101 protein-coding genes and 2 pseudogenes (1 of these 103 running past the window's edge) are annotated in these 115,343 nt (G+C 61.0%); 52 read left to right on the forward strand and 51 right to left on the reverse strand.

From position 1 onward, the window contains the following. Nucleotides 1-345: 345 nt before the first annotated feature. The 3 genes from nuoH to FHT70_RS03625 are packed head-to-tail and all read left to right on the forward strand — an operon-like array spanning nt 346 to nt 2,408. Nucleotides 346-1,347: an NADH-quinone oxidoreductase subunit NuoH gene (nuoH, locus tag FHT70_RS03615; RefSeq protein WP_183698980.1), complete on the forward strand. Its 1,002-nt coding sequence runs from the start codon at nt 346-348 to the stop codon at nt 1,345-1,347. Nucleotides 1,348-1,357: 10 nt separating this feature from the next. Then, nucleotides 1,358-1,924 (forward strand): NADH-quinone oxidoreductase subunit I, encoded by a 567-nt coding sequence (locus FHT70_RS03620; RefSeq protein WP_097600739.1) that lies wholly within the window; start codon nt 1,358-1,360, stop codon nt 1,922-1,924. A gap of 43 nt (nt 1,925-1,967) precedes the next feature. After that, the gene (locus FHT70_RS03625; protein WP_085779269.1) at nt 1,968-2,408 is read left to right on the forward strand and encodes a CBS domain-containing protein; all 441 of its coding nucleotides are present in this window, start codon (nt 1,968-1,970) and stop codon (nt 2,406-2,408) included. A gap of 75 nt (nt 2,409-2,483) precedes the next feature. On the opposite strand, the gene nuoG is transcribed toward FHT70_RS03625, so the two are convergent. The 16 genes from nuoG to FHT70_RS03705 all read right to left on the reverse strand — a co-directional run bounded on the left by nuoG (nt 2,484) and on the right by FHT70_RS03705 (nt 20,370). Beyond that, a complete protein-coding gene (gene nuoG / locus FHT70_RS03630; protein ID WP_183698982.1) occupies nt 2,484-5,063 on the reverse strand; it encodes an NADH-quinone oxidoreductase subunit NuoG in 2,580 nt (859 codons plus the stop codon). A 32-nt stretch (nt 5,064-5,095) separates the two neighbouring features. Beyond that, nucleotides 5,096-6,361: an NADH-quinone oxidoreductase subunit NuoF gene (gene nuoF, locus FHT70_RS03635; RefSeq protein ID WP_183698984.1), complete on the reverse strand. Its 1,266-nt coding sequence runs from the start codon at nt 6,359-6,361 to the stop codon at nt 5,096-5,098. Nucleotides 6,362-6,365: 4 nt separating this feature from the next. After that, nucleotides 6,366-6,875: an NADH-quinone oxidoreductase subunit NuoE gene (nuoE, locus tag FHT70_RS03640; protein WP_183698986.1), complete on the reverse strand. Its 510-nt coding sequence runs from the start codon at nt 6,873-6,875 to the stop codon at nt 6,366-6,368. Between the two features lie 16 nt (nt 6,876-6,891). Then, nucleotides 6,892-8,106, reverse strand: coding sequence for an NADH dehydrogenase (quinone) subunit D (nuoD, locus tag FHT70_RS03645; RefSeq protein WP_097600735.1), 1,215 nt, complete (start codon nt 8,104-8,106; stop codon nt 6,892-6,894). Nucleotides 8,107-8,134: 28 nt separating this feature from the next. Continuing rightward, a complete protein-coding gene (locus tag FHT70_RS03650) occupies nt 8,135-8,671 on the reverse strand; it encodes an NADH-quinone oxidoreductase subunit C (protein ID WP_183698987.1) in 537 nt (178 codons plus the stop codon). Next, on the reverse strand, nt 8,668-9,171 hold the full coding sequence (locus FHT70_RS03655) for an NADH-quinone oxidoreductase subunit B (protein WP_003582024.1): 504 nt from the start codon (nt 9,169-9,171) through the stop codon (nt 8,668-8,670). The genes FHT70_RS03650 and FHT70_RS03655 overlap by 4 nt, the downstream gene beginning before the upstream one ends. After that, on the reverse strand, nt 9,159-9,524 hold the full coding sequence (locus FHT70_RS03660; RefSeq protein WP_097600732.1) for an NADH-quinone oxidoreductase subunit A: 366 nt from the start codon (nt 9,522-9,524) through the stop codon (nt 9,159-9,161). The genes FHT70_RS03655 and FHT70_RS03660 overlap by 13 nt, the downstream gene beginning before the upstream one ends. Nucleotides 9,525-9,654: 130 nt before the next feature. Further along, on the reverse strand, nt 9,655-11,094 hold the full coding sequence (locus FHT70_RS03665) for an NADH-quinone oxidoreductase subunit N (protein WP_183698989.1): 1,440 nt from the start codon (nt 11,092-11,094) through the stop codon (nt 9,655-9,657). Next, nucleotides 11,091-12,566 carry an NADH-quinone oxidoreductase subunit M gene (locus FHT70_RS03670; RefSeq protein WP_183698991.1) on the reverse strand — a complete coding sequence of 492 codons (1,476 nt, stop codon included), beginning with the start codon at nt 12,564-12,566 and terminating at the stop codon, nt 11,091-11,093. The genes FHT70_RS03665 and FHT70_RS03670 overlap by 4 nt, the downstream gene beginning before the upstream one ends. A gap of 8 nt (nt 12,567-12,574) precedes the next feature. Then, on the reverse strand, nt 12,575-14,350 hold the full coding sequence (locus FHT70_RS03675) for a Na(+)/H(+) antiporter subunit D (protein ID WP_183698993.1): 1,776 nt from the start codon (nt 14,348-14,350) through the stop codon (nt 12,575-12,577). Continuing rightward, nucleotides 14,343-14,597 carry a hypothetical protein gene (locus FHT70_RS03680; protein WP_097600728.1) on the reverse strand — a complete coding sequence of 85 codons (255 nt, stop codon included), beginning with the start codon at nt 14,595-14,597 and terminating at the stop codon, nt 14,343-14,345. The genes FHT70_RS03675 and FHT70_RS03680 overlap by 8 nt, the downstream gene beginning before the upstream one ends. Then, nucleotides 14,594-16,057 (reverse strand): monovalent cation/H+ antiporter subunit D family protein, encoded by a 1,464-nt coding sequence (locus FHT70_RS03685; protein ID WP_097600727.1) that lies wholly within the window; start codon nt 16,055-16,057, stop codon nt 14,594-14,596. Before FHT70_RS03685 ends, FHT70_RS03680 begins: the two co-directional genes overlap by 4 nt. A gap of 5 nt (nt 16,058-16,062) precedes the next feature. Continuing rightward, the gene (gene nuoK, locus FHT70_RS03690) at nt 16,063-16,365 is read right to left on the reverse strand and encodes an NADH-quinone oxidoreductase subunit NuoK (protein WP_097600726.1); all 303 of its coding nucleotides are present in this window, start codon (nt 16,363-16,365) and stop codon (nt 16,063-16,065) included. Further along, a complete protein-coding gene (locus FHT70_RS03695) occupies nt 16,365-16,865 on the reverse strand; it encodes an NADH-quinone oxidoreductase subunit J (RefSeq protein ID WP_183698995.1) in 501 nt (166 codons plus the stop codon). The genes nuoK and FHT70_RS03695 overlap by 1 nt, the downstream gene beginning before the upstream one ends. Nucleotides 16,866-17,266: 401 nt before the next feature. Continuing rightward, complete coding sequence (locus FHT70_RS03700) at nt 17,267-17,761, reverse strand: DUF305 domain-containing protein (protein ID WP_097600725.1); 495 nt, start codon at nt 17,759-17,761, stop codon at nt 17,267-17,269. A gap of 290 nt (nt 17,762-18,051) precedes the next feature. Continuing rightward, nucleotides 18,052-20,370: a membrane-bound PQQ-dependent dehydrogenase, glucose/quinate/shikimate family gene (locus FHT70_RS03705; RefSeq protein WP_183698997.1), complete on the reverse strand. Its 2,319-nt coding sequence runs from the start codon at nt 20,368-20,370 to the stop codon at nt 18,052-18,054. Nucleotides 20,371-20,588: 218 nt separating this feature from the next. Here FHT70_RS03705 and FHT70_RS03710 point away from each other — a divergent pair, with 218 nt between their 5' ends. Next, nucleotides 20,589-21,698 (forward strand): acyltransferase, encoded by a 1,110-nt coding sequence (locus FHT70_RS03710; protein WP_183699386.1) that lies wholly within the window; start codon nt 20,589-20,591, stop codon nt 21,696-21,698. A 243-nt stretch (nt 21,699-21,941) separates the two neighbouring features. Here FHT70_RS03710 and FHT70_RS03715 read toward each other — a convergent pair whose 3' ends face one another. Together FHT70_RS03715 and FHT70_RS03720 are read right to left on the reverse strand one after the other, a co-directional pair. Continuing rightward, nucleotides 21,942-23,060, reverse strand: a complete 1,119-nt coding sequence (locus FHT70_RS03715; RefSeq protein ID WP_183698998.1) for a glycosyltransferase family 2 protein — start codon at nt 23,058-23,060, stop codon at nt 21,942-21,944. A 59-nt stretch (nt 23,061-23,119) separates the two neighbouring features. Continuing rightward, nucleotides 23,120-24,031 carry a glycosyltransferase gene (locus tag FHT70_RS03720; RefSeq protein ID WP_097600723.1) on the reverse strand — a complete coding sequence of 304 codons (912 nt, stop codon included), beginning with the start codon at nt 24,029-24,031 and terminating at the stop codon, nt 23,120-23,122. A gap of 302 nt (nt 24,032-24,333) precedes the next feature. Between FHT70_RS03720 and FHT70_RS03725 the strand changes: the two genes are divergently transcribed. Beyond that, entirely contained in the window at nt 24,334-24,633 is a 300-nt protein-coding gene (locus tag FHT70_RS03725) for a hypothetical protein (RefSeq protein ID WP_085779249.1), read from the forward strand. A 134-nt stretch (nt 24,634-24,767) separates the two neighbouring features. Here the strand turns inward: FHT70_RS03725 and FHT70_RS03730 are convergent, their stop codons facing one another. The 5 genes from FHT70_RS03730 to FHT70_RS03750 form a co-directional block, all read right to left on the reverse strand. After that, nucleotides 24,768-26,234, reverse strand: coding sequence for a hypothetical protein (locus FHT70_RS03730; RefSeq protein ID WP_183699000.1), 1,467 nt, complete (start codon nt 26,232-26,234; stop codon nt 24,768-24,770). A gap of 59 nt (nt 26,235-26,293) precedes the next feature. Then, complete coding sequence (locus FHT70_RS03735; protein WP_183699003.1) at nt 26,294-27,670, reverse strand: polysaccharide biosynthesis/export family protein; 1,377 nt, start codon at nt 27,668-27,670, stop codon at nt 26,294-26,296. Nucleotides 27,671-27,674: 4 nt separating this feature from the next. After that, complete coding sequence (locus tag FHT70_RS03740; protein ID WP_183699005.1) at nt 27,675-28,697, reverse strand: glycosyltransferase; 1,023 nt, start codon at nt 28,695-28,697, stop codon at nt 27,675-27,677. After that, a complete protein-coding gene (locus FHT70_RS03745; RefSeq protein ID WP_183699007.1) occupies nt 28,694-30,451 on the reverse strand; it encodes a tyrosine-protein kinase domain-containing protein in 1,758 nt (585 codons plus the stop codon). The genes FHT70_RS03740 and FHT70_RS03745 overlap by 4 nt, the downstream gene beginning before the upstream one ends. Nucleotides 30,452-30,563: 112 nt before the next feature. After that, nucleotides 30,564-31,265 (reverse strand): sugar transferase, encoded by a 702-nt coding sequence (locus FHT70_RS03750; protein WP_097600718.1) that lies wholly within the window; start codon nt 31,263-31,265, stop codon nt 30,564-30,566. A gap of 455 nt (nt 31,266-31,720) precedes the next feature. Between FHT70_RS03750 and FHT70_RS03755 the strand changes: the two genes are divergently transcribed. The 5 genes from FHT70_RS03755 (at nt 31,721) to FHT70_RS03775 (ending at nt 37,485) form a co-directional block, all read left to right on the forward strand. After that, complete coding sequence (locus FHT70_RS03755; protein WP_085779244.1) at nt 31,721-32,458, forward strand: Crp/Fnr family transcriptional regulator; 738 nt, start codon at nt 31,721-31,723, stop codon at nt 32,456-32,458. Beyond that, entirely contained in the window at nt 32,455-33,804 is a 1,350-nt protein-coding gene (locus FHT70_RS03760; RefSeq protein ID WP_183699009.1) for a glycosyltransferase, read from the forward strand. The genes FHT70_RS03755 and FHT70_RS03760 overlap by 4 nt, the downstream gene beginning before the upstream one ends. Then, on the forward strand, nt 33,801-35,045 hold the full coding sequence (locus FHT70_RS03765; RefSeq protein ID WP_183699011.1) for a glycosyltransferase family 4 protein: 1,245 nt from the start codon (nt 33,801-33,803) through the stop codon (nt 35,043-35,045). Before FHT70_RS03760 ends, FHT70_RS03765 begins: the two co-directional genes overlap by 4 nt. 80 nt (nt 35,046-35,125) lie before the next feature. Next, nucleotides 35,126-36,607: a lipopolysaccharide biosynthesis protein gene (locus FHT70_RS03770; RefSeq protein WP_183699013.1), complete on the forward strand. Its 1,482-nt coding sequence runs from the start codon at nt 35,126-35,128 to the stop codon at nt 36,605-36,607. A 50-nt stretch (nt 36,608-36,657) separates the two neighbouring features. Further along, the gene (locus tag FHT70_RS03775; RefSeq protein WP_183699015.1) at nt 36,658-37,485 is read left to right on the forward strand and encodes a glycoside hydrolase family 16 protein; all 828 of its coding nucleotides are present in this window, start codon (nt 36,658-36,660) and stop codon (nt 37,483-37,485) included. 19 nt (nt 37,486-37,504) lie between these two features. Here FHT70_RS03775 and ugpC read toward each other — a convergent pair whose 3' ends face one another. The 6 genes from ugpC to FHT70_RS03805 form a co-directional block, all read right to left on the reverse strand. Beyond that, complete coding sequence (gene ugpC / locus FHT70_RS03780) at nt 37,505-38,584, reverse strand: sn-glycerol-3-phosphate ABC transporter ATP-binding protein UgpC (protein ID WP_183699017.1); 1,080 nt, start codon at nt 38,582-38,584, stop codon at nt 37,505-37,507. After that, nucleotides 38,581-39,510 carry a PfkB family carbohydrate kinase gene (locus FHT70_RS03785; protein WP_183699019.1) on the reverse strand — a complete coding sequence of 310 codons (930 nt, stop codon included), beginning with the start codon at nt 39,508-39,510 and terminating at the stop codon, nt 38,581-38,583. Before FHT70_RS03785 ends, ugpC begins: the two co-directional genes overlap by 4 nt. Next, a complete protein-coding gene (locus FHT70_RS03790) occupies nt 39,511-40,533 on the reverse strand; it encodes an SIS domain-containing protein (RefSeq protein WP_183699021.1) in 1,023 nt (340 codons plus the stop codon). After that, nucleotides 40,530-41,375: a carbohydrate ABC transporter permease gene (locus tag FHT70_RS03795; protein WP_097600710.1), complete on the reverse strand. Its 846-nt coding sequence runs from the start codon at nt 41,373-41,375 to the stop codon at nt 40,530-40,532. Before FHT70_RS03795 ends, FHT70_RS03790 begins: the two co-directional genes overlap by 4 nt. Then, entirely contained in the window at nt 41,375-42,259 is an 885-nt protein-coding gene (locus tag FHT70_RS03800) for a sugar ABC transporter permease (protein ID WP_183699023.1), read from the reverse strand. Before FHT70_RS03800 ends, FHT70_RS03795 begins: the two co-directional genes overlap by 1 nt. A 74-nt stretch (nt 42,260-42,333) precedes the next feature. Continuing rightward, nucleotides 42,334-43,572, reverse strand: coding sequence for an extracellular solute-binding protein (locus FHT70_RS03805; protein ID WP_183699025.1), 1,239 nt, complete (start codon nt 43,570-43,572; stop codon nt 42,334-42,336). A gap of 226 nt (nt 43,573-43,798) precedes the next feature. Here FHT70_RS03805 and FHT70_RS03810 point away from each other — a divergent pair, with 226 nt between their 5' ends. The 5 genes from FHT70_RS03810 (at nt 43,799) to FHT70_RS03830 (ending at nt 49,782) form a co-directional block, all read left to right on the forward strand. Then, a complete protein-coding gene (locus FHT70_RS03810) occupies nt 43,799-45,004 on the forward strand; it encodes an ROK family transcriptional regulator (protein WP_183699027.1) in 1,206 nt (401 codons plus the stop codon). Between the two features lie 364 nt (nt 45,005-45,368). Continuing rightward, entirely contained in the window at nt 45,369-46,724 is a 1,356-nt protein-coding gene (locus FHT70_RS03815) for an extracellular solute-binding protein (RefSeq protein ID WP_097600706.1), read from the forward strand. A 126-nt stretch (nt 46,725-46,850) separates the two neighbouring features. Continuing rightward, nucleotides 46,851-47,735 carry a sugar ABC transporter permease gene (locus FHT70_RS03820; protein WP_183699029.1) on the forward strand — a complete coding sequence of 295 codons (885 nt, stop codon included), beginning with the start codon at nt 46,851-46,853 and terminating at the stop codon, nt 47,733-47,735. Between the two features lie 10 nt (nt 47,736-47,745). Further along, entirely contained in the window at nt 47,746-48,660 is a 915-nt protein-coding gene (locus FHT70_RS03825) for an ABC transporter permease subunit (RefSeq protein WP_183699031.1), read from the forward strand. Nucleotides 48,661-48,672: 12 nt separating this feature from the next. After that, nucleotides 48,673-49,782, forward strand: a complete 1,110-nt coding sequence (locus FHT70_RS03830; protein WP_183699033.1) for a sn-glycerol-3-phosphate import ATP-binding protein UgpC — start codon at nt 48,673-48,675, stop codon at nt 49,780-49,782. A 6-nt stretch (nt 49,783-49,788) separates the two neighbouring features. On the opposite strand, the gene FHT70_RS03835 is transcribed toward FHT70_RS03830, so the two are convergent. Further along, the gene (locus FHT70_RS03835; RefSeq protein ID WP_183699035.1) at nt 49,789-50,262 is read right to left on the reverse strand and encodes a cupin domain-containing protein; all 474 of its coding nucleotides are present in this window, start codon (nt 50,260-50,262) and stop codon (nt 49,789-49,791) included. Between the two features lie 91 nt (nt 50,263-50,353). Here FHT70_RS03835 and FHT70_RS03840 point away from each other — a divergent pair, with 91 nt between their 5' ends. Continuing rightward, nucleotides 50,354-50,887 carry a hypothetical protein gene (locus FHT70_RS03840; RefSeq protein ID WP_183699037.1) on the forward strand — a complete coding sequence of 178 codons (534 nt, stop codon included), beginning with the start codon at nt 50,354-50,356 and terminating at the stop codon, nt 50,885-50,887. Here FHT70_RS03840 and FHT70_RS03845 read toward each other — a convergent pair. Continuing rightward, nucleotides 50,884-51,654 (reverse strand): TIM barrel protein, encoded by a 771-nt coding sequence (locus FHT70_RS03845; protein WP_183699039.1) that lies wholly within the window; start codon nt 51,652-51,654, stop codon nt 50,884-50,886. The two genes, FHT70_RS03840 and FHT70_RS03845, sit on opposite strands and share 4 nt — an antisense overlap. 145 nt (nt 51,655-51,799) lie before the next feature. Here FHT70_RS03845 and FHT70_RS03850 point away from each other — a divergent pair, with 145 nt between their 5' ends. Further along, entirely contained in the window at nt 51,800-52,588 is a 789-nt protein-coding gene (locus FHT70_RS03850) for an SDR family oxidoreductase (RefSeq protein ID WP_183699041.1), read from the forward strand. Nucleotides 52,589-52,729: 141 nt separating this feature from the next. Next, nucleotides 52,730-53,194, forward strand: a complete 465-nt coding sequence (locus FHT70_RS03855; RefSeq protein WP_085780172.1) for an Rrf2 family transcriptional regulator — start codon at nt 52,730-52,732, stop codon at nt 53,192-53,194. 61 nt (nt 53,195-53,255) lie between these two features. Here the strand turns inward: FHT70_RS03855 and FHT70_RS03860 are convergent, their stop codons facing one another. Further along, nucleotides 53,256-54,368: a monooxygenase gene (locus tag FHT70_RS03860; RefSeq protein WP_183699043.1), complete on the reverse strand. Its 1,113-nt coding sequence runs from the start codon at nt 54,366-54,368 to the stop codon at nt 53,256-53,258. 163 nt (nt 54,369-54,531) lie between these two features. Between FHT70_RS03860 and FHT70_RS03865 the strand changes: the two genes are divergently transcribed. After that, on the forward strand, nt 54,532-55,308 hold the full coding sequence (locus FHT70_RS03865; RefSeq protein WP_183699045.1) for a metallophosphoesterase family protein: 777 nt from the start codon (nt 54,532-54,534) through the stop codon (nt 55,306-55,308). A 135-nt stretch (nt 55,309-55,443) separates the two neighbouring features. On the opposite strand, the gene FHT70_RS03870 is transcribed toward FHT70_RS03865, so the two are convergent. The 3 genes from FHT70_RS03870 to FHT70_RS03880 all read right to left on the reverse strand — a co-directional run bounded on the left by FHT70_RS03870 (nt 55,444) and on the right by FHT70_RS03880 (nt 61,605). Beyond that, a complete protein-coding gene (locus tag FHT70_RS03870; protein ID WP_183699047.1) occupies nt 55,444-58,629 on the reverse strand; it encodes a multidrug efflux RND transporter permease subunit in 3,186 nt (1,061 codons plus the stop codon). Beyond that, complete coding sequence (locus FHT70_RS03875) at nt 58,626-59,804, reverse strand: efflux RND transporter periplasmic adaptor subunit (protein WP_183699049.1); 1,179 nt, start codon at nt 59,802-59,804, stop codon at nt 58,626-58,628. The genes FHT70_RS03870 and FHT70_RS03875 overlap by 4 nt, the downstream gene beginning before the upstream one ends. A gap of 259 nt (nt 59,805-60,063) precedes the next feature. Next, on the reverse strand, nt 60,064-61,605 hold the full coding sequence (locus FHT70_RS03880; protein WP_183699051.1) for a cation:proton antiporter: 1,542 nt from the start codon (nt 61,603-61,605) through the stop codon (nt 60,064-60,066). Between the two features lie 230 nt (nt 61,606-61,835). On the opposite strand from FHT70_RS03880, the gene FHT70_RS03885 reads away from it, so the two are divergent. The 3 genes from FHT70_RS03885 to FHT70_RS03895 are packed head-to-tail and all read left to right on the forward strand — an operon-like array spanning nt 61,836 to nt 65,050. Then, entirely contained in the window at nt 61,836-62,300 is a 465-nt protein-coding gene (locus tag FHT70_RS03885) for a MarR family transcriptional regulator (RefSeq protein ID WP_183699053.1), read from the forward strand. Next, a complete protein-coding gene (locus tag FHT70_RS03890) occupies nt 62,293-63,516 on the forward strand; it encodes an HlyD family secretion protein (RefSeq protein WP_183699055.1) in 1,224 nt (407 codons plus the stop codon). The genes FHT70_RS03885 and FHT70_RS03890 overlap by 8 nt, the downstream gene beginning before the upstream one ends. Next, nucleotides 63,509-65,050: a DHA2 family efflux MFS transporter permease subunit gene (locus FHT70_RS03895; protein ID WP_183699057.1), complete on the forward strand. Its 1,542-nt coding sequence runs from the start codon at nt 63,509-63,511 to the stop codon at nt 65,048-65,050. The genes FHT70_RS03890 and FHT70_RS03895 overlap by 8 nt, the downstream gene beginning before the upstream one ends. Here the strand turns inward: FHT70_RS03895 and FHT70_RS03900 are convergent, their stop codons facing one another. The 3 genes and pseudogenes from FHT70_RS03900 to FHT70_RS03910 form a co-directional block, all read right to left on the reverse strand. After that, a complete protein-coding gene (locus FHT70_RS03900; RefSeq protein WP_183699388.1) occupies nt 65,051-65,650 on the reverse strand; it encodes a DNA-3-methyladenine glycosylase in 600 nt (199 codons plus the stop codon). A gap of 66 nt (nt 65,651-65,716) precedes the next feature. Further along, complete coding sequence (locus FHT70_RS03905; RefSeq protein WP_183699060.1) at nt 65,717-66,031, reverse strand: hypothetical protein; 315 nt, start codon at nt 66,029-66,031, stop codon at nt 65,717-65,719. Between the two features lie 23 nt (nt 66,032-66,054). Continuing rightward, nucleotides 66,055-66,621: pseudogene (locus tag FHT70_RS03910) on the reverse strand (LysR substrate-binding domain-containing protein); the annotation flags it as partial. Between FHT70_RS03910 and FHT70_RS03915 the strand changes: the two are divergent. Next, nucleotides 66,562-67,134: pseudogene (locus FHT70_RS03915) on the forward strand (SDR family oxidoreductase); the annotation flags it as partial. The pseudogenes FHT70_RS03910 and FHT70_RS03915 sit on opposite strands and share 60 nt — an antisense overlap. Nucleotides 67,135-67,378: 244 nt before the next feature. On the opposite strand, the gene FHT70_RS03920 reads toward FHT70_RS03915, so the two are convergent. Further along, a complete protein-coding gene (locus tag FHT70_RS03920) occupies nt 67,379-68,290 on the reverse strand; it encodes a LysR family transcriptional regulator (protein ID WP_183699066.1) in 912 nt (303 codons plus the stop codon). Nucleotides 68,291-68,456: 166 nt separating this feature from the next. Between FHT70_RS03920 and FHT70_RS03925 the strand changes: the two genes are divergently transcribed. The 5 genes from FHT70_RS03925 (at nt 68,457) to FHT70_RS03945 (ending at nt 77,074) form a co-directional block, all read left to right on the forward strand. Beyond that, nucleotides 68,457-69,272 carry an alpha/beta hydrolase fold domain-containing protein gene (locus tag FHT70_RS03925; RefSeq protein WP_183699068.1) on the forward strand — a complete coding sequence of 272 codons (816 nt, stop codon included), beginning with the start codon at nt 68,457-68,459 and terminating at the stop codon, nt 69,270-69,272. A 46-nt stretch (nt 69,273-69,318) separates the two neighbouring features. Continuing rightward, nucleotides 69,319-70,509 (forward strand): efflux RND transporter periplasmic adaptor subunit, encoded by a 1,191-nt coding sequence (locus FHT70_RS03930; protein WP_183699070.1) that lies wholly within the window; start codon nt 69,319-69,321, stop codon nt 70,507-70,509. A gap of 117 nt (nt 70,510-70,626) precedes the next feature. Next, nucleotides 70,627-73,827, forward strand: a complete 3,201-nt coding sequence (locus FHT70_RS03935) for a multidrug efflux RND transporter permease subunit (RefSeq protein ID WP_183699072.1) — start codon at nt 70,627-70,629, stop codon at nt 73,825-73,827. 286 nt (nt 73,828-74,113) lie between these two features. Next, complete coding sequence (locus FHT70_RS03940; protein WP_183699074.1) at nt 74,114-75,898, forward strand: IlvD/Edd family dehydratase; 1,785 nt, start codon at nt 74,114-74,116, stop codon at nt 75,896-75,898. Nucleotides 75,899-76,225: 327 nt separating this feature from the next. Continuing rightward, nucleotides 76,226-77,074, forward strand: a complete 849-nt coding sequence (locus tag FHT70_RS03945; protein WP_097600683.1) for a GNAT family N-acetyltransferase — start codon at nt 76,226-76,228, stop codon at nt 77,072-77,074. A 2-nt stretch (nt 77,075-77,076) separates the two neighbouring features. On the opposite strand, the gene FHT70_RS03950 is transcribed toward FHT70_RS03945, so the two are convergent. Continuing rightward, nucleotides 77,077-77,994, reverse strand: a complete 918-nt coding sequence (locus FHT70_RS03950) for a DMT family transporter (RefSeq protein ID WP_183699076.1) — start codon at nt 77,992-77,994, stop codon at nt 77,077-77,079. Between the two features lie 192 nt (nt 77,995-78,186). On the opposite strand from FHT70_RS03950, the gene FHT70_RS03955 reads away from it, so the two are divergent. Together FHT70_RS03955 and FHT70_RS03960 are read left to right on the forward strand one after the other, a co-directional pair. Next, complete coding sequence (locus FHT70_RS03955; RefSeq protein ID WP_183699078.1) at nt 78,187-79,485, forward strand: adenylosuccinate synthase; 1,299 nt, start codon at nt 78,187-78,189, stop codon at nt 79,483-79,485. Between the two features lie 60 nt (nt 79,486-79,545). Then, nucleotides 79,546-82,032 (forward strand): hypothetical protein, encoded by a 2,487-nt coding sequence (locus tag FHT70_RS03960; protein ID WP_183699080.1) that lies wholly within the window; start codon nt 79,546-79,548, stop codon nt 82,030-82,032. A 298-nt stretch (nt 82,033-82,330) separates the two neighbouring features. On the opposite strand, the gene rpoH is transcribed toward FHT70_RS03960, so the two are convergent. Together rpoH and FHT70_RS03970 are read right to left on the reverse strand one after the other, a co-directional pair. Continuing rightward, on the reverse strand, nt 82,331-83,239 hold the full coding sequence (rpoH, locus tag FHT70_RS03965) for an RNA polymerase sigma factor RpoH (RefSeq protein ID WP_085779205.1): 909 nt from the start codon (nt 83,237-83,239) through the stop codon (nt 82,331-82,333). 189 nt (nt 83,240-83,428) lie between these two features. Continuing rightward, on the reverse strand, nt 83,429-84,454 hold the full coding sequence (locus tag FHT70_RS03970) for an RluA family pseudouridine synthase (protein WP_183699082.1): 1,026 nt from the start codon (nt 84,452-84,454) through the stop codon (nt 83,429-83,431). A 41-nt stretch (nt 84,455-84,495) separates the two neighbouring features. Here FHT70_RS03970 and FHT70_RS03975 point away from each other — a divergent pair, with 41 nt between their 5' ends. Together FHT70_RS03975 and FHT70_RS03980 are read left to right on the forward strand one after the other, a co-directional pair. Next, nucleotides 84,496-84,879 (forward strand): hypothetical protein, encoded by a 384-nt coding sequence (locus tag FHT70_RS03975; protein ID WP_085779203.1) that lies wholly within the window; start codon nt 84,496-84,498, stop codon nt 84,877-84,879. A 6-nt stretch (nt 84,880-84,885) separates the two neighbouring features. Continuing rightward, on the forward strand, nt 84,886-85,707 hold the full coding sequence (locus FHT70_RS03980) for an RNA methyltransferase (protein WP_183699084.1): 822 nt from the start codon (nt 84,886-84,888) through the stop codon (nt 85,705-85,707). Nucleotides 85,708-85,710: 3 nt separating this feature from the next. Here the strand turns inward: FHT70_RS03980 and FHT70_RS03985 are convergent, their stop codons facing one another. Together FHT70_RS03985 and FHT70_RS03990 are read right to left on the reverse strand one after the other, a co-directional pair. Next, the gene (locus tag FHT70_RS03985; protein ID WP_183699086.1) at nt 85,711-86,871 is read right to left on the reverse strand and encodes a hypothetical protein; all 1,161 of its coding nucleotides are present in this window, start codon (nt 86,869-86,871) and stop codon (nt 85,711-85,713) included. 116 nt (nt 86,872-86,987) lie between these two features. Continuing rightward, a complete protein-coding gene (locus FHT70_RS03990) occupies nt 86,988-87,575 on the reverse strand; it encodes an EipA family protein (RefSeq protein ID WP_085779200.1) in 588 nt (195 codons plus the stop codon). Nucleotides 87,576-87,769: 194 nt separating this feature from the next. On the opposite strand from FHT70_RS03990, the gene FHT70_RS03995 reads away from it, so the two are divergent. Both FHT70_RS03995 and FHT70_RS04000 read left to right on the forward strand, forming a co-directional pair. Next, on the forward strand, nt 87,770-88,417 hold the full coding sequence (locus FHT70_RS03995) for a histidine phosphotransferase family protein (protein ID WP_183699088.1): 648 nt from the start codon (nt 87,770-87,772) through the stop codon (nt 88,415-88,417). 119 nt (nt 88,418-88,536) lie between these two features. After that, a complete protein-coding gene (locus FHT70_RS04000; protein ID WP_011426567.1) occupies nt 88,537-88,899 on the forward strand; it encodes a response regulator in 363 nt (120 codons plus the stop codon). Between the two features lie 217 nt (nt 88,900-89,116). On the opposite strand, the gene ctrA is transcribed toward FHT70_RS04000, so the two are convergent. After that, nucleotides 89,117-89,818, reverse strand: coding sequence for a cell cycle two-component system response regulator CtrA (gene ctrA / locus FHT70_RS04005; RefSeq protein ID WP_007533606.1), 702 nt, complete (start codon nt 89,816-89,818; stop codon nt 89,117-89,119). Nucleotides 89,819-90,255: 437 nt separating this feature from the next. Here ctrA and FHT70_RS04010 point away from each other — a divergent pair, with 437 nt between their 5' ends. Continuing rightward, the gene (locus tag FHT70_RS04010; protein ID WP_085779199.1) at nt 90,256-90,609 is read left to right on the forward strand and encodes a flagellar export protein FliJ; all 354 of its coding nucleotides are present in this window, start codon (nt 90,256-90,258) and stop codon (nt 90,607-90,609) included. A 156-nt stretch (nt 90,610-90,765) separates the two neighbouring features. On the opposite strand, the gene FHT70_RS04015 is transcribed toward FHT70_RS04010, so the two are convergent. After that, complete coding sequence (locus tag FHT70_RS04015) at nt 90,766-91,044, reverse strand: GNAT family N-acetyltransferase (RefSeq protein ID WP_183699090.1); 279 nt, start codon at nt 91,042-91,044, stop codon at nt 90,766-90,768. A gap of 135 nt (nt 91,045-91,179) precedes the next feature. On the opposite strand from FHT70_RS04015, the gene FHT70_RS04020 reads away from it, so the two are divergent. Further along, the gene (locus tag FHT70_RS04020) at nt 91,180-91,647 is read left to right on the forward strand and encodes a paraquat-inducible protein A (RefSeq protein ID WP_183699092.1); all 468 of its coding nucleotides are present in this window, start codon (nt 91,180-91,182) and stop codon (nt 91,645-91,647) included. A 21-nt stretch (nt 91,648-91,668) separates the two neighbouring features. On the opposite strand, the gene FHT70_RS04025 is transcribed toward FHT70_RS04020, so the two are convergent. The 3 genes from FHT70_RS04025 to cysQ all read right to left on the reverse strand — a co-directional run bounded on the left by FHT70_RS04025 (nt 91,669) and on the right by cysQ (nt 94,721). Then, a complete protein-coding gene (locus FHT70_RS04025; RefSeq protein ID WP_007533628.1) occupies nt 91,669-91,944 on the reverse strand; it encodes a DUF1153 domain-containing protein in 276 nt (91 codons plus the stop codon). Between the two features lie 667 nt (nt 91,945-92,611). Further along, nucleotides 92,612-93,337: a sugar transferase gene (locus tag FHT70_RS04030; RefSeq protein WP_085779195.1), complete on the reverse strand. Its 726-nt coding sequence runs from the start codon at nt 93,335-93,337 to the stop codon at nt 92,612-92,614. 586 nt (nt 93,338-93,923) lie between these two features. Continuing rightward, the gene (cysQ, locus tag FHT70_RS04035) at nt 93,924-94,721 is read right to left on the reverse strand and encodes a 3'(2'),5'-bisphosphate nucleotidase CysQ (RefSeq protein WP_097600674.1); all 798 of its coding nucleotides are present in this window, start codon (nt 94,719-94,721) and stop codon (nt 93,924-93,926) included. Between the two features lie 534 nt (nt 94,722-95,255). Between cysQ and FHT70_RS04040 the strand changes: the two genes are divergently transcribed. The 6 genes from FHT70_RS04040 (at nt 95,256) to FHT70_RS04065 (ending at nt 100,789) form a co-directional block, all read left to right on the forward strand. Further along, nucleotides 95,256-96,158, forward strand: a complete 903-nt coding sequence (locus FHT70_RS04040; RefSeq protein ID WP_064811172.1) for a branched-chain amino acid ABC transporter permease LivH — start codon at nt 95,256-95,258, stop codon at nt 96,156-96,158. Between the two features lie 4 nt (nt 96,159-96,162). Further along, on the forward strand, nt 96,163-97,554 hold the full coding sequence (gene livM / locus FHT70_RS04045) for a high-affinity branched-chain amino acid ABC transporter permease LivM (protein ID WP_085779193.1): 1,392 nt from the start codon (nt 96,163-96,165) through the stop codon (nt 97,552-97,554). After that, a complete protein-coding gene (locus FHT70_RS04050) occupies nt 97,554-98,429 on the forward strand; it encodes an ABC transporter ATP-binding protein (RefSeq protein WP_183699094.1) in 876 nt (291 codons plus the stop codon). Before livM ends, FHT70_RS04050 begins: the two co-directional genes overlap by 1 nt. Further along, a complete protein-coding gene (locus FHT70_RS04055; protein WP_176536353.1) occupies nt 98,429-99,172 on the forward strand; it encodes an ABC transporter ATP-binding protein in 744 nt (247 codons plus the stop codon). Before FHT70_RS04050 ends, FHT70_RS04055 begins: the two co-directional genes overlap by 1 nt. Nucleotides 99,173-99,190: 18 nt before the next feature. Then, entirely contained in the window at nt 99,191-99,544 is a 354-nt protein-coding gene (locus FHT70_RS04060; protein WP_085779192.1) for a DUF6867 family protein, read from the forward strand. Nucleotides 99,545-99,664: 120 nt separating this feature from the next. Then, nucleotides 99,665-100,789, forward strand: coding sequence for a branched-chain amino acid ABC transporter substrate-binding protein (locus tag FHT70_RS04065; protein WP_085779191.1), 1,125 nt, complete (start codon nt 99,665-99,667; stop codon nt 100,787-100,789). A 193-nt stretch (nt 100,790-100,982) separates the two neighbouring features. Here FHT70_RS04065 and FHT70_RS04070 read toward each other — a convergent pair whose 3' ends face one another. Then, nucleotides 100,983-101,900, reverse strand: coding sequence for a response regulator (locus FHT70_RS04070; RefSeq protein ID WP_183699096.1), 918 nt, complete (start codon nt 101,898-101,900; stop codon nt 100,983-100,985). Then, a complete protein-coding gene (locus tag FHT70_RS04075; RefSeq protein ID WP_097600671.1) occupies nt 101,893-105,276 on the reverse strand; it encodes an ATP-binding protein in 3,384 nt (1,127 codons plus the stop codon). Before FHT70_RS04075 ends, FHT70_RS04070 begins: the two co-directional genes overlap by 8 nt. Nucleotides 105,277-105,454: 178 nt before the next feature. Between FHT70_RS04075 and FHT70_RS04080 the strand changes: the two genes are divergently transcribed. From FHT70_RS04080 to FHT70_RS04125, 10 genes are all read left to right on the forward strand, one after another. Next, nucleotides 105,455-107,359 carry a phosphatase PAP2 family protein gene (locus FHT70_RS04080; RefSeq protein WP_183699098.1) on the forward strand — a complete coding sequence of 635 codons (1,905 nt, stop codon included), beginning with the start codon at nt 105,455-105,457 and terminating at the stop codon, nt 107,357-107,359. 179 nt (nt 107,360-107,538) lie between these two features. Next, a complete protein-coding gene (urtA, locus tag FHT70_RS04085) occupies nt 107,539-108,831 on the forward strand; it encodes an urea ABC transporter substrate-binding protein (protein ID WP_183699100.1) in 1,293 nt (430 codons plus the stop codon). A 111-nt stretch (nt 108,832-108,942) separates the two neighbouring features. After that, complete coding sequence (urtB, locus tag FHT70_RS04090) at nt 108,943-110,568, forward strand: urea ABC transporter permease subunit UrtB (RefSeq protein ID WP_085779186.1); 1,626 nt, start codon at nt 108,943-108,945, stop codon at nt 110,566-110,568. Continuing rightward, nucleotides 110,565-111,728: an urea ABC transporter permease subunit UrtC gene (gene urtC, locus FHT70_RS04095; RefSeq protein ID WP_183699102.1), complete on the forward strand. Its 1,164-nt coding sequence runs from the start codon at nt 110,565-110,567 to the stop codon at nt 111,726-111,728. The genes urtB and urtC overlap by 4 nt, the downstream gene beginning before the upstream one ends. Before the next feature lie 6 nt (nt 111,729-111,734). Beyond that, complete coding sequence (gene urtD, locus FHT70_RS04100; RefSeq protein WP_085779184.1) at nt 111,735-112,490, forward strand: urea ABC transporter ATP-binding protein UrtD; 756 nt, start codon at nt 111,735-111,737, stop codon at nt 112,488-112,490. Between the two features lie 76 nt (nt 112,491-112,566). Next, nucleotides 112,567-113,085 (forward strand): hypothetical protein, encoded by a 519-nt coding sequence (locus tag FHT70_RS04105; RefSeq protein WP_097600667.1) that lies wholly within the window; start codon nt 112,567-112,569, stop codon nt 113,083-113,085. An 18-nt stretch (nt 113,086-113,103) separates the two neighbouring features. Then, nucleotides 113,104-113,799: an urea ABC transporter ATP-binding subunit UrtE gene (gene urtE, locus FHT70_RS04110; protein WP_183699104.1), complete on the forward strand. Its 696-nt coding sequence runs from the start codon at nt 113,104-113,106 to the stop codon at nt 113,797-113,799. Between the two features lie 151 nt (nt 113,800-113,950). Beyond that, nucleotides 113,951-114,772, forward strand: coding sequence for an urease accessory protein UreD (locus FHT70_RS04115; protein ID WP_183699106.1), 822 nt, complete (start codon nt 113,951-113,953; stop codon nt 114,770-114,772). A gap of 28 nt (nt 114,773-114,800) precedes the next feature. After that, nucleotides 114,801-115,103, forward strand: a complete 303-nt coding sequence (locus tag FHT70_RS04120) for an urease subunit gamma (protein ID WP_064695492.1) — start codon at nt 114,801-114,803, stop codon at nt 115,101-115,103. Between the two features lie 9 nt (nt 115,104-115,112). Then, a protein-coding gene (locus FHT70_RS04125) for a DUF1272 domain-containing protein (RefSeq protein ID WP_183699108.1) crosses the window boundary here: on the forward strand, nt 115,113-115,343 show its 5' portion. It continues 21 nt past the right edge of the window; the window shows 231 of its 252 coding nt (coding positions 1-231); the start codon lies at nt 115,113-115,115; the stop codon falls past the right edge of the window.

A 115,343-nucleotide genomic window follows, 5' to 3' on the forward strand; every position in this document is an offset into this window, starting at 1 on the left:
TCTGTTCGTCTGTAAAACGCTTGCGCTTCATTCCCTGGTCCTCTCAACGGGCCAGAGCTTACTTCAAAATGGATTATTTCAACGGGGCAAGGTCAGGCAGCAATAAGAGCTTCCAGGATTTTTGATACGCAAGATCGGGTGCAACCGGCGGAAACGCGAAGTCCGCATCTCAAAACGTCTTGAGCCCGAACGCATCATAGCCAGCGATGGCATAACGGCGACGGGATTGTACGAGGCGCGTCGCCGTTGTACCATGTAGTCTGACAAGTGTGCGCAGTGCTCATTGTAGAGCCGGAGCCAAACCCTGGTCGCGCGCTTCAACCCGATGAATAAGTAGTCCGGATCATGGAACTTATCGTCGCCCTTGGCCTAATCGTCTTGAAGGTCGCGTTCCTGATTGCGATCCTGCTATTGCTACCATTGCCGCTCACCTGGCTGGAACGCAAGGTCGCCGGGCACATCCAGCAGCGGATGGGGCCGATGCGCGTGGGATGGCACGGGCTGTTGCAGCCGGTGGCGGACGGAATCAAGCTCCTGACGAAAGAGGATCACATCCCGGCCGAGGCCGACCGGTTCCTCTTCAAACTGGCACCAATCCTGGCGCTCGCTCCGCCCTTTGTGGTGTTCGTCGCGATCCCCTTTGGCGAAACTGTCTCGGTCCTCGGCCACGGGATCACGCTCTACGTCTCCAACATGAATGTGGCGCTCCTTTTCGTTTTCTCGGTGATCGGGATCGAGGTCTATGGCGTCATCTTTGGCGGCTGGGCCTCCAACAGCAAATACGCTGTCCTGGGCAGCCTCAGAACCTGCGCCCAGATGATCAGCTACGAAATCCCGATGGGGTTCGCGGTCATCGGCGTGGTCATGCTGGCGCAGTCCATGAGCCTTCTCGAAATCGTGCGGGCGCAGGCCGATGTCTGGAACATCGTCTACCAACCGGTCGGGTTCTTGGTGTTCTTCGTCGCCGGATTGGCCGAAGCGCAGCGCATTCCCTTCGACCTGGCGGAAGCGGAAGGGGATCTAGGGGCCGGGTTCCATACCGAATACAGCGGTATCCGCTTTGCCTTCTTTATGGTCAGCGAATATGCCATCGTATTGCTTGTGTCGGTCTTGGTGGTGATCCTGTTCTTCGGCGGTTGGAACGGTGTTCTGATTCCCTTGCCACCGCTCCTGTGGTTTGCTCTCAAGGTCGCGTTCTTCGTCTATGTGTTTATTTGGTTCCGCTTCACTTTCCCCCGCTACCGCTACGATCAGTTGATGGCGATCGGATGGAAGGTCTTGCTTCCTCTGTCGATGGCGAACATAATCATAACCGGTGTACTTTTAGGGGTCGTAACGACCCCGTAGCGAGGCGGCGATGTCGCGCGCGCAGGACAGAGTTGGAACATGGGTTGGCTGGGCGTTCTTCGCCGATCTGGCGAATGCCTTGGCTCTGACCTTCGGATATCTGTTCTCCAAATCCGTGACCATGCAATATCCGGACAACGAAAAATGGCTACCCTACTCGCGTTACCGCGGACATCATTTTCTGAAGCGTGATGAAGAGGGCGAGATCAAGTGCGTAGCCTGCGAACTCTGCGCGCGGATCTGTCCCTGCGACTGTATCGAAGTCGTCCCGTACGAGGACGAGAAGGGCAGCCGGCACCCGGCGAAATTTGAAATCGACACAGCCCGCTGCCTGTTCTGCGGGTTGTGCGAGGACGCCTGCCCGGCGGATGCAATCGCGCTTGGGCAACAATACGAATTTTCCAGTTTTTCCTCTGCTGACCTGGTGATCGGGCGCGACGATCTGCTCGCCAAGCCGGGTAAGGCGGCAACCGGCGGTGGCGTGGTCGCCGCGCGCCTGAATACGAAGAAGGACGTACTCGTCGAGACGAAAGAGACGCACGGCTATAACTGGTGGCGGAATATCCGGCGAACATGAAAGCGCCAGCCATCAAACCGAAGCGCTCGAACAGGAGGCTCAGATGTTTGTCGGTGAAATCATGAAGAACAAGGGTGTCGGTGTCATCGCAGTCGCCCCCGATCAGACGATGGTGGAGGTACTGAGGTTGTTTCGAGACAACAATATCGGCTTCGTCGTCGTGAGCCGATCAAACAGCAAATACCTCGGTACAGTGTCGGAGCGGGATTGCTGCAATGCGGTGGCGGAATACGGGGCCGCGGCAGCGGCGATGCGGGTCGCGGACATCATGAACCGCAATGTCGCCACGTGTTCGACACAAGATCTGCTACCCGTCGCGATGGGGATCATGACCCAGCGGCGTACGCGCCATGTGTTGGTCACGGATGGAGGCAACGTTGTCGGCGTGGTCAGTATCGGAGATGTGGTTAAGCATAGGCTCGACGAAGCGCAGCGTACAGAGCAGGAGCTGCAGGATTACATATGCGGTACCAGGTATCACTGACACCGCCCACTCGATGTAATGACGCTGGGGCTGGCAGCTTGCCACGGAGTCTTGCGGTGCCCCGATCCCAAATCCTCAAACCCCGCGCCAGATCCGGCCTGGGGGGGCGACCTCAGGAGTGGCATGCGCCTTCTGGACTTCCACCACGCATGGATATTCGCCCCGCCGCAGCAGGCTGTTGAGACGCAAGGCTCTATAGTTTTCCGGAACGAAGACGAGGCCCTTGGGAAACCGCCTGTCGACCTTGAGCTGCGCCGACAGTTCGCCCTGGCCGGAACGCACGATTACCTGATCGCCATCCGAAAGGCCAAGCTCCGCAGTATCCTGCGCGCTCATCGCGACATAGGGATCGTTCGCGACTGTGTTCAGCGTGTCCGACCGTTCGGAAAGATATCCGTTGTGGAACAGGCAGTCGCCGGTGATCAGCATGAGCCGGTCGGCTGCTGTTGGAGCGGACGGCGGCGCAAGGAACACGCCAGCCGATAGTGTTGGCACCGCCTTGGTGAATGCGCCGTCGCCGCCAAGTCCGTCCTGCGTCAACCCCTGATAGGCCGGAATCAGCCGGGCAATCTCGTCGAAAATTTCGCCTCGCGTCGATGGCGGCAACGCCTGGCTGCGTAGCGCGGCGACGAAGTCGATAATCGCCAGATTGCCTCGCGCGTCGAAGACGGGCTCACGGAATTTGCGAACATTCTGGATCCGGCCCTCGTTGTTGGTGAACGTTCCGGATTCCTCGCCGTATCCAGCCGCGGGCAAGACGACCTCGGCCATGCCCGCCGTATCCGTGAGGAACGCGTCCTGCACGATCAGGAGATCAACTGCGCCAAGCGCCGACGTCACAAAGTTCCGGTCGGGATAGGCGATCAGGGGGTCGGTTCCGACGATGTAGAGCGCGCCCATCCGGCCACCGGCGCAGAGCTCCAGCATGGCATCGAGATTCGCGCCGGGTTCAGACGGGATTTGGGCGCCCCAGTTTCGTTCAAGAGCTGCGCGCGCCGCGTCATCGGCGACTGCCCGCAGCCCCGGCAGAGCCGCCGGCAAGGCCCCCATGTCCCAGGCGCCCAGCTGGTTGGCACGGTCGAAGAGAAATTGCATCGCCGGGCCTTTGCCTAGCAGGCGGAGAACCTGCAGCAGGTTGTAGAGCTGCAGCAGCGTCGCGCGCGCTTCGGGTGATCTCAGGAGGTCGACGCTGACAAGCACGGTGACGCTACGGGCTTCCTTGAGCGCGGTGGCCAGACGATCCGGCCCGTCGCTGCCGGTGCCCGCTGCCGGCCTGCCGACCATCGCCCCGATGTCCGCAAATGCGTCGCCCGGCAAGGTCTGACGGGCCACCGCCATAAGCGCGGCTACCACCGCCGCAAGGCTTGCCTCTTCTCCGCCCGGCGGCACGCGTACCAACACCCTGGCATCGGCGTCCAGGCGCGAGGGCCGCGCCGAAAGCATCAGCAATCCGGCCTGGCGCCGCCGCGCGGCGTCTCGCAGCAGGTATTCGGTGACGGGATTCTCCTCGGTCACGTTGCCGCCGACGACGAGCACGCAGTCGTTGCCGATTAAGTCGGCCAGCGGTGTGCGGCTGTAGAAAGTTCCCAATAGCGGGCCGAGCGTATCGAAGGGCGCGGCCCAGCGTGACGAACAATCAATGTTGTTGGTCCGGAATACTGTTCGCATCAGCTTCTGGAACTGATAAAGCACCTCGTTGGGCAGGCGAGGCGAGACCAGCCCGCCGGCCTCCTTGCTCTCGACAGCCAACAGTCGCCGGCGCAGATAATCCCCCGCTTCGTCCCAGGAAACCGGGACCAGGGCGCCATCCTGACGGATCATTGGCTGCTTGATCCGGTCCCGGCTTGCAACGAAATCGAGGCCGAAGCGTCCTCGCACGCAGAGAGTTTCGTGGTTGACACCTTCGTCCCACTTCGAGCGCACCCGCATGAACTCGCCCTTGCGCGTGCCCACTGTCAGCTGGCAACCGGTGCCACAATGCGGGCAGATCGTGTCGGTCTCTACGAGATCCCAGGGGCGTGCCTTGTAGCGGTAGGGGAAGCTCATCAGCGCGCCGACCGGGCAGACCTCGACGCAATTGCCGCACTGGTCGCAACTCGCCAGACTGCCCTCGAAGCCGGTGACGGCGGTATCCATGCCTTTCTCGACGGTGCCCAGCGCCACCGCGCCGACGACCTCCTCGCACATCCGGACGCAGCGCTGGCACTGGATGCAGCGGTTGACGTTCATGATGATAACCGGGCTGAGGCGAATGTCCTCGGAGTGGAACACACGTTTGTCATCGCGGAACTGGCTTTCGCGGGGCCCATAGGCCATTACCATGTTCTGAAGCTCGCATTCGCCGCCCTTGTCGCAGATCGGGCAGTCGAGGGGGTGATTGGCGAGCAGCATGTCGAGCATGGAAGAGCGCGTTTCCTCAATCAAAGGCGTATTTGTCCGCACGACCATGCCATCGGTGGCCGCAGTAGCGCAGGACGGCTGCAGCCGCCGCAGGCCCTCGATCTCCACCAGACACATGCGGCAGGAGGCCAGCGGCGGCAGACGCTTCAGATAGCAGAAGGTCGGAATATCGATGCCCAAATGCCGGGCGGCCTGCAGCACCGTCGAGCCAGCCTCAACTTCCAGCGTTTGTCCATCGATCGTGACTTTAAGCATGGTTCCTCACAATCCTGATCCAGCATACTCCTTCAGTGAAACGGGCACCTCCGCTCCTCGACATGGACGACGAACTCATCTCGGAAATGCTTGAGTGCTGCCCGCAATCCCATCGCTGCACCGTCACCCAAGGCACAAAATGTATTGCCGAAAATGCCCTTGCAGAGCATCTCCAGCTGCTCCAGATCGCCGGGTGCGCCATCCCCGCCTTCAACCCGGCGCAGGACTTTCACGACCCAGTTCAATCCTTCCCGGCAGGGCGTGCACTTGCCGCAGGACTCGTGGTGGAAGAACTCGACAATCCTGGTGGCGACCCTGACCATGCAGGCGCTATCGTCGATCACGATAACGCCAGCCGAACCGAGCATCGAGCCGGCGGCAGCCAGCGAGTCGAAATCCATTCTCACCTCCAGCCCGTGTTCAGGGATGACCGGCGCTGAGACCCCGCCCGGGATCACTGCCTTGATCTTGCGTCCCGGCAAAGCCCCGCCGGCATGTTCTTCGACCAGCTCGCGCAGCGGTATGCCCATCGGCAACTCATAGAGGCCGGGTTTGCGCACCTGTCCGCTGAGGCAGTAGAGCTTCGGGCCGGGGCTCTTGTCCGGGCCGATACCGCGGAACCAGTCCGCGCCCCGCGCCACGATATGCGGCACGCAGGCCAGCGTCTCGACATTGTTGATCACAGTCGGGCTGGCGTAGAGCCCGGCCACGGCCGGAAACGGCGGCTTCAATCGCGGCTGCGCCCGCTTGCCCTCAAGCGACTCGAGCATCGCAGTCTCTTCGCCGCAGATATAGGCGCCGGCGCCGCAGTGAATGTGTACGGCGAAATTGAAATCCGAGCCTAAAATGCGCTTTCCGAGATAGCCCTTCGCGTGGGCCTCGGCGATCGCTTGCTCCAGACGACGGATCGCCGTCACATATTCTCCGCGAACGTAGACATAGGCGGTTTCGGCCCCGATCGCGTATGCACTGACCGCCAGCCCCTCGATCAGTTGATGCGGGTCGCGCTCCATGATGATCCGGTCCTTGAACGTGCCCGGCTCGCCCTCATCGGCGTTGCAGCACAGGTAAGTCGGCTTGCCGGTGCGCTTCGGCACGAAACCCCATTTCATGCCCGTTGGGAATCCGGCACCACCGCGACCGCGCAGGTTGGACCGTTTGACGAGGTCGATAACCTCGTCAGGCGTGTACTCGCGCAACGCCTTCGCCAGCGCCTGATAGCCGCCGCCAGCCTCGTAAGTCGACACCAAATGACCGTCCGCCACATCGACATTTTTCAGAAGAACCGGCTCGAACATGGCGCTACTCCCCCGGCAGCCGCGCAGAGGCGTGTTCGACGCTTGCGGCTCCCACTGTCGCCCGCAGTCTATCCAGCAGTGCGTTTACCCGCGCCACATCAAGGTGGGCATGGTAATCGTCGCCGACCTGCATCACCGGAGCCATCTCGCAGGCGCCGAGGCATTCGACCGTCGAAAGCGTGAACAGCCCGTCCGGGGTGGTGCCGCCTTTCCTGATCCCCAGCATCGTTTCCAGATGGTCTAGCAGGTCCTCCGATCCGCACAGCATGCAGGAAACATTGTTACAGAGCTGCAGGTGGAACATCCCCACCGGTTCGGTATGGAAGAGGGTGTAGAAGGTCGCCAACTCGTAGACCCAGATTCGCTCGACTCCGAGAATTTCGGCGACCTCTTCCAGCACTGGCCCAGGCAGATGGCCATGTTCTTCCTGCGCGATCAGGAGCGCGGGCATGATCGCAGAGCGCTGGTCGGGATACCGCGCCGCCGCCTCTTCGATCTTTTCGCGAATGGTCATCGCATTCAAATCCTTGCTACTTGTCCACCTCCGCCATCACAGGGTCGAGGCTGCCGAGCACGGCGATCATGTCCGCCAGATAGCGGGCGTTGGTGACCCCGAAGAGGGCCTGAAGATTGACGAACGAGGGGGCCCGCACCTTCATGCGGAACGGTTTTGGCGACCCGTCGCTGATGATGTAGAAGCCAAGCTCGCCCTTTGGCGCCTCGATCGCCGAATAGACCTCGCCCTTCGGCACCTTGAAGCCGTAGGCCGACAGGTCGAAATGTTGGATCAGCGCCTCCATCGAGCAGTGCACCCGATCCTTGTCCAGCGGGAAGGCGATTGTCGGCATGTCGATCTGGAACGGCCCCTCAGGCATCTGGTCGATGCATTGTTCGATGATCCTTATGCTCTCGCGCATCTCATCGACGCGGCATCGCCAGCGTGCATAGCAATCGCCCTCGTCACGGGTGATGACGTTGAACGCCAGCCTATCATAGATCTCGTAGGGCTCGTCGCGGCGGATGTCCCAGTCGACACCGGAAGCACGCAGGTTCGGGCCGCTGAGGCCGAGATCGATGCCATCCTCTGCGGAGATCACACCGATCCCCTTCGTGCGATTGAGAAACACCCGGTTATCTTCGAGCAGTCGCTCATAGTCGCGGATACGGTTCGGGAAAATGTCGCAAAACTCCCGGATCTTGGGGAAGAACCCGTCAGGCAGGTCCTCGCGCACTCCGCCGACCCGGCAGAAGGACGTGTGCATGCGCGCACCGGTGATCATTTCCAGGAGGTCCATGATCATTTCGCGCTCGCGCATGACGTAAAGCAGCGCGGTCATGGCGCCGAGATCCATCGGCAGCGCGCCCGTGATCAGGAGGTGACCGGAGATCCGTGCCAGCTCGGCCATCATCACGCGGATATATTGCGCCCGGATCGGCGCTTCTATGCCGAGGAGTTTCTCCACCGCCAGCGCGAAGGCGAGGTTGTTCGAAGGCGGACAGAGATAATCGAGCCGGTCTGTCAGTGGGAAAATCTGGGTATAGGTGAAGCTCTCCGCCAGTTTTTCGGTGCCCCGATGGAGATAGCCGATATGCGGATCGACGCGCTCGACGAACTCGCCGTCCAGTTCGAGAACGAGCCGCAGCACCCCATGGGTGCTGGGGTGCTGCGGACCGAGGTTGAGAAGCACCTCCCTGGTATTGAGCGCTTCACCCTCAGGCCTGCTGAGCTCGGTGACTTCAGTCATCTCAATGTTCCGGCGTAGAACGGCCCCCTTACGGAATGTCCCTGGTGGCAAGGTCGGGCTGCGTTGGCGGCGGACCCTCGGCACCGAAGGGGTTCAACTTGTCCTTATAGCCCCTGAGAGGGAAATCCTTGCGCTGAGGAAAGCCCTCGAAGCCTTCCCACATGTAGATCCGGCGCAGATCGGGATGTCCCTCGAACCGGATGCCATACATGTCCCAGGCCTCACGCTCATGCCAGTTGGCGGTGCGCCAGACTCCCGTGACCGAAGGCACTTCGGGAGGATCGCCAAGCCGGCACTTGACGCGGACCCGCCACCTGTTGGGCAGCGAATAAAGATGGTAGACCGCCTCGAACCGCGGCGTTTCGGGATAATGATCGACCCCGCAAATGTCCGAGAGGAAATTGAATTGCAGCGACGGATCTTCTTTCAGGAAACGGCAGAACTCGACGACCCTCTCGGGTGGAACGGCAAAGACGTCGATACCGTGCGCAGTGCCGAGGTCCCCGATTGTTTCTCCGAAGCGCTCCATGATCGGAGCGCGATTGAGGGAGGGCTGCGCACTCATGACGCTATAACCCGATCCAGAGGTGTGCCGGCGAGCGCGCGGGACCTTTTGATCTTTTCCTGAAGCAGCAGGAAGCCGTGCATCAGCGCCTCGGGCCGGGGCGGACAGCCAGGCACATGCACATCGACTGGCACGAAGGTTTCCGATCCCTGCACCACCGCATAGGTGTTGTAGACGCCGCCCGAAATAGCGCAGGTGCCCATTGCGATCACCCAGCGCGGTTCCGGCATCTGGTCATAGAGCCGCCGCACGACGGGCGCGAATTTCCGGGTCACTGTGCCGGCGATAATCATGACGTCGGATTGTCTCGGTGAAGGGCGGAACACCACGCCGAACCGGTCGAGATCGTAGCGGGCGCAACCGGCCGAGATCATTTCGATGGCGCAGCAGGCAATGCCGAAGGTTTCCGGCCACAGCGCCGACCTCCGGCTCCAACTGATGATGCTGTCGGCTGTGGTGAACAGCACGCTGTCGCGGATCGCGTTGTTTACGCCTCCCATTCCAGCGCTCCTTTCAGCCAGGCGTAGGCGAAGCCCACGAGAAGCAGCAATATGAAAATGAACATCTCGATATAGCCGACCAGTCCGATCTCTTTCAGGACGACGGCCCAGGGAAAGAGGAACATCGCTTCGACGTCGAAAACGACCAGCAGGATTGCGAGGATAAAGAACGGCACCCTGAAGCGGCCCGCCGCCGCCTCACCCGCGGCGTCCATACCGCATTCATAGGGCATGTTCTTGGCGGGATAGGGATTGGATGGGCGCAGCAGCGAGGAAACGAACAACGTCACCCCCGCCACCAGAACGACTCCGGCGATCATGAAAAGAACCGGCAAGAATTCCATTGCAGCCATATCACTGCACCGGTTGCCCACCGACCGTTCATCCCGAACGGGTAAGTCGATCACGCCACGGCGCGACTGGACAATCCTTTCTCTGCCTCCAAGTTTATTCCGTCGGTGTGATCATTGCAAATCCAATCGCTCACCCGCCAAGGACCGAATCTTGGGCAAGCTTCAGGAACCACGACGGAAATAGGCCGATGCCGATGGTACCGGCGGCGGTGACGGCGAGTGTCGCGCCCACCAGAGGCGTCAGCGCCGGGGCGAACGCCCTCTTCGGCTCGCGCATGTAGATCACCATGACGATGCGGATGTAGAAATAAGCAGCGACGGCGCTGAGCAGCACGGCGATTATCGCCAGCATGACGAAACCATGCTCGACGAGGGCGACCAGCACGTAAAACTTGGCGAAGAACCCGGCGGTCGGCGGAATGCCGGCCAGCGAGAAGAGATAGAGCAGCATCAGAAGCGCCAGCCCGGGACGTGACTTGGCGAAACCCGCATAGTCTTCGATGACCTCGCCCGAGAAATCGCCGTTCCGCATCATGATGACAGCGCCGAAAATGCCGAGATTCATGATCGCGTAGATCAGCAGATAGAGCATTACGCTGGCGATCCCATCGGCGCCGCCAGCGGCGACGCCGAAAATGGCGAAGCCGGCATGGGCGATGCTGGAATAGGCCAGGAGACGCTTGAAATTGTCCTGCACCAGCGCCACGAAGCTCCCGAGCGCCGTCGTCACCACCGCAATGACGGCAACGATGATCCAGACGTCCGAGGCTGCGACCAGAGGGTTGAGGAACACCCGCAGGATCACCGCGAACCCCGCCGCCTTGGGGCCTACAGACATGAAGGCGGTAATCGTCGTTGGCGCGCCTTCATAGACGTCCGGCAGCCACATGTGGAAGGGAACCGCGCCGACCTTGAAGACCAGCCCCGCGACGATGAAGACCACCGCCAGCAACAATCCGGGATCGAGCGGATCGCCAGTCACGGCCGCAGCCATCCCGTCCAATTGCGTTGTGCCGGTGAGCCCGTAGACCAGCGAAACGCCGTAAAGGAAAATCCCGGTCGAGACCGCGCCAAGGATTACATATTTCAGCGCTGCTTCGTTGGACCGCCGCTCAAGCCGCAGGAAGCCGGTCAGCACATAGGTGCAAATCACCATCAGTTCGAGGCCCACATAGATCGACAGGAGATCGGTCGCCGAGGCCATGATCATCATGCCGGAAAGCGCAAAGAGCAGCAGGACATAATATTCGCTGCTGCCGATCCCTTCGATATCGGCATATTTTAGCGAAAGGAGGAATGTCAGAACGGTGGCTAGGTAGAAAACGAACTTGAAGAAGACCGAGAAGCGGTCGGCGACGAACATGCCCGTGTAGGCTGGCCGTACCTCGCTTGCCAGCATGAGTGTCGCCAAGGCGGCAATCAATACGATCGCGACAGACGCCCAGACAAGGAAATGTTCCTGTCCCCTTCGCACAAACTGTCCCAGGATCAGCAGGATGCAGGCGCCGGTGATCACCACGATCTCGGGCAGGCTCGCCAGGGCCGACTGGAAAAGCGCGGCGGCGGTCATGGGCCGCTCCCCTTACTGTTCATCTGCGTCAGCAGATGCTTCACCGAGTCATCGATGATGTCGAGGAAGGGTTTCGGATAGAGCCCAACCCAGAGCACGAAGACGGCCAGCGGCAGGATCGCTGCCATCTCACGGGCGTTCACGTCGCGTGTCTTCAACCGGGTACCGACGCTGGCCGGGCCGAGCGCGATTTTTCCGTACATGCCAAGCAGATAGGCAGCCCCCAGCAATGCGCCCAAAACGGCGGCAGAGCCAGCGACCAGATTGGCCGCAAACCCGCCTGACAGCACCAGCAACTCGCCCACGAACGAATTCGTTCCCGGCAGCGCCATCGACGACAGGGTAAACAGTGCCAGAAACGTGGTGTAGACCGGCGCCACCTTCATCAACCCACCATAGTCGGCGATGCTGCGGGTATGGGTGCGCTCGTAAATCAGCCCGACGAACAGGAATAGGGCGCCTGTCGTCACGCCATGATTGAACATCTGCAGGATACCGCCCTCGAGCCCTCGGAGATTCAGCGCAAAAATCCCAAGCGTCACAAAGCCCATGTGGCTGATGCTGGAATAAGCCACAAGCTTCTTCAGATCGTCCTGCGCAAGCGCGAGCAACCCGCCATAGACGATCGCAAGCCCCGAAAGCGCCAGCATCAGCGGCGAATAATACATCGATGCTTCCGGCAGCATCGGCAGCGAGAACCGCAGGAATCCGTAGGCGCCCATCTTCAGGAGCACTCCGGCGAGGATAATGCTGCCCGCCGTCGGCGCCTGCACATGGGCGTCCGGCAGCCAGGTATGGACCGGCACCATCGGAACCTTGACCGCAAAAGCGACCAGGAAGGCGAAGAACAGCCAGGACTGGATCCGGAATGGCAAATCCTGTTCCGTCAAAGCGAGGATATCGAAGGTCCTGCCACCGTAGAAATAGAGCACGATGACGCCGATCAGGAACAGGAGGCTGCCCGCCAGCGTGTAGAGGAAAAACTTGATCGCCGCATAGACCCGACCCTCGCCGCCCCAGACGCCGATGATGAGATACATCGGGATCAGCATCGCCTCCCAAAAGACGTAGAAAAGGAAGAGATCGAGCGCGCAGAAGACGCCGAGCATCAGCGCTTGCATGAAGAGCAGGCAGATCATGAATTCCTTCACCTTGCGGTCGATCGCGACCCAGGAGGCGAGCACGCAGATCAACCCCAACAATGCGGTCAGGAACACGAAGAGCGCGCTGATTCCGTCGATGCCAAGGGCATAATTGATCCCGAGCGCGGGCACCCACGGGTGCGTCTCGGTGAACTGCATGGCATGGATCTTGGTGTCGAATCCGACCAGCATGGCGATGCAAAGAGCAAGGTCGAGGACGGTGAAAGAGAGCGCGCTCCACCGCACTACATCGTCATCGCGCAGGAACATGAGAACCGCGGCCCCGACAACGGGTGTGAATATGATGAGGCTGAGCAGCGGGAAGCCCATGGCACCCCCTACCGCCACGCCACGACGAAGACGGCGGTGGCTGCGATCAAACCCACGATCATCGCCAGCACGTAATGGGTCACGACACCCGTCTGGAGCCGCCTGAGCCGCCCGCCGCCGTGCAGGATCGAGTGGGCGACGCCATTCACGACGGCATCGACGCCGGTCAGATCGAGCCGGAGTCCTGCCCGCGCCGCGCCGTGCAGCAAGGGCAGCGCCGCGGTCTCGGAGACATTGCTCACCGCCTGCTCATAGCACGCCAGCGGCCTTTCGGCGAGCCACATGAAGGCCCGCGCACCCTTGCGGTAAAACCAGTCGGTGTCGAGGCTGATCGTGTTCTCGGGATCGAGCGCCCAGAGGAACACCACGAACCCCAGGGCGGTGCACATCAGCAGCCCGAGGCTCTCCGTGACATGCGCACCCGTATAAGGTTCGAAATCCACCGGATAGGGCAGAAGCGCATAAAGCGGCTGGGGGAACACCCCGATCGCAATGCAGAGCACCGCCGCAATGCCCATGGCAATCAGCATGTTGCGCGGCGGCTCGCGCGCCTCCAGTTTCCGGTCCGTCCCGAAGAACATGTAATAGGGAAGCTTGAGGCCAGTATGCAGGAACGTCCCGGACGATGCCATGGTCAGCGCCAGCACCACCAGTGCGCGGTGATCCGCTCCTGCGGCCGCTATCACCATCGATTTGGTGACGAACCCCGAGAAGAACGGGAAGGCCGAGATCGCGAAGGCGCCGACCATGTAAAGCGCCACGGTCAGCGGCATTGTCTTGTAAAGCCCGCCGAGCTCGGTGAGCTTGCGTCGGCCGGTGACGTAGATGACTGCACCGGCGCCCATGAACAGCAGCGCCTTGTAGAGGATATGCGCGAAGGCGTGGCTGGCGGCTCCGTTCAGCGCCATCTCGGTGCCGATGCCGATACCCGCAATCATATAGCCCACCTGGCTGACGATGTGATAGGCGAGAAGCCGTCGGCAATCGTTCTCCAGCACCGCGTAGATGACGCCGTAGAGCGCCATGATGGTGCCGAGCCAGACAAGGAGCTCGGTCCCCGGAAAGGCTCGCGCCAGCACATAGACGGCGGTCTTGGTGGTAAACGCGCTCATGAACACCGCCCCGGTGACGGTCGCCTCCGGATAGGCATCGGTCAGCCAAGCATTGAGCGGCGGCACGGCGGCGTTGAGGATGAAGCCGGCGAGGATCAGGTAGTCGCCGACCTCCATTCCTCCGTTGGTGAGGGCCCCCGCGATCGGGCCGAAAAGCAGTGAACCGGTGGCGAGCCCGTGGGAAATGATGCCGCCGAGCAGGACGACGCCGCCGGTGATATGGACCATGAGGTAACGGAACCCGGCCCGGATTGCCGGTCCACCACGCTGCGCGAAGACCAGATAGGCGGAGGCGAATGCCATGCCCTCCCAGAACAGATAGAGGGTCAGGTAGTCACCCGCAAACACTACGCCAAGCGCGCTGCCGACATAAACGAATGCCGCCACGTGCTGGCCGGTATCCGTCAGGTGCAGCGCGTAGACCATGCCGATCAACGCCATGATGGTGAAAACGGTGGCGAAGACGATGCTGAGCTTGTCCACCTTCGCGATCAGGATCTCCTGCCCGATGAATCGCGCTTCGCCATAGCTGCCCGGTTCCATGGCAAGTACGGCAAGGATCGCCAGCGCAGGGATCAGCAGCAGATAGGCCTTGCGGACCGACCCGCTGAGGAAAGGGATCGGCAGGGCGCCAAGAATAAAGAGCAGAGCTGGATGGATGAAGTCAGTCATAATAGTCCTCGCGCCGCATCAGCCCGACCCGATGGCCGAGAAACTTGGAAACGAAGATAAGCAGGACGCAGGAGACGAAGCCGTAGACGGCGGACCAGCCCGGCAGCCTGTCCCACAGATATTCGGCATGTTCGCGAGAGACCAGAAAGTCGGCGACGACGATCAGGACCAGCACGAGGTAGAACAGTCGGCGGCGCGGCCTCGCATACTGCTCGGCACCAAAGAAGTCGACGACACGCTTGATCATCGGATCACTCCATCTGCCAGAGTAAGAAAATAGCCCGGAAAAATGCCCATCAGCACCGACAGGATCGCCGTCGTGACCAGCGGAATCGTGACCAGCGGAATTTCACGGACCGTCGTCCGGCTTTCCTGCTTCTCCGCCTGGAAGAAGGCGGCATAGCTGACCGGCAGGAAATAGGCGGCGTTCAGGACCGAGCTCACCAGGAGCACGACCAGGAACGCCGTCTCTCCAGCCGCCGCGGCGCCCTCCGCCAGATACCACTTGCTGACGAAGCCCGCGGTCGGCGGTATCCCGATCATGCTGAGTGAAGCGATGAAAAATGCCCCCATCGTCCAGGGGAGCCTGCGGCCGATACCGGCCATGTCGCTGATGTTGCGCTTGCCGGACGCGCAATAGATCGAGCCGGCGCAGAAAAAGAGCGTGATCTTGGAGAATGCGTGCGCCGCGATGTGGATGATCCCGCCGACCATCGCGACCGGCGACAACAGAACCGCGCCCAGCACGATGTAGGAGAGCTGGCTGACCGTCGAATAGGCGAGCCTGGCCTTCAGGTCGTCCCGCGTGAGGGCGTAAACCGACGCCATCAGGATCGTGAACGAAGCCAGATAGGCCGTGGCGATGCCGAGGCTCAGCCCACCCACCAGCCCCGTGCCGAAGACATGGAACACCACCCGCAGCACGCAGAACACGCCCATCTTGACCACTGCCACTGCATGCAAAAGCGCGCTGACCGGTGTCGGCGCGACCATCGCGGCGGGCAGCCAGGCATGCATGGGCATCACAGCGGCCTTGGCGAAGCCGAAAAGATAGCAGAAATAGACGACCGTCAGCAGCGCCGCCGAGGCATCGCTCGCCGCCAGCAGCCCTCCCGCGACAAAGTCGAGCGACCCCGCAATATGGTAGGTCAGCGCCAGTGCGGCGAGCAGCGCGCTTTTCGAGGCGCCCATCAGATAGACGAGGTACTTGCGGCCGCCCCTCCATCCCTCCTCGTCCTCGTGGTGATAGACGAGCGGATAGGTAACGAGACTGAGCGCTTCGTAGAAGATCACCAGCGTAAACAGATTGGCGGCGAAGGCGCCTCCCGCGGCGGCCGCAAGACTGCTGGCGAAGCAGGCGAAGAACCGGGTCTGCGCATGCTCCTTCAAATGCCGCATATAGCCGACGGAATAGATCGCCGCCACGATCCACAGAAGCGACGAGACGGTGGCAAACACCATGCCGAGCGCATCGACCCGGAAAGCAAAGTCGATCCCCGGCAGAACCTCGAACAGGCGCAATTCGACCGTCCCGCCCGCCAGCACCGTGGGCGCCATCGACACGACAATCGCGAACATTGCGATCGCGGCCAATGGCGAGACCAGATCGCGAAGTCTCTCGCGGTTATGCAAAAGGAGAACTGCAAGGGCCGCCAGACCGGCGACGGCGATGGCAAGCAACGGCCGGATCGATACAACCGGGTCCAAAGCCGCTATCCTTTCATCACCGTCACGTCGTCGATCTTGAGGGTGGATTTGTTCCTCACGAGGGCAACCAGGATACCGAGGGCGACGGCAACTTCCGCCGCGGTGATTGCGATGACGAAGATCGCGAAGATCTGCCCGCGGAAATCGGCGTGGTAACGGCCGAAAGCGATGAAATTGATGTTGACCGAGTTGAGCAGCAGCTCCAGCGACATCAGTACGATGAGAATATTGCGCCTGAGCAGCACGCCCGCCGCTCCGATCACGAACAGGACCACTCCGAGCACAATATACCACCAGAGCGGAACCATCACCCCTGCTCCTTCCGCGCCAGCATGATGGCGCCGACCAAGGCCGCCAGCAGGATTACGGAGGCGGTTTCAAACGGCAGGAGATAGTCGGCGAAAAGGGCTGTGCCAAGCTGCCTGACGTCATCGCCGCTTCGCATCGCGACGGGCTCCATGACCGAAAAGCGGTTGCTCCAGAGCACCAGCACGAGCATCTCAACCCCGAGCAGGGCGAGCAGGACCAGCGCTGGGAGGTTGCCGCCTGGGAGGAACCGCTGCAACACCGCTTCGCGCACATCGATCATCATGATCACGAACAGGAACAGGACCATGATCGCGCCGACATAGACGAAGATCTGGATAACCGCGAGCAACGGTGCCTGGAGCATGACGAAGATTGCCGAGACTTGCAGGAAACACGCCATCAGCGCCAACGCGCTGTGAACCGGATTGCGTGCCAGGACCACCGTCAGGGCCGTGATCACGGATACCGCAGCGAACAGAAGAAAGAACCCCTGATCCATCGACGTCGACCCTCCGACGCGAACTGCCACTCGGCGCGAGACGGCCGGATTCGAGACTGCGCCGCAACTTCAGATGCCTTCGCAAATTGTGCCCTAGTATCGGATTTTTCACAAGATTATTGTCATCGGGGGAGCAAGATCGAGCCGGTCCGGACGTGGCCGACGGGTCGCTTGCCAAGCACGCGCTTTCGATCGGATCGCACCTATTTTATTATTCCATAGGCAAATGGGATTACCCCGTAGGTACCTAGGTTTTGTTTACGGCGTAGTGGGAAATTTCTTGCAACTAACACCGGCTGTTCCGCCGAAGTTGCAAGTTTCTCTGCCATCAGGCCTCGGCATCCAAATAACAATGCCCGCCTAGGCGCGGGCTTGTTTGTTTGACAACGGGTCGAGGAGTCTTACCGCGTATCCTGATCCAGGCGCGTGCGGATCGCGTTCATCTGCTCGATCTCCGCACGCTGGCCGCGCGAGATGTTGGCGCAGAGAGCAACCAGTTCAGGATCGTTGAGGGCTGCTTCCCGGCACATGAGGATTGCACCTGAATGATGCGGCACCATAGAGGCGATGAATTGGCGGTCGTCTATGAGAGCCTGTGTGCGAGTGCCTGCAAAGGCCGCGACGAACAGGATCACCAGGCCGGCATGAATGGCGGCGTTTAGCTTCCTGTTCCGGTACATGCCGCCCATGGTGGCGAGCATGATGATGCCCATCGGGGCCACCATCGTTAACGCCATGTAGAGCATGTTGAGATTATTCCGGAAATCGCTCCAGCCGTCGATCATTGAAAACATCACGAAGTACATGGCGATCAGGCTGAGGATCATGTTGACCGCGAACATGGAATAGGGATGCCTGCTCATCCCCTCATGTCGGGAATTGTGGTGGTTGCGCATTGCTAGCTTCCTTCCGGCCTCCGGACCGAGTCGGAAGGCGGTTAGAGCAATTCCAGGAAAGTGCGAAGCCGTTTCCCTCCGGAATCGCGTAAATCCAAAAGGTCGGAGCGGTTCTGCGCTTCCGTGAAAAGCTGAACCGCTCCAGATGTTTCCGAGGCAACAACTCGGAGGCATATCGCCTTAACCTTGCATAAGCGGGTTGGTTCCCGGATCGGCAGCAAGAGGATCAGACATGGCCAGCGCGCACGACTTCGATGCCATTATCTACTGTCAGCCAATCTTTCGGCCGGCTAATCCCCCTCTTTCAGGGAGAAGGCCAGCACATAGTCGCCGAGATCAGTCGAATTTGCCGCTCCGCCAACCGAGACCAGCACATATTGTTTGCCTGTCCTCGGTGAGACGTAGGTCATCGGCGTCGCACTCGAGCCGACCGGCAGAGGATGTTTCCAAAGCTCATTGCCGTTCTCGGCGTCATAGGCGCGAATGTAATAGTCCTGGAAACCGGCAAAGAAGACGACGCCGCCGGCAGTCGCAGATGTGCCAGCATAGGTCGGCAGGCCCATCGACATGGGTAAATTCATCTTGATCTTGAACGGTCCGAGCTGTTCAGCAGTCCCGGCCGGCACCTGCCACGCGATTTTGCGTGTGTTCAGATCCACTGCTGTCACCATGCCCCATGGTGGCTGCGTGCAGGGAATGCGCAGTCTCGACGTCCACTTCTCGGTCGTCATACCATAAGGTGTGCCGCGCTGTGGAGCGGAAGGGCCGTGCGCCGTCGTGACGAGGGCGAAATCGACGTAATCGGCCCGCGGAACGAGGGCGAAGATGCTGGGTACGCGGATGTCGTTCATGAAGACGCGGTTGTTGGGTAGGTCGACCGAGACGCTTCCCCAGTTGAGGCCGCCCAGATTTCCCGGCTGCTGAAGTGCAGGATGCGTGCCGATCGGGGTGAAGTCCCCGTCGTAGCGCATCTTGCGAAAGGCGATGCGGCAGGCCAGCTGATCGAACATTGTCAGGCCCCAGGCCCGCTGCTCGGTGACGCGTTCCGCGCCGATCGTCGGCATGCCGACCGAATAAGGCTGCGTCGGCGACAGTTTCTCCTCCGGCGCGCCTCCCCTTTGCGGCACCGGCTTTTCCTGAACTTCGGCGAGGGGAAGGCCGGTCTGGCGATTGAGCAGGAAAAGCTGCCCACGTTTGGTGGACTGCAAGATGGCGGGCACAATGGCGCCATTGCCATCGGGCAGGTCGATCAGCGCTGGTTGGGCCGGCAGATCATAGTCCCAGATATCGTGATGCACGGTCTGGAATTTCCACCTCTCCCTACCCGTCGTCACATCGAGCGCCACCAACGTCGCGTTATACTGATCGGCGAAAGCCGGGCGATTGGCGCCGTAATAATCCGGCGTGGTATTGCCGAGCGGGGCATAGATGAGGCCGAGCTTGTCGTCGAAGGCCGCTGTCGTCCACATATTGGGCGTGGCGCGCGTATAGGTCTCGCCTGCCGGCGGAAGTTTGGTGATCGCAGGATTGCCGAGATCCCAGGCCCATTCGAGCTCGCCGGTCACCACATTGAATGCGCGGATGACGCCTGAGGGCTCGCCGACCTCCTGATTGTCGGTGACCCAGCCTCCGATGACAATCAGGTTGCGGGCAATCAATGGAGCCGATGTCTGGAAATAGTAGCCGGTCTTGACTTCACCCATGCCCTGGGAGAGCTGCACAGTACCGTTGTCGCCGAAGGCCGTGCACGGCGCGCCGGTCTTGCTGTCAATCGCGAGGAGGCGGGCATCGATGGTCGTCTGTATCAGACGCTCGTCGCAAAGGCCATCGGGCGATCGGTGTTCCTCCGGCATCTTGTAATAGCCGAGGCCCCGGCAGCGCTGCCAATAGGGCGCCGACGCTTTGGGGTCGAACGTCCAGCGGGGTTTTCCCGTATCGGCATCAAGAGCTGTGATCACATTCGTCGGTGTGCATGTGTAGACCGTATCCCCGATCTGCAGAGGTGTATTCTGATCGACGCCGTCGCCCCTTCCGGTTCGATATGTCCAGGCAAGGTCAAGCTGGGCAACGTTGCTGCGGTTGATCTGGTCGAACGGGGAAAAGCGATCTCCCGCAGTGCTGCGGCCATAGGATGTCCAGTCGGAAGGCGAGTTGTCGCCCTTGGCGGTCTTGTAAGCCGGGGTGTCTGCAGAAGGGCGGATCACCTCATGCGGGATGAAGGCAAGACCGAATCCTGCAGCAAACAGAATGGCGGCAAGCAGGGCGCCGCCGTGGAAGAGCTTTCGGTCGACGGTGGGCAAGCGCGCTGGTGCAAAGAGCAACGCAAATCCCGCCAGTGCGATGGGGGACATCAAGCGTGCGAAGAGTGCCCAGAAATTGGTGCCCGATTCCCATAACGCCCAGGGAAGAGTGAAAACGGCGACAAGCAGGACAATCAATGCGCCGAGAGGCTTCCGGCGCCACAGCAGAACTGTCGCAACGAGGTAGGCAAGTCCTGTGATTGCGTAATAGGGCGAGCCGCCGAGGCTGAGCAGCAAGGCGCCGCCTCCCATCAGGCCCAATCCGATAAAGGCGAGAACGATACAGAACAGAGCGGTCAGTAATTTCATCGTCTCCTCATCCAATTCGCTGCGCAATAGCCCGCATTCGTCTCCGACCATCGAACGGCGCCTCCGGCAGCACAGAGCGTTGGACCGATGGTCAGGTGTTCGTCCCGAAGACAGGCAGTCCCTTCAAATTTTTCATGATGTAGCTGCGGTCACTGACACGTGTCCCCGAGCCGGCAATGATGCTTGCGATTGCGTCAAAACTGCTGAAAGGGGCACTGATGGTTCTCGGTGAAAAGCTTGACCTGGCGAAGGGGCGGCCGACAGGATTTGACTACATGCGATTGCTGTTGGCCTTTTCGGTGCTTTGGATACATACGGCTCGTGTCACCTATGGCGATGATCTGTTTTTGTGGGAAACGCCCCTGCGTCCCTTTATCAAGTCGGTACTGCCCATGTTCTTTGCCCTGAGCGGGTTCCTGGTTGCCGGCAGTCTGGCGCGATCGAAGACGTTGATCTCCTTTCTTGGCAATCGGTTTATCCGGATTTACCCCGCTCTCGCAGTGGAAGTGTTGCTGGCTGCTTTTATACTTGGAGCGATCTACACCGAGTATGACCTCAGTAACTACTTCACCGACGCCCAGTTTTTTGCATATCTGCTGAATGTCACCGGACACATTCACTTCAATCTTCCGGGAGTGTTCCTGAACAATCCTGACGCCGCCATGGTAAATGGCCAGCTCTGGACCGTGCCTTTCGAACTTGAATGTTACGTCGCGATCGCCGTGCTTTTCCTGCTCGGCGTGGTCAAGCGGCGTGCAATCGCGCTGGTGGCAACGACGGCGTTGATCGTAGGTTTTGGGCTTGCGAGATATTGGAAGCATGAAAGCAACTGGGCATCCATGCCGACGACCGCGTCGGGGAATTTGCTGATCGGCGCCTTCCTCGTGGGCGTGACGATTTATCTCTACAAGGACAAGATTCTGTGGGATGTCCGCATCTTCATCGGTTCCGTTGCCGTCATATTGTGGGCTTACTGGTTCAGCTCTTTTGGGGACTTCGTTGCCATTCCGGCTATTGGATATGCAACGGTCTTTCTCGGCCTCACCTCGCCCCGCAAGCTCGGAGTGCTTCAGGGGGCCGACTATTCCTATGGCGTATTCCTCTATGGCTATCCCATCCAGCAGGCCTTCGTCGCGCTCGGACCCTGGGCGCATAACTGGTGGCTGAACGGGATCGTCTGCAGCCTGATTGTCACTTGTTTTGCCGCCTTCTCGTGGCACTTTATCGAAAGGCCTGCGTTGGGGTTGAGGAAACAGGTGACCTGGCTTGAGAACCTGTACCTGCAGCGCGGTTCAAGACGGGAGTTGGCCGGCGCGGTTTTGAAATAGGCTTCCGGTCGCCATCGGAGAGCCCGCAAACCGAAGCCGACCAGCGAAGAGTTCATCGCGATTTGCCGTCACAGCGGCTCTGACTGCTTAATGCTGATGCTGGGCTTATGCCATCGCATGATGCCTCAAGCAGTCATACCGTGTGACGCTTCAGTCGAGCCGTTCGATTTAGATTTGCCCCCTAAGCTTCGAGCGGAACGGCGGAAAGTCCGATAGAGCCGTATTGGCGGCTACCAGGTTCGGTCACGATGCCGATCCAAGGGAGGCGGGGTCGTAGCGATTTTCATGCCTTCTCTGCGGATGTCGCTGCGCTGAGCCAGGCATGTTCTGCTGGACTGTTTCGATTTCGTCCCCGGAGACATTCTTCCAATATTTCCAGCCTTCGCCTTGAATGAGCCCATGATCGGACAAGTCCCTCCAGCTTGCGTAAGTGCCTGTATCGTCACAAACGAAGCCGCCCATCCCCTTGTCAGCGGAGTAAACAGTGTATTCTTCCGTATGCTGAGAAAGATGCTCGGCATCGGCAACCTTGTGCACGAAGGTCGATAGGAATTTGAAGTGGAGAAGGGCGCCGGATACGCAAATCGCGCCACGCATGTCTCCCAGATTCAGGGAGAGCGGCCAGACCTGGTGTGATGATTTGAGAAACAGCCGTTCACCTGTCACATATACGAGAGGGATCTTGTTGAGCGCCGGCCCGTCCCAGAGCCGATCGCGAAAATAGATGCGTCCGCGGACGCCCCCTTTGATCCACGTTGTCCTGTTGCGGTCGTCGAAATGTGCGACGTAGCCGGACCGGTCGAATAGATTGCAGACTTCGAGCGGGTTGCGGCCGGGTTCACATATGTTTTCGAGAACGGGACGCTCGCTGTACATGTCGATCATGACCGAGCGGAGGGAATGACCGCCGGTGGATTCGATATAGGCGGTCAGCTGATCGATTGGCCGAGTGTCGCAATGCGGGTAGACCAGGAACTCGTCTGCATCGACATAAAGAACCCATTTCTCCTGACAGTGCCGGTTGATGACCTCATTGATCCAGTCGTTTCCGAACCTTGCCGCCTTGTAGGAGCCATGAGCCGAGAGAAGCGAGACGTCGTCGAAACCTGACAGCAATTCTGCCGTTCCATCCGCCGAGCCGTTGTCGATGCAGATGAAGTGCTCGAAACCGAGATCGCGATAATATTGGAGGAAGAATGCCAGCCGATGGCCCTCGTCACGGATGACGCAGATGACGACGTGGCGGGCCTGTCTGAGCCCACTGCGCAGCACGTCATAGCGAACTTGCCGAGCCTTGAGTGACCGGCGCAGGCGGGCTTTTGCGTAATGCGAGATACTGGCGACGGAAGCCCGATAACTCATTTTCAATCCTGAGCTCTATATGCGGATCTTTATTTGTTGGGTCGGACCAGTATGCGTCATCATACTGCGTAGTCGCCAACCAGCAGGTTCTGAACCCGCGGGTGGGCGCCGTTCCTTTCGATTGCGTGTTCGAGGCGTGCCCGTATCGACCGATATTTATAGAGTATCTTCCGATCGAGGCTTATTCCGCGATAGAGCGCGTTATAAATCGGATGGGCTTTGCGCAGATCCACATAGACTTGGCTTTCACGATCTGTCCATGGAAAGAAGGTCCCATGCCATGGCTTTGGATGCGCCATATAGTGGACGATCGCCAGTGACGACATGTTCACCAGATGCAGAAACTGCTTGGGAAAGTTCCAGCGGTTGGACACGAGGATGAGCGACGAACCGCAAACATAATTTAATGCGCCCTGATCATGTTTGCCCTCGCAAGCCTCGGGATTTCTGGCAAAAAGCTCAAGCGCCTCCTGTCCGATCCAGCCGTTGCGATGGAATTTCAGGACCCCTGCATTGAAGTAGTGGTTGTCCTTCCCAGTGTTGAGGAAGTCCTGGATTGCCGTGTAATCGCGGGCCGCGAAAAACCGGCCTTCAGGCACGTTGGCGTTTTCGAGTTTGCCGAGATCGCTGACGATCTGGGTATCGCCATCGAGATAGATGATCTGGCTGTAATGGGTGGGCAGGATCTCGCAAAGGACTAGTTTGGCCATCGTGCTGACGCTGATGCGCCCCTGAAAATGCGAACTGTCAAGCTTGCCGAGCGAATCCTGCAGTGCGTCGGTCGCATCTGCCAATTCGACGCCGCTCGCGGCGAGCAGGGCCTTCAACTCATTGAAATTATCGAGACGTTCAGACATAAGCACGCAAACGTCGGTTGCGGAACTTGCGAATTTGCGGGCCTGAAGCGCTGAAAGAATGGTTGGAAATGAATATTCGACATCCGTGACGTACACAACGCACTGATTGTTCATGTCATCACCCTTGCGGTTGTCTTCAAAGCGAGTGAACGACTGCTCTCTTCAGAGTTGAGGGAACAGTTGTTGCTTGACCCGGCAGACCTGTCGTATGAAAGTCCGGTCCTGTATACATAGCGGATCGCAGGACCGCTCGTTTGCTGAAACAGCGTCCCGCCTCCGGTTGTGTGTTCCATTGTTGAGACGCTCGTCATGGAGAAAGCCGTGCCTATCACAGGACTGTGCTTCGATATCTTGAACCGTGGCAGGACGATTGGTGCCAGGGTCCTTGTCGAAATGCAGATGGAAGGAAGATGGCCATGCTGATCACCACCCTGGTGGCGGCCGTGATTTCGATAGCCGCCGGCGCTTCGATCCGCGCTTGGGCCTTCGCGATTTTCGCAATTCTTGTGGCTATCGGCTTCGGCAGCCTGGCATTCGCCGACGGCTCCTCGCTGATCGCAGCGATCGCTTCCGGCCTCGCTCTCCTCGTGCTCATGGAGATCGGCTATCTCGCCGGCGTCTTCCTGTCGGGTTTTGCGCGGCGTAGCGCCAGGCTGCGGCAAAGCAATTCCGCCGCCGATAGCATAGCACCCACCAGCGAGCGCCAGCAGGGCTGATGTTGAAATACGACCGGCCACGCGTCCTTCCGAGGATCGTGGTGCGGAACCGCGTTGCTCCCGCGTTCCAACGCCGGTATTTCCTGACGGATGCGGCGGCTTTTGGCCTTGAACGAAATTCGCGGCTGGGGTCATCACGCTGCAAACACCGGCGCTCTCCTCAGAGATGCCGATGCCTCCGGTCGATGCCGATTTGCGGCAGATCGGGTCACTCGATGCTGCGAGACATAGGGAGCGGCCAGGCAACCGGCAGCCAAACCCGCCGTGGTGCTGAACAGCAGGCCAAGATCGGTGCCGCTTCCTGAAATCGCCGCAGAGACGATCTGTGAGATCGTTGCCATAATGGCGGCGTTTCCGATCGCATGTGTCTCCCGATCGCCCGAGACCTGCCGGCTGGGGGCTCTGACGAGGCTGTACAGGAAGGCGGCGAAGAGAAGCGTGCCGGTCAATCCGACGTTGGACAGCAATGCGGCGATGAAACTTGACGCTCGAACCGTTCCGAGCCCGGCGCCGAAGGTTGCAGTATCGACGAATGCGATCAAAGCCAGCGTGTTCCAAGCGGTACGCTCCTCGCCGGATTGCGATTGGAGTTTGTCCGATAGGGTGGTGTTGACGAGGCTCGTGATCGAATCCCACGCATCGGGGACAAGGCTGAGGGCTACGATGGCGCAAGGGATCAGGAAGAGGGTTATCGCCAGGAAAGTCATATGCGAGCTCTTAGCCGACCCGGCAATCATACGTTTGAAGCAGAAAAGCACGAGCATGCAGACAACGAAGAGCCCGGCGATATAGGCGGTTGTCGACGTGCAGAGCAGGATCGTGGGGCCGATGAAAAGCGTTGCCAGGCCGGCCATGCGGCTTCGGACACGCTCCAGCCAGAGCAGAAGAGTGAATGAAAAGTAGGCCAGTGCGACCGTCCCGTATATGCTCGCTTCGGGAAAGGCTCCGACGATGCGTTTGAAACCGCTGATCGTCTCGGCCGTGTGCATGGTATAATTCGCGTTTCTAATGACATCGAGCAGGTGGGACTGTCCGGTCAAAAACGTTCCGATGTCGAGCAAGGCAAAAGCAAAACATGCGATTGACGCGACGATCAACTGTTGTGCGATGAAGCGTGCATATCCGAGCTTCGCAAGCCCCGAGACCATGGCAAAGCAGGCGAGATCGCCGAGCAGATAGGCAGATTGGCTAAGGTTGGATGAACCTGGCGACAAGGGGGCGGCCACCGTCGACATCATGCCGGTCGCATCTCTCGCAGAGGAGTAGACGAGGGTCGCGCCCGCAAAAATGCGCGGCAGGAAGAAAGACGACAGGACGGAAAACAGGATATAGGCGGCAAACCAGAAGCCAGGCCCCGGATAAGCGATGCTAGCCAGCGCCGCTTGGGTCTGGACTGGACGCAACAAGGTGGCGGCGACGATAAACAGGAGCAGAAGATGGCTTGGCTGGATACTGCTGCCGCCGAGCGCCGGCAATTGCAGAGCCGCCGCGGCTCCCAGCAGCGTCAACAGGCAGAGGGTCGTCACTGCAAAACGAGCGCCATTGACGATGGCGAGGAGGCCAAGCAGGAGAACGATGAAACCGAGCGGCTCTATCGACATGCGTCAAATCCCGTGCGAGGCGATAGCCGCCAGCTGTCGTCTGATCATCATCGCGCCTCCTAATTCGAGCCCGTCTGGGATATCCAACCGTGACCCGCTCGATCATCGCCGGCCACATCAGACGACGGGAGGGTCGAGCTCTGGGCCTGGGGTAGGGGCCGTATAGGCGAAGTCGGCGCCTGAAGATTGGTGTCCAAACCGATCTCGACAAGATCATGCGGCAGCAATGCGGTTTGCTCGTCGGCGACGATGTTGCTGGAGGTTCCATCGCTATTGCGACGCACAATTCTGTAGTTCTTCTGCGCTCTGCCAATACCCGGCGCCTCCATGTTCATCTGCGCAAGTTGAGCGTCGTAGCCGGCCTGTTCGCCGAGGAGCTGAGCCACCTGGATATCGATCGCCGCTCTGCCGATCGCAAGATTGACCTGGTTCAGCAGCTCCTGGTTTTCGCTGTTCTGCCTGTTGACGATATTGATCTTGGTACGTTCGGCCTCACTGAGGCCCTGGCGAGCCGTGGTCAGCGCAACTTCGAGATCGATCAGGGTACCTTGGGCATCCGCAACCCAGCGGTCGACAGACACTTGGCGGGAATTGCTGACCAACCCCTTGCTCACCAGACTGTTGACGTTGTCCAGTTCCTTTTGGGCAAGATCAATCTGCCGCTTTTGCGAAGTGATCTTGGCTTCAAGCGACTCGACCTGCTGACCATAGAGGCGGGCGAGGTCATTCGCCGCTTCGATCTGGCTGTCGATATCGACACGACGCAGCCGCATCAGGTTCAATTCCTGTGCCTTCAGCTTGTCGACGTCGGGCGTTCCCACGAGTTCGGCAGGAATCTCGAAACTCTGCTCACCGGCGATTTCCGCCCGCAGCCGCGCCTGCCGCATCAAGAGATCGCGCCGGTTGAGGACGGCGGTCCGAAAGGCCCCGGCTGCCTGAATCCGGTCGCGCTCGAAATAGGTATTGTCCTCGCGTTCCCGCAGAAAGCCGCCAGCGACACTGATGGCCTTCATGACTGTCATCCGCGGTTCAAAAGGGTAGCGTCCCGGAGTTTGAACGGTGCCGGTCACAAAGATCGGAGCATGCTCGGCAACCTCCACGGCGATGTATGGCTTGCCAGGGAGTTCCGCCTTTTCGGCAAGCGCGCTGGCGATGGCATTGGCGAGTTCTTCGGATGTTTTTCCGGACGCCTGTACACGGCCAGCGATCGGGATCGACAAGTCGCCAGTGTCGTCGATGGTGTAAACGCCATCGAGAGCTTCCCAGCTGGCATAGCGGGAATCCGCTGAACGCCATTCGACGACACGAAGTCTGACCTTGTCTTCCGCCACGAGGGTGAATGTTTGCGCGCGGGCGACGCTCCAGCCGGTCAAGCAGCAGAAAACCAGCAAGGCGAGTGCGGAGACGACGCGATCGGGCAAGAATGTGGACTGCATTGATCTATCTCCGTTTCGTTGCGATAGGCGGCGACGCCATTGCGCGGGATGGCGGATTGCCGAATTCGAGAATGCGGGACGGTGCGGAGCGGCCGGCAAGAAGATCAGCGATCGCCAGCAAATTGCCGTTCAGACGACCCCATCGGTCGACCAAGGGATCGTTGAACACTATGCCCAATGCGTTCGCCAGGATGTTGCGCCCGATCTGCGTTATCGCGCGGGTCTTCGACATCGTGCCCTTGCGGATCAGGTAGATAGGATTGGCAACCTGCGAATAGCCGAGTCTCCGGCCAGGCTGCCGCCCGGATCTAACGCCGAGATGCACTCCGCGGGCGCCTTCAACGCGCACGGATCTGCCGTAGCGGGCAATGGACCTGCTGAAATCGACATCCTCTAGCCAGCCATAGAGCGGCAGCTGCTCGTCAAACGTCAGCGCGTGTTCGAGAACGGGGGCGAGGCGAACCGCCATATTGCACCCGTAGGCATTATAGACATCCGTCACCCGCTCGGAGCCTTCGCCGGCGGTGTGAAGAACCTGCAGGGCCTGCGACATTTCGAGCCCCCCATCGAGGACGCCGTCGGCCAGGACCTCGCCGGAAGCGATCGCGACTTCAGGCTTTGTTGCAAAGACGGCCCCCATTCGTGACAGGAAGGTTGCCGCGGGAATGAAATCGTCGTCTAGGAAGATCAAGACATCCGTATCGGCCGCGGCTGCCCGGATGATGCTGTTGCGCTGGGAGGTCAGGCCACGGTTGCCGACAATGACTTCCACGTCGAGACGATCGGCGAGCCCGGCGGCGTCGTCGATCCCCGGCACGCAGACGATTAACCGCTGCGGCTGATCCGGCAGGCCGGCGAGATATTCGATCGTTTCCAGCAGGATCGAAGGGCGCCCCGCCGAAGCAATTCCGATGGCAATCCGCAACGGTTGGCTCGGAAGCGGCGCTATTGCTTCCGTGTCGTGGGAAACAGTCGTTGGTGCGATCCGGTCGCCCTGCCTGGACGTTTCTGCCGAACGGGCGGTCATGACTGCATGCTCTTCGGGGCGTGATTGATGATTGCGCCGAGGATCTCCGCGCCGACGTTCCGCATCGTGTCGATGACGCGCATGGCGTCGTCGATCGATGTGCGTCCGTACGAGGCGACAACCAAGACGCCGTCCAGCTCCGGCGCGATGGCGTTGGCATCCGGTGACGCGGAGAAGGCGGAAATGTCGACGAATATGGCGTCGAACTGCTTTTTCAGCTCGGCAAAGCTCAATTGCGTGCGGCGGGAACTCAGGCGAATGGCCGGTGTTACGGTATCCACCTTGCCGAGCGGCAGGAACTTCAGCGTCGGGGTGAGCGGCAAGGCGGCCGTCTGAATGAGGTCGCCATTGTCGAGGACATCGACGAGACCGCTGGAACTATGAGGCGCGAGCGCGTTGCTGAGCGATGATTTATGCGCGGCCGCATCAATCAAAAGTGTTTTCGCTCCAGATACCGATGACAGCACGGCAAGATCACTTGCGATGGTCGATGTTCCGCTGCCTGGATTGACGGCGACCACTCCGATGACGATCCGGCGCTTGCGCCGAAGTCCGACGACCGTTGCGCTCAGCTCCGCCATGCCAGGAATAGGGGGGTAGGCGGCTCTGCTGCTGTCCGTCCCGGCGGGGAAACGAGCCGGGTCGCCGTTCCCTATCCTTTTCGAGGTCGCCAGCACTGTGACGAAGGGCAGACCGCAGGTTTCCGAGATCTGATGCGGGCGGACGAGCCGGCGGTCGCTGGCGTGCCTTATCATCGCGAGTGCGAGACCGGCACCGAGTCCGACAACCGCCGCAAAGGCTGCGATGAGCGTGCTGCGTGGTCTCGCCTTCGAAAGAGGCAGCGTGGCCTGCGAGACGATCGTCGCATCGGAGATCGGATAAGTGATGCGCTGCCTGGCTTCGGTCAGCTGGTTCAAGGTGCTTTCATAAAGGGTTCGGCGGGCATCCGTCGCGCTCTGTAGCTCCGCAAGCTTGGCCTGGTCGCGTGGATTGCTCGTGAAACTGGCGAGGGCGCTGGCGGTATCCGCCAGCCCTCGCTGTTGCTCGGCTATGAATTTCGCCAGCCAGTCGCTGTATTGGCGGGCGGCGTTGGCTTTCATCGCGATATTCTTCTGGATATACTGTCTGGCAAGCGTGTCGGCGATGTCGACGGCCTTCTGAGGGTTGGATGCCGCAGCCGATATCTCGATGATCATCGAGTTTCCGATCCGTCGGATGTCCATCATGTTCAGCAGTTTGGCGGTTGCCCAGTCCTGGAGCCGTTCCTCCTCTGTCCGCGGTTGCGCTTCGCTCGCTCCCTTGCCCGCCGTATCCTGCGATGGAATATCCGCTTGCGATGAAAGCCCCATCAACCAATTCTTCGCTCTGTCCTGCAGGGAAGGCGTCTGATCGACAAACTCCGGGTCGTGAACAAGACCAAGTGCTGCGACCGTTCCGCCGACGACATCGCTCGATCTGGCGATCTCCAACTGTCCTTCGATGAATGCATCTTCCGCGAACGCCCTCTGTGCTTCAGAGCCGCTCACCTGGGGGAAGATCACGAGCTGCGTGCTGGCGACGAAAGTCGGTTCGGCGGTCAGCAGGTAGATGCCGGCAATCGCCAGGAAAGCGATGGTGGTCACGACGATCCAATGCCAGCGCATTTTCAAAAAGAAAAGCATATCCCGCAGCGTCAGCGGCGAATTCCCGCCGCCTGTGGCTGCTGCAGGCAGGGATATGGGAGAGACACCGCTGAAGATCGTGCTGGAGGTCATGTCGTCCTAATCCGGAATGGGAAATCAAGGAATAACCAGGTAATGGCAGCTAGGAGGAGACGGGGAGAAGCGCATCGTCCATCTCGGGCACGGTCGGCGGCCCCCTGAACGCTCAGTACGATCCGCGCTGGGAAAACAGCGCAGGAATGGTCTTGGCGATGATGACGAAGTCTCGAGCGAGCGACCAATTGTTGAGATAGTGGACGTCGAGAGAAACCCTGTAGTCGTAACTGACGTCGTTGCGCCCGCTGGTTTGCCATTGACCGGTCAGTCCCGGACGGACTGCCATATAGGCCCACATATGTTCACCGTAGCGCGGCAATTCCTCGGCTGTGACCGGGCGGGGTCCGACGAGGCTCATTTCGCCGCGCACGATATTGATCAGCTGGGGAAGCTCGTCGATGCTCGAGCGCCTGAGGATATCGCCGACTGCGGTAATCCTCGGATCGTTCTTCAGCTTGCGCGTTGCTTCCCATTCGCTGCGGGCCGCCGGGTTGTTCTGCAGCAGTTCGGCAAGCTGAGCGCTCGCATCGGTCTTCATCGTCCGGAACTTCATGCATCCGAAGGGCGCGCCGCCGAAGCCAATGCGTGTATGGGAATACAAGACGGGGCCGCGGTCGGACAGTTTCACGATCAATGCCACGATCAGCAGAATCGGGGAGAGCAAGACCAGCGCGGTGATCGCGACAACAAGGTCGATAGCTCGCTTCGCCGACCTGCCCACTGAGCGAGGCTGGGACTCCCGTAACTCGCCGCCCTTTGCCGTCCGTTCGACGCGCGACCAGGTCTCAAAACTGTGTGCTTCCCATGTCATCGCGGCCTCCAAAAAATTGCCGTCAAGAACTATTCAAAGCTTGCTGCGGCGCACCCTGATTGTCTGTTACCAAGGTCATAATTCTTAATTAATTCTTTATGCTACCACGATGAATAAGAGATTTCCGATCGCTTAGCTGTGTCATCAATTCTTTTAAGTGGTTCTGTAATCTCTACTAAGATGAATATTCTCTAATATTCGATATAGTAGTTCCGATGTTGCTTTTAACGCGCTGATTGTTTTTGATCAAAATAGTCTCTTTATGTGCATGTATACTAGTTAGAACGATGAATTTTTGACCTTTGCGCCGCAAATTTTTGAGGGATTGAGACTTTAATTTGATTAGACTTGAAATTTTGTCACGCTTTGCTGATGTTATTTGACTAACGTACTAATCCAAGATAATTGGTGCAGTGCAGCATTTATAGAGTCATTCTCGTACTGGAGTGGAGTGCATGGACGGGATCACGCATGCATCAGATCGCAGACTCGGCATCGGCAAGGCCGCGATTTCGACCAATGGCGGCATTCGTCTCAACAGTGGTATCGTTATCGAAGATGAATTTCTTTCATGCCGCTCGAGCGTACGGCGTTTCCGTCGTGGCGAGGTCATTGCCGGCGCCGGCGTCCTTGTCGATATGTTCGCTCGCGTGCATTCGGGATTGGTCAGTGCAAGCACGATGCTGCCTGACGGCAGGGAATTCATCGTTGAAATCATTCCGAAAACAGGTCTGATCGGCGAGCTTGAAGTCTTGCGCCGGCAGACGTTGAACCTCGAATACCGAGCCGGTTCCAATTGCGAGCTGCATTTCTTCGAAGGTCGGCTGCTGCGCGACATGTATGCCAGCGATCCTTACTTCCGCGAAAAAGTTTTCTCCAGGGCCTTGGCGCGTATCTCGGAGCTTGAAGATAGGATCATCGCCAATGCGGCGTCGACGCTGCAGGCAAGATTGGCGAGCACGCTGCTGCGGCTCTCGGCTGTTTACGGAAAAGATGCCGCAAACAGCGGCGACGAAGTGATTATCTCGCAAAATGATCTGGCTGCAACGCTGCCGGCGTCCCGCGAGAAGGTCAATCAGTGCCTGCGGCGCCTGCGCGAATGCAAGATCATCGACGGAGGGCAGGGCAAGATCAGAATTCTCAATCGCAAGGCGCTTGAGGCCTGTGTAAATGGCGCGTTTTCGGTGAAGTGATGCACCCGTCGCTTTCCGATGTCCACGGATTCGCCGCAAATGCCAGCCGCTTTCCCGGCGGCGGCACGCCAAGGATCGATCGCGTGGTCGTCATCGACGACTACTCGGTGGCCAGGGGCGGGGCAACAGGGTTGGCGGTCCTGTCAGCCAAGCTTTTTCGAGGCCTGGATATCCCCGTCACTTATATTTGTGGCGATGACGCGGCCAACGCGGAGCTTGCTGCGCTTGGTGTCTCCATGGTTGGCTTGAACAGCCGCGATCTGCTGAGCGCCGACCGCGCGAAGGCTTTCGTGACCGGCATTCATAATGGGGCGGCAACCCGAATGGTTGCCAACTGGATTGCCGCAGAAGATACGGCAAAAACCGTTTATCACGTACATGGCTGGCATCAGATACTGTCACCGGCGCTTTTCCGAGCACTGGCTCCGGTCGCGGGACGGTGTTTGGTTCACGCCCATGACTTCTTCACCGCCTGTCCCAATGGCGCCTTCTTCGATTACCAGGCGCAAGAGATCTGCCTTCGGCGTCCGCTGGGTGCGGGCTGCATTGCGACGGCGTGCGACAAGCGAAGTTATTCGCACAAATTGTGGCGGGTCGCCCGCGGCTCGAATATCCTCAGGCTTTTGAAGGCGCAGGCCGATTTCGGCCGGATCATCCTGCTGCACGAGAAAATGGCGAGCTTTCTCGTCGGCGCCGGCTATCGGCCCGACCGGCTGACGACGATCCGCAATCCCGTCGCTCCCCTGTCGAAACAGCGCATCGAGGCGGAGGCGAACGACGAGTTCGTCTTCATCGGACGGCTCGATGAGGAAAAGGGTGTGGAGGACGCCGTGGCCGCGACGCGAAGAGCGGGTGCCAGGCTCTGCGTGATCGGTGACGGGCCGCTGAGGGGTTTGGTTGAGGCTTCCGGCGATCACGTCAGGACCGTCGGCTGGCAATCGCATGCGGAGATCGGCACCACGATCCGCAAAGCGCGGGCCTTGTTGATGCCCTCGCGTTATCCCGAACCGTTCGGCCTCGTGGCGATCGAAGCGGCGAGGAGCGGCCTCCCCGTGATCATGTCGCGCAACGCATTCCTTGCCGAAGAAATGGAGCAGGCCGGTATGGCATTCGCCTGCGACACGGGTGATGAGATCGTCTTTGCCGATGCCTTGATGCGTTTTAGCCAAATGCCGAGGCATGAAATCCGCGCCATGAGCGAGAGGGCTTTCCTGATGTCTCCGGATCTCGCCTCGACGCATGAGCAATGGCGCGACGCGCTCCTTGCCGAATATTGCAGCCTGCTTTCGATGAATGCGGTTCCCGAGCTGACAGACGGTGTGGCGACACAAGGAGTATTCCTTTGACCTTCAAAGCAACAACCTCTCTTTCCGACGCAAGGGCATTTCTCGGCGATGCACCGGTGATGTCGAAAAAGCGTGCGGCCGAGGCAGCAAGCGTCAAGGAAACCAGGCAACTGCGCGTCGCTATCGTCCATTACTGGCTCGTCTCGATGCGCGGCGGCGAGAAGGTCGTTGAAGAATTGTGCCGCATGTTTCCACAGGCCGACATCTTCACACTGGTCTGCAACCGGGATCGCATCAGCGATTTTCTAAAGACCCGGAACATCCGCACCTCCTTTCTGCAGAAAATTCCCGGCGCGCAGCGGCATTACACCAAGATGCTGCCGCTGATGCCCTTCGCGCTCGAGCAGTTCGATCTGCAGGACTACGACCTCGTGTTGTCGAGCGAATCCGGGCCGGCGAAAGGCATTATCACGCGCGCCGATGCATTGCATGTCTGCTACTGCCATTCGCCGATGCGCTATATCTGGGACCAGTTCCATGTCTATCGTCATGGCCTGCCCTGGATCGGCCGCGCTCTGATGTCGATCACCGCGCCGATGCTGCGCGCCTGGGATGTGACGACAGCTTCGCGCGTCGATACCTTCATCGCCAATTCCGACTATGTCGCAAGCCGCATCCGGCGCTTCTATGACCGGGAATCCGTCGTCATCCACCCGCCCGTTGCGACCGATGACTTTGCGGTGGGGAAGGGTAAAGGCGAATTTTATCTCTATGCCGGGCAGCTGACGACCTATAAGCGGCCTGATATTGCGGTCCGCGCCTGCACCGAGGCCGGCCGGAAGCTCGTCGTGATCGGCGAGGGAGAACAGCTGTCCTATCTGAAGTCGATCGCCGGGCCGACCGTTCAGTTCCTTGGTCATCAGCCTTTCAACGTGCTGCGCGACCACCTGTCGCGATGCCGCGCGTTGCTGTTTCCGGGCACCGAGGATTTCGGCATCCTGCCAGTGGAAGCCATGGCATCGGGCCGTCCGGTTCTCGCCTTCGACGCCGGCGGCGCCAGGGAAACCGTTTCGTCGCCGCAGGTCGGCTTCCGCTTTGCCGAACAGACGACGGAAGCGCTGCTTGAGACGATGGCAGCATTCGAAGAAATCGAGGACGATATCGATCCGCAAGCGATCCGCGCGCACTCGCTGAAATTCTCCTCCGCCGTGTTCCGCGATCGTCTGGCCGATCTCATTGAGCAACTGCTGTCCGCCCGAGGCGACCGATCCGCAGAGGGCCTGAGAAGAAGGCCGGGCTGAGAACAGGGGCCGGAGCTGCCTCATCTTGCGGCCGCGACTGAATCCGTCTCAATCCGCCAACGAGGAATAGATAGCAGATCATGTCAAGCGTATCTCAGAGGACGGCGACGGCAAGCATCTGGACGATCAGCGGAAAGTTCCTCGCGCGGCTGCTCGATTTTGTAAGCCTGCTTATCCTGGCGAGGCTTTTGAGTCCCGCGGACTTCGGTCTGGTCGCCATTGCAACCTCGGTTCTCGTCATCGTCGAAACGATTCTGGATCTGCCATTGACGCAGGCTCTGCTGCGACAGCCGTCGCCTTCCAAAGAGATGTTTGCCACGGCTTTCACTCTCAGCCTGCTTCGAGGGGCGGCTATCAGCCTGCTGATGATCGTCCTCTCCTGGCCGATGGCCCTGATCTACGGCGACCCCCGGCTTTTTGCCCTCGTCGCCGTTCTCTCGATCGCGCCTGCCATGCGCAGCATGATCAGCCCGCGGATGGTGCTCTTCATGCAGCGGTTCGATTTCAAGCGCGAATTCGTGCTCGATCTGATTACCAAGGGATCGACATTGCTGTTCGGTGTCGGCGTGGCGGTGGCGACGGGCAGCTATTGGGGGCTCGCGGTCGGCGCGGTCTCAGGCCCGACCGCGGCGATGATCACCTCCTATGTCTTTGCCCCGATGCGGCCGGCATTCAGTCTGTCGGAATGGAAGCATTTTCAGGACATGATCAGTTGGAACACCGTGTCGCAGCTGCTGAATTCGATCAACTGGCAGCTGGACCGGCTGCTCTTGCCGCGTTTTACCGGCCTGTCGACATTCGGGGCCTTCAGCGTCGCCGACAACATTGCCGGAATTCCGTATCAAACCTTCGTCGGGCCGCTGCTGCGCCCGCTGATGGCCGGATTCTCCACCGTCGAAGACCGTCACAATCTGGTCGCTGCCTACCTGAAGGCGACAAACGCGATCACCTTCGTTGCAGCACCCGTTCTGATCGCACTCGCCATGCTCGCCGAGCCGACCGTGCGCGTCCTCGTCGGCGAGAAATGGGCATCCGCCGCGCCGATCCTGCAATGGCTCTGCGTTGTCAGCCTGCTCGGTCTTCCCACGAATATCATGCCGGCGTTGGCGATGGTGCTGGATAACACCCGTTCCCTCGCTCTCAGAATGTTTGCCGAATTCGCCGTCAGGGTGCCGGTGACTATTCTTGGCATCGCCTATTTCCAGGTGGACGGCGCGCTCGGCGCTCGGATCATCGCCGTGCTCGTCGCCTATGCCGCGTCGCTCATCATCACCCGGCGGTTGATCGGAGCGAGTTTTGCCGCGCAGCTGAACGCCTTTTACCGGCCGCTGGCCGCGAGCGTGCCGATGATCGCTTTCCTGCTCTGGGTGCAGCCGATGCTCGCCGCCATGCCTGTCGGCTTCAACCTGATCGCCAGCCTGGCGGTTTGCGGCGCCGCGGCCGCGGCGACTTTCTGGGCCTTGGCGCTGCTGCTGTGGCAGATCGTCGGACGGCCCGACGGTATCGAGACTATCGTCGTGCAAAGGCTGGCACCGCGGCGAAACGGAGTTCTCACCTCATGATGGCGAGAGGTGAAGTCCAGCGATCGGATTTGGCGTTTCGGAGAATCGGAATGCGTTACAGGATATCTTCTAAGACTTTGGGTCTGCTCGTCGTTCTTGGTCTGGGAGCTTTGCCCGGCAAGCCTAGCGTCGCCCAGGAACCGATCAACATGAATGCCTATCAGCTGACATTCGAGGAGAATTTCGACAGCCTCGACGTCTCGGCGTGGGGAGAGAGAAGTTCCCGCTGGATCGCTCATACGCCCTGGAACGGCGATTTCGGCGACGCCCGCTTCACGGATCCGGCGCCCGGCTTTCCGTTTACCACCGATCAAGGAATCCTGAAGATCGAAGCGCGCAAGGGAGAGGATGGAACCTGGCGATCAGGCCTCGTCTCGGCTGTCAATCCGAAAGGCGAGGGCTTTTCGCAGCAATTCGGCTATTTCGAAGCGCGGATGAAGCTGCCGCCGGGCAAGGGGGTGTGGCCGGCCTTCTGGCTCATCGGGCTCGACCGCTCGAAATACACCGCGGAGATCGATGTCCTGGAATATTATGGACGCGCGCCCTACGAGTTCAGCATGGGCTTTCATATCTGGCGCCAGGCTCATGGCGGCCAGAATTCCAACGGCGGCTATTGGAAGACCGTCCAGGATGGTATTTTGAACAGCGAATATCATACCTACGGCGTCGATATCCAGGCCGACAAGACGACCTTCTACCTGGATCGCCAGTACCTGTGGAGCTTTGATACACCGACGGAGTTCCACATGCCTTTCTATCCGCTGGTGAATCTGGCGCTCGGCTCGGGTTGGCCGATCGACGAAACGCCGAACCCGTCCATCCTGCTCGTCGACTATATCCACGTCTACAAGCGCAAACCCGCTGATGTGGCGAACTGAACAAGCAGCGCCGTCCGTTCTATCGCGTGCTCCGGCAACTGAGACCGGTTTGCGGATCGAAGAGGTGCATCGCCTCCTCGTCGAAGAAGAGGGTGAGTTTGTCACCCTCACGGACCGGCGTGCGCGGCGGCAGGCAGGCCATCAGGCGCTGGTTTCCGGCCAAGGCGGTGACGACGAGCTCCGGGCCGGTCAACTCCGCAACCTCTGAAGTTGCCTCGAGCGAAGCCCCGGATCCGGCCGTTCGAAGGGACTCCGGGCGGATGCCGAGGATGAGGTCTCGGCCATCGGCCGCCGCCTTGCCGAAACGGACGGGCAAAGGCAGGCTGGCATTGGAACCAGAGAGCACCAGTCGATTATCCCGGACGGTTGCCGTCAGCAGGTTCATCGGCGGCGCGCCGACGAAGGTGGCGACATAGAGCGTCGCCGGACTGTTGTAGATCTCTTCCGGCGTGCCCAGCTGCTCGATGCGGCCGTCGCGCATGACGGCGATGCGGCTCGCAAGCGTCATCGCCTCGATCTGGTCATGAGTGACATAGACGACCGTGGTCTTCAGCATCTGGTGCAGCCGCTTGATCTCGGTGCGCATTTCCATGCGCAGCTTGGCGTCGAGATTGGAAAGCGGCTCGTCGAAGAGAAACACCTCCGGCTTGCGCACCAGCGCACGGCCGATCGCAACGCGCTGCCGCTGGCCGCCCGAGAGCTGGCTCGGCTTGCGATCGAGCAGATTTTCAATCTGCAGGAGCTTTGCCGCATCGCGCACGGCCCTGTCGCGCTCCGGCGCCGGAACCTTGCGCATTTCCAGCCCGAAGCCGATGTTCCGGTGCACCGTCAGATTGGGATAGAGCGCATAGGATTGAAAGACCATTGCGATGTCGCGGTCCTTTGGATGTACGCGGAGCACCGAGCGGCCGCCGATCCTGACATCACCGCTCGTCGCCTCGGCAAGGCCGGCGATGATGTTCAAGAGCGTTGACTTGCCGCAGCCGGAAGAACCGAGCAGGACGAGGAATTCGCCGCTTTCCAAAGAGATATCGATGCCTTTCAGCGTCTCGACGTCGCCATAGGTCTTGCGGATGTTTTCGATGTCGAGCGCGCTCATGACTGTGGCTCCTGAAGAGAGGTCGGGTCGCCGTAGCTGCGGGGGAGGGTGGAGATGGCGCGCGAGGCGACCTCGGTTCCCGCTCTCAGGCAAGACGTCAAAGGCTCGTCCTTTGCCAGCGCTGCGAGGAAGGCGGCATTGAAGACATCGCCGGCGCCGATCGTGTCGACGACCGCGACAACGGGCGCGGCCACCGACACCAGCTGGCCGTCAGGCCCGATCGCGATGGCGCCATCGGGGCCGCGTTTGACGACGACGATCGCACCTTGCGGCATATGCGAGCTGATGTGCCGGGCGGCTTCGATCGGATCGGCGATGCCAGCAAGCGTCGTCGTTTCGACCTCGTTGAGCAGCGCGATGCGGCTGCGAGAAAGCCAGGCCCGTGTCGCAGCGCAATTCTGCTCGGTCCAGCCGTCGAGCGGCCAGCCGGTGTCGAGGGCGACGGCGATGTCATGGCTCTCGGCCCAGTCGAAGAAGGCGTCATATTGGCTGGTCAGATCGTCGGTGAGAAAGCCGCCGCAGAGAAGCGCGTAGCCGCCGCGCAGACTTTTGCCGTCGATAACGGCGAAGACATCGGCCAGGCTGAAGCGCGGCAGGTGGCCCCGCGTCGTGAAGAAGGTGCGTTCGCCGTCGGGGTGGGTGATGCCGACGGAGAGGGTCGTTTGTTCAGGACGCATCGGCCACTTCTCGGAACCGTGGCCGAAGGCTTCGGCCAGCCAGCGACCGAACTGGTCGCTGCCGATATTGGCGGCGATCTCGAATTCGACTCCGAGCGCCTGCCAGGCGAGCGCACTGTTGCCGGCCGATCCACCGACGCGCAACTCGTCATGATCGACAATGATTTCCGTGCCGGCCTTGGGCCAGGGGGCGGCCGGTCCGAGGATCAGGTCGACGTTGACGTTGCCGATGACTGCAAGCGGCCGCATTCATTCGCTCCGGGTAATCTTAGTGGATCGAACCGGCGTTCCGGCATTCTCGACGCGGGCGTCGGCAAAGGCGATCATCAGCCGCTGGGCGACCGGCAGCATGGCGAAGATCGCGGCAAGGCCGGTTGCCGGGGCGAAGCGGATTGTCACCGCGCCGGCCACTGAAGCTTCGCTCGATGAGTCAAAGAGGATGACGGGAGCGCCGGTCTCGACAGCAGACATCGCCATTGCCGTTACCAGGCCGGCCGTCTCGTCCAGACCGCGGAACAGCACGACGCCAATCTCCGGCCCCAGCATTTCCATCGGTCCATGGCGGAGCTGCCCGCCTTCGAGGGAAAAGCAGGGGCGGCGCGAAAGCTCCGTCAATCCGAGCGCCAGCGCTTCGGCGACACCTTGCAGGCGGCGGCCTGACGTGACGACGGTCGCGACGTTTTCGAGTGCTGCAAGCGCGGCTGCGACGTCATGCTCTTTCGGCGACCTGAGGACGGCAAGCGCCGGGGCCGGATCTTCGCCAAGGTCGGCGATGATTGCCAGATGCAAAGCAAAGGTCACCGTCAGGCTGCGGGTGGCTGCAAAGGCGAGCTCGGTGCCGCCGCTGCCGATCAGCGAGGGAGCGGTCCTGGCCAGGAAGGAACTGCCTTCAAGCGTTAGGCCGAAAGTTTCTGGCGTCCCGCCGGTCTCGTTGAACCAGCGCACGACCTCGGCGCTTTCGCCCGATTGCGAGGTAACGAAGATCGTCCTGCCGCCGATCGGCAGCGGCTGGCCGAGCTGCTCGGAGAGCGGCAGCGCGACGGCATCGATGCCAAGACCACGGTAGAGTGGTTCGACGGCGCGGTTTACCGCATGCGAGCCGCCCATGCCGATCAGGAGCAGGCGGCCGGTCTTTTTCAGCGAGGCGGCGGCTCTTGCCGCCATCGGTCCGGCCGTTTCATAGGAGGCGATTGCATCGGCGTGCTGGCGGGCCATTTCGCGATCGATCGCAGCAAGCCCGGCAGGCCGGTTTCTTTCTGTTGTCATGTTCATCCCTTGACGCCGCCGCTGGTAAGCCCGGAAATCAGGGCGCGTTGCATGACGAGACCGATCAACACCGGGGGCAGGGCGGCGAGCACGCCTGCCGTGGCGATCAGTCCGTAATCGGAGACGCGGCCGCCGGCGAGATCTGCGATAGCGACGGTCAGCGTTTTGGCGCGCTGGTCCGAGGTGAAGAGCAGCGCATAGAAGAATTCATCCCAGGCAAGCAGGAATGCGAAGAGGCTCGAGGTCGCCACCACCGGGGCGGCGAGCGGCAATGTGATGATCCGGAGCGTCTGGAACAGGCCGGCGCCGTCGATCATCGCGGCAGATTCGATCTCGCGCGGGATGGAATCGAAGCCGGATTTCATCAGCCAAGTGGTGAAGGGCGCCAGGATCGTCAAATAGACGAGGGCGAGGCCGAAGACGTTGTTCAGCATGCCGAGATGGGAGAGGCCCATATAGAGCGGCACGGCGAGCGCCACCGGCGGCAGCATATAGGTTGCGATCACCATCGACAGCGACCAGCCGACGGAAGGTGTGCGCGACACGGCCCAGCCGGCGGGAATGGCAAGCGCGATGGCGGCGATCGTCGCCGTGCCCGCCACCTCGATGCTGTTGCGCAGCGACGAGGTGAAGGCGGCGCCGGCGCTGTTTTCGAGTGTCGACAGCAGCACCTGGTATCGCGAAAAATCCACCGCCTGCGGCCACCAGCGCAGCGGCTTCGCGGCGAGATCGGCAGCCGGCGCGATGCTCATGATGAAAAGCCACAGGATCGGAGACAGGATGACAGCGGCAAGCAGCAGGGCGCAGAGGTGAATGAATGCTGAGAAGAGCGGGCTCCGGCGTTCCATCAGGCGGCGCTCCCGGCGGTCTTACGCACGAGTGCCGCGTATCCTGCGGCAAGCAGCGTTACCAGCAGCGTGACGATCAGGGCGAGCGATGCGCCCGAGCCCGCGCGCTGGAAGGAGAAGGCTTCCTGATAGACGAGGATCGAGAGCGTGCGTGTGCTATTGGCCGGGCCGCCGCGGGTCATGACCCAGATGATGTCGAACACCTTGAAGGCTTCGATCGTGCGCAGCACGAGCGCCACCATCAGCGGGCCGGCGAGATAGGGCAGGATGACGAAGCGGAAACGCGCGAAGGGGCCGGCGCCGTCGACGAGCGAGGCGGCGGTGATGTCGCGCGGCACGGCCTGGAGTGCGGCGAGCGCGATTAGCGCCACCAGCGGGAAATTCTTCCAGCAGTCGGCGACGATGAGGGCGGCGAGCGCCGTGCCCGGTTCGCCAAGCCATGAGCGGTAGGAGTCGAGCAGGCCGAGTTGCGTCAGCGCGGCGTTCAGCGCGCCATATTCCGGATTGTAGATCAGCCGCCACAGCGTGGCGTTGACGACGGTCGGCAGCGCCCAGGGCAGGATCATCAGGGCACGAAGCGCGGTGCGGCCGCGGAATTGCTGGTTCAGCAGGAGGGCGGCCAGCACGCCGATCACCATTTCGGCGGCGACCGAGACGATCGCGAACCATGCTGTGGTGACGAGCGTGCGCTGGAAATTCGAGCCGGAGAGCATCTTCACGTAATTGTCGAGGCCGACGAAGCGTCCTTCGGTGCCTACAAGCTTGGCATCGGTGAAGGAGAGGCCGACGGTATCGATCAGAGGCCAGCCGATCACCGAGATCATCACCACGAGAAGCGGCAGCATCAGAAGCCACGCGCGGGTTGTCAGCCAAGTGCCCGACATCGAGGCGACCCTTTTCATTCATAGGTTATGGAGGCCGGGCGGCGGCAGGCGCCGCCCGGATGTTCATGCCGGCCTCAGAGGCCGCTGTTTTCGGCGGCCGATTTCAGCGCGTCCTCGGGGGTGGACTGGCCGAGCAGCGATTCCTGGATCGCCTGCTGCAGCGCGGTCGACAGCTCCTGATATTTCGGCGTCGTCGGGCGCGGATACATGGCGGCGAGGCCGATCTTGGCGGCGGCGATCAGCTCTTCCTGCCCCTTGGTGACGGCAGGGTCCTCATAGGAGGATGCCCAGATCGGCAGGCTGAGCTTGGCATAGGCATTCTGCGTGGCCTGCGAGGTCATGAAGGTAATGTACTTCCAGGCCTCATCGGGATGCTGGCTGGCGGAGGTGATGCCGAGGCCCATAGAGCCGTTGACGGCCGAAGCTTCGCTTTTGCCGGCAACGCCTGGCGCCGGCACGACGCCGACCTTACCAGCGACCTTGCTGTCCTTCGGGTCGTTGGCCATGTTGTACATGTAGGTCCAGTTCAGCGCGAAGGCGGCATCGCCGTTCTGGAAAACCTTGCGGACGTCCTCTTCTAGGAATTCCTTGGAGTTCGGATTGGTCAGGCCTGAGGTATAGCTCGCGACCATGTATTTTAGCGCATCGAGACCGCCCCCGGTCTGGAAGGCCGGCTTGCCGTCCTTCAGGAAATCGCCGCCATAGGCGCTGACGAGCGTGGTGTAGTCGCAGATCGCGGCTTCGGCCTGCGACCAGCTCCAGGCGATCGGCGTGGAGAGCAGACCCTTGTCCTTGATGGTCTTTGCCTGTTCGGCCAGTTCGTCCCAGGTCTTTGGTGGCGCCTTGATGCCGGCCTTCTCCAGGATCTCCTTGTTGTAGAACAGATATTTGGTATCGAGGATCCACGGCATGCCGTAATATTTGCCGTCATACTGCACGGTGGTCCAGGCGCCCGGCAGCACGCCTTTCTTCATCTCGTCGGTGATGCGAGAGGAGACGTCGACCAGCACCTTGTTGGTGGCGTATTCGGCCGGCCAGATGACGTCGAAGAGGACGACGTCGTAACCGCCGCCGGAACCTTGGGCCAGCACCGTCTTATCGTGCAGGCCTTCATAGGGGACGAATTCGAGATTGACCTTGATATCCGGGTTCGCCTTGACGAAGGCATCGGTCATGGCGCGCACGTCGGCCTCGCTGTAAGCGGCCTGCGCCATGAAAAGTGCATTCAGCGCCGTTTCGGCGAAAGCATGCGGAGCAAAGGATGCGCCGATCAAGGCCGCACCAAGAAGCGTCTTATTGAGAGATTTCAGCATTGCAGCCTCCAGTTTTTGAAATTTACGCATGACCGAGGGCGGTTTCGCCGCCATCGATTTTCGAGAAGGCACGCGTGAAAAAGCGTGCCGGGTCATCATCTCGGAGCGTCTTTGGATGCCCTTCGCAGCCTCCTGCGTTCCCTGGAACTCTCCGGTCCCTATTAAGTCAAATGTCTTGACTTATTACTTCGCCAACATTCTACTGGAGTCAAGAGGCAATTGACACATGAGCGACATCAGGCCGATCCGAGCCAAGAGCGGCACCAATCACGAAGGCACCAGCGCGCATAACAGGCGCGTGATGATCGATGCGTTGAGGATCAATGGTGCGCTCTCACGCGCCGATCTGGCGCGGGCGACGCGGCTGACCAAGCAGACGGTGTCGAATATCATCGAGGAGCTCGAGCGCGATGGTCTCGTCGGTTCGCAGGAGGCTGTGCGCAAGGGCAGGGGCCAGCCCTCGACGCCCTACGGCCTGGTGCCCGAAGGCGCTTTCGCGATCGGCCTGCAGATCGACCGGCACGTGACGCGGGCGGTCGCCGTCGATCTCGTCGGCAGCGTTCTCGTACGCGCAGAAGCCGGACTGCCGCCCGGAGGTCCGGCGACGGGAACGAAGGTCATTCTCGATCTCGTCGCCGGTGTGCGTTCCAGGCTTGCCGGTATCGTCCAGCAGTCGGAAAAACGGCTGGTCGGCCTCGGCGCCGCAATGCCTGGCCCGTTCGGCATGGAAGGCAGCGGCGACGATCCCTGGATGATGGAGACTTGGCAGAAGTTTCCGCTCCTGGAAACGCTGAGCGACGGCACCGGCCTCGATGTCAGTCTTCAGAACGATGCGGCAGCGGCTGCGACCGCCGAGCGCATGGTGGGAGCCGCCCACGGCATCGACCATGCCGTCTGTCTGTTCGTCGGCTACGGCATCGGCGCCGGCCTGATCCTGAATGGCGAGCTCTATCGCGGCGCCAACGGCAATGCCGGCGAGATCGGCACGGCGCTGCTGTTTGCCGACGGCAAAACGACGCCGCTCGAACATCGCGCCTCGCTAGCCTCGCTCTACCAGCACCTATCGGCCGATCCGGCCGATCCCGATCTCCATGCGCGCATCAACGAGCTTGCCTCCAGCGGGGCTCCAAGCATCGAGGCCTGGATCGAGGCGGCGGCGGCGGACCTGCGCTGGAGCATCCATCTCATTGAGACTGTCTTCGATCCGCAGACGGTGATCCTCTGCGGCAGCGCACCGGAAGCGCTGGTGAACAGGCTGATTGCAGCGATCGGCCCGCTGCTGCCTTCGATCGCCGAGAGGCGCGGCCGGATGCTGCCACGGCTGCAGCCCGGCATGGCCGATCCCTGGTCGGTGGCGCTCGGGGCGGCCGCCGGCCCGATCAGCCGTGCATTCGATCCGCGCTTTGCTGCAATTTTGAAGGATTCTCTTTGATTTTCGGGCTGAAACCGGGCGTTGCACAGCAGTGCAACGATAAAAACGCGAATGTTTTTCGCAAGTTTCGTTGTCTTCGGCCGCGCGAATAGGGATGCCTTGCAGCAATATAAGTAAAATATTGCAGATTCTTAAAAATGACGGTTATTCGAATATATATGCATACATCTGACAATATGTTTAAGGATCGCTCAAATATTCTCTAAATACTTCTCCTGGTGTTTCGAATAACGATTGCATGTCATTTTTATGACAACTATAATTCGAACACTTCATGTCATGTAATATTCATTGGCAGCGGCAATTTGAACCAGCTAAATGGGCGTGCGCTTAAAGCGCCCCCTTTTCTACGTTGGAGGTTCTCATGCAAGCCAAGCTTCTCGGCGCCGTTGGCGCCCTTCTCGCCGCAGCGTTTCTTGCTGGGCCCGCTGCCGCCGCCGAAAAGACCAAGATCGACTTCTGGTTCGGCAATTCCGGTGACATCGCAAAGCGTGTCCAGGAACAGTGCGATCGCTTCAACCAGTCGCAGGCCGATTATGAAGTCGTCTGCACCAGCCAGGGCAGCTATGACGCTTCCCTGCAGAACACGATTGCCGCCTTCCGCGCCGGCAAGCAGCCGACCATTGCCCAGGTTTCCGACGCCGGCACGCTCGACATCATGCTTTCCGGCGCCTTCTACCCGGCAAACCAGCTGATGACCGACATGGGCTATACGGTCGACTGGAAAGACTACTTCTCCGGTATCGCAAACTACTATGCGACGTCGAAGGGCGAGATGTATTCCTTCCCCTTCAACTCGTCGACCGCTCTGCTCTATTGGAACAAGGACGCCTTCGCCAAGATCGGCAAGGACCATGCTCCAGCCACCTGGCAGGAAGCCGGTGAAGATTTCAAGGCCCTGAAGGAGGCCGGCTACGCCTGCCCGCTCGGCTTCGATATCTCCAACAACGAAGTCTGGCAGTACATCGAGCAGTTCGAAGCCGTCAACGGTGAAGCGATCGCCACGAAGAAGAACGGTTTCGAAGGTCTCGATGCCGAGCTGGTGTTCAACAAGAACCCGCTTCTCGTCAGCTACATCAAGGATCTCAAGTCCTGGTACGACAACAAGCTCGCCATCATCAAGAACAAGGCCGTCGGCCAGACCTTCGTCGAAGCCTTTGCTGCCGGCGACTGCCAGGTCATCCTGACCTCCGTCGGTGACCATGGCAATATAGGCCGTACCGCCAAGCAGGGCATGAACTGGGGCGTGGCAATGCTCCCGACCTATGGCAATGCAACCCGTCACAGTTCCTTCGTCGGCGGCGCTTCGCTCTGGGTCTTGAAGGGGCATACCGATGCCGAATACAAGGCTGCCGCTGCCTTCTTCAACTTCATCGCCAAGCCGGAAGAAGCGCTGACCTGGTCGACCGTAACCGGCTATATCCCGGTTCGTAACTCCGGCTTCGAATATCTGAAGAAGCAGGGTTTCTATGACAAGGCTCCTTATGCCGGCCGCGAGCTCGCCATTCAGAGCCTGACCGCATCGCCGGCTGACGATACGGCTCCGCACGGCATTCGCCTCGGCGGCCTGCTGCAGGTCCGCACCGAGATCGCCAACGGCCTGCAGGCAATCTTCGTCAACAATGCCGACGTCCAGGCTTCGCTCGACGGCGCTGCCGATCGCGGCAACCAGCTGCTGCGCCGCTTCCAGCAGACCTACAAGAACGTTCAGCTTCCCTGATCGTCCGATATGCGCCGCCCCCGGCCTGCCTTGCGGACCGGGGGCATCCTTGTACATTCATACCGGGGCTGCGGAGGCGAACTCGCCGCCCGTGCTTAAACCAGACCAGGCCGAAAACGATCACCCATGGAAAAGCGCGTCACTTTCTCCTCGACGACTATCGGATTGCTCTTCGCGTTTCCGATGCTGCTGCTGATCTTCGTCTTCTTCTATTGGCCGAGCGCGCAGGCGCTTTATTGGGCGTTCACGCTCGAGCAGCCATGGGGCGGCGGCAATGCCTGGGTCGGCTTTGACAATTTCAAGCAATTGCTCAGCGACCCGATCTATTGGGATTCGATCAGCCGCAGCATGGTTTTCGCCTTTAGCTCGACGATCATTGCCATGGGGTTTGCGCTCGTCCTGGCGCTTTTGACGGATCGTGAACTGCGCGGCCATAAAATCTATCGGTCGGTCTTTATCTGGCCCTATGCGATCGCTGCTCCCGCTCTCGGTCTCGCCTTCCGCTTCATCCTGGCGCCGGAGGCCGGCCTTCTCTCCGTTATCAATCACGTCTGGCCCGGCCTCTGGAACCCGGCGCTCGACGGCAAGGACGCGATGATCGCCGTCATCATCGCTTTTTCGTGGAAATATATCGGCTATAATTTCATCTTCTTCCTTTCAGCGCTTCAGGGCATCCCGCGTTCGCTGATCGAAGCGGCCGCCATGGACGGCTCCGGGCCGCTGCGCCGCATGTGGGACCTCCAGCTGCCGCTGCTGACGCCGACCTTATTTTTCCTGCTCGTGATCAACATCACCGAAAGCTTCCAGGATTCCTTCGGCATCGTCGACGTCATGACGCAGGGCGGTCCGGCCCGGGCGACGGAACTGATGGTCTACAAGATCTATTTCGACGGCTTCAGGGGGCTCGATTATTCGGGCGCCGCCGCCCAGTCGATCATCCTCATGGCGCTCGTCGTCCTTCTCACCGTCTTCCAGTTCCGCTTCATCGAGCGGCGCGTGCACTACAAGTGAGGCCGCTGACATGATCGAACGCACGCCGATATTCAATTTCGTCTGTTATACGCTTCTGGCGCTCGGCATGGTGATCGCACTTCTGCCTTTCGTCATCGTCATCATCGCATCGACGCTCGATCTGGAGACGGTCAACCGGGTGCCGCTGCCGCTCACTCCGGGTTCGCATTTCTGGGAAAATGCACAAGCTGCTTGGGTCCGCGCCGATCTCGGCAACAAGCTGGTTCACAGCATCATCTTTGCGACCGCGGTCGCCGCCGGTAAGGTGATCCTGTCCGCCATGGCCGCCTTCTCGATCGTCTACTTCCGCTTCCGCGGCCGGCATCTGATCTTCTGGATCATCTTCATCACGCTGATGCTGCCGCTCGAAGTCCGCATCGTGCCGACCTATTCGATTGCGGCCAACGCGCTGCAGCCGTTCCAGGCAATCCTCGACGTCACCGGGATTACCGCGCTCGTCGCCTGGGTGTGCGGCATCCAGATCAAGCTCGAATGGGGGCTGTTGAATTCCTATACCGGTCTCGTGGCGCCGCTTGTGGCCACCGCCACCGGTACCTTCCTCTATCGCCAGTTCTATCTGACCGTCCCCGACGAGCTCGCTGAGGCAACAAAGATGGACGGCGCCGGCGCCGTCCGTTTTTTCGTCGATATACTGCTGCCGTTGTCGCGGTCGAATATGATCGCGCTTTTCACCATCATGTTCGTCTGGGCCTGGAACCAGTATCTCTGGCCGCTGCTCGTCACCACCGATCCGAATTTCGGCATTGCGGTGACGCAGCTGAAGACCCTTATCCCGTCCGAATTCGGCCTGCCTGACTGGAACGTCGCCATGGCCGGTACACTTATCATCATGTCGCCGCCGTTGCTGCTCGTCATCCTGATGCAGCGCTGGTTCGTGCGCGGCCTCATCTCCACCGAGAAGTGAAGGAACAGTCCTGTGGCACCGATCTCAATCCGTGATGTGAAGAAGAGCTACGGCAAACATCCTGTCGTTCATGGCGTCAATCTGGAGATCCAGTCCGGCGAATTCATCGTCATCCTCGGTCCGTCCGGCTGCGGCAAGTCCACGCTGCTGCGCATGATCGCCGGACTGGAGGAAATCAGCGGCGGTGAAATCGCCATTGACGGCCGCGTCGTCAACCAGCTCGAGCCGCGCGAGCGCGGCTGCGCCATGGTGTTCCAGAACTACGCGCTCTATCCGCATATGACCGTCGCCGAGAATATCGGCTATGCCTTGAAGGTTGCGGGCGTTGCGAAGGCGGAGCGCAATCGGCGCATCGCCGAGGTCGCCAAGGCGCTCAGCCTCGAACCTTTCGTCGACCGCCGCCCGGCCGCGCTTTCCGGCGGCCAGCGCCAGCGCGTCGCCATGGGGCGCGCGATGATCCGCGAACCGAAGGTGTTCCTCTTCGATGAGCCGCTGTCGAACCTCGACGCCAAGCTGCGCATCGCCATGCGCGCCGAGATCCGCCGCCTTCACCGCCGTCTCGGCGCCACCTCTATCTTCGTCACCCATGACCAGACCGAGGCGATGACGCTGGCCGACCGGCTGGTGGTGATGAACGGCGGCAGGGTGGAGCAGGTCGGCACGCCGGAAGAGGTCTATCATCATCCGGTTTCGCGCTTCGTCGCCGGTTTTGTCGGCACGCCGGCGATGAACCTGCTCGAAGGCACGATCAACGACGAGGGCGTCTTCGTCTACGACCAGAGCCGCAAGATCGCGCTGCCCCGCGAACGCGCCGCGCCGCTGAAGGGCAAACGCGTCGTGCTCGGCATGCGCGCCGAGGCGGCCCGGTTGGTGGCCCCGGATGCGCCCGGCGCATTGGTGGCGACGGCCGATTTCATCGAAGAGCTCGGCGCAAGCCGCGTCGTTCATGCCGATTTCGACGGGCTGCCCTTTGCCGTGGCGCTGACCGAGGCCGTGACCGTGAAATCGGGGGATCCGATCGGTATCGCGATCGATCACGATGCGATCCACCTCTATGCCGCCGATACCGGCCGGATCATCGAAAACCCGGCGGTGAACAGCGCCGGCGCCGTTCACGCCTGAGCGGCGTCAGCGGTGGATGGGATCGATCCAGGCGACGTCTTCCGGTTTCTCGACCGGTTCGATATCTAAGTTGACGACGACCGGTTCCTGGCCTGAGCGAACGAGCACGCATTCCAGCGTCTCGTCGCGGCTGGCATTGATCTCCTGGTGCGGCACATAGGGCGGAACATAGATGAAGTCGCCGGGGCCGGCTTCGGCGGTATATTGCAGACGCTCGCCCCAGCGCATGCGGGCCTTGCCCTTGACGACGTAGATGATGCTTTCGAGATCGCCGTGATGGTGGGCGCCGGTTTTCGCATTGGCATGGATCGTCACCGTGCCCGCCCAGATTTTCTCTGCGCCGGCACGGGCATGGTTGATCGCGGTCGCGCGGTTCATGCCCGGAGTCTGCGCGGTGTTCGGGTCGAGCGAATTGCCGGGGATGACCTTGACACCGTGTTCGCGCCAGTCGATGTGAGAATGCTGGTGGTCGCCGCTCATGCCTAGCCTCCGCCTTGATCGGATCAGTCTAGGCGGGACTACCGCGACGGCCAAGCGGATTTACCTTGATGCAGCAGAAAGAGCGGAGCCGATGAGCCACCTCCCGCAGATCGATTACGACACCGCTTCGCCTGAGGTTCGCGCGGCGCATGATGAAGAAATCAGACTGCGCGGACGCATGACCAACATGAAGCGGACGCTCCTCCATTCGCCGGTCGCCCATCGCATCTACGCCGAATGGTTCACGCTGCGGGCCGAGCTCGATCCTGTCATCAGCGACCGCGAGATCTGGATCTTCTCGCATGCGATCTCGAAGGCGGCGAAATCGAAGATTGCCATCACCTTCTTTCGCAGGGCGCTGATCAACAAGGGGTTTGATCTCGATGCTATGGAATTTTCCGAAGCGGAGGCGCTGCTCGATGCCTTCGGCAGGGCTGTTGTCGCCGATTCAAACGCCGTTCCGGCCGAGCTCTGGGAAAGGCTGAAAGAACGCTACGAAACCAAGGCGCTCGTCGATCTCGTCGCCTTCGCCGGCATCATGCTGGCGACCGCTGTCTTCAACAATGTCGTCGAGGTCGAGTTCGACCCGGAGCTTGAGGCCTTCGCAGAAGGCACCGGCTCCTAGCCGTTTAGCGAGGCGATCGCGGCTTTGACCGCGTCCGCGCCGGCCCTCGTTGGCCGGTATTCAAGGCCGACGGCGCCGTCATAGCCGTTGGCGAAGATCCAGTTGAGGCGATGGGCGAGGTCGATGCCGCCGGAGCCCGGTTCGTTGCGGCCGGGATGATCGGCGACATGGACGTGGAAAACACGGTCGAGGCGGCCGTCCAGCACGTCTTCGGTGCGTTCGTCCATCACGGCGGAATGGTAGATGTCGTAGACGATACCGATCTCGGGGCGGCCGACGTTATCGACGATGTCGAGGCCTTCGCGGGTCGAATCGAGGAAGTAGCCGATATGGTCGATACGGATGTTGAGAGGTTCTACGCCGAGCCGCACGCCGCTCCCTTCCAGGATATCGGCGCCTGATTTCAGGGTGTCGGTGAGGGCCACGCGCTGTTCATCACGGCTGAAGCCGGCGAGATCGTCGCCGGCCTGGGCGATCAGCACCGGCGCGCCGAGGCGTTTGGCGACTGCGACGGATTCCGCAAGGCCCGCCAGCCAGGCCTGCCGGTTGGCGGCATCGGTCAGTGCGATCATCGGCTCGGCGACGAGGCTGGTGACGGCAAGGCCGGTTTCCTTCAGCGCTGTCTCGATCGCATCCAGATCCTTGTCGGTCCAGCGCCAGAATTCGATCGCCGTCAGGCCGCCGGCATGGGCGCGACGGATACGGTCGGCAAAGCTGTCGCCCTCTTCGGCAAACAGCCATTCTATGCAGGCTGAATAACGTCGCATGAAAATTCCTCCCGGTGCGGATGCAGGCTGCGACAGAACGGAGCCTGCTGCAAGAGACGTTTGGGTGCTTGACGCCCGGATTCATTGGCGGAACACTCATCCCCTAATCTAAGGCCGGGATCGCTGGCCGCTTCGGGAGGAAGATATGGATCTGGGATTGAAGGGAAAGATCGCCGTCATAACAGGCGCGTCGGTCGGCATCGGGCTCGCGATCGCCGAAGGGCTGGCGGCTGAGGGCGCAGACCTCGTTCTGGCGGCGCGCGGCGGCGAACGGCTGGAGGCGGAAGCCGTCCGCATCGCCGAGAAATTCGGCGTCAGCGCCGTCGCTGTCGCCGCAGATGTGGCGACGGTTGAGGGAACCGAGGCGATCATTGCGGCGGCTGCCGAAAAGGGAGGCGCCGATATCCTCATCAACAATGCCGGCACCGGATCGAACGAGACCGTCATGGAGGCGCCTGATGAGAAATGGCAGGCCTATTGGGACCTGCATGTGATGGCCGCCGTCAGGCTTGCGCGCGGCATCGCACCGCAGATGAAGAAACGCGGCGGCGGGGTGATCCTGCACAATGCCTCGATCTGCGCCGTCCAGCCGCTCTGGTACGAGCCGATCTACAATGTCAGCAAATCGGCGCTGATGATGTTTTCGAAGACACTCTCGACCGAGCTCATCCAGGACAATATCCGCGTCAACTGCATCAACGCCGGCTTGATCCTGACGCCCGACTGGATCAAGACCGCCAAGCAGCTGACGGCCGAAAGCGGCGGAAACTGGGAAGGCTACCTGCAGAGCGTTGCCAATGAACATGCCGCCTCCAAACGCTTCGGCACACCGGAAGAACTGGCGAATGTCTTCGTCTTTCTGAGTTCGGAGCGGGCGAGCTATTGTATCGGATCGACCTATTTCGTCGATGGCGGCATGCTGAAGACAATTTGATCGAAGCTGCCGCAAAGAGCCGACCGGGGACGTTGCCGATACAAGCTATAAATATTAGCTATTTTGTTGTATCTTCACGATTTCGACGTTATTTGGCTGCTATTGACGGGCAAATATTTCGGTTTCCAAAAGGCGACGACGATGCTGACGAAGAAGGGAAAATACGGCCTCAAGGCCTTGGTCGATCTGGCGCGTCTGGCGCCGGGCGAGACCGCCTTCATCAATGACGTCGCGGCGCGGAACAATATTCCGAAGAAGTTTCTCGACACGATCCTGCTCGAACTGCGCAATGTCGGAATCCTGCGTTCAAAGAAAGGCCCTGGCGGCGGGTATTCTCTCTCTCGGCCGGCATCCGAGATCCGTATCGGCCATGTCATCCGCACGCTCGATGGTCCGCTCGCGCCGATCCGTTGCGCCAGCCGCACGGCTTACGAGGCGTGCGACGACTGCGCCGACCCGGAAACCTGCCAAGTGCGGCGTTCGATGACCGATGTTCGGGACGCGATCGCCGCCATTCTGGACAATATGACCCTCGACCAATTCGTCGCCGCCGGTGGCCGCATTGAGGACACCGGGGATGAACTGCCGATCTCCGCCGCCAGCTGAGACGTTTTGTTTCGTGTGGTCTGCGTTACTCCCAGGGCGTCATGCTGTGATCGTTCAGCGCTCATCTTGACATATGGTCGCCGGCGCGGTGCAGCAATCGATCGCGCGGCAGCGACAGCGCGTGGATACGTGCATTGCGCCAATGGCGGTCGAGATTGAGGCCGATGCCGGTTGACGCTTCGCCCGCAAGTTCGAACAGTGCATTTGCGGCGCTAAGGGCCGTTTCCCCGGCAGTTATTGCGGCCGCCGAGGCAGAAAAATAGGCGTCCGCCATCGCCGCCTCTACAGGATTGACCTGGGCAATATCGAGTTTGCGGCCCGCCCGCTCCAGAGCTGCCGCCGTGATTTCGATGCCGACAGCGTGTTCGCCGAGCCGGGAGGGCAAGACGGTGCGATCGCCAATAGCTGTCATCAGGTCGGCCCATGCGGCTCGCGCGATGCCGAGGCCTACGCCCGCCTTAAGCAGCAGGCCGAGCGAAATGCCCGTCGAATATGCGGACGAGGGGGCCGGCGCGATTGTGCCGGCATCGACATGCACTGCGCCGGCGATCGTCGTTGCCGACCCATTGGTGCGCTGACCGAAACCGTCCCAATCATCGACCACCTGCATGTCCTCGCTGTTGCGGCTGAAGTAAAGCGTCACAGGGCGGCCGGGCGGAAGTGTGAGGTCAGCGGCAATCCAATCGGCGTAGAGAATACCGGGCGCCTGCCGCATCCGTCCGCTCAGGCGGTACCCCGATCCTTCGGGCGACAGCTCGCTGCCGTCGGCAACGGTTGCGCCGGCGAAGCGGTCGCCGAGCAGCACACGGGTAAACAGCGATGCCTTCAGATCCTCGGGCGCCTGGGTGCGGAGGGCTTCCAGGACGGAAAAGTGATTTTCCAGGGTCTCGCCGATCGAGGCGTCGGCCTCGGCAATGATCGCGATGATTTCGGCAAGCAGGGCGTTCGGCACGTCGAGCCCTTCATGTTCGGGCGGAACAGAGATTGCCGTCAAACCCGAAACCGACAGCGCGTCGAGCTCGGCAAAAGGCAGGATGCGGTTGATATCGCGCTCGCTTGCATGTCGACGGAATGTGTCGGCGAGGTTGCGAGCCGTGGATATCGCCTCCTCTTCGTTTTCGATGCGGCGTGCCGGCGGCCGGATCCGGTCTTGAAATTGCGATATCGTTCCCATCGCTCACTCTTTCCTCGACGGGTGACAGGAGTGAGGGATTTTCCTCCGGATGATAAGAACGGTTTTTCCAGAAAAACCCAAAGCTTCGAATTTTCTCACCAACTTGATCGCCTCGCCTTGCACTCTACTTATGGTTAACCGGGCTATCCAATTGAGGAATATGATGGGTGAAGCACTTGCTCGCCATAGCGAGGTTTGGAAAATGGGGCGCCAGCCGAGACCGCGCCTGACGCTGGATATCGCCGAGATTCCAACTTATGCGATCGGCGACATTCACGGCCGCTACGACCTGCTTCGGAAAGCTGAGGAGGCGATTCTGCAAGATGGCGCGCGATTGCCCGGGCAAAAGCTGATCGTGACGCTGGGTGACTATATCGACCGGGGCCCGGAATCGGCACAGGTCATCACTCACCTCATGGAGCCGCCGCCTGACGGTTTCGACCGTATCTGTCTTGCCGGTAATCACGAGATCGCCATGCTCGATTATGTCGACGGCTGGCTCCCTTATGACGACTGGATGCGGATGGGATCGGCGGAATCGCTTAAATCCTATGGGCTCGATCCGGAGCATCTGCCGCTCGTCTTCCCCTCCGGCGCGCAGCTCGACGCCTTTCTGCGGCAGTCGCTGCCGCATACGCATATCGATTTCATGCGGGCGCTGCCGATCATGCTGGACACACCGAGCGTGGTTTTCGTGCATGCCGGCATCGATCCGATGCTCCCGCTCTCCGCGCAGACGGAGGAGGACCTGGTCCTTATCCGCCACCGCTTTCTCGAAAGCAGGGTTCCTTTGCCGAAGCTCGTCGTGCACGGCCATACGCCCAGCGACGAGCCCGACATTCGCCCGAGGCGGCTCAATCTCGATACACGCGCCTTTCGCAGCGGCAAGCTGACCGTCGCACGGTTCTGGCAGGGCCGGGTGCATCTGTTTTCCACCTGACATCGTCCCAGCACGAGGCTGTGTCATAAAGCGCGTCGCAATCTTTCAGATTCTCCCCTGCGCTTGGGTCTTAGTTTTCAAACATGTCGTTGCCGCAAAACCGCTGCACACTTTTTGCGCGACAGGCTAGAGTGATCAGACTGTCTCCCTTTCGGCCGGAACGGCTTCGACAGGCCTTTCAACCATGCGGCTGCGGCGTCGGCCGCGCAGCACGACGTAGAAGACCGGCGTCAGGAACAGGCCGAAGAGCGTCACGCCGAGCATGCCCGAGAAAACGGCTGTTCCGAGTGACTGACGCATTTCGGCGCCGGGGCCGGTGGCGATGGCAAGCGGCAGAACGCCGAAGATGAAGGCGAATGCGGTCATCAAAATCGGGCGCAGGCGAAGATGGCTGGCCTCGATTGCGGCCTCCACCGGCGATTTGCCTTCCTCTTCCGCCTGTCTTGCAAATTCGACGATCAGAATGGCGTTCTTCGCCGCCAGTCCGATCAGGACGATCAGGCCGATCTGGGTCAGGACGTTGTTGTCCATGCCTCTGAGCCACACTCCAATCAGCGCCGCGAGTACAGCAAGCGGAACGATGAGAATGATCGCAAGGGGCAGAACCCAGCTTTCATATTGGGCGGCCAGCGCCAGGAAGACGAAAATTACGGAGAGGGCGAAGATATAGACGGCGGTGTTGCCGGTATGAGTCTCCTGATAGGCGAGTTCCGTCCATTCGAAAGTCGTTCCCGGCGGCAGGATCTTGGCGGCCAGTTCCTCCATCTTTTTGATGGCATCGCCGGTCGAGGTGCCGGGCGTCGGATTGCCTTGGAGCGGCACCGAGACATACATGTTATAGCGCTGCACAAGCGCCGGTCCGCTGGAATCCTGAATGTCCATCAGCGTTCCCAAGGGCACGAGCGCACCGGTGGCCGAGCGCACCTTCAGGGCGAGGATGTCTTCCTTGTCCATCCGGTATTGTCGGTCTGCCTGGGCGCGGACCTGGTAGACACGGCCGAATGCGTTGAAATCATTGACGTAAGCGACGCCGAGATTGATCGAAAGCGCATTGAAGATATTGGGGATCGGCACGTTCAGGAAGCGCGCCTTGTCGCGGTCGATCGAAAGGAAATATTGCGGGCTGGCATCGGAGAACGTCGTGAAGACACCGGTGAGTCCCTCGGTCGTAGCCGCCGCCCCCATCATCTGGCGGGCAAGGCCGAGCACGCGCGTCATTTCAGGGTTTTCAAGATCGGAAATCTGCATCTTGAAGCCGCCGGAGTTGCCGACGCCGCGCACGGACGGCGGGGGGATGGCAATGATGAAGGCTTCCTGGATGCTCTGCAGCTTGCCGAAGAGTTCGCCGATGATCTTGTTGGCGTTCTCTCCGCCTTCCTCGCGTTCGGCAAAGGATTTGAACGGAACGAAGACAACGCCCGAATTCGAAGCATTGGTAAACGTCGCTCCGCTGAAGCCGGCAAACTGCACGGCGTTGCCGACGCCGGGCACGGTTCGGGCGATATCGCCCACCTTTTTGACGACTGCATCGGTACGCGCAAGCGAGGCACCGTCGGGAAGCTGCACGACGATGATCGCGTAACCCTGGTCCATAGTGGGGATGAAGCCCGAGGGAACCCTGGTGCTCATGTACCATGTTGCGCCCAGAAGGGCGGCAAAGGCGAGCATCGAGCAGGTCAGGCCTACCCAGCTTCTGACAAGGTGCCGGACAATCCATGAGTAGCCCGAACTCATCCGGTCGAAGCCGCGATTGAAGCCGCTTGCAAGACCTGTCCCCAGCCGTGAGGCGATGCTCTTGCGCTTCGTCTGGTGATCATGGGCTTTCAGCAATATGCCCGCGAGGGCCGGCGAAAGCGTCAGGGAGTTCAAGGCCGATATGGCAGTGGTGACGGAGATCGTCACGGCGAACTGCCTGTAGAACTGGCCCGATATGCCGGGGATGAAAGCCGTCGGCACGAATACCGCGATCAGGACCAGCGAGATCGCCACGACAGCGGTTCCGACTTCGTCCATCGTCACGTGCGACGCCTGCCTCGGCGTCATTCCGCGCGCCAGATTTCGCTCGACGTTTTCCACCACCACGATCGCATCGTCGACGACGATGCCGATCGCCAGCACGAGGCCGAAGAGCGTCAGCATGTTGAGCGAAAAGCCGAAGGCGAGCAGAACCGCGAAGGTGCCGATCAGCGAGACGGGAATGGCGACGATCGGTATGATCGCGGTCCGCCAGGATTGCAGGAAAACCAGAACGACGATAGCCACCAGGATGGCCGCTTCGGCGATGGTTCTATAGACCTCGTTGATCGAGTCCGAGATGAATTCGGTCGTGTCGTAAACGATGCGATATTCCAGGCCTTCCGGGAAATTCTGGGAGATATCCTTCATAAGCGTCTGGACCTGGTGGGCCGTATCGAGTGCATTGGTTCCCGGCCGGGCGAAGATGCCGAGCGCGACCGCAGGGTCGTTGTTGAGATAGCTGTTGGTGACGTAGTCCTGGGCGCCAAGTTCGATGCGGGCTACATCCTGCAGCTGCACGAGCCGGCCTGCTCCCGTCGATTTGACGATGACATAGCGGAACTCGCGCACATCGGAAAAGCGCCCGTCCGTTCGCACCGTATATTCGAACGCGTTCCTGCCGGTCACCGGCGGTGCGCCGATCTTGCCGCCCGATACCTGGACGTTCTGGTCCCTCAAGGCCGAAACGACGTCGTCGGACGTCATGCCGTAGGCGGAGAGCTTTTCCGGATCGAGCCAGATGCGCATCGAATACTGGCGTTCGCCGAAGATCTGCACGTCGCCGACACCGTCGAGACGCACGAGCACGTCGCGGATGCGGTTGCGGGCGTAGTTGGAGACGTAGAGCTGGTCGTAGCGATGCGATGGCGACAGGAGGTGCACCACCATCATCAGGTCGGGCGAGCTCTTGTCCGTGGTCACGCCGAGGCGCTGGACTTCCTCGGGAAGGCGGGGAAGTGCGATGGAAACGCGGTTCTGGACTAGGACTTGCACCTTATCTAGATCGGTGCCGAGCTTGAAGGTGATCGTCAGCGACATGGCGCCGTCGGCGCTGGAATAGGAAGACATGTAAAGCATGTCTTCGACGCCGTTGATCTGCTGCTCGAGTGGGGTCGAAACGGTGTCGGCGATGGTCTGCGGGTCGGCGCCCGGATAGGAGGTACGCACGACGATGGTGGGCGGCGCGATCTCCGGATATTGAGAGACCGGCAGCTGCGTATAGGCGATGCCGCCGACGACCAGAAAGAGGATGGAAATGACGGCCGCGAAGATCGGCCGGTCCACGAAAAAGTGCGCAAATCTCATTGTCCGGTCTCCGCATTCGCGGATTCCGGCGCAGTGTCCTGCCGCTCCTGCGGCAGTTCGCTCATCTGCGGTGTGATGGTCGAGCCAGGCCGGGCGCGCATCAGCCCGTTGACGATGATCGTCTCGTTGCCGTCGAGGCCTTCACGGATGACGCGATAGCCGTAGAGCCGCGGTCCGGGCCTGACGGGCTTGGTCGAAACCTTGCCTTGCGCATCGACCACATAGACGACACGTTCATTCTGGTCCGAGCCGATAGCCTCGTCCGGGACGAGGATGGCCTTGTATGTATTGGAGGCTGCGACCTGCACACGGCCGAACAGGCCCGGCTGCAGGACGAGATCAGGATTTGCAAGGCGGGCGCGGATGCGGATGGTGCCGCTCTCGTTGTCCACCCGGTTCTCGGCAAAATCGAGCTTCCCCATAAAAGGTTTGGCGGTCGGATCGGAGATCGTGACGGATACGTCGACACCGCCGCCTCCGAGCTGCAGGTCCTTGCCCTGCTTGCGTGCAGTGTCGGCGAAATTCAGCAGGCGGCGCTCGTCGACATCGAAATAGAAGTCGATCGGATCGAGGGAGACGATCGTCGTGAGCACCGTCTGGTCGGCCTGCACGAGATTGCCGGTCGAGAGCAAGCGGCGGTCGATACGGCCGCTGAGTGGCGCCCGGATCTCGGTATATTCGAGATCGAGAGCCGCGCGGTCGGCCGCGGCCTGAGCGCCGCGGACATTGGCCTCAGCGGAATCGAATTCGCGGCGGCGATCGTCGAGCGTCTGCGCGGATTGGCTGCCGCTCGAAGCGAGAGACTGGGCGCGCTTGTACTGAGCGTCGGCGAAGACAAGAGTGGACTGCGACGCTTCGAGCGTGGCCTTTGCCTGGTTGAGCGCGGTGACGAACGGCCGCTGGTCGATGACGAAGAGCAGGTCGCCCTGTTTGACCAAGGCGCCGTCCTCGAAATGGACTTCCTGTAGGTAGCCCCCGACGCGCGAACGCACGGAGACTTCGTCGACCGGCTGGAAACGGCCGATGAATTCGTCATTGTCGATGACATCGCGCACCACCGGCTTTGCGACCGTGACAGGGGGAGGGGCGGACGGTGCGCCCTGCGCCATCGCGACCAGAGGCATGAACGTGGCGATGCAACCGAGCATCAATATCCGTCGAAGCGCGAAAGTCATAATCGGTCCCTCCAATCGCGATGGCCGATCGACTGCCACCGAACTTAAGATGAAGTGATGCTATTCATGTCTTGCTGCTTTGAACGAAGGACTTGCCTCCGTGATTTCGCCCGGCGTTCAATTCTGGAAAGGAAGGCCGGCATGCAATGCAAATCGGAAAAATCGTAACGCTATGAAACTGGATATAAACGGCAGCGGCGAAAAATAGCAAATGCCAATTGGCTGCCGTTCAGCGATCCGTCAAAGCTCATGGGCGGCGTCAGCTCTCGACGATTTCGTCGCGGCCGGGCGGCAGGACGGCGAGCTCTGCCCAGTCGAGCTCCTGTTCCAACGCATGGAAAACATCGTCATCAATCTCGTCGGCACGACGCATCTCCGCCAGTTTTCGGCGTTTCGCGGCGATGACGCTGCGGCGCTGCCTATCGAGCCTGCTGACTTCGCGCGGGTGTCTTCCGTCGGCAGCAATCTCACGCTCCGAGGTGTAAACGTCGCGCAGGATTCGGGTGGATTTGTCCTCGCCTTCAAGCTCGGCAAGAGCCGCGTCGATCAATGCCACGCGGGCTTTGGTGAGATCGCGGTTCAGGGATTTGTCCGGATCGAATTTCAGGAAGCGGATCAGCGGCCCGAGCGTCAGCCCCTGGACAATGAGCGTGCCGAGAACGACGGCCAGCGCGCTGAGCAGGATAATATCGCGATCATGGAAGTCGATCGGCAGGGCGAGCGCAGTTGCGAGCGTGACGAGACCGCGCATGCCGCACCAGCCGGCAAGCAGGCTCGCAGCAAATGAGGGAGCGGCTTGTGTCGTGAGACCGCGCTCGGCAAGAAAGGTGATGGCGCGGTTATAGACGAGCACCCAGGCTAGGCGCACGACGATGACGGTGACAAAGACCGCGGTTGCCAAGGTGATCGCAAAACTCAGCCGGCCGGGATCGAGATCGAGGACGATCTGGCGGACCTGCAAGCCCATCAGCAGGAAGGCGAGCACGTTAAGCAGGAAAACCGCGGCTTCCCAAACCGAATAGGAATGAATGCGGTGGCGGGCCGTCTGCCGCTCCGGCATGTAGCGGGCGATCACCATGGCATATGCGACGATCGCCAGGATCGCCGAAAGGTGCAGTCGCTCGGCGATGATCCACGTGCCGAAGGTGGCGACGAACTCGAGCAATGTGCCGCCGAGCGTGCCGGCGAGCTTCAGACCAACGATCATGTAGAGGCGGCCGAGAAGATAACCGAGGATGAGACCACCCGGCGCTGCCAGCGTCAATTCTGCCATAATGCCGGTAAGGAAGGCGGGGCTGGTGGCGGCCGCCACTGCGGCGCTGAAGATGAGCAGGGCGACGGCATCGTTGAGCAGACTCTCGCCCTTGAGAATTACATAGGTCTGGCGGGGCAGATTGAAGCGGTCGAGCATGACGGTCGCCGCGACCGCATCCGGCGGCGCCACGATGGCGCCGAGTGCGACGGCCACGGCAAGCGGCAGGCCGGCCATTGCAACGCCGACGGCGGCAACGGACGCGGCCGTCAAAATGACGGCGATTGCGGCAAGCGAAAAGAGCGGCAGCCAGTTGCGCCTCAACGTCCTCGGCGGCAAATCGTAGGCGGCGTCGAAAAGTACGGGTGCGATGAAGAGCGCCAGCGCAAGCCTGGGATCGATCGCCACCTCCGGAGCCCACGGGAAAGCAGCGACAATGATGCCGGCGATTGCCAGCATGGTCGGATAAGGCACACGGAACTTCCTGGAGAATTGCAGGAAGATGATCGCCACCAAGAGCAGCGTCAGCATGCTTTCGAAGAACGCCATAGGCCCTCCAGACCATTTCAGCGGATAGTTCTTGCCAGAAACTAGGGCCAGGCGATGCCACGGCCACCGTTCGAGCCTAAAGCTGTGAGGGACGGCAAGCTGCCGGCTGCGGGCTGCGGCATTTTGGCTCCGGTTGCAGAATCTGCGGCTTACGCTCTTGTGCGAGCGTCTGCGCTCAATATATGTGAGCACATCATAAGGATGCTTATAAATATCCGGCACAGGTTTCCATGAACGCCACGCCCACACTCGGATTCCTTCTCCACGATGTAGCACGACTGCTGCGCAAGCGCTTCGAGCAACGCGCCAAGTGTCTTGGGCTGACACGTTCGCAATGGCAGACGCTCGCCTATCTCTCGAATAACGAGGGGATCCACCAGAGCGGCCTTGCCGAAATTCTCGAAGTCGAGCCGATCACGCTGGTGCGTATTCTCGACAAACTCGCTGAACGCGGGCTCATTGAGCGCCGCCAGCATCCGACCGACCGGCGGATCTGGCTCCTCTACATGCGCGACGAAGCGCATCCTCTGCTCGCCGAAATGCGCGAACTTGGCGATGTGACCCGCGCAGAGGCGCTGGAAGGTGTGTCAGTCGAGCAGCGTGAGCAGCTTTTCCACATCCTGTCCGTAATGAAGACCAACCTGGTCCAGGCATGCCGGGCCCCGGTTGACGAGAATGAGATGAACGATGGCTGATCAATTCCCCCTCCGCGTCGTTGCCGACGCCAATGCAAAGTCACCTATTGAAGAAAATGAAGCGAAACAGCAGGAAACGGTAGCCGAAGCGCCTTCATCCAGTTCAGCGCCGGCTGCCGCCGTGGCTGCGCCTGGCGGCAACCAGGTCCGCCGCCGGCGCAGTCTCACGCGGCCCGTTCTCTTCGCCCTGCTGCCGGTCGCGCTCGTTGTCGGCGGTTATTATTACGTCAATGGCGGTCAGGTGATGTCGACCGACAACGCCTATATCCAGGCCGATATGGTCGGGGTCACCACGGATGTCTCGGGCATCGTCGACCGGATCGACGTGCATGAAAACGAGGCGGTCAAGGCGGGGCAGGTGCTCTTCAGCCTGAGGGCCGATTCCTTCAAGATCGCGCTCGACGGCGCCAAGGCGCAGCTCGGCGTGCAGCGCAATCAGATCATGAACCTCAAGGCCAGCTATCAGCAGTCGCTTGCCGAGATCATGCAGGCGCAAGCCGATTTGCCCTATTATCAGGATCAGTTCGACCGGCAGCAGGCCCTCGTTAACAACGGCAGCGCGACGCAATCCGCCTATGACGAGGCCAAGCACAATCTCGAGGCCGCTCAGCAGAAGGTTGCCGTCGCCAAGGCGGAAGCAGCAACGACGCTCGCCCAGCTCGGCGGCAGGGCCGACCAGCCGGTCGAGGAAAACCCGCTCTACCTGCAGGCCAAATCGCAGGTCGACAACGCCCAGCGCGAGTTCGACCACAGTGTCGTCAAGGCGCCCTTCGACGGCATCGTCACCAATATCAACGCGCTGCAGGTCGGCTCCTACCTGCAGGCCTCGCAGCAGGCATTCTCGCTCGTCGCTACCGACCATTTGTGGATCGCCGCCAGCCCGAAGGAAACCGAGCTGACTTACGTCAAGCCTGGGCAGTCGGCCGAGATCCATGTCGACACTTATCCCGGCGTGACCTGGAAGGGCAAGGTCGAGAGCATCAGCCCGGCTTCGGGTTCCAGCTTCTCGCTGTTGCCGGCGCAGAACACCACCGGCAACTGGGTGAAGGTCGTGCAGCGTATTCCGATGCGCGTCAGCATCGAGGATGCCGCAGGCAAGCCGCCGTTGCGCGTCGGCATGAGCACGGTCGTCGATGTCGATACCGGCCATGCCCGCGGCCTGCCCCATTTCGTCAACACGCTTCTGGGCTGGCCTCAGGGCAAGGACCATGAGTAACGCTCCTGCATCTCCGGCGACCCGGGTCGCCAATCGCGGCGCGATCACGGCCTGCGTCATTCTCGCCGTCATCATGCAGGCGCTGGACACGACGATCGCCAACGTGGCGCTGCCCTATATCCAGGGCAGCGTGTCGGCCTCCGCCGACCAGATCAACTGGGTGCTCACCTCCTATATCGTTGCGGCGGCGATCATGACGCCGCCCTCCGGTTTCCTCGCCGCCAAATTCGGCCGCAAGCGCGTGCTGCTCGTCGCTATCGCTGGGTTCGTGACCGCCTCCGTTCTCTGCGGCCTGGCGCAATCGCTGAACCAGATCGTTGCCTTCCGCCTGCTGCAGGGCCTGTTCGGCGCCTCGCTGGTGCCGCTTTCCCAGGGCATTCTCCTCGACATCTATACGGTGGAGGAACGCGGCTCGGCCATGGCGCTTTTCGGCGTCTCGGTCATGGTCGGGCCGGTGCTCGGCCCGGTCATCGGCGGGTGGCTGACCGACAATATCAGCTGGCGCTGGGTGTTCTATATCAACGTGCCGATCGGCGCGCTCGCCTTCATGGGCATCGTTGTCTTCGTTGCCGAGACCAAGCGGGATGCGCTCGCCAAACTCGACTGGTTCGGCTTCGGGATGATGAGCCTGTTCATCGCCGCGCTGCAGCTCTTCCTCGACCGCGGCGAGCAGCTCGACTGGTTCTCTTCGGGCGAGATCATGGTCGAAGCGATTGTCTGCGCCGCCGCCTTCTATCTGCTTGTGGTGCACACGCTGACCGCAGAGAAATCCTTCGTCAATCCGAAGCTGTTTCTCGACCAGAACTTCACGGTGAGCATGATCTTCATCTTCGTGGTTGGCGTCACCTACCTCGCCTCGCTGGCGCTGATGACCCCCTATCTGCAGACGTTGATGGGCTATCCCGTCATTACCGCCGGCATCGTCATGGGGCCGCGCGGGCTCGGCACCATGCTCTGTATGTTCATTGTCGGGCGGCTGATCGGCAAGGTCGATACGCGCTTGCTGCTGGTGCTCGGTCTCGGCCTGACAGCCTGGGCGATGTACGATATGACGGGATGGACGCCTGATGTTTCGCAATGGACGATCGTCTCGGTCGGCTTCATCCAGGGCGCCGGCCTCGGCTTTCTCTTCGTGCCGCTGACGACGATCGCCTTCGCGACGCTGCCCGCCCAAATGCGTGGCGACGGCACCGGCCTCTACAATCTGTCGCGAAACATCGGCTCGGCGGTCGGCATCTCGATCGTCTCGGCACTGATCGTCGAGAACACGCAGAGCAATCATGAGTCGATCGCGGCCTATGTGACGCCTTTCAACCACGCCTTCAATGCGGCCGCGGCGCAGGGGTTGAGCCCGCTCACGGCCGCCGGCCGCGCTTCGCTCAACGAGATGATCACGCTGCAATCGACGATCATCGCCTATATGGACGATTTCAAGCTCTTGATGTTGATGTCGCTCGCGGTCATTCCGCTGGTGCTGTTGCTGCGCAAGCCGAAGGCCGCGCCTGCCGTCGACCACAGTGCGGTCATGGAGTGATCAGCGAAACGGCTTGCTGAGATATCGCGATCCCTGAATGCCGAAGCGCCACGGTGCTTCGGCATTTCTCGTGATGCCGATGCGTTTCCCCACAACAATCGGCACCGGCGTGGACGGCGTCAATGCATAGGGTGGGCGGTCGAGCAGTCTGTCATTGATTTCGATATCGATGCCGAGCGCCTGGCAGAGCTTGCCCGGGCCGCTGCAGAGCGCCGTCAGCATATCAGTGCCGCGCCGCTCCGTCATAGCGGCAATTCCCGTTTCCGGCTCGAGCGCCCGGATCAGCACGGCCGAGCCCGGATGACAGACGAAGTTCAGGCACCAGTACATGCCGTAGATGCGGTAGATGTAGACATTGCCGGGCCGGCCGAACATGGCGCCATTGCGCCTGGTGGGCCCGCGAAAACTGTGCGAGGCTTCGTCATCGGGGAAATAGGCTTCGGTTTCGGTGATGCGGCCGCCGGCGCCGTCCACGCTCAGATGGCAGCCGAGCAGTTCGCGGGCCACAGTGATCGCATCGCGCTCGAAAAACGCCCTGAGGACTTCGCCGGCAAGCGCGCCATCGCCGATCGCGCCTTTTGTCATTCCACCATCGGTCATAACCGAGGCAGATAACATTCGCTGCCGCCGCCGTCATCCCAAAACCATTTGATGGGGCCGGCCGCGTCAGCGGCCGGCATTCGGATTACGCATTGGGATCGAGGATGATGTAACCGAGATCGGATCGCTCGCGGGGAAGGAATCTTCCAGGCCTTCCTCCAGTTCCTCTTCGAGCAGGGCCGGATCCTTGCTGCGCGCGCCGTCACCATGGGCCGGTTCGATTGCTGCAGCAAGCAGGGCCTTTGCACGCCGGATCGCGTTTTCCAATGTCAGTTCGGGTGCGCTTCGCAGCGTTACGGCAATGCTGTCTTCACCCTCACCGCCGAATTCGACGACGAAGCCATCTTCCGTCTGGTAGACGGTGATATCGCTGAGTGCCATGGCTCTTCCCCTAAACGCTTATATTAGCAAAGCGTGTTTTTGGAATTTTGTCGAGCGAAGAGCTTCACCAGCCAATCGATGAAAACGCGCACGCGGGGCGAAAGCTGGCGATTGCGGGGGTAGAGCAGGGAAGCCGGGGTCGGGGTCGGTGGAAAATCCCGGAGCACGTGGACCAGCGTGCCGTCGGACAGATCTTTTTCGGCGTGGTAGCGCGGGATCTGGATCAGACCGAGGCCCATCCTCGCTGCCGCAACATAGCTTTCAGCGGCGTTGACGGTGACGGTCGCTGGAATGGTTATGTTACGTGCCGCACCGCCGATGGTGAATTCAAGCGGGAGCAGACTGCCGGTGCTGCTGGAGTGGAAGCCGACCATGCGGTGGCCGGCAAGCCGGTCAGGATGCTGCGGCGGGCCGCGGGCGGCGATATAGGCGGGAGAGGCGAGCGTGACCTCATCAAGCATGGCGACGCGCCTGATGACCATGTCGCTGTCGGCAGGCGTGCCGACGCGCAGCACGCAATCGATGCCAGCAGGGCGCTGACGGCCAAGGCGGATGTCAGCGATTCTGAAGCCGTCCGGCGGGTGTTCGACGCTGCGGAAGACGCCTTTGGCGGCGTCGATGTGCTCGTCAACAATGCCGGCATCATGATGCTGTCGTCGCTTGCCGAGGCTGACGACGAAAACTTCGATCGCCAGATCGGCGTTAATCTCAAGGGCACTTTCAATACGCTCAGGGAAGCGGCCCGGCGCCTGCGCGATGGCGGCAGGGTCATCAACTTTTCGACTTCGGTCGTCGGGCTGAAGCTCGAAACCTACGGGGTTTACGCCGCCACCAAGGCCGCCGTCGAAACGCTGACGGCGATCATGGCCAAGGAGATGCGCGGCCGTAACATCACGGTCAATGCCATCGCGCCCGGGCCGGTGGCTACTGATCTTTTCCTCAACGGCAAAACGGAGGAACTCATTGCCCGCATGGCGAAGATGAACCCGCTGGAGCGGCTCGGCTCGCCTGAGGACATTGCCTGCGTGGTCGCCTTTCTCGCCGGCCCGGACGGCGGCTGGATCAATGGCCAGACGCTGCGCGCCAATGGCGGCGTGATCTGACGAAGGCGCCGTCATCGCAATCATGTGAACGAAGATTGTAGGTCTTCCCCCTTACAATCTTGTCGGGAGTGGCTATAGTTACTTTATCGCGAGAGAGTGGAGTTCCCTGACGCTCTCTCCCGAACCTCCAGAGCCTGCCGCGCCCAGTCTGCGGCGCGACAGGTCCGATGTTCAAAATTTGCGGCCCGTCGAAGGTTTCTCTTGCCTTCCGGGCCGTCTCTGTTTTGCCGCCGCGCGACATGCTCTAGAAATCGTTCAGCTTGGCCTCGACCAGGAGCTTGACCAGCCAATCGACGAAGACGCGGACCTTGTTGCTGAGGTGGCGGTTCGGTGGATACACCACATAAAGCGGCACCGGATCGCGGCGCCAGTCCGGCAGCACGCGGACGAGTTCGCCCCGCCGCATCGGTTCACGCGCCATGAAGGTCGGCACCTGCGCGACGCCGAGGCCCGTCAGGGCCGCGGTCAGATAGGTGCGGCTGTCATTGACCGAGGCGATGCAGCGCGGGGTAGTCTCGACCATTTCGTTGCCCCTGCGAAATTCGAAGGGCAGGGTCCGGTTGTTCTGGGCGCGGAAATAACTGACGGAGTAGTGCGTGGCCTCCAAATCCTCCGGCCGTTCGGGCATGCCGAATTTCTGAATGTAGCTCGGCGAAGCGCAGGTGACGAGCTCCATCTCCGAAACGCGCCGGGCTATCAGCGACTGATCGGTGGGCGTGCCCGCCCGCAGCGCGCAATCGACGTTTTCGACCAGGTAATCCACCGTGCGGTCGCTGACCCCCAGATCCAGACGGATGTCGGGATAGCGTTGGTAGAAATCGCAAAGTGCCGGAACGACGATGGCGTCAGCAAAGGCGCCGCTCATCTCGATGCGCAGCCGCCCGCTCGGCAAGCTTTGCGAGTTGGAGAGGCTGCCGTCGAGTTCCTCTAGCTCGGAGATGATCTGGGCGGCGCGTTCGTAATAAAGCGCGCCGTCCGTGGTCACCATGACCCGTCGCGTGGTGCGGTTCAGAAGCTTGGTGCGCAGATGCGCTTCCAGGCCCTGGATGAGATTGGTCACCGTCGCCTTGGGCATTGCGAGCATGTCGGCGGCGCGGGTGAAATTGCCCGTCTCCACGACGCGGATGAAGACGCGCATTGCCGAAAGTTGATCCATCGGTTTCAAGTCCGCAGTTTGCGTTGCACCATTATTCGAGAATCGGAACAGTGTTATCGCGATATTGCTTCTTATTCCCTGTTCTGAATAACAATATCTTTTTTATACGAAATGCAAGCGGCAGGTGCTGTGTGCCCGGCGGTTGCGTGCAAAAGAGACAGGATCGATGACGGTAGAATGGAAGGACATGATGCTGGATAAGGTGGCCATCGGCCCCGTTTCCGCGCGTGTCTACCAAGGCGCCGATTACGGCAAGGGTCCGCCGATCGTGCTTTACCTGCATGGGGGGGCATTTCTCGACAGCGAAACGAATGTCGACCGGCCGGTTGCCGTCAGTCTCGCCAAAGCCGGCGCCATCGTCGCCGCCGTCGACTACAGCACACTGTCCGGCAACCTCTTTCCGAAGGCGTTGGAAGTCTCCTTCTCCGTTTTCACCTATCTCGCCAACAAGCGCGCCGCTGGTCTCGGCGACCGCAAGTCGCTGCTATTCGTCGCCGGCGAGGAGGCGGGCGGCAACGTCGCTGCCGGAGTGGCGCTCAAGGCGCGCGATGAGATGCCGGATGCGCTCGACGGCCAGGTACTGATTTCACCGCTGCTCGATCCCTTCATGGGCACGTCGTCGATCCGCAAGGCCGAAGCGATCGGCATGCGACAGCGCTGGGCGGACGGCTGGAGCCATTATCTGAGCGGTGGCGGCTGCCACCCCTACGCGGCCCCCTGTCTCTGTTCGCGTCTTTCAGGCGTCGCGCCAGCGCTGATATTCACCGCAGAGGACGATCCTCTGCACGACGAAACACTCGGTTACGGTGCCCGCCTGAAAAAGGCCGGCGTCGGTGTGCGCCAGCATGTCCTTCCCGCCGGGACGGGCTGGCCCTCGATTTATGGTGGGAAATCTGGGGAGGCACCCGACTGGCAGGAACACGTCAGCCGCCATTTCGGACGTTTCCTACAGGACGTAAGCGTCCAACCGCAATTGCATTGAAGAAGATCTGATATTTTGGCGGCCTGGGGCCGCAAGGAGAGTACTGATGACGTCCAGAAGCAAGCGCTGGGCCCTCGTGGGCGCCGGCATAGGACTTATTGCGTCCGTTTCAGGCGCTGCATTGTTTTTCGAGCTGCCGATGAGCACGACGGCTACGGCAGCTTCCGCTCCCGCGCAGCCTCCCGCCGTACCGGTGACGGTGGCCGTGGTCGAAGCCCGCGACGTGACGGCCTGGGAGACCTTCTCCGGCCGTCTCGAAGCGGTCGATCGTGTCCAGGTCCGTCCCCGTGTCGAAGGCGCGATCCTTTCGGTGGCTTTCCGTGAGGGCGCGCTGGTGAAGCAGGGCGACCTGCTCTTCACCATCGATCCGGCTCCCTACCAGGCGAGCGTGGCGCAGGCCCAAGGCCAGGTGGCTTCGGCCGAAGCCAAGGTCAGTCTGGCGCAGACCGAGCTTGACCGCGGCCGCAGGCTTTCCGATAACCGCACCATCTCCCAGAGCGATCTCGATCAGCGCCAGAGCGCGCTGGCCGAGGCGCAGGCAGGCTTGCGTTCGGCACAAGCCGCGTTGCAGTCTGCCCAGCTCAATCTCGATTATACTCAGGTACGGGCGCCGGTTGCCGGCCGCATCGGCAAGATCGAGGTGACGACAGGCAACCTGGTTGCGGCCGGATCGGCCTCGCCTGCGCTGACGACGCTCGTTTCGGTCGATCCGATCTATGCGAGCTTCAACGCCAGCGAAGAGATGGTGACCCGCGCTCTCGCCCAGCTGCCGCAGACGGACGGCGCCCTGCCGCCCGTCGAAGAGATTCCGGTCGAGGTCGGCACGCTCGCCGACGAAGGCACGCCGATCAAGGGCAAGCTGCAGTTGATCGACAACGAGGTTGACGCATCGAGCGGCACCATCGGTGTGCGCGCCGTCTTCGATAATCCGGGCGGACGTCTCATCCCCGGCCAGTTCGTGCGCGTGCGCATGGGCCAGCCGAAGGCCGAGAACAAGATCGTCATCAGCGACCGCGCCGTCGGCACCGACCAGGACAAGAAATTCGTCTTCGTCGTCGACGGTGAGAACAGGGTCGCCTACCGGCAGGTGCAGCTCGGCGCTTTGACTGAGGGGCAGCGGGTGGTCGAAAGTGGCCTGAAGGCCGGCGAGAAGATCGTCGTCAACGGCCTGCAGCGCATCCGTCCCGGTGCCGTCGTCGTTCCGCAGATGGAAGAGAAGGTCGCGACCGCTCAGTAAGATCCCGCCTTCTCCTGCGGGGGAAGGCCGATACCCGAAATAATATGACCCGCCGGCGGCGCCTCACCCGCCGGAGAGGGAGTTTGCATCCATGTTCACCCCGGAGAGGGCTTTGAAATGAACATCTCCAGATTCTTTGTCGACCGGCCGGTCTTTGCCGGCGTTCTTTCGGTCCTCATCGTCGTTGCCGGCCTGATCGGCCTGCGGGCGCTGCCGATTTCCGAGTATCCCAACGTCGTGCCGCCGTCGGTCGTCGTGCGCGCCACCTATCCCGGCGCAAATCCGAGCGTCATTGCCGAAACCGTGGCGACACCGCTCGAAGAGCAGATCAACGGCGTCGAGGACATGCTCTACATGTCGAGCCAGGCGACGTCGGATGGCGTGCTCAATGTCACCGTCACCTTCAAGCTCGGCACCGACCCTGACAAGGCACAGCAGCTCGTGCAGAACCGCGTTTCGCAGGCCGAACCGCGCCTGCCGGCGGAGGTGCGCGCCCTCGGGATCACGACAGTCAAGAGCTCGCCCGACTTCATCATGGTCGTCAACCTCGTCTCCGACGGGAACAGCCACGACATCACCTATCTTCGCAACTACGCGACCTTGAACATCAAGGATCGGCTTGCCCGCATCCCCGGCGTCGGCCAGGTGCAGGTGTTCGGCGCCGGCGATTATTCGATGCGTGTCTGGATCGACCCGCAGAAGGCCGCCGAGCATGAACTCGCCGCCAGCGACATCAGCAACGCGATCAGCTCGCAGAACGTCCAGGCGGCCGCCGGCATTATCGGCGCCTCGCCGAGCCAGCCGGGCGTCGACCTGCAGCTCAACGTGAATGCCCAGGGCCGCCTGCGTACGCCCGAGGAGTTCGGCAACATCATCGTCAAGACGGGCGCCAATGGCGAGATCACCCGCCTTCGCGACGTCGCCCGCATCGAGCTTGGCGCCGCCGACTATACGTTGCGGTCGCTGCTCGACGGCAAGCCGGCCGTGGCCGTGGCCGCCCTTCAGGCGCCCGGGTCGAATGCGATCGAAATCGCCGACAACGTGCGCGCAACCATGGATCAGCTGCAATTGGCCATGCCTGAGGGCGTCAAATACGAGATCGTCTACGATACGACGAAATTCGTCCGCTCCTCGATCGAGAAGGTCATCGACACGCTGCTTGAAGCCATCGCGCTCGTCGTCCTCGTCGTCATCGTCTTCCTGCAGACGTGGCGCGCTTCGATCATTCCGCTGATCGCGGTTCCGGTCTCCATCATCGGCACTTTCGCGGTCATGTATGTCTTCGGCTTCTCGATCAACGCGCTCAGTCTGTTCGGATTGGTGCTTGCCATCGGTATCGTGGTGGACGACGCGATCGTCGTCGTCGAAAACGTCGAGCGCAATATCGAGCATGGCCTGTCGCCGCGCGCGGCCACCTATAAGGCGATGAAGGAAGTGTCCGGTCCGATCATCGCGATCGCGCTGGTGCTCGTCGCGGTATTCGTGCCGCTCGCCTTCATCTCCGGCCTGTCGGGTCAGTTCTATCGTCAGTTCGCGCTGACGATCGCGATCTCGACCGTCATCTCGGCCTTCAACTCACTGACCCTGTCGCCGGCCCTCGCCGCCCTTCTGCTGAAGGGCCACGACGCGCCCAAGGACTGGCTGACGCGGTTCATGGACGCGATCTTCGGTTGGTTCTTCCGTGGCTTCAACCGCCTCTTCGGCGCAGGCTCGAATGCCTATGGCAAAGGTGTTGGCGGCCTGGTGTCGCGCAAGAGCATCGTCATGGTGGTCTACCTGGCGCTGGTCGGCGCGACCTACAGCATGTTCACCACGGTTCCCGGTGGCTTCGTGCCGTCGCAGGACAAGCAGTATCTGATCGGCTTCGCTCAGCTGCCGGATGCCGCAAGCCTCGACCGCACGGAAGACGTCATCAAGCGCATGACCGATATCGCGCTCGCGCAGCCCGGCGTCGCCAATGCAATCGCCTTCCCCGGCCTGTCGATCAACGGCTTCACCAACTCTTCGAATGCCGGCATCGTCTTCGTGACGCTGAAGGATTTCGAGGAGCGTAAGACGCCGGATCTTTCTGGCGGCGCCATCGCCATGGCGTTGAACCAGAAATTCGGTGCCATCCAGGATGCCTTCATCGCCATGTTCCCGCCGCCGCCGGTCAACGGTCTCGGCACGACCGGCGGTTTCAAGCTGCAGATCGAGGATCGCGCAGGCTTGGGCAACCAGGCGCTCGATGAGGCGACCAAGGCAGTGCTTGCCAAGGCCTACCAGACGCCTGAACTTGCCGGGCTGTTCTCCAGCTTCCAGATCAACGTGCCGCAGCTCTATGCCGATCTCGATCGCGCCAAGGCCGAGCAGCTCGGGGTTTCCGTCACCGACGTCTTCCAGACGCTGCAGATCTATCTCGGCTCGCTCTATGTGAACGATTTCAATGCGTTCGGCCGCACCTACAGCGTCCGGGTGCAGGCCGATGCGAAATTCCGCGCCCAGCCGGAAGATATCGGGCAGCTGAAGGTCCGTTCGGCATCGGGCGAGATGATCCCGCTTTCGGCGCTGCTGAAGGTGGAGCCGAGCACCGGTCCCGAACGCGCCAACCGTTACAACGGCTTCCTCGCCGCCGATATCAACGGCGGTCCGGCACCGGGCTTTTCGTCCGGCCAGGCGCAGGCGGCAATCGAGAAGATCCTTCGCGAGACACTGCCTGCCGGCATCGACTTCGAATGGACGGATCTGACCTATCAGCAGATTCTGGCCGGTAATTCGAGCGTCGTCGTTTTCCCGCTGGCGCTGCTGCTGGTCTTCCTGGTGCTGGCTGCCCAGTACGAGAGCCTGACCCTGCCGCTGGCGATCATCATGATCGTGCCGATGGGCGTGCTGGCCGCGCTGACGGGTGTCTGGCTCACCGGTGGAGACAATAATATCTTCACCCAGATCGGTCTCGTGGTGCTAGTCGGCCTCTCGGCGAAGAACGCGATCCTGATCGTGGAATTCGCCCGCGAACTGGAGTTCGAGGGCAGGACGCCGCGGGAGGCGGCGGTCGAGGCCAGTCGCCTTCGCCTTCGCCCGATCCTCATGACCTCCATGGCCTTCATCATGGGCGTCGTGCCGCTGGTCGCCTCCACGGGCGCCGGCGCGGAAATGCGTGCCGCCATGGGTGTCGCGGTGTTCTCCGGCATGATCGGCGTGACCTTCTTCGGCATCTTCATGACGCCGGTGTTCTACGTGCTGCTGCGACGGCTGACGGGCAACCGTCCGCTCATCCAGCACAAGCCGGACGAGCACAAGGAGGAAGAGGCCGAGGTCATCCGGCTAGCAGCGGAATAAACGGAATTCAATCTTCCTTTGTCGAGTAAATCGGGCGGGAACTTCGGTTCTCGCCCGTATCGATTTCCGACACCCGACGAAAATGCGTTACGTTCATCAAAACGGTTGCAACCGTGGACGAGGGGACTATCAAAGACGGATAGCAGATGGGAGGATCGGCGCGGCTCCATCTCCACCATCCGGGTAGTCGATGCCGGCAAGCCGGCGCGGTTGCGGAAATGGTGACGGAATGCAGTGCTTCGCTTCTCGACTTCAAAGAGAAGAATAGCCGATCGGGAGGATGATGATGACGGACAGCCAACCGAAGAAGCGCCGCCTGCGTTCGCAGGATTGGTTCGACAATCCCGATCATATTGACATGGCGGCGCTCTATCTCGAGCGTTTCATGAATTACGGCATCACGCCGGAAGAACTGCGGTCCGGCAGGCCGATCATCGGAATTGCCCAGAGCGGTAGCGATCTGACGCCCTGCAACAGGGTGCATGTCGAGCTCGCCAAGCGCGTGCGTGACGGTATTCGCGACGCTGGCGGCATCCCCATCGAATTTCCGACGCATCCGATCTTCGAGAACTGCAAGCGTCCGACCGCCGCCCTCGACCGCAATCTAGCCTATCTCGGCCTTGTCGAGATCCTCTACGGCTATCCACTCGACGGTATCGTGTTGACCACCGGCTGCGACAAGACCACGCCTTCGGCAATCATGGCTGCTTCGACAGTCGATATTCCGGCCATCGTGCTCTCCGGCGGGCCGATGCTCGATGGCTGGCACGAGGGGGAACTGGCCGGCTCCGGCACCGTCATCTGGCGGATGCGGCGGAAATATGCGGCCGGTGAAATCGATCGGGAGGAGTTTCTGCAGGCGGCGCTCGATTCGGCTCCATCCGTCGGTCACTGCAATACGATGGGCACCGCCTCGACGATGAATGCGCTGGCGGAAGCACTCGGCCTATCGCTCACCGGCTGCGGCGCCATTCCGGCCGCCTACCGGGAGCGGGGGCAGATGGCCTACCGCACCGGACGGCGCGCCGTCGAGATCGTGTTCGAGGATCTGAAGCCATCGGATATCCTGACGCGGGCCGCGTTCCTCAATGCGATCCGCACCAATTCGGCGATCGGCGGCTCGACCAATGCGCAGCCGCATCTGGCTGCCATGGCCAAGCACGCCGGCGTCGAACTTTATCCCGATGACTGGCAGGTGCACGGCTTCGATATCCCGCTTCTGGCCAATGTCCAGCCGGCGGGCGCCTATCTCGGCGAGCGCTATCACCGCGCGGGCGGCACGCCGGCGATCATGTGGGAGCTGCTGCAGGCCGGAAAGCTCGACGGCGACTGTCGCACGGTGACGGGGAGGACGATGGCCGAGAACCTGAAAGGCCGCCAGGCCAGCGACCGCGAGGTCATCCGGCCTTTCGACGAACCGCTGAAGGAGCGGGCGGGCTTCCTCGTCCTCAAGGGCAATCTCTTCGATTTCGCGATCATGAAGATGAGCGTAGTCTCGGAAGATTTCCGCCAGCGCTATCTTCTGGAGCCCGGGCGGGAAGGTGTTTTCGAGGGCAGGGCGGTGGTTTTCGATGGTTCCGAGGATTATCACAGGCGCATCAACGACCCTGAACTCGGCGTCGACGAGGATACCATCCTCGTCATCCGCGGAGCGGGGCCGCTCGGCTGGCCTGGATCGGCTGAGGTCGTCAACATGCAGCCGCCGGATCATCTCCTGAAACGCGGCATCCGGAGTCTGCCGACGATCGGCGACGGCCGTCAGTCGGGCACCGCCGACAGTCCATCGATTCTCAATGCATCACCGGAAAGCGCTGCCGGGGGCGGCCTCGCCTGGCTTCGCACCGGCGATATCATCCGCATCGACTTCAACCAGGGGCGCTGCGACATGTTGGTCGACGACGCGGAGATCGAGCGGCGCAGGAGCGACGGTATTCCGCCGGTGCCGGCGGATGCCACGCCGTGGCAGCAGATCTACCGCCGCTCGGTGACGCAGCTGTCGGATGGCGCGGTTCTGGAAGGTGCGTCGGAGTTTCGCCAGATCGCAAAAAACCCGCCACGGCACAACCATTGATTCCGGCGCAGGGCAGCGATAGTGGCTAATTTCCGCCGAAATGCTTCCTGTCCTCCGGGTTGAGTACGCGAGAGATTTCGGCGCGACATTTATCCGCGCCGGAAGTTATTGGGCGCCAAGTAATTTTCTTGAGCTTGCAACGGCATTGTTTCATGGTAATGCGGAAACGAAGCTTACTGCATTGCATCGAAAACGATTATACGCGTGGTCAAGACCATCGGCGCGGCTTCTCCATCGTTCGTCCGGTGCGATCGGGTGGCGGTGATCTGAAAATTGCTTTGCCGTTGGCGGGATGGACTTGCGGGACATTCAATCTGGGAAGGTCGCATGAATTCGGAATTTGCCGTTCGTTCGATGCGGCCCGGCGAATTGGAACTCGTGCTCGAATGGGCGCGTCAGGAGGGGTGGAATCCGGGTCTCGACGATTCGCTTGCATTCCTCGAAGCCGATCCGTCGGGATTTTTCGTCGGCTCTATCGGTGAAGTCCCCGTCGGCTCGATCTCGGTCGTCAAATATGGCGACAGCTTCGCCTTTCTCGGCCTCTACATCGTCCACCCGGATTTCCGCGGCAAGGGTTACGGCAAGGCGATCTGGGAAGCGGGGATTGCCACGGCGGAAGGCCGAACGATCGGTCTCGACGGCGTTGCCGCGCAGCAGGGGAACTATCGCAAGGCCGGCTTCGAGCCCGCCTATTCCACCATTCGTTACGGCGGTGTTGCCTCCTCTTTGCCGGCCTCCACGCTTGTCGCGCAGCCGGTGCTGGATTCACGCCTCGAAGGATTGCAGCGTTATGATGCGGCGATCTTTCCGCAGCCGCGGGATGCCTTCCTCGCCGCCTGGTGCACCAGCCGCAAGGGGCGGCGTACGGCCGTAGTCCGCAAAAGCCACAAGATCCGCGGTTACGGCACGATTCGCCGCTGTTACGAGGGCTACAAGATCGGCCCGCTTTTCGCCAACGATGCAGACAGCGCAGCGGCACTGCTTGCCGGATTGATCCCCGAGGCAAAGGGCGCTCAGATCTTCATCGATATCCCCGCCGAGAATCGCGAGGCGATTGCACTTGCCGAAGGCATGGGTCTTCAGCCGGTGTTCGAGACCATGCGGATGTATCGAGGACCCGCCCCGGCGATCCCGCTGAAACACGTCTTCGGCGTGACGACGCTGGAGCTTGGTTAAGCCTAATCCACGGGGGAGGCGGGCACGGTGGGAGCGGACGCTTTCGGCCGGCCCTTTTCGGCGATTGCGATGCCGCCGAGCGTCAGCATCAGCGCTACCATATGGAAGGACTGAAGCCTTTCTCCGATCAGTACGACGGAAAGCAGTGTTCCGAATACCGGCACGAGATTGATGAAGAGACCGGCGCGGTTGGCGCCGATAGCCTCAACGCCTTTGATATAAAGGATCTGCGCCAGCAATGAGGGGAAGATCGCGGTATAGAAGGTGATGCTCCAGCCGGCCTGGTCAGGCCACTGCGCAGCGCCGCGGCCGATCTCCCAGAGAAGCAGCGGCAGCGAGGTCAGCATGGCGGCGAGGGCGGGGAAGGCCATTAGCGTGCGCCAGTCGACCGGCGGTTTCCAGCGCAGGAAAATCGTGTAGAGCGAATAGGCGGCAATAGCGATCAGCATCAGCCCGTCGCCGCGGTTGAGCTGCAACTGCAGCAGCGTGGCGAGGTCGCCATGGGCGGCGGTCAGCGCCACGCCCATCAGCGTCATGCCGAAGCCGAGACATTGCGCCAGCGAGATGCCAGTGCGGAAAAAGAAAAAATTCAACAGGAAGATCAGCATCGGAATGCCGGCTTGCTCGATGGCGACGTTGATCGCCGTTGTATATTGCACTGCCGAATAGAGCATGGCGTTGAAGAGCGTATAGCCAATGGCGCCGTAGCAAAGAAGCAGCGGCAGGTTTTTCCTCGCCACGGGCCAATCCTTCTTCAGTTGCGGCACAGATATGATGGCGATGAACGCGACGGCGAGGAACCAGCGCAGAAAGGTCAGCATCATTGGGCTGATATGGCCGACCGCGAGTTTGCCGGCGACGGAGTTGCCGCCCCAGCAGAGGGTGGCGATGACGAGGCAGATATAGGCTGTGGCTTGCAAGAGCGTTCTTCCTCGTCTTCTTGCGATCGAAGTTCGGATTTTTCCCAGCGGAAATAGACTGCCGGCTGCTGATTTGTCACGTAAAAAGCCCAATCGTCTGTGACAACAGGGTCGCTTTCCCAAAAACAAAGCTTTATAGATGCGCGGGTTTGAGCAGGTGCGCGGTTTTCCGCCGGTAACAGGAAGAGTTGGATGACGAACGTAGTCGTGGTCGGTTCGCAATGGGGTGACGAAGGCAAAGGCAAGATTGTCGATTGGCTTTCGGAACGTGCGGATATTGTCGTGCGCTATCAGGGCGGCCACAATGCCGGCCATACGCTCGTCATCGACGGCACGAGCTATAAGCTCTCGCTGTTGCCCTCCGGCGTCGTGCGTCCCGGCAAGATGGCGGTGATCGGGAACGGCGTCGTCGTCGATCCGCATGCGCTGATCGCTGAGATCGGCCGACTGGAGGCGCAGGGCGTGACGGTTACGCCTGACAATCTGCGCATCGCCGACAATGCGACGCTCATCCTGTCGCTGCATCGCGAGCTCGACGCGATGCGCGAGGATGCCGCGTCCAACAGCGGCACCAAAATTGGCACGACGCGCCGCGGCATCGGTCCGGCCTATGAGGACAAGGTCGGCCGCCGCGCCATCCGGGTCATGGATCTCGCCGATCTCGACAGTCTTTCCGGCAAGGTCGACCGTATCCTGACGCATCACAATGCGCTTCGCCGCGGCCTCGGCGTCGCCGAGATCAGCCACCAGGCGATCATGGACGAGCTGACCTCAATCGCCGATCGGGTGCTGCCGTTCCGCGACACGGTCTGGCTTTTGCTTGATAGGGAGCGCCGCAAGGGCGCCCGCATCCTGTTCGAAGGTGCGCAGGGCAGCCTGCTCGACATCGATCACGGCACCTATCCTTTCGTGACCTCCTCCAACACCGTGGCTGGCCAGGCGGCGGCCGGTTCCGGCATGGGGCCAGGCTCGCTCGGCTATATCCTCGGCATCACCAAGGCCTATACGACACGCGTCGGCGAAGGCCCGTTCCCGACGGAGCTGACCGACGAAGTTGGCCAGTTCCTGGGTGAGAAGGGGCATGAGTTCGGTACCGTGACAGGACGCAAGCGCCGCTGCGGCTGGTTCGACGCGGCACTGGTGCGTCAGTCGGTTGCGACCAACGGCATTACCGGCATCGCGCTTACGAAGCTCGATGTGCTCGACGGTCTCGAGGAACTGAAGATCTGCGTCGGTTATATGCTCGACGGGGAACAGATTGATCATCTTCCCGCAAGCCAGGGAGCGCAAGCTCGGGTCGAACCGATCTATGTCACGCTTGAGGGATGGAAGGAATCGACCGTCGGCGCCCGCAGCTGGGCGGATCTTCCGGCACAGGCGATCAAATATGTTCGCCAAGTCGAGGAACTGATCGGGGCGCCGGTCGCGCTCCTTTCCACCAGCCCGGAGCGAGACGACACGATACTTGTGACCGATCCGTTTGAGGATTAAGGTCACGGCCCACTGTGGAGGACAGTTCGGCAGAAGGCCGGACTTCTTGAGAAAGTAAGAATGGCGGATTTTATTGCAGTTATTCGGCGGGCCGTCGACGGCTTGGCTGAAAACACCCCCGAGATGCGGGTGAAAGTCTACGAACGTGCTCGCGGTGCAGTGCAGCGGCAGCTCGAGAACATGAAGCCGCGTCCGCCGGAAGCCATGCTGCAACGCCAGCTCGAAAAGCTGGAGGCCGCCATCCGCGAAGTGGAGGCTGAACACTCCGAAGCGCTGCCCCTCGAGGAGACGGTCGGCGCCGGTGTTGCGCCGGAAACCTTGGAAGAACAAGCGGTTCCTGACGAAAGCACCTTGCCGCCTGCGCCCCAGACCGCTGTCGGCGCGCCGGCCGGTGAAGCCGATGTGGAACCGGCGACGGCCGACGCCGCCCATGAGCCGGATCACCATGAAGCTGACACACGGCAGGAAACTGAGGAAGAGGTCGCGGCCGAGGAGCCGCTTTCCGCGGAAGCTGAGGCCGCACAAACACCTGTTTCCGCTGAGACAGCTGCACCCGCCGAGACCTATTGGCATCCCTCGCATGAGGAGGAGGCTCCGGCCGAGGAATGGCATGCCGGCGAGGCGCGTGACGTCGCCGCCGAAGAAATGCAGCCGGAACATCACGGCTTCGAAACGCCACCTGCCGATCATTCCTACGAGGAAGCCGACGAGCATCGTGCCGATGAAGAGCATCCCGTGGAGGCCGAGGAGATCGCGGCCGAACCGGCGATGGCGGAAAGCCGTGAGCCCAAGGCCGAGGCCGCTTACGAGCCCATCGAGTCGTTTCAGCCGATCACACGCGGCCTAGAGCATGCATCCAACCGGCTCGTGGAGCCGGTCGCCGATTTCAATCGTGCCCAGGAATTCGTCGAACATAGCCGCGAGCAGCCGTTGCAGGCGGATGCTGCGGGACATTTCGATCCTGTCTGGGCCGAGCCTGCCGTCGAGACGCCGGCTCCGGCGCCCAAGGATGCGGAGACCGAATGGGCCGAAGAGGAGCTCCGCCAATATTCGGAAACGGCGCCAGTTACCGCCGACGCTTCGGCGCGTGCCTTCGAAGACGTGATATCGAGCCTCGAAAAAATGGCGCCCGCCGCTGTCATGCCGGCCGCCAAGGAAGCTTTCTCCTGGGAGAAGGCTGCCTTCGACGACCTGCCGCCGCTCGAGGCGGGCACCGACAAGAAGACGCCGGTGTCCTCGCATTTCGACGACGTTGATATCTTTGCGGAGGTGCACGACGGCAAGCCTACACCTCCCGCCGGCGCGCCGAGCGAGGCATGGCGCGAAGCGAAGGCGCTGCGGGGCTATGACCGCCGCGGCCCGATCGCCACTGACGATGACGACGCCAACCCGGCGATGGATATCGATCAGATCGTCGCCTCGAAGCTGCAGGGCAAGAATTTCCGCATGGAACCGAAGCGCCGCCGCTTCGGCATCGGCACGATAATTACTCTTCTCTTCGCGCTTATCCTGATCGGTGGCGGCGCCTATGCCGGCTGGGTGAACAGAGAAGCGCTGGTGGCGATGGTCGATGGGCTTGTCAGTTCGGCACCGTCGCAGGCTACGAGGAACGAGGCGGCAATGACGCCGGCGGGCTCCGAGACGCCGGCCCAGCCCGCGCCGACGCCAGCCCAGCCAGCCGCACCAGAAGCACAGAATACGCCGCCGGCGCCGGCACAGCCTAACCAGCAAGTAGCGTCCTTGAACAATGACGGCGCGGCGGCCAATTCCAAATTCACGCAACGACTGCTTTCCGACGGGACCGAAGTCGACAGCGGCCCGGCGACGGTGCCGGGAACGCCGACGGCTGAAGGAAAATCGGTGGCCGAGCAGAACGTCGCGGCGGCCGATACGCCGGCGGCCAGCGCGCAAGGCGATGCGGCCCCGCCCGAAACGCTGACGCCCAACGGTCCTGCGGCATCGCCGCAGCAGGCTGCGCCGGTTGGTTCGTCGGAAAAAATGTTCCTCTATGAGGAGCGTATCGGCCAGAGCTCGCCGACGGCGATCGAGGGAACGGTCGTCTGGACCGTCCAGCATGAGGCTGGCCAGGACGGCCGGCAGGAGGCGACGGTACAAGGCAATGTCACCGTTCCCGAGCGCAACCTCTCGGCTCTCGTCACCTTCAAGCGCAATTCCGATCCGTCGCTTCCGGCGAGCCATCTCGTCGAGATCGTCTTTTCGGTGCCGCCAAATTTTGAAGGCGGCAGCATCGAAAGCGTCCAGCGCATCTCGATGAAGCGCACTGAGCAGGATCGCGGCGATGCGCTGATCGCGGTTCCGGCCAAGATCACGGATGATTTTCACATGATCGCGCTCAACGACTATCCCGATGCGCGCAAGGCCAATCTCGATCTGCTGTCGACCCGCAACTGGATCGATATTCCGATCACCTACCGCAACGGCCGCCGTGCGCTGCTGACGATGGAGAAGGGTGGTACGGGAACGGATGCCTTCAATACAGCCATCAAGGAATGGACTGCACTCGGGGATGTCTCGACGAGCCAGTGAGTGGGTTCTCGGTGCGTTGTGCCACCGGCCCCTCATCCGCCTGCCGGCACCTCCACGCGAGGGAGAAGGGAATCGTGGCAGCGTCCTGTCTTTCTTAAAGCATTCCTTTTGGAAATGAGGGCGAGCAGCTTGCTTCTCCTCTTCTCCCCAGAGGGAGAAGGTGGCCCAAAGGGTCGGATGAGGGGGGCTGCACGGCACGCCCTTCAACGTCCTTCCTGCCGGCATCGCCCGCCACAAAACAAAAACGCCACCTCCCGCATCCGGAAGGTGGCGTTTCCAACTGTCAGTTCAGTTTCTATCAGGCCGTGGCTTCGACGACGCGAATGGCCTTTGCGCGTTCCAGGGCTTCCTTGCGGACAGCATCCTGCACCTTTTCAAAGGCGCGGACTTCGATCTGGCGGACGCGTTCGCGGCTGATGTCGAACTCGGCCGAGAGATCCTCCAGCGTCACCGGATCCTCGGCAAGGCGGCGGGCCTCGAAGATGCGGCGCTCGCGTTCGTTCAGAACACTCATCGCTTTCGCCAGCATGCGCCGGCGGGTTTCGAGCTCATCCTGTTCGATCAGCACGTCTTCCTGGCTGTCGTGGTCGTCCACAAGCCAATCCTGCCATTGACCGCTGTCGCCTTCGGCCGCCTTGATCGGCGCGTTCAGCGAAGCGTCGCCGGAGAGACGGCGGTTCATCGAGATGACCTCCTCCTCCGAGACGTTCAGCTTGGTGGCGATTTCCGAGACGTGCTCCGGCTTCAGGTCGCCGTCGTCGATCGCCTGGATGCGGCCCTTCAGCCGGCGCAGGTTGAAGAACAGGCGCTTCTGGTTGGCCGTCGTGCCCATCTTCACCAGCGACCACGACCGCAGGATATATTCCTGGATCGAGGCCTTGATCCACCACATGGCGTAGGTGGCGAGGCGGAAGCCGCGTTCGGGATCGAATTTCTTGACGGCCTGCATCAGACCGACATTGCCTTCGGAGACGACTTCGCCGATCGGCAGGCCGTAGCCGCGGTAGCCCATCGCGATCTTCGCGACGAGGCGAAGATGGCTGGTGACGAGCTTATGGGCAGCGTCGCGGTCGCCATGCTCGGCATAACGCTTGGCCAGCATATATTCCTGCTGCGGCTCCAGCATCGGGAATTTGCGGATTTCGTCGAGATAACGGTTGAGACCGGCTTCGCCGGCGGTAATGGACGGCAAGGTATTTCGGGCCATATTGCACCCTCCTAAAGTGAATTCCGGTTCCCGATGGAAACGCGCCCCCGCGTTAATAGGCGAACCGGGACGTGCGGCTTTTGTTCCAAGCCCGCACTAAGTCTATATACAGATAAGTATGGCGAAACGGCGGTTCAAGGTGCTGCTCACGCAGGTGTGAGGCGGCGAGAGCGATATCCCGGGCCGCCTTTATCGTCGCAAAGCTGCGACCAGTTTCATCATATCATCCGGCAGCGGCACTTCGAAATGCATGAGTTCGCCGGTGCGGGGATGCTCGAATTGCAGCATGAAGGCATGCAGTGCCTGACGGCCGAAACCGTTGACGATCTTGCGGATATCTTCGGGCAGAAGATTGGCCTTGGTCCTGAAGCCGGCGCCATAAACGGTGTCGCCAACGAGCGGATGACCGATATGGGCCATATGCACGCGGATCTGATGGGTGCGACCGGTTTCCAAGTGGCACTCGACCAGCGAAGCGAGCGCGGTAGCGTCAGGGTTTTCCTGGAAGCGCTCGATTACTTCGTAGTGGGTGATCGCCGCGTCCGCATCCTGGCTGTCGGGCCGCTTGACTGCCCGGCGGGTGCGGTCGCCGGTGGCGCGGCCGAGAGGCGCATCGATTGTTCCCGACAGAGTGCGGGGACGGCCCCAGACGACTGCCCGATAGGCCCGCTCCAGCGGCATGGTGCGGCCGTGGTCGGCAAATTGAAGCGAGAGGTGGCGATGGGCGACGTCGTTCTTGGCGACGACCATGACGCCTGTCGTGTCCTTGTCGAGACGATGGACAATGCCGGGACGGCGCACGCCGCCGATGCCTGAGAGCGTATCGCCGCAATGATGGATCAGCGCGTTGACCAGCGTTCCTGTCCAATTGCCAGAGCCGGGATGGACGACCAGACCTGCCGGTTTCGATATGACGATAAGGTCATCGTCCTCATGCAGGATGTCGAGCGGGATATCTTCGCCCTTTGGGGTCGGGTCTTCAGGCTCGGGCAGGGTGATCTCGAAACTGTCGCCGACGCGCACCTTGCGCTGCGGATCGGTAACCTGCTCGCCTCGTAAAGAAACCAGCCCCTCCTTGATCAGCGCCTTGATGCGGCTACGGGAAAAATCCTCACCAACCTGCGCCTTCAGCCAGGCGTCGAGCCGGCCTTCGGCGGTTTCATCGGCGGTCAGGACTTTTCTAATGCCGGCTGCTTGTTTAAAGGGGTCGCTCAAGACGCTTCTTCTCCGACGTATTTTTAGAACGGAACGCACAGATGACAGCAATCGAGCCAGACGACCAGGAAGAGAAGCCCCTTGATCCGGCGATGGAAAGTGTCCGGCGCAAGATGGTCCGCCTGCAGATTGTTTCCGGCGCCATCATGTTCGTCAGCCTTATGGCGGTCTTCGGCGCTGTTGTCTACAAGACGATGCGCGAGCCCAAGGAGACCGCGTCCACTGCCGCAGCCTCCGGCGTGCCTGCGGATGCACCGCTTGCGGCGAGCCTCTCCCTGCCTCTCGGGTTCAAGGTGCAGTCCACCTCGTTTTCGGCGGGACAGATGCTGTTCTATGGAGAAACGGTTGAAGGCACGAGGAAGGCGCTGGTATTCGATCTGAGGACCGGCCGCACGGTCGCCGACGTCACCGTCGGGGGAAATTGAAGCGGGATGGCCGCCCCGATCGTCATCGACAGCGCCAACGATCCACGCATCGCCGAGTTTCGCGATATAAGAGAGCGTGACCTGACGGGCCGGGAAAACCGCTTTATCGCCGAAGGCACTGTCGTGCTGCGCATGCTCGCCGAGGCGCATGCGGCACGTCGCGGCATCTCGGCCGAGAAAATCCTGCTGCTGCGCAATCGCGTCGACGGCCTGCAATCCATCCTGGAACGGTTTCCGGCTAGTGTGCCGGTATATGTCGCCGAGGCCGAAGTGCTCGATGGTGTCGTCGGCTTTCATCTGCATCGCGGCGTTCTCGCCCTTGGAAAGCGAGAGGACCGCGCCGAGGCGGCACTTCTCGACGCATTGCCGGAACGGGCGCTGGTGCTGGTCGGCTGCGGCATTTCCAACCACGACAATGCCGGCTCGATGTTTCGCAATGCTGCTGCCTTCCGGGCGGATGCCGTGTTGCTCGACGAAACCTGCTGCGATCCGCTCTATCGCAAGGCGTTACGTGTGTCGGTCGGCTCGGTGCTTAGCGTTCCGCACCGGCGCGGCGGCAAGGCGCTGGACCTGCTCCTGACGCTTGCCCAACGGGGCTTTGCCATCTGGACGCTTTCGCCGCACGGAAAGACCGACATCCGCGCCATTCCCGCTGCGGCACGCATGGCGCTCGTCATCGGCACCGAAGGGGAGGGCTTGCCGGAGGCGCTGCTGGCGCGTTTTCAGAGCGCGCGCATTCCCCAATCGGACGAGCTCGATAGTCTCAACGCGGCAACTGCGACAGGGATCGCATTGTTTTCCATGGCCTCCGCCATGGGGCGGCTATGAGCTTTAACGCAGCGGATTGGCGATGATGGCGGCCGCCCTGTCTGCAAGACTGACGCGATCGCTCGGATTTTTGTTGCCGGCATCCGGCAGTAGCGCGCGGATCGGCGACGAAGGGCCTTCGTTGAGTGCGGTCAGCGCCACCATGTTGGCGGCGATCGAGGCGATCTCCTCGCGGATCGCGCCATCGCGTCCGGTGACGGACTTTGCCTTCTGCAAGCGTTCGGCAAGGGCGGCGCTGCGCTTGCGGACATCCTCGCCTATCTCAGCCGTCACAGCGGCCATGTCGAGCACGGATGCGGTCGTGTCTTCGACTGTCAGTTCCGTCGGTAGTTCTGCCGCTATCTTGGCCAGGCCGGCGTCGCGCAGCACCCGGTTGATCTTGCGGATCTCGGCATTGGCGGCTTTCAACTGCTCCTTCAACTTGGCGATCTCCTGCTGACGGCGGGCGAGCTGCGTTTCCTTCTCGGAGGCGGAAGCACTTTCGCGCGCAGCCTTGTCCTCCAGGCGGATCACCAAATGCTGCTGCTGCGTCAGTTTCTGCTCGACATCCCTAGCCCGCTTCTGCAGCAAGTTGACGTCCTGGCGCAAGGTGTCGCGTTCGTCGCGCAACGCGTTGGCGCGGAATTTCAGGCTTTCCGCTTCGGTCTCACGCGCGGCGAGATCGATTCTCAGCCCGTCGGCCTGTTCGCTGAGTTTGCTCAGCCGCGTCCGCATTGCCGTCAGTTCGGCCTCCTTGTTGGCGGCGGATTGTTCGGCAATATGCAGATTGGTCTTCAGTTGGCTGATATAGCTCTCATCCTTACGCAGGTGCGAGCGCTGCTCGGCCGCCTCGACGTGCATCTCGCCGATCTGGGCCTGCAATTCGCCAATCTCGGCGGCGAGCCTGCCGGCATCGACGGCGAGCGCATCGTGGCGCAGCTGGAGAGACAGGGATTTCTCGCGCTCACGCAGAAGGTCCTGGGTGGTGCGGGCATTTTCGGCGGCATGAAGCGCGCGCACCATATCCTTCTGGGCGCGAACCTCCTGCGGGCTCAGGGGCATTGTCGCCTTCAGGCGGTTCTCGGTATACCAGACAATGCGGCGGTGAACGGCCGGCGAAACCAGAAAGACGAGGAAGGCCGCGGTCAGGAAGCCCAATCCGAACAAGAGAGCGTATTCGATCACGGCGCGGCCATCGGTTCGACAGTTAATGCGGGGTCAGCCGCGATGATTAAAGAGGCATGGCACGCATGGCAAGGCCGCCGACGCCGGCGGCGGCCGATTCCTGCCGCTTTACGGCCTCAGAAGGGGTTCCAGGTCGGCGCTTGGGTGATCTTGAGATAACCCACATTGACCCCGAGGCGGGCGCCGACGCCGGTGCGGATCGGCACAACCAGCACGTCATTGTTTTTCAGCACCGTCATGCCGAAGCCGGCGATCACATAGGCCGAACCGCTGACGCCGCCGAAGCGGGCATAGATGCCGTCGATGGAGGGCAGGTCGTAGACCAGCATCATGACGCGCGAACCCTGGCCGCCGTAATCGATGCCGAGAGACGGGCCCTGCCAGTAGAGCGGATGCTCGCCGGCATTCTTGGTGTTGAGTTGGCCCTCGCCGTAGGTGAGACCGGCGATGAAGGCGCCGCCGCCTTCCTGCCCGAGAATATAACCGTTCGGCAGGCCGTATTTCTGGAAGGCGCTCTCGACCACCTTGGCAAGGCCGCCACTGGCTGAGCCGAAGAAGGAGTGGCCGGTATCGATGATTTCCTGCATCGTATACTGCCCGTTGTTCTGGGCGGCGGCCGGCGCGGCAATCATCAGCGAGGAGAAGACGAGGGCCGAAAGCAACCTGCAGAAGCCAATGAATCGGTGCGGAAATCGAGGGCGCATGATGTCATCCGTTCGTCGTTTGGCTGGAGCGGGCACCCGCTCGCGTCGATTGCTGCATTTTGCGCCGATGATCTTAACAATCGGTTTACCAAATATGGTGTCATTATGGCACCGAATACGATCGCAAACTTCGCGCAATTTTGATGAAGCATATTTGCGGGCGCGATGAGATTGCCGCCTTTCAGGAGACGATGATGTCCAAGAACCCGAACCTCACCCTGTCCGGCCCGGATCTGGCCGCGCTTCTCTGCAGCCGCGTTTGCCACGACGTCATCTCGCCCGTCGGCGCGATCAACAACGGCCTGGAACTCTTGGATGAAGGCGGAGCTGATTCCGATGCAATGGATCTGATCCGCACCAGTGCGCTCAACGCCTCGGTCCGTTTGAAATTCGCGCGCCTCGCCTTCGGCGCCTCCGGTTCCGTCGGCGCCTCGATCGATACCGGCGAGGCCGAGCGGGCCGCGAAGGATTTTGCACTCGCCGAGAAGAAGACCGAGGTGATCTGGAATGGACCGCGTGCCATCGTCGCAAAGAACCGCGTCAAGCTGCTGCTCAACCTCTTCCTCGTCGCCTACTCGGCGATTCCACGCGGCGGGGTGCTCGAGGTAACGCTCGAAAATCCCGAATTCGACGCCAAGTTCACGCTGACGGCGAAAGGCAAGCTGATGCGTCTGCCGCCGAAATTCGTCGAGATATCGACGGGCACGATCGAGGAAGCGATCGACGCCCATTCGATCCAGCCGTACTACGCCGTGCTTCTGGCCGAGGAGTGCGGAATGACGCTTGACCACAGCGCAAGCCCGGACGAACTGGTGTTTACGGCGACAGTTACTGCGGTCTGATTTTCGGGTGCAGCAGCAATGCTCTCGCCCGTCTGGTAACGATTCCTTAGCCTGATGGACCTATTCTCTTAGGTTGTGGAAGACCCCTCGTTACGACGAATGCGGGGAAAGGAGTAGTCATGCAAAGGTTCATGATCACCGATAATTCGGATATTGTCCGTAAGGTCGGCAAGCGCATTCTCTCCGAACTCGACTTTCTCGTCAGCGAGGCCTCCAATGCCGCCGAGGCGCTGCAGCGCTGCCAGACAGAGTTGCCGGAATACCTGATCGTCGATTCCGGCATGGAAGGTGCGCTCGATCTCATCGCGGCCATCCGCGCCATGGACGGCGGCAAAGAGGTCAAGATCTATTACTGCGTTATCGAGGCGGATCTAAAGAAGCTGATGGCGGGTAAACGAGCCGGCGCCACCGATTTCCTGCTGAAGCCGTTCGATCGTAAGATCCTAACCGCGGTTTTCGGAAACCGCGCGATTGCTGCCTGACAGCAGCTTTCTTCACGGCCGCATCGGCCGTCCCTGAGCATAGTGCCGAAAGCGCCGCCGGGCTCCGGCTGACGCTGCGCTTTTCCTTGACCGGGATATCAGCCTATTCGACCAGATCAAGCGGGCTCCCTCTAATGCGACGGCAGCGCCGGCGGTACAAACGAAAAATCCCGCCGAAAGGGCGGGATTTCATCATCCGATAAGGGGGATCGGAAGATCAAGCGGTTTCCGCATATTCCGTGCCATCCGGCTCGCGAAGAACGTAACCACGGCCCCAAACGGTTTCGATGTAGTTGGCGCCGCCGGCGGCGTTGGCGAGCTTCTTGCGCAGCTTGCAGATGAAGACGTCGATGATCTTCAGTTCCGGCTCGTCCATACCGCCGTAAAGGTGGTTCAGGAACATTTCCTTGGTGAGCGTGGTGCCCTTGCGAAGCGACAGCAGCTCCAGCATCTGATATTCCTTGCCCGTCAGGTGGACGCGCTGGCCTCCGACTTCGACGGTCTTGGCGTCAAGATTGACGATCAACTCGCCGGTCATGATGACCGACTGGGCGTGACCCTTGGAGCGGCGAACGATAGCGTGGATGCGGGCGACCAGTTCGTCCTTGTGGAACGGCTTGGTCATGTAGTCGTCGGCGCCGAAGCCGAGGCCGCGAACCTTGTCCTCGATGCCTGCCATGCCCGACAGAATGAGGATCGGTGTCTTGACCTTGGAAAGCCGGAGAGTGCGGAGCACTTCATATCCGGACATGTCGGGCAGGTTCAGATCGAGAAGGATGATGTCGTAATCATACAGCTTGCCCAGATCGACGCCTTCTTCACCGAGATCGGTGGTGTAAACATTAAAACTCTCTGATTTGAGCATCAATTCGATGCTCTGCGCCGTAGCGCTGTCGTCCTCGATGAGAAGTACCCGCATAATTATCCCCTTTACCGCCGCCGAAAGGTGGTCTGGCCCCCAACACGCTACCCGAACAAGCTACGTGATTTGGAAGCTGCCACGAAATGGTTAACAAATTCTAATTCACTCTGGCAAGGAGTATCGAATTTATTAAATAATTTTTCCATTTCTCTGTTTTCCAATAGGAATCTCAAAAAGGCGTTCCTCAACTTTAACATTAGGAAACAGCGCTAAGTGATTCATCCGACTCGCCAATGAAAAGGTTCGAACTTCATGCCGTGGCATTTACCGACCCTTAAATCATCGGGCCTATCATTAACGATGCCCGTAAACGAAAGGTTACCAGCGGTAGGTTTTTGTTAATATCGCAGGAAATTTTTTAGCAAACCGTGTCAAAGCGGCGCGCAGGGCGGTTTCAAGTTGAGCCGGGGTCTCGCATCACGGGAGTAATGCGTATGAAGTCGCGAGAAAGTCTCGTTCGCCTGAAAGAGTTTCAGGTGAACGAAAAACGACGTCAATTGCAGCAATTGCAGATGATGATGTCCGAATTCGAACGGATGACGAAGGATCTGGAGAGCCAGATCGTCGTCGAGGAAAAGAAGTCCGGTATATCCGACCCGAATCACTTTGCTTATCCGACCTTCGCCAAGGCCGCGCGTCAGCGGGCCGACAACCTGCAGGTTTCAATCAAGGAACTGAAGATGCAGGAAGAGGCGCTGGAATTGGCGCTTGAGGAGATGCAGGCGGAATTTGCAAGGGCGACGGCGCTGGAAGAACGTGACAGCGGCGCCCGCGCCGCCAGGGCCTGAGAGAAAATGCGGGCGCCGGCGTCGGCGCCCCGGGAATCGCCGGAGAGAAGCCATGTATGATGGGCGTGCCGTCCGTCATACATGGCTTTTGGTGTTTCCCTTGTTTTGCGTCCGCACGCCGCCGCTCCACGCGACGACCGCTTCAAGCGTCGCGAATCAGTTCACGACATCTTGCCATTCCGGATGACGTTGTGCCTGCGCCTTGAAGAACGGGCAGAGCGGAATGATCTTCCAACCGCCGGCGCGGGCCGCTTCCACCGCGTGAAGCGCCAATGCCTGGCCGACACCCTTGCCACGCAAAGCGTCGGGAACGGCCGTGTGATCGATGATGACGAGCTTCGGCGACGCACGTGAATAGGTCATCTCCGCCTCGTGCCCCTCGACATCCACGGCATAACGGCCGCCGGATGCGCCTTCCTCATTTCGGATATCCATCGTCTTTCCTCGTACACAGATATTTACCGCAGCCGACGGTGACACGGCGGCGCGGTCGTGCCAAGCGAGTGGAACAGTTCCTCAGGGAGGCGCAGTGTTCATGAAAAATGTCGGATCGGCGCGAGGTCTTTGGGAATGAGCGCGCTTTCGATCGTCCGCCCTGCTCTTCTCGTAGCAGCGCCGTTCCTCCTGGCGCTCGGTCTGATCTTGCCGCTGATCCGTTTCGAGACGCTGTACTTCTTCGATCAGACTCCGTCGCTCATCGAAGTCGTCGTCTCGCTCTGGCAAGGCGGAGATGGGCTGCTGGCGCTGATCGTCGCGCTGGTCTCGATCGTGCTTCCGTTTCTGAAGATGATCGGGATTGCGGCGGAAGCGACGGCTGCCGGCAGCGGGGCCGGGAGCCTCTTCTATCGTCGCGTCGTGCCGCATCTGTCCAAGTGGTCAATGATGGACGTACTGCTTGTCGCGATCGTCATTGCGGCGGCGAAGACAACGGGGTTGGCGGATGCCTTCACGCAGCCCGGCCTCTGGTGCTACGCGGCCTCGTCAATGATTTCGGGCCTTCTTCATTCCCTGATGGGAGATGCGTCGGGCCCGAAATAAGTGGCGACGAATGGCGCGTGATCAGTGGCGATACTGCTGGATGCGGGTGGTGCGCAGCCCGGCGAGGCCGTGGCTGTTGATCGACGACTGCCAGGAAAGAAATTCTTCGACCGTGAGCGTGTAACGCTCGCAGGCCTCTTCCAAGCTCAACAGGCCACCGCGAACAGCCGCGACAACCTCTGCCTTGCGGCGGATTACCCAGCGCCGCGTATTGGGCGGCGGAAGGTCCGCGATGGTCAGGGGGCTGCCATCGGGGCCGATGACATATTTCACTCGGGGACGTATCATTTCGGTCATTGGACTCTCTACACAACGCAAGACCACGAGCGCCACTCTAGCCTGCCACATTTAAAAATTGCCTAAGCCCAACGTAAGACTTTGATAACAAATTTAGATGCCCGGATCGGCCGGTGAACGAGCGAAACAAAATCCCGCCGGCTCTCACGAGCACGTCGATCTCTTCCATGGCATCAGACCGGTGACGCCGATGAAGCGTACGGTTCCGCCGATCTTCTGCGAGGATGGATCGATTGCGGGCGGTGCTGCCAATCAGGAAAATTGCCGCCTCGACGCGCTGTTCCAGGTGTCCGGCCTGAACATCCCTTCGCATTGCACGACACTGACCGGAAGGAATACATTTTCGCTACTCGGGCAGCGATGTCGGCACGGGAGTACTCTGTGGGAATGCGCTATGGCTGCGTGAGATTCTGGACCGCCTCTCACGCAACAGCAATCCGGAAGATGGCTTGCCGGAAACGTCTAGCCGGCGCCAGTCGAAGAGCTGCGTTGTCGGCGAAACCCACGAGCAGCGATGAGATTGCGATCATTCTCGATCTCTCGTCGCACGCGGTCGATGGTTATCTGAAGAGCGCGATGTCCAAGCCATATACGGTCAACCGCACGCAGGAGATCGCCAGAACGGCACCGGCCGCCCTGAGGCAGCCGGCCCTTTCTCACAAAAAGCTTAGAAGCCTTTTCCGCCGGTCAGTTCGGATACGACGGTCCCGGCGATGATGCGCATATCCATCAAAATCGAGAAATTCCCGACATAATAAAGATCACAAGCGATGCGGGCGCGCGCCTTGGCGGGACGATCGGTCGGACCGCGCAGGCCACGCATCTGGGCAAGACCGGTCATGCCGGGGCGCATCGCATGGCGCTGATGATATTCGGGTACGAGCTCTTCATAGAGCATGCCGCCGGCGCGCATGCCGATTGCATGGCAGCGAGGACCGACGACCGACATGTCGCCCAACAGCACGTTCAACAACTGCGGCAACTCATCGATATTCGTGCGGCGCAGAATAGCGCCGATGCGGGTGATGCGCGGGTCGTTCTTCACCGTCTGGGCAACGCCCGAGACATCGCAAAGATCGGTGCGCATGGAACGGAACTTGTAGACCTTGATGGCCTTGCAGTTCTTACCCCAGCGGGTCTGCTTGAACAGCACCGGTCCTGGGCTGTCGAGCTTGATCAGCAGGGCTATGAGGAGAAGGAAAGGAGCGAGGACGAGGAGGGCGCTCAACGACGAAACTATGTCGAACGCCCGCTTCAGGGCGAGGTCCATCCACGGCGCCTGGGAGGCATCGCTGTGGATAACAGGGGTCTGAATCTTCAAGCTCGGCTGCTGGCGGCGGCTCGGCCGGAAGGAATCAGTCGAAATGGTGTTGTTTAATTCCGTGATGCTCAAGGATCGTACTCTGTTGTCTTCGAGGGGCGCGGCGGCAATAGGCGATCAATGGTTTGCCCTGTGACCAGGGCTGCACTCAGGTGTTGGTAACCCTACTAAAACGGAAAAATGCGACAATTGTGTAATGGTGTCCAGAGAAATATCGCATCGCAACAAATCTTTCGCACCTGCGTTAAGTTGAGGCAAGCTCATGATATTTCGTTAAGAATTACAATTTCGTCAAGGTTTCTAGGCCTTTGGCCATGGCTTCCATGGGGCTGTCCTCGTGTTGTTTCGACACGCGACCGACGGTTGGCTGACGGCATTTTTAACGAATTCCGACGTGAATTTTTTTGCCGGATATGTTCGGCCGTTCTCAAACTGTGTCAGAATATGACAAAATCAAGGCCGAATCGACGAGCTCCAAACTGTGAGCGATGGAGAGTTAAGCCGGCCCGGAATCACGCGACCGCCCCGGCCAAATCACTTCCCAGTTGGTGCGAGGGTGTGCTGTGCGATTGAACGCGGTAGGGAATGCCGCGGCAGGCTCAGAACGTCATAATGGGCGGGATCGCGCTATCGCGGCATTTGCCGAATGCCTGGATGGTCACGCGGGTTCGAGGACGCGTTTCCTGCCGCCCCAGGAGATGAAGTTCGGGTTTGCAAAGTCGAAATCGGCCGCCGCCCCCGTCTTGCCATAGGTCAGCAGCGCCCCGTCGAGCGTCACCGTCGACCCTCCGGCGGCGCGCAGCACCGCGTCGCCGGCCGCGGTGTCCCATTCCATCGTGCGGGTGAAGCGTGGATAAACGTCGGCCTTGCCTTCCGCCAACAAGCAGAATTTCAGCGAAGAGCCGATATTGGTGCATTTGGAGATCGCATGATCGGCGAGGAAGGTTCCTGTCTCCGGGCTGTTGTGACGAAGGCTTGCAAGTGCCAGCCGATCGTCCGGCTGCTCGCGCACGGCAATTGCGGTGCGTGCCCCAATGGTGAAGTCCTTGGTGACATCAAGCCTTTCGGCACGGCCGCGTTCTCCTGAGAAGGCGAGCCCGAGCGCCGGCGCGTAGACGATCCCGGCGAGCGGGGCGCCGTTCTCGATATAGGCGATGTTGACGGTGAATTCCTGCCGTCCGTCGACGAATTCACGGGTGCCGTCGAGCGGGTCGACGAGGAAGAAGCCCCGGCCGCTGATGTCGGGCACGTTGCCAGCGGCAACCGACTCTTCCGCCACGACGGGTATGTCGGGATAATCCCTGGAGAGATGGGCAAGGATAATGCGTTCGGCCTCCTCGTCGGCAACCGTAACCGGACTTGCGTCCGCCTTCATGGCGATGGGAAAGCCTTCGCGCAAAACCGCGATGATGGCCTTACCGGCTTCGAGCGCCGCCTTTTCAAATGTGGTCAGCATTGTCCTTTGCCGTTCGCCGCGCCGCGAGCGCCCGCTGTCGCTCGTCGTCAACCATCCCTGTCGCACCAGATATCGATATGGTGGTTCTCGCCGCGCCCCGCACCCCCGATAACGCAGATAGTTGATGCTACCATAAGTTCACGCAGCTGTCAGGCGAGGATGGCGGCATTTGCATGTGAAATACCATTCGCAAAAACTGCGGGCTTAAGGGTTGAATTTGCGCTTTCTTCCAGCCTTGCGGAATAGCTTACGCGGGAAGCGACGCAGGAAATCGAAGGCGCGCTTGCCGGATGGTTAAGCCGACAGAGGATTTTGGCTAAAAATGGGTCGGGCTTTGCCGATTTTCTGTGGATTCTGGTTCAAAATGCGCCATTTAGGCCTGTTCGAACAAGAATCTGCTGGAGTAGACCCTTTTTGTCTTCACATTTTCAACGAAACCGGTATGGATGCGGCCTATGAGGTTCCTTGAACGAGGAGCCGAATAACCAAAAAGAGATGCAGCATCTTCGGCTCGCATCCAGGGGAAAACGACATATGGAGTATTTCGTCCAGCAGCTCTTCAATGGGCTGACGCTCGGATCCATCTATGGCCTCGTGGCTATCGGCTATACGATGGTTTATGGCATTATCGGCATGATCAATTTCGCCCATGGCGACATCTTCATGCTCGGTGGTTTCGCCGCTCTTATCGTCTTTCTCGTCCTTACATCCATCTTCGCAGGTCTCCCGGTGGCAATTTTGCTGCTGGCCATGCTTGTCGTTGCGATGCTGATGACGAGCTTGTGGAATTGGACGATCGAGCGTGTTGCCTACCGTCCGCTACGCGGATCCTTCCGCCTTGCACCGTTGATCACCGCAATCGGCATGTCGATCGTGCTGTCCAACTTCATCCAGGTGACGCAGGGACCGCGCAACAAGCCGATCCCGCCGATGGTGAGCTCGGTTTACCAGTTCGGCAACATCTCGGTGTCGCTGAAGCAGATCATCATCATCCTGATCACGGCGGTGCTGCTGACCGTCTTCTGGTATATCGTCAATCATACCGCGCTTGGCCGCGCCCAGCGCGCCACGGAGCAGGATCGCAAGATGGCGGCGCTGCTCGGGGTCAATGTCGACCAGACGATCTCGATCACTTTCGTCATGGGGGCGGCGCTGGCTGCCGTCGCCGGGACGATGTATCTGATGTATTATGGCGTCGCTTCGTTCGCCGATGGTTTCACGCCGGGTGTGAAGGCATTTACCGCAGCCGTTCTCGGCGGCATCGGCTCGTTGCCGGGCGCCGTTCTCGGCGGGTTGATGATCGGCCTGATCGAATCGCTGTGGTCGGCCTATTTCACCATCGCGTATAAGGATGTGGCGACCTTCGCCATCCTCGCTTTCGTGCTGATCTTCAAGCCGACGGGCATCCTCGGACGGCCGGAAGTCGAGAAGGTATAACGTCATGGCAAACATCGAGAATTCTGCAGGCAAGCCCGATGCCGGACTTGTCCGCAAAGGTCTTATCGAAGCCCTTTTCGCCGCCGTCCTGTCGCTCGGCATGTTTGTTCTTTATGTCGGTCTGAAGACCGACCAGAACATCAATAACGAGCTCATCATCATCCAGCGCTGGGGTCTGCTGGCGATTTTCGTCGCCATCGCGGCGATCGGCCGTTTCGCCATGGTCGTTTTCATCAAGCCGAATATCGACCGCCGCAAATTGCGGAAGGCGCGGGAGGGCGATCTCGACATTTCGACCGAGAAGAGCTTCTTCCATCGGCATTTCCTGAAGATCGCGCTGATTGCGCTGCTGCTCTATCCGATGGTGATCGTGGCGGCAGTCGGCGCTCAGGGCTCATTGAAATGGGTCGACAATTTCGGCATCCAGATCCTGATCTACGTGATGCTCGCCTGGGGGCTGAACATCGTCGTCGGCCTCGCGGGCCTTCTCGATCTCGGCTATGTCGCCTTCTATGCGGTCGGCGCCTATTCCTATGCCCTTCTGTCGAGCTATTTCGGCCTGTCCTTCTGGTTGCTCCTGCCGCTTTCCGGCATCCTGGCCGCGCTCTGGGGCGTCATTCTCGGCTTCCCGGTGCTGCGTCTGCGCGGCGACTATCTCGCCATCGTCACGCTCGCCTTCGGTGAAATCATCCGCCTCGTGCTGATCAACTGGACCGACGTGACCAAGGGAACCTTCGGTATCTCAAGCATTCCAAAGGCGACGCTCTTCGGCATTCCCTTCGATGCGACGGCCGGCGGCTTTGCCAAGCTCTTTCACCTGCCGATGTCTTCCGCCTACTACAAGATTTTCCTCTTTTACCTGATCCTGGCGCTGTGCATGTTGACGGCTTACGTCACCATCCGCCTGCGGCGCATGCCGATCGGGCGTGCCTGGGAAGCGCTGCGTGAAGACGAGATCGCTTGTCGTTCGCTCGGCATCAATACGGTGACGACCAAGCTGACGGCGTTCGCGACCGGAGCCATGTTCGGCGGCTTCGCGGGTTCGTTCTTCGCCGCTCGCCAGGGCTTCGTCTCGCCGGAATCCTTCATCTTCCTGGAATCGGCCGTCGTTCTCGCCATCGTCGTTCTCGGCGGCATGGGCTCGCTGACCGGCATTGCGATCGCCGCGATCGTCATGGTGGGCGGTACCGAAGCGTTGCGCGAAATGGATTTCCTGAAAGCAGTCTTCGGGCCCGACTTCACGCCGGAACTCTACCGCATGCTGCTCTTCGGTCTCGCAATGGTGGTCGTCATGCTGTTCAAACCGCGCGGCTTCGTCGGATCGCGTGAACCAACCGCCTTCCTCAAGACACGCAAGGCCGTATCCGGAAGCTTCACCAAGGAGGGCCACGGTTGATGAGCCCCGTCACCAATACGATGTCGAGCGACACGCTTCTCAAGGTCGAGCACCTGTCGATGAAGTTCGGCGGCCTGATGGCCATCAACGACTTCTCCTTCGAGGCCAAGCGCGGCGACATCACCGCGTTGATCGGTCCGAACGGCGCCGGCAAGACCACCGTCTTCAACTGCATCACCGGCTTCTATAAGCCGACGATGGGGATGATCACGCTTAATCAGAGAAGCGGCAAGCGGTACCTGCTGGAGCGTCTCCCGGACTTTCGTATCACCAAGGAAGCCAAGGTGGCGCGCACCTTCCAGAACATCCGGCTGTTTTCCGGCCTGACGGTTCTGGAAAATCTGCTCGTCGCCCAGCACAACAAGCTGATGCAGGCGTCGGGTTATACCATTCTCGGCCTCATCGGCGTCGGCCCCTATCGGCGAGAAGCCGCCGCAGCCGTCGAGTTGGCGCGTCATTGGCTTGAAAAGGCCGATCTGATCGAGCGTGCAGACGATCCGGCAGGCGATCTGCCTTACGGCGCCCAGCGCCGTCTCGAGATCGCACGTGCAATGTGCACGGGCCCGGAATTGCTCTGCCTGGACGAACCGGCCGCAGGCCTCAACCCACGCGAATCCGCTAAGCTCAACGAGCTTCTGCAGGGCATTCGCGCCGATACCGGAACCTCCATTCTCCTTATCGAGCATGACATGTCTGTGGTTATGGAAATCTCCGATCACGTCGTCGTCCTCGAATATGGCCAGAAGATTTCCGACGGCACGCCGGACCATGTGAAGCACGATCCAAAGGTCATTGCGGCCTATCTCGGCGTCGAGGATGAAGAAGTGGAAGAGGTGATCGCAACCGTCGAGCAGCTCGAAGGAGGCGCAAACTGATGGGCGATGCAGTCATGACGGGTCAACCGCTTCTTCAGGTGAATGGCGTCGAAACTTATTACGGCAATATCCGCGCGCTGGCCGGCATCGATGTCGAGGTCAACAAGGGCGAGATCGTCAGTCTGATTGGCGCGAATGGCGCCGGAAAGTCGACACTGATGATGACGATCTGTGGCAGCCCCCAGGCCCGTAAGGGGTCGGTCGTCTTCGAGGGTCGCGAGATCACCCGTATGCCGACCCATGAAATCGCACGCCTGCGCATCGCGCAGTCGCCGGAAGGGCGTCGCATCTTCCCGCGCATGACGGTCATGGAAAACCTTCAGATGGGCGCGGGTCTCGACAATCTCAAATATTTTGCTGAGGACGTCGAGAAGATCTTCACGCTCTTCCCGCGCCTCAAGGAACGCCATGCCCAGCGCGGCGGCACGCTTTCGGGCGGCGAGCAGCAGATGCTGTCGATCGGCCGCGCGCTGATGGCGCGTCCGAAGCTCTTGCTGCTCGACGAACCTTCGCTCGGCCTGGCGCCGCTGATCGTTAAGGGGATTTTCGAAGCGATCCGGAAGCTCAACGAGCAGGAAGGCCTCACCGTGTTCCTCGTCGAGCAGAACGCATTCGCGGCACTGAGGCTTTCGCACCGCGCTTATGTGATGGTGAACGGCAAGGTGACGATGAGCGGCTCCGGCAAGGAACTGCTCGCCAATCCGGAAGTCCGCGCCGCCTATCTCGAAGGCGGAAGACACTAGTCGAAGGGAGAGTTTAACATGCAGGGACTTTTCTTCGAAAGTGACGACGGCGTTCGCGTCGTCATTCGCGCTCTCGTGGTTCTGATCGGCTTCTGGACGGCCTGGCGAGCCGGCAAGGCGGTTGCTGACGGCTGGAACAATTATCCACTGGCCGTCGTCTACACCTTCCTCCTTGCCTGGGCGATGCAGTTTCTACACCACGCCCTGTTCAATGGGCCGATGCTCAGCGCCCTCTACTATGGCATCGACTTCGTGACCTTGCTTGTCTTCTCGACGGCGGGCTTTCGCTTTCGCCGTACCAATCAGATGGTCAACAACTATTACTGGCTGTACGAAAAAACTTCCGCGTTTTCGTGGAAGGACAAACATTGACAGTCCGTTGAAACTAGGCATGAATTGCCTTCAGAGCGGAACAGCTTTCCTGGCGCAGTCTATGGTGGGTAATGCGTCGGGCCTTGGACCGGAACCCGCCCAAAAATTGGGAGTAACAATATGAAGAAGTCTCTTCTGTCGGCAGTGGCTCTGACGGCGATGGTCGCCTTCAGCGGCAACGCTTGGGCCGACGTCCTCATCGCTGTCGCTGGTCCGCTGACCGGCCCGAACGCCGCTTTCGGCGCTCAGCTTCAGAAGGGTGCCGAGCAGGCAGCCGCCGACATCAACGCTGCTGGCGGCATCAATGGCGAGCAGATCAAGATCGAGCTCGGCGACGACGTTTCCGACCCGAAGCAGGGCATTTCCGTTGCCAATAAATTCGTTGCCGACGGCGTCAAGTTCGTCATCGGCCACTTCAACTCGGGCGTTTCAATCCCGGCTTCGGAAGTCTATGCCGAAAACGGCATCCTCGAAATCACCCCGGCCGCTACGAACCCGAAGTTCACGGAACGGGGCCTCTGGAACACGTTCCGCACCTGCGGCCGTGACGACCAGCAGGGCGCCATTGCCGGCAAGTATCTCGCCGACCACTTCAAGGACGCCAAGATCGCCGTCATTCATGACAAGACCCCATACGGTCAGGGCCTTGCAGACGAAACCAAGAAGGCGATGAATGCCGCCGGCCTGACGGAAGTCATGTACGAAGGCATCAACGTCGGCGACAAGGATTTCTCGGCCCTCATCGCCAAGATGAAGGAAGCCGGCGTCTCGATCATCTATTGGGGCGGTCTGCACACCGAAGCCGGTCTCATCATCCGTCAGGCCGCAGACCAGGGCCTGAAGGCAACGCTGGTTTCCGGTGACGGCATCGTTTCGAACGAGCTGGCCTCGATCGCTGGTGACGCTGTCGCCGGTACCCTGAACACCTTCGGCCCCGATCCGACGCTGAACCCGGCGAACAAGGAGCTCGTCGAAAAGTTTAAGGCTGCTGGTTTCAACCCGGAAGCCTATACGCTCTACTCCTACGCTGCGATGCAGGCGATTGCCGGCGCTGCCAAGGCTGCCGGTTCGGTGGACCCTGAAGCCGTTGCCACGGCCATGAAGGAAAAGGGGCCGTTCCCGACGGTGCTCGGCGACATTTCGTTTGACGAAAAGGGCGACCCGAAGATTCCTGGCTACATCATGTACGAATGGAAGAAGGGCGCGGACGGCAAGTACACCTACGTCCCGCAGGAGACCAAGTAAGCTTAGCTTCCTCTCTAGGAATATGATCATTGAAGCCCGGTTCACCGGGCTTCTTTATTGGCGGCGCTTCATCCACCGGGCGGTCAGCCGGTGAAGCGGCGCTGGCTTGGCCGGATGGAGAAAGTGGTACTGCTGCCGCTTGTCAGCGGTGCGGTGGAGGAGGCGTGATCCACGGAACGCCTTCCGCTATCCATCACATCTCATGCAGCACATGAGTCGCCTTCACGGCGGCCGATGCGCGGTTCTCTACCCCGAGTTTCACGTAGATCTGTTCGAGGTGCTTATTCACGGTGCGCGCCGACAAACCCAGTATTTCGCCGATGTCACGGTTGGCCTTGCCCTTGGCGATCCAGAGCAGCACTTCCGATTCTCGTTGGGTGAGCGAAAAACGTTGGCGCAGCATCTCGTCGTCGCTACGCTGGCTGGCGGCGGTGAGGCGGAAGAGATATTCATCCGGGCCGATCGCGCCAAGGAAGGCAAGCTGCAGCGCCGCCTGGCCGGCATGAGTGATTGAGATGATGCCGTCTCGTCCCGCGCCTGCGCGGTCGCCCATCCAGCCGGCAATATGACGGACGACGATCTCCATGCCGTCGTCACTGCCCATGGCGGCATTGACGAGCCGCGTTGCCTGCGGCGTCGACCAGTGGATCGCACCATCGCCCTTGACCGCCAGCAGGTGACGGCCGGCAGCGTCCAGCGCAACGCGGGCGCTCTGGGCCGAGCGGGCATTGCGCAGATGGACGCGGATGCGGGCGCGCAGTTCGTCGATGTTGATCGGTTTGGTGAGGTAATCGACGCCGCCGGATTCCAACGCGTGCACGACATGCTCGGTCTCCGTCAGGCCGGTCATGAAAATCACCGGCACCTGGCCGACGGCGGCATTTGCCTTCAGCCTGCGGCAGGTCTCAAAGCCATCCATCACAGGCATCACAGCGTCGAGCAGGATCAGATCAGGCGTGATGCGCTCGACGATGCCAAGCGCTGCCGTGCCCGAGGTGGCGATGAGAACGGAGAAGCCGGACTGTTCGAGCGCATCCGTCAGGAAACCGAGTGCCTCCGGCGAGTCGTCGACCAGCAAAACGATGTCGCGGGGGAGGGCCGGCTCAGCCAATGGATTCCACCTTTTCGTCGAAGTCGTGCAGGAAGGACATGAAGCCGGCCAGATCGAAGGCGGCCACATAGGGTCGAAGAGCCTCCGTGAATGGCCGATTTGCCTCCACCTTGGCAAGGTCCGAAAGCTTAGCTTCGATGCCCTTGATGTAACCGATCTCGCCGAGCCGTAGCAATTCCTGCACATGGGCTGCACCCGGGCCTAGCAGCTGCGCCTCGATCTTTGCAGGAGCGGCGGGCGCATCATCGGCATAGACCCAATTCAGGCCGAGATGCAGGGCAAGCTTGTCACGCAGTTGGCGAATGTCGATCGGTTTGCCGATAGCGTCATTGTGGCTGTCGTCGCTGTCGCTCAGAACCGTCGCATCGCCAATATTGGCCGAAAGCATCAGCATCGGTGCCGTCTGGCCGGCCTCACGCAGACGCGAGACGAGCTGCCAGCCGCTCATGCCGGGCATAAGTATATCCACGAGGAACAGATCGGGCTGGATGCCGTCGATCAGTGTCAGGCACTCGGCGCCGCCTGCCGCCGTCAGCACGATGAAATCGAGCGGCGCCAGGATTTCACGCATCATCTCGCGGTGATCCTCATTATCGTCGACGACGACGATGGTGCGGCGCGGACCGTCGTAACCGACGATGCGTTTTTCCTGCGGCGGCGCGGCGGCGCGCATGACGGCGGACAGCATGAGCCGCACACGGAATGTCGAACCTTCGTCCTTGACGCTGGATACCGCAATCTCGCCGCCGAGCGTGTTGGTCAGAAGCCGGGTGATGGTGAGGCCGAGGCCGAGGCCAGGCATCGGCCGCACGCTGTCTGCCTCGCCCCGCTGGAAAGGTTCGTAGATGCGTGTCAGGTCTTTTTCGGCAATGCCGCGGCCGGTATCGGTGACGGTGAAGGTCGCGACCTGGCTGCGATAGGCGACATCGAAGGCGACGCTGCCTTCGTCGGTGAACTTGATGGCATTGGAGAGCAGGTTGACGAGGATCTGGCGCAGGCGCTTTTCGTCGGTGCGGACGAATTGCGGCAGAACAGGCGAACGGTCATGTAGAAAGACAAGTCCCTTGGCCTGCGCCTGCGGGCGGAACAGCTCGACGATCTGGTCGAGGAAGTCATGGATATTGATCTCGTTGGAATAGACCTGCAGGCGGCCGGCCTCGATCTTGGAAATATCGAGCAGGCCGTCGATCAGCCCCGAGAGATGTTCGGCGCTGCGGCGGATGACCTTGATCGAGGATTGGCGCGGCGCCGGGATCGTTTCGTCGCGTTCGAGGATCTGGGCATAGCCGAGCACGGCGTTCAAAGGTGTGCGCAGCTCGTGGCTGAGGCCGACGACATAGCGGCTCTTGGCGCGGTTGGCTGCCTCGGCCGTCTCCTTGGCGTTCTGAAGGGCCGCATCGGTTTTCTTGTGGGCGGCGATTTCTTTGAGCAGCAGCGTGTTCTGGCGCGAGGATTCCTCCTCGGCGACGACGCGACTATCATGGGCGAGCACATAGAACCAGCAGACGACGCCTGATATCACCGAGAAGACGAAGAAGACGATCAGAATGGTGCGATTGACCACCTCTGCCGTCTCCGGCGAGGCGGAGGCGACCTGATGGGCGATCATCGCCAGGATCGCGCCGATGGCGGTCAGCGCCAGCGCCACGGCGATGCCGTAGCGGCCAAGGCGGGTCGTCAGCTTGCCCAGAACGCTCTCCGGCAGCAGCGTCCTCGCGACGGTTCCGACCTGGGCGTTGAAACGCGCGGCCGGCTTGCACATGTCGTGGCAGCGGCTGTCGAGCGAACAGCAGAGCGAGCAGATCGGGGCTGCATAGGCCGGGCACCAGGCCATATCCTCCGGCTCGAAAGGATGCTCGCAGACAGAGCAGGTGATGCTGGTCAGATTCTTCCAGCTCTGGCGCGGCTTGCGGGCGAGATAGAACTTGCCCCTCGTCGCCCAGGCAATGGCAGGCGAGGCAGCCAGCGCGATGACGAGGGTGATATAGGGAGCAAGCGACGCGGCCATCTCGCCGAAAGCGCCAAAGTGGGCGATCAGCGATATCGTCGCCGACAGCGTCATGGCGCCGAGGCCGACCGGGTTGATGTCGTAGAGATGGGCGCGCTTGAACTCGATGCCGGCAGGCGCGAGCCCCAGCGGCTTGTTGATGAAGAGATCGGCGGAGATCGTGCAGAGCCAAGCCATCGCGATGATCGAGAAGATGCCGAGCGTCTCCTCCAGCAGCCGGTAGATGCCGAGTTCCATCAACAGCAGAGCGATCGCAACATTGAAGACAAGCCAAATAACGCGGCCGGGATGGCTGTGGGTCAGCCGGGAGAAGAAATTCGACCAGGCGAGCGAGCCGGCATAGGCGTTCATCACGTTGATCTTGAGCTGCGAGACGACAACGAAGGCGGCCATAAGCAGCAGCGCGGCATTGTGCCAGGGAACCATGTAGCCGAAGGCGGTGAGGTACATCTGCGCGGGATCGGCGGCGCGGTCGAGGGGAACGCCGGAAGTGAAGGTGAGCACGACCAGGAAGGAGCCGGCAAGCAGCTTCGGCGCGCCGATGATAACCCAGCCGGGTCCGGCAAGGAAGACGGCTAGGCGATGGCGCCATTTGCGCTGCAGCGCCGGCGGCAGGAAGCGGAGGAAATCGGCCTGCTCGCCGATCTGCGACATCAGCGCCAGAATGACGGCGGAGGCGGCGCCGAACTCCATCAGATCGAAGTCGGCGATGGTACCGGGCGGGCCGGAAGCGTGGCGGATGCCTGAAAAGGCGCGCCAGAGATCGAATTTCTCCCAGTCCATGAAGGCGATGAAGATGAAGGGCAGGATGTTCAGCACGATCCAGAAGGGCTGGGTGATCAGCTGGAACTTGCTGATCAGCCGCACGCCGTGCGTCACTAGCGGGATCACCATGACGGCGCTGATGATGTAGCCGATCCAGAGCGGAATGCCGAGGGTGAGCTCCAGGGCCCCGGACATGATCGAGGCCTCTATCGCAAACAGCATGAAGGTGAAGCTCGCATAGATCAGCGAGGTGATGGTCGAGCCGATGTAGCCGAAGCCGGCGCCGCGCGTCAGAAGATCGATGTCGACGCCGTGGCGGATGGCGTAGCGGCTGATCGGCAGGCCGATTGCCAGCATGACGATCGAGGCAACGATGATGGCGTAGAAGGCGTTGGTGGTGCCGTAGGAGAGGGTGATCGCCCCGCCGATCGCTTCGAGCGCCAGGAAGGAGATCGCGCCGATTGCCGTCTGCGAGATGCGCTCAGACGAAAAATGGCGGGCGCTCTTTGCGGTGAAGCGCAGCGCATAGTCTTCAAGCGTCTGGTTGGCGACCCAGCGATTATATTCGCGTCTCACCGGAATGATGCGTTGGCGCGCTGTCATGCCCTCTTTCCGGCACTCTCGTTGGGCTCATCGTTTCCACGGTAGTTTTGGCGGGATGGACGGGAAAGGCAAGGGGTGAGCACTGGCGGATTTGCAGAACAGTCATATTTTTGAAACGGCTCTGTCACATATCCGCTCTAACCCTGCCGCCACTCGTTAAACCATTTCGGGTATACTCATGTCTGTTTCAATACTTTGCCGCCTGAGCACCGCTCTCGTCAGCCTTCTTTCGGTCGTGCCCTCGCTTGCCGCCGCTGAGCAAGCCACAAGTGCGAAAGCGCCCTATGCCGAGACCGGAAACACCAACAAGCGCGGTGACGCTTGCTTCTCGACGGCCGACACCAACGCCGCCGTCCATCTTCTCTCCGGCTTCCTCGAAGTCTGGACCCCGCGCACGCCTTTCGTCGATGCCGGTGTGGAAGCCGCAGCCAAGGACAATTGCCCTGCAGTCGCCAAGACAGATTGGGACGGCATTCCCTTCAGCAAGACCGACGGCCAGATCGTCAACAGGCCAGTCCATGATGCTAATATCGGCTATGTCGTGAAGGCGACGCAGGCGCGAACGGCCGAGCAGGCGGTGGCCGCCTATCTTGACGATCGGCGCGGCAAGAATGCCAGCATCGTCGATGGTCTCGGTCCGCTGACGGATGCCTGGAAGGCCGGTTCCAAGCAGATCACCACGATCACTGAGGTGGCGGCCGACGCGACGACGGTCAAATATGACGACAAGGGCAACAATCGCGGCGCCGGCAGCAAAGCGGATACGGAAAACAAGACCGACGCCAACCCGGACATGGGCCTCGCCATCGACTTCATCAATGCCGCAAGCGGCGATGGCTCGACGGAGCCCGCCAAGCGCTATTTCAAATATGCCCGTCCCTATCGCTGGAGCCCGGACGTCTCGGTCGTCCCGACGCTCGAGCCCGCCAAAAGCAGCAAGCCGGTCGAGGACGGTGGCTTCCCCAGCGGACATACGGCGGAAGCCTGGCGGGATGCGCTCGCCATGGCCTATTTGGTGCCGCAGCGATTCCAGGAAATGATCGCCCGCGCCAGCGAAATGGGTGAAGACCGCATCCTTGCAGGCATGCACTCTCCGCTCGACGTGATGGGCGGCCGCATGCTCGGCACCGCCACTGTCGTCTATAACCTGAACAAGTCCGACAATTCAGCGCTGAAGAGCGCTGCCTACGCCCAGGCGCAGTCATGGCTGATCGCCAAGTCGGGTGTTGCGGATGCGGGCGCGCTCGAAGTCGCCGCCCATGCGGCGCCGCTTTCGGCGGACCGTTTCGCCGATCACGAAGCCAATCGTGCCTATGTGCTGCAGCGCCTGAGCTATGGGCTGCCGACGATCCATGCGACCGATCAGCCGGCCCGCGTGCCGGAGGGCGCCGAAGCGCTTCTGGAAACTCGTCTGCCCTATCTTGATGGTGAACAGCGCCGCGAGGTGCTTGGTACAACGGAAATCGCCTCGGGCTATCCGCTGCTCGACGACGCGGAAGGCTACGGCCGCCTCAACCTGTTTGCCGCCGCCGACGGTTACGGCGCCTTCGAACAGGACGTGACCGTGACGATGGATGCGGCAAAGGGCGGCTTCAATGCGATCGATACCTGGCGCAACGACATCGGCGGCAAGGGCAGACTGGTGAAGCGCGGCAGCGGCATTCTCGGTCTTTCCGGCGCCAACAGCTATGCCGGCGGCACCGTGCTGGAAGAGGGCGTGCTGGTTGCCGGCTCTCCCTCGGCCTTCGGCGCCGGTGGGTTGATGGTCAATGGCGGTTCGCTCATCGTGGCCGCCGACAAGCCCTTAGCCGTGGGCGGCGACTATCAGCAGCTCGCCAGTGCGACGGCCAAGCCGACGCTCGGCGCGAATGGCGCCGGCACGCTGGTCGTTGCAGGCAAGGCGGCGCTTGCTGGCGATCTTGACGTGGCGCTCGCCCGTGGCTTTGCGCCGGCGCCGGGAACGAAGATCGAAATCCTGAAGGCTGCCGCCATTACCGGCACCTTCGGCAAGTTCACCATCTCCGGCCACAGGGCGACCCTGTCTTACGGCCCGAGCTCGGTCACCTTGACGATCGACGGCTAATATCGAACCGACCGGGCACCCCTGCGGCGGGGATGCCCTCCTCGTCATGACTGCGCATTCGACCCCTGCGCCTACGTCATTTTGCGTATGTGTTTTTGCGCTGCAGCACCCGATAGTCCTCTCGGCAACAGTTAACTCCGTTTCCGGCCTGTTGCGGAACAAGAGAGGGGATCAACCATATGAATCTCAAATCCACGATTACGGGTGCCGCGCTCGGCGCCATCATGACAGCGTCGGCTGCCTTCAGCAGCGCGATTGCCGCCGACGATACGATCAAGGTCGGCGTGCTGCATTCGCTCTCGGGCACGATGGCAATTTCCGAAACCACGCTGAAAGACGCCATGCTGATGCTCATCGACGAGCAGAACAAGAAGGGCGGCCTTCTCGGCAAGAAGCTCGAAGCTGTCGTCGTCGATCCGGCGTCCGATTGGCCGCTCTTTGCCGAAAAGGCGCGTGAGCTGATCGAAAAGGACAAGGTCGCCGCGGTCTTCGGTTGCTGGACGTCGTCCTCGCGCAAGTCGGTGCTGCCGGTTTTCGAAGAGCTGAACTCGCTGCTCTTCTACCCTGTGCAGTATGAAGGCGAGGAATCCTCGCGCAACATCTTCTACACGGGTGCGGCTCCGAACCAGCAGGCGATCCCGGCTGTCGACTATCTGATGAAGACCGAAGGCGTGAAGCGCTTCGTGCTCGAAGGCACCGACTATGTCTACCCGCGCACGACCAACAAGATCCTGGCAGCCTATCTCGAATCCAAGGGCATTCCGAAGGAAGACATTCTCGTCAACTACACGCCGTTCGGGTTCTCCGACTGGCAGACCGAGGTCGCCAAGATCAAGGAATTCGGCTCTGCCGGCAAGAAGACCGCCGTGGTCTCCACGGTCAATGGTGACGCCAATGTGCCGTTCTACAAGGAGCTCGGCAACCAGGGCATCAAGGCGACCGACATTCCGGTTGTCGCCTTCTCGGTCGGCGAAGAAGAGCTTGCCGGCCTCGACACCAAGCCGCTCGTCGGCCATCTCGCTGCCTGGAACTACTTCGAGTCGGTGGAAAGCCCCGCCAACAAGAAGTTCATCAAGGAATGGCACGCCTTCACAAAGAACGACAAGCGTGTGACGAACGATCCGATGGAGGCCGCCTATATCGGCTTCAACGCCTGGGTGAAGGCCGTCGAGGCCGCCGGCACCACCAATACCGATGCCGTTCTCGATAACATCATCGGCGTGACCGTTCCGAACCTCTCCGGCGGCTATGCCACCGTCATGCCCAACCACCACATCACCAAGCCGGTGCTGATTGGTGAAATCCAGGCCAACGGCCAGTTCGAAATCGTCCAGCAAACGCCCGCTGTCGTCGGCGACGAATGGTCGGACTATCTGCCGGACTCCAAGGACCTGATCTCTGATTGGCGCAAGCCGTTGAACTGCGGCAACTTCAACGTTGCCACCGGCAAGTGCGGCGGCAAGGGCTCCTGAGGAGACCCATCCGCTGATAGTCTGAAGACTTCCGTCCGGAGCCGATCCGGGCGGAAGCTCCATCTTTACCGCTGCGCCGCAAGGCCGACGACACTCAAGGCGAGAGAGCCGATGTTTCGCGCCATCCAGATTCTCCTTCTGACATTTTGTCTGATGCTTTCGGGCCTGACGCTTTCTGGGACCGGCCTTCGCGCCGAGGACGACGTGCACGCTCTCGTCGATGCGCTCGGCGTCGGCGGCTTTCCCGAGCGCGACGCGGCCATCCGGGCGCTTGCCGCTTCCGGGGATACGCATGTCAGCCAGATCCTGCAGCAGCTGAGCGACGGCCAACTCTACGTCAATTCGGAGGGTGGTCCCGTGCTCGTGCAGGGCGGGACGGAGGACGAGCCCACCTATTCCGATCCGATCACCGGCGAGGCGGTTGCCGATGTCGATCCCGACTTGATGTCGAAGGTCAAGATCAACAATGCACTGCGCACCACGATCACGACGATGATGAGCCAGCTGACGCTTCTGAGCCCGGATCGCTCGGCGCGGCTCGCTGCGGCCGAGGGAATGCTTAGGGATGCCGATCCTGCCAATCTCGAACTCCTGAATTCGGCTCTTTCAGCCGAGAAGGATGGCGAGATCAAAAACACGATGGAAGCGGCGCGGGCCGTGATGGTGCTGAAGAGCGATGCCGGTCTCGAGGAGAAGCGGGCTGCCATCGATATGATCGCCGCCCGCGGCGGCCGCGATGCGCTGACGATCCTGACGACGGCGATGGCGAATGCGCCCGACGATCTGAAGCCCGCGATCCAGACGGAGATCAATTCGATCAACCGTGACCTGGCGCTCTGGGACGTCGTCCAGAACGTCTGGTACGGCCTGTCGCTCGGCTCGGTGCTGCTCTTGGCCGCTATCGGCCTTGCCATCACCTTCGGCGTCATGGGCGTCATCAACATGGCGCATGGCGAGATGGTGATGATCGGCGCCTATACGACCTATGTCGTGCAGGAAACGATCGCCTCGGCCTTCCCCTCGCTTGCCGATTATTCACTGGCCTTCGCGGTGCCGGCTGCCTTCCTCTTCACCGGTCTGGTCGGTCTCGTCATCGAACGTTCGGTGATCCGCTATCTCTACGGCCGCCCGCTGGAGACCCTGCTTGCCACCTGGGGCGTGTCGCTGATCTTGCAGCAGGCGATCCGCAGCTATTTCGGCCCGACCAACCGCGAGGTCCGCAATCCGAGCTGGATGTCCGGTGCCTTCGATTTCGGCGGGCTGGTCATCACCTGGAACCGGCTCTGGATCATCGCCTTCTCTGTGGTGGTATTCCTGACGCTCCTGATGCTGCTCAAGCGCTCCGCCTTCGGGCTGCAGATGCGGGCGGTGACGCAGAACCGGCGCATGGCTTCCTCCATGGGAATCCGCACCGGCTGGGTCGATGCCTTCACCTTCGCGCTCGGCTCCGGCATCGCCGGCATGGCCGGTGTGGCGCTCTCGCAGATCGATAACGTCTCGCCGAACCTCGGCCAGAACTACATCATCGACAGCTTCATGGTCGTCGTATTCGGCGGGGTCGGCAATCTCTGGGGCACGCTGGTCGGCGCCCTGTCGCTCGGCGTCGTCAACAAGTTCCTTGAGCCCTTCGCCGGCGCCGTGCTCGGCAAAATCCTGGTGCTCGTCCTCATCATTCTGTTCATCCAGAAGCGTCCGCGCGGGCTCTTCGCACTCAAAGGAAGGGCGGTGGAAGCATGATAACGGCCTTCCTTCTCCGATCGCTCGATCGCAGGATCTCAATCGCCGTCGCCCTGCTGCTGGCGGTCGCCATTCTCGTGCCGGTGCTGAACCTCGCCACCGGGCCAACCCATCCGCTTCACGTCCCGACCTACATCATGGCGCTGTTTGGCAAGTATCTGACCTATGCGCTGCTGGCGCTGGCGCTCGATCTCGTCTGGGGCTTCTGCGGCATCCTTTCGCTCGGCCACGGCGCCTTCTTCGCGCTCGGCGGTTATGCGATGAGCATGTATCTGATGCGCCAGATCGGCTCGCGCGGCGTCTACGGCGATTCGATCCTTCCCGACTTCATGGTGTTCCTGAACTGGAAGGAGCTGCCCTGGTTCTGGTACGGCTTCGACCAGTTCTGGTTCGCGGCGCTGATGGTGCTCCTCGTGCCTGGTTTGCTCGCCTTCGTCTTCGGCTGGTTCGCCTTCCGCTCGCGCGTCAACGGCGTCTACCTCTCGATCATCACCCAGGCGATGACTTATGCGCTGCTGCTTGCCTTCTTCCGCAACGACATGGGTTTCGGCGGCAATAACGGCATGACCGATTTCAAGGACATCCTCGGCTTCAACATCCAGGCAGACGGCACGCGCGCCAGCCTCTTCGCCGCGACCGCGATCTTTCTGGCGCTATCGCTGACGATCGCCTCGGCAATCGTCCGCTCAAAGTTCGGCAAGGTGCTCGTCGGCGTGCGCGACGCCGAAAGCCGCACACGCTTCCTCGGCTACCGCGTCGAGCATTTCAAGCTCTTCACCTTCGTCGTCTCGGCGATGATGGCGGGCATTGCCGGCGCGCTCTACGTGCCGCAGGTCGGCATCATCAATCCCGGCGAATTCGCGCCCGCAAACTCCATCGAAGTCGTCATCTGGACGGCGGTCGGCGGGCGGGGAACGCTGATCGGGCCGATCATCGGGGCGATCCTCGTCAATGGCGGTAAGACGATTTTCACCGGTCTCTTCCCCGAGTTCTGGCTGTTTGCGCTCGGCGGTCTCTTCGTCGCCGTTACGCTGTTCCTGCCGAAGGGCGTCGTCGGCACCATCGCGCACCAACTCGGCAAACGGAAGGCCGTCACCGACGCTGTACCCCCGGCGGCAGAGGAAGATGACATCGAAGCGAAAATCCAGGCAGCGGAGTGAGCGCCCATGATTCCCGACGTCAAACCCAACAGCGTGCTCTATCTCAGCGGCGTCTCCGTTTCCTTCGACGGCTTCAAGGCGCTGAATTCGCTCTCGATCGTCATCGAGCCCGGCGAGCTTCGCGCCATTATTGGCCCGAACGGCGCCGGCAAGACGACGATGATGGATATCATCACCGGCAAGACCAGGCCCGATGAGGGCGAGGTTTTCTTCAACGGGACCGTCGACCTCACCAAGAAGGATGAGGCCGACATCGCTCAGCTCGGCATCGGCCGCAAGTTCCAGAAGCCGACGGTCTTCGAAAGCCATACGGTCTGGGACAATCTGGAACTGGCGCTGAACCGCCGCCGCTCCGTCTTCTCGACGCTGTTCTATCGACTTTCGAGCGAAGACAGGACGCGCATCGATGAAATTCTCGAAACCGTGCGGCTGACCCACCGCCGCGACGAATTGGCTGCCAATCTATCGCACGGGCAGAAGCAATGGCTGGAGATCGGCATGTTGCTTGCCCAGGAGCCGAAGCTGCTGCTCGTCGACGAGCCGGTCGCCGGCATGACGGATGCGGAGACAGCGGAAACGGCGATTCTGCTCAAGAATATCGCCAAGACCCGGTCGGTCGTCGTCGTTGAGCACGACATGGGCTTCATCCGCGACCTCGGCGTCAAGGTGACCTGCCTTGCGGAAGGATCGGTGCTGGCGGAGGGATCGATCGATTTCGTCAGTTCGGATCCGAAGGTGATCGAGAATTATCTAGGAAGGTGAGGAATGCAACTTCCAGGCTTGAACCTGACAATGGAAGACGCTCTAAAACGAGCGGGGTTTACTGTGGGGTTTCATCATGGCTTTTCTCGGTATTCTGGTCGCGGCGCTCAGCGGCGCTGTCATCTGGTATTGGCGTTTTAAAATGGTGCGCGAGGCGGGAAACGAGATCATCGATTCCGTCGAGCGCATGCGGGGCGCTTATAAGCGCAGGAAGTTTCGCAAGCAGGCCGAGGTAGCGCCGCTGGCCTCGATTGCCGATCCGGCGATTGCGGCGGTGGCCTTTTTCTTCTGCCTTGCCAAGGAGAAGCCGATGTATGTCGACGCGGCGAAGGATGTTATCCGCAGCCGCATGAAAGGCATCATCCGGCCGGGCGACCTGGAAGAGGTGTTGGTTTTCGGCGAGTGGGCTTCCAAGAACGTCACCAGTCCGGAAGATCCGATCCGCCGGTTCCGGGATCTCTGGTTAAAGGCGCTCGACATGCAGGAGCGCCAGCAATTGATCGGCATTGCCGAGGACGTGGCCGAGACCGGCGGCGAGAGAACGAAAGAACAGGACTACGCCCTGCAGACGCTGAGGCGCAGTCTGATGAACTGATGGGGAATGGGTGATCGGATGCTGACAGTCGAGAACGCAAATCTGCATTATGGCGCGGCGCAGGCGCTGCGCGGCATCTCCATCAAGGCGGAGATGGGCAAGATCACCTGCGTGCTGGGGCGCAACGGCGTCGGCAAGAGTTCGCTGCTGCGCGCCGTCACCGGCCAGCATCCGCTATCGGCCGGCACCGTCACCTTCAACGATACAAAACTGAACGGCCTGCCGCCCTTTGCCCGCGCCAAGCAGGGCATCGGCTATGTGCCGCAGGGGCGTGAAATCTTTCCGCTGCTTAGCGTCAAGGAAAATCTCGAAACCGGCTTCGCTCCGCTTGGCCGCCGCGACCGCAACATTCCCGACGATATCTTCAGTCTCTTCCCGGTGCTGAAATCGATGTTGTCACGGCGCGGCGGCGATCTTTCCGGCGGGCAGCAGCAGCAGCTGGCAATCGGGCGCGCCATGGTGACGCGGCCGAAAATTCTCGTGCTCGACGAGCCGACCGAGGGCATTCAGCCGTCGATCATCAAAGATATCGGCCGGGCGATCCGCTATCTCCGCGATTCCACAGGCATGGCGATCCTGCTTGTCGAGCAATATCTGGATTTCTGCCGGGAGCTTGCCGACTATGTCTACATCATGGACCGCGGCGAGATCGTGCATGAAGGGCTTGCCGAAACGCTGGACACGCAGGAGGCTCGCCGCCATCTGACCGTCTGACCGGCAAATGCCGCAATTTGCGGCAGAGAGAACGACGGCTCGTTGATCTCTTCTGCGCGGACCGCAGCCCTTGTCGGGCGGCATGGGAATTGCTTGCTTTCCGTCATTCGCGCCGGCGAATGGAAAGCGGTGGCGCGATTGAAAGGACGACATGACGAGTGCGGCAGTGAGTACCAGACCGCAAAGAGCGGAGGGACGGGGGCATCTGGCGGCAAGGCTGCTCGATGGGCGCACTCGTATTCGCGAGCTCTATCAGGAGGGCGCGGCGAAGATCCGCTTGCCTGATACTTTCGACGCCTCGATGGAAGCCGTCATCATCAACACCGCGGGCGGGCTGACCGGCGGCGATCGGCTGGACTGGAGCGTTGTTGCCGGCGCCGGCACGAAGATCGACGTTACCACCCAGGCCTGCGAAAAGATCTACAAGGCGTCGGCCGGCGCCGCCGAGGTGACGACCCGCATCGAAGTCGGCGTTGGAGCGCGCGTCGACTGGCTTCCGCAGGAAACGATCCTCTTCGACAGGGCAGCGCTTTTCCGCCGCCTGGACGTCGATCTCGACGAAAGCGCCGAATTCCTGGCCGTCGAAGCGGTGCTGCTCGGCCGCAAGGCAATGGGCGAGGCGGTGGAGACTGGGCTCTTTCGTGACCGCTGGCGTATCCGCCGCTCGGGCCGGCTGATCCATGCCGAGGAGCTTAGGCTTTCCGAGGGTGTCGCGGCATTGGCCGCGCGTCAGGCCGTGCTCGGCGGGCAGGTGGCCTTTGCGACGCTGCTTTATGCCGGTCCGCTGGCTGAAGCCTATCTCGGCAAGGTGCGGCCGCTCGTCGAAGGGATCATGGGCGGCGCGAGCGCCTGGAGCGACAAGCTCGTCGTTCGCCTTGCCGCAGCCGACGGTTTTACGCTGAGAAAAATCCTTATCCCGGTCATTTCCGTCTTGCGCAACGGTGCGCCTGTGCCGAAAGTCTGGAATCTATGAAGCGAAGCATGAGGCAGATGGGCAAGCAATGAACCTCACTCCGAGAGAAAAAGACAAGCTGCTGATTTCGATGGCGGCGATGGTGGCACGGCGGCGGCTGGAGCGCGGCGTCAAGCTGAACTATCCCGAAGCGATTGCGCTGATCAGCGACTTCGTCGTCGAAGGCGCCCGCGACGGCCGTCCCGTCGCCGAGCTGATGGAAGCCGGCGCCCATGTGATCGGCCGTGATCAGGTGATGGAGGGCGTTGCCGAGATGATCCACGACGTGCAGGTGGAAGCAACGTTTCCCGACGGAACCAAGCTCGTCACCGTACATGAACCGATCCGGTAGGGAGAGAAAATGCTGGAACTGAGGCCCAATTGCGAATGCTGCGACAAGGATCTGCCGCCGGAGAGCGCTGAGGCGCGGATCTGCACCTACGAATGCACCTTCTGCGCCGATTGCGTGGACGGCGTGCTGAAGGGCACTTGCCCGAATTGCGGCGGCAATCTCGTCGCCAGGCCCATCCGGCCGGCCGCCATGCTCGCCAAACATCCGGCGTCGACGAAACGCGTGCTGAAGGCCGAGGGC

It is taken from the genome of Rhizobium sp. BK049, from assembly GCF_014193135.1.
GTDB lineage: Bacteria > Pseudomonadota > Alphaproteobacteria > Rhizobiales > Rhizobiaceae > Rhizobium.

Coding starts and splice junctions, on each gene's coding strand:
- nuoH (WP_183698980.1), top strand. CDS start 346: ATGGAACTTATCGTCGCCCTTGGCCTAATCGTCTTGAAGGTCGCGTTC.
- FHT70_RS03620 (WP_097600739.1), top strand. CDS start 1,358: ATGTCGCGCGCGCAGGACAGAGTTGGAACATGGGTTGGCTGGGCGTTC.
- FHT70_RS03625 (WP_085779269.1), top strand. CDS start 1,968: ATGTTTGTCGGTGAAATCATGAAGAACAAGGGTGTCGGTGTCATCGCA.
- nuoG (WP_183698982.1), bottom strand. CDS start 5,063: ATGCTTAAAGTCACGATCGATGGACAAACGCTGGAAGTTGAGGCTGGC.
- nuoF (WP_183698984.1), bottom strand. CDS start 6,361: ATGTTCGAGCCGGTTCTTCTGAAAAATGTCGATGTGGCGGACGGTCAT.
- nuoE (WP_183698986.1), bottom strand. CDS start 6,875: ATGACCATTCGCGAAAAGATCGAAGAGGCGGCGGCGCGGTATCCCGAC.
- nuoD (WP_097600735.1), bottom strand. CDS start 8,106: ATGACTGAAGTCACCGAGCTCAGCAGGCCTGAGGGTGAAGCGCTCAAT.
- FHT70_RS03650 (WP_183698987.1), bottom strand. CDS start 8,671: ATGAGTGCGCAGCCCTCCCTCAATCGCGCTCCGATCATGGAGCGCTTC.
- FHT70_RS03655 (WP_003582024.1), bottom strand. CDS start 9,171: ATGGGAGGCGTAAACAACGCGATCCGCGACAGCGTGCTGTTCACCACA.
- FHT70_RS03660 (WP_097600732.1), bottom strand. CDS start 9,524: ATGGCTGCAATGGAATTCTTGCCGGTTCTTTTCATGATCGCCGGAGTC.
- FHT70_RS03665 (WP_183698989.1), bottom strand. CDS start 11,094: ATGACCGCCGCCGCGCTTTTCCAGTCGGCCCTGGCGAGCCTGCCCGAG.
- FHT70_RS03670 (WP_183698991.1), bottom strand. CDS start 12,566: ATGGGCTTCCCGCTGCTCAGCCTCATCATATTCACACCCGTTGTCGGG.
- FHT70_RS03675 (WP_183698993.1), bottom strand. CDS start 14,350: ATGACTGACTTCATCCATCCAGCTCTGCTCTTTATTCTTGGCGCCCTG.
- FHT70_RS03680 (WP_097600728.1), bottom strand. CDS start 14,597: ATGATCAAGCGTGTCGTCGACTTCTTTGGTGCCGAGCAGTATGCGAGG.
- nuoK (WP_097600726.1), bottom strand. CDS start 16,365: ATGGTTCCGCTCTGGTGGTATATTGTGCTCGGAGTGGTCCTGTTCGTG.
- FHT70_RS03695 (WP_183698995.1), bottom strand. CDS start 16,865: ATGGATCAGGGGTTCTTTCTTCTGTTCGCTGCGGTATCCGTGATCACG.
- FHT70_RS03700 (WP_097600725.1), bottom strand. CDS start 17,761: ATGCGCAACCACCACAATTCCCGACATGAGGGGATGAGCAGGCATCCC.
- FHT70_RS03705 (WP_183698997.1), bottom strand. CDS start 20,370: ATGAAATTACTGACCGCTCTGTTCTGTATCGTTCTCGCCTTTATCGGA.
- FHT70_RS03710 (WP_183699386.1), top strand. CDS start 20,589: ATGGTTCTCGGTGAAAAGCTTGACCTGGCGAAGGGGCGGCCGACAGGA.
- FHT70_RS03715 (WP_183698998.1), bottom strand. CDS start 23,060: ATGAGTTATCGGGCTTCCGTCGCCAGTATCTCGCATTACGCAAAAGCC.
- FHT70_RS03720 (WP_097600723.1), bottom strand. CDS start 24,031: ATGAACAATCAGTGCGTTGTGTACGTCACGGATGTCGAATATTCATTT.
- FHT70_RS03725 (WP_085779249.1), top strand. CDS start 24,334: ATGCTGATCACCACCCTGGTGGCGGCCGTGATTTCGATAGCCGCCGGC.
- FHT70_RS03730 (WP_183699000.1), bottom strand. CDS start 26,234: ATGTCGATAGAGCCGCTCGGTTTCATCGTTCTCCTGCTTGGCCTCCTC.
- FHT70_RS03735 (WP_183699003.1), bottom strand. CDS start 27,670: ATGCAGTCCACATTCTTGCCCGATCGCGTCGTCTCCGCACTCGCCTTG.
- FHT70_RS03740 (WP_183699005.1), bottom strand. CDS start 28,697: ATGACCGCCCGTTCGGCAGAAACGTCCAGGCAGGGCGACCGGATCGCA.
- FHT70_RS03745 (WP_183699007.1), bottom strand. CDS start 30,451: ATGACCTCCAGCACGATCTTCAGCGGTGTCTCTCCCATATCCCTGCCT.
- FHT70_RS03750 (WP_097600718.1), bottom strand. CDS start 31,265: ATGACATGGGAAGCACACAGTTTTGAGACCTGGTCGCGCGTCGAACGG.
- FHT70_RS03755 (WP_085779244.1), top strand. CDS start 31,721: ATGGACGGGATCACGCATGCATCAGATCGCAGACTCGGCATCGGCAAG.
- FHT70_RS03770 (WP_183699013.1), top strand. CDS start 35,126: ATGTCAAGCGTATCTCAGAGGACGGCGACGGCAAGCATCTGGACGATC.
- FHT70_RS03775 (WP_183699015.1), top strand. CDS start 36,658: ATGCGTTACAGGATATCTTCTAAGACTTTGGGTCTGCTCGTCGTTCTT.
- ugpC (WP_183699017.1), bottom strand. CDS start 38,584: ATGAGCGCGCTCGACATCGAAAACATCCGCAAGACCTATGGCGACGTC.
- FHT70_RS03785 (WP_183699019.1), bottom strand. CDS start 39,510: ATGCGGCCGCTTGCAGTCATCGGCAACGTCAACGTCGACCTGATCCTC.
- FHT70_RS03790 (WP_183699021.1), bottom strand. CDS start 40,533: ATGAACATGACAACAGAAAGAAACCGGCCTGCCGGGCTTGCTGCGATC.
- FHT70_RS03795 (WP_097600710.1), bottom strand. CDS start 41,375: ATGGAACGCCGGAGCCCGCTCTTCTCAGCATTCATTCACCTCTGCGCC.
- FHT70_RS03800 (WP_183699023.1), bottom strand. CDS start 42,259: ATGTCGGGCACTTGGCTGACAACCCGCGCGTGGCTTCTGATGCTGCCG.
- FHT70_RS03805 (WP_183699025.1), bottom strand. CDS start 43,572: ATGCTGAAATCTCTCAATAAGACGCTTCTTGGTGCGGCCTTGATCGGC.
- FHT70_RS03810 (WP_183699027.1), top strand. CDS start 43,799: ATGAGCGACATCAGGCCGATCCGAGCCAAGAGCGGCACCAATCACGAA.
- FHT70_RS03815 (WP_097600706.1), top strand. CDS start 45,369: ATGCAAGCCAAGCTTCTCGGCGCCGTTGGCGCCCTTCTCGCCGCAGCG.
- FHT70_RS03820 (WP_183699029.1), top strand. CDS start 46,851: ATGGAAAAGCGCGTCACTTTCTCCTCGACGACTATCGGATTGCTCTTC.
- FHT70_RS03825 (WP_183699031.1), top strand. CDS start 47,746: ATGATCGAACGCACGCCGATATTCAATTTCGTCTGTTATACGCTTCTG.
- FHT70_RS03835 (WP_183699035.1), bottom strand. CDS start 50,262: ATGAGCGGCGACCACCAGCATTCTCACATCGACTGGCGCGAACACGGT.
- FHT70_RS03840 (WP_183699037.1), top strand. CDS start 50,354: ATGAGCCACCTCCCGCAGATCGATTACGACACCGCTTCGCCTGAGGTT.
- FHT70_RS03845 (WP_183699039.1), bottom strand. CDS start 51,654: ATGCGACGTTATTCAGCCTGCATAGAATGGCTGTTTGCCGAAGAGGGC.
- FHT70_RS03850 (WP_183699041.1), top strand. CDS start 51,800: ATGGATCTGGGATTGAAGGGAAAGATCGCCGTCATAACAGGCGCGTCG.
- FHT70_RS03855 (WP_085780172.1), top strand. CDS start 52,730: ATGCTGACGAAGAAGGGAAAATACGGCCTCAAGGCCTTGGTCGATCTG.
- FHT70_RS03860 (WP_183699043.1), bottom strand. CDS start 54,368: ATGGGAACGATATCGCAATTTCAAGACCGGATCCGGCCGCCGGCACGC.
- FHT70_RS03865 (WP_183699045.1), top strand. CDS start 54,532: ATGGGTGAAGCACTTGCTCGCCATAGCGAGGTTTGGAAAATGGGGCGC.
- FHT70_RS03870 (WP_183699047.1), bottom strand. CDS start 58,629: ATGAGATTTGCGCACTTTTTCGTGGACCGGCCGATCTTCGCGGCCGTC.
- FHT70_RS03875 (WP_183699049.1), bottom strand. CDS start 59,804: ATGACTTTCGCGCTTCGACGGATATTGATGCTCGGTTGCATCGCCACG.
- FHT70_RS03880 (WP_183699051.1), bottom strand. CDS start 61,605: ATGGCGTTCTTCGAAAGCATGCTGACGCTGCTCTTGGTGGCGATCATC.
- FHT70_RS03885 (WP_183699053.1), top strand. CDS start 61,836: ATGAACGCCACGCCCACACTCGGATTCCTTCTCCACGATGTAGCACGA.
- FHT70_RS03890 (WP_183699055.1), top strand. CDS start 62,293: ATGGCTGATCAATTCCCCCTCCGCGTCGTTGCCGACGCCAATGCAAAG.
- FHT70_RS03895 (WP_183699057.1), top strand. CDS start 63,509: ATGAGTAACGCTCCTGCATCTCCGGCGACCCGGGTCGCCAATCGCGGC.
- FHT70_RS03900 (WP_183699388.1), bottom strand. CDS start 65,650: ATGACCGATGGTGGAATGACAAAAGGCGCGATCGGCGATGGCGCGCTT.
- FHT70_RS03905 (WP_183699060.1), bottom strand. CDS start 66,031: ATGGCACTCAGCGATATCACCGTCTACCAGACGGAAGATGGCTTCGTC.
- FHT70_RS03920 (WP_183699066.1), bottom strand. CDS start 68,290: ATGGATCAACTTTCGGCAATGCGCGTCTTCATCCGCGTCGTGGAGACG.
- FHT70_RS03925 (WP_183699068.1), top strand. CDS start 68,457: ATGACGGTAGAATGGAAGGACATGATGCTGGATAAGGTGGCCATCGGC.
- FHT70_RS03930 (WP_183699070.1), top strand. CDS start 69,319: ATGACGTCCAGAAGCAAGCGCTGGGCCCTCGTGGGCGCCGGCATAGGA.
- FHT70_RS03935 (WP_183699072.1), top strand. CDS start 70,627: ATGAACATCTCCAGATTCTTTGTCGACCGGCCGGTCTTTGCCGGCGTT.
- FHT70_RS03940 (WP_183699074.1), top strand. CDS start 74,114: ATGACGGACAGCCAACCGAAGAAGCGCCGCCTGCGTTCGCAGGATTGG.
- FHT70_RS03945 (WP_097600683.1), top strand. CDS start 76,226: ATGAATTCGGAATTTGCCGTTCGTTCGATGCGGCCCGGCGAATTGGAA.
- FHT70_RS03955 (WP_183699078.1), top strand. CDS start 78,187: ATGACGAACGTAGTCGTGGTCGGTTCGCAATGGGGTGACGAAGGCAAA.
- FHT70_RS03960 (WP_183699080.1), top strand. CDS start 79,546: ATGGCGGATTTTATTGCAGTTATTCGGCGGGCCGTCGACGGCTTGGCT.
- rpoH (WP_085779205.1), bottom strand. CDS start 83,239: ATGGCCCGAAATACCTTGCCGTCCATTACCGCCGGCGAAGCCGGTCTC.
- FHT70_RS03975 (WP_085779203.1), top strand. CDS start 84,496: ATGACAGCAATCGAGCCAGACGACCAGGAAGAGAAGCCCCTTGATCCG.
- FHT70_RS03980 (WP_183699084.1), top strand. CDS start 84,886: ATGGCCGCCCCGATCGTCATCGACAGCGCCAACGATCCACGCATCGCC.
- FHT70_RS03990 (WP_085779200.1), bottom strand. CDS start 87,575: ATGCGCCCTCGATTTCCGCACCGATTCATTGGCTTCTGCAGGTTGCTT.
- FHT70_RS03995 (WP_183699088.1), top strand. CDS start 87,770: ATGTCCAAGAACCCGAACCTCACCCTGTCCGGCCCGGATCTGGCCGCG.
- FHT70_RS04000 (WP_011426567.1), top strand. CDS start 88,537: ATGCAAAGGTTCATGATCACCGATAATTCGGATATTGTCCGTAAGGTC.
- ctrA (WP_007533606.1), bottom strand. CDS start 89,818: ATGCGGGTACTTCTCATCGAGGACGACAGCGCTACGGCGCAGAGCATC.
- FHT70_RS04010 (WP_085779199.1), top strand. CDS start 90,256: ATGAAGTCGCGAGAAAGTCTCGTTCGCCTGAAAGAGTTTCAGGTGAAC.
- FHT70_RS04015 (WP_183699090.1), bottom strand. CDS start 91,044: ATGGATATCCGAAATGAGGAAGGCGCATCCGGCGGCCGTTATGCCGTG.
- FHT70_RS04020 (WP_183699092.1), top strand. CDS start 91,180: ATGAGCGCGCTTTCGATCGTCCGCCCTGCTCTTCTCGTAGCAGCGCCG.
- FHT70_RS04025 (WP_007533628.1), bottom strand. CDS start 91,944: ATGACCGAAATGATACGTCCCCGAGTGAAATATGTCATCGGCCCCGAT.
- cysQ (WP_097600674.1), bottom strand. CDS start 94,721: ATGCTGACCACATTTGAAAAGGCGGCGCTCGAAGCCGGTAAGGCCATC.
- FHT70_RS04040 (WP_064811172.1), top strand. CDS start 95,256: ATGGAGTATTTCGTCCAGCAGCTCTTCAATGGGCTGACGCTCGGATCC.
- livM (WP_085779193.1), top strand. CDS start 96,163: ATGGCAAACATCGAGAATTCTGCAGGCAAGCCCGATGCCGGACTTGTC.
- FHT70_RS04050 (WP_183699094.1), top strand. CDS start 97,554: ATGAGCCCCGTCACCAATACGATGTCGAGCGACACGCTTCTCAAGGTC.
- FHT70_RS04055 (WP_176536353.1), top strand. CDS start 98,429: ATGGGCGATGCAGTCATGACGGGTCAACCGCTTCTTCAGGTGAATGGC.
- FHT70_RS04060 (WP_085779192.1), top strand. CDS start 99,191: ATGCAGGGACTTTTCTTCGAAAGTGACGACGGCGTTCGCGTCGTCATT.
- FHT70_RS04065 (WP_085779191.1), top strand. CDS start 99,665: ATGAAGAAGTCTCTTCTGTCGGCAGTGGCTCTGACGGCGATGGTCGCC.
- FHT70_RS04075 (WP_097600671.1), bottom strand. CDS start 105,276: ATGACAGCGCGCCAACGCATCATTCCGGTGAGACGCGAATATAATCGC.
- FHT70_RS04080 (WP_183699098.1), top strand. CDS start 105,455: ATGTCTGTTTCAATACTTTGCCGCCTGAGCACCGCTCTCGTCAGCCTT.
- urtA (WP_183699100.1), top strand. CDS start 107,539: ATGAATCTCAAATCCACGATTACGGGTGCCGCGCTCGGCGCCATCATG.
- urtB (WP_085779186.1), top strand. CDS start 108,943: ATGTTTCGCGCCATCCAGATTCTCCTTCTGACATTTTGTCTGATGCTT.
- urtC (WP_183699102.1), top strand. CDS start 110,565: ATGATAACGGCCTTCCTTCTCCGATCGCTCGATCGCAGGATCTCAATC.
- urtD (WP_085779184.1), top strand. CDS start 111,735: ATGATTCCCGACGTCAAACCCAACAGCGTGCTCTATCTCAGCGGCGTC.
- FHT70_RS04105 (WP_097600667.1), top strand. CDS start 112,567: ATGGCTTTTCTCGGTATTCTGGTCGCGGCGCTCAGCGGCGCTGTCATC.
- urtE (WP_183699104.1), top strand. CDS start 113,104: ATGCTGACAGTCGAGAACGCAAATCTGCATTATGGCGCGGCGCAGGCG.
- FHT70_RS04115 (WP_183699106.1), top strand. CDS start 113,951: ATGACGAGTGCGGCAGTGAGTACCAGACCGCAAAGAGCGGAGGGACGG.
- FHT70_RS04120 (WP_064695492.1), top strand. CDS start 114,801: ATGAACCTCACTCCGAGAGAAAAAGACAAGCTGCTGATTTCGATGGCG.